Origin of the sequence: Paraburkholderia franconis (assembly GCF_009362735.1) — a bacterium.
Lineage (GTDB): Bacteria > Pseudomonadota > Gammaproteobacteria > Burkholderiales > Burkholderiaceae > Paraburkholderia > Paraburkholderia franconis.
The window spans coordinates 1-115,343 of the sequence record NZ_WHNP01000017.1 but is presented as its reverse complement, the minus strand read 5'-3'; the positions used below and the strand labels follow the sequence as shown (position 1 = coordinate 115,343).

Below are 115,343 nucleotides of genomic sequence, written 5' to 3'. Positions count from 1 at the left end.
CACCGCGCGGCGCTCGTCGACACACGCGAGCACGATGCGCAGACGCGTCGGGTCGCCCAGCAGGCGGAACAGGTCGGCGATCTGGACGACGCGGTCGTCGGCATTGAAAGACACAACGGCTGACATGATTCGGACATACATATGAACACGTGCTCATATGTTATTGAGCAACACCTGTCGCGTCAAGTCGAAGGTGCGCGCGCCGAGTGTGGGAGAATGCGCGTTTTCCCGCATCCCCCACCGCCTCCGTCATGCAACCCCTTTTCGATCGCGCGTACAGCGCGCATCGTGACGGCCGGCTCGACGACGCAGAGCGCGGCTATCGCGCGACGCTCGAACTCGATCCTGCTCACGTCGACGCGCTGCACCTGCTCGGCGTGCTGCGCCACCAGCAAGGCCAGCACGAAGAAGCGGCCGACCTCGTGCGCCGCGCCGCCGACCTGCGCCCGCAGGACGCCGCGCTGCAGCTGAACCTCGGCAATGCGCTGAAGGCGCTCGGCCAGCTCGACAAGGCAATCGAACGGTTTCGCAACGCGCTGACCCTCGCGCCCGCGTTCGCGATCGCGCACTACAACCTCGGCAATGCGTATGCGCTCGCCGGCCGCCACGAAGATGCCGTCGACGCCTTCCAGAAGTCCTTGCGGCTGCAGCCGACGGACGCGTCGTCGCACGTCAATCTCGGCAATGCGTTGCATGCGCTCGGACGGCATCGCGAAGCCGTCGACTCGTTACAGCGCGCGCTCGAACTGCGGCCGGGCCACGCGGGCGCGCACAACAACCTCGGCATGGCGCTCAATGCGCTCGGCTCGGCCGACAAGGCGATCGTGCATTTCCGCGCGGCGCTCGAAGCGGAGCCGCGCTTCGTCGCCGCGCAGTTCAATCTCGGCAATACGCTCGACGCGACGGGTCGGCATCAAGAAGCCGTCGCGGCGCTCGAAGCCGCGCTCGCGCTCCAGCCGAATCTGCCGCCCGCGCTCTTTGGGCTGGGCAACGCGCTCGCCGCGCTCGGCCGTCACGAAGAGGCGTGGCCGCGTTTCGAACGCGCGGTCGGCCTCGACCCCACATTCACGCTCGCGTGGCTGAGCCTGGGCGCCGCGCATCATGCGCTCGGCGCGCACGAGGCCGCGATTCGCGCGTTCGATCAGGCGTTGCGTCTGCGGCCCGATCTGGCCATCGCGCATATGAACCGCGGCGTGACGCTGCTCACGCTCGGCAATTTCAAGCGTGGCCTGCCCGAATACGAATGGCGTCTGGAGAATACGGCGCAGTCGCCGAACGCGACTGCGCTGCCGCGCTGGAACGGCGAGCCGATCGCCGGGCGCACGCTGTTCGTGCACGCGGAACAGGGCTTCGGCGATACGCTGCAATTCGTGCGCTTCGCCGAGCTTGCCGCGCAGCGTGCCGCGCATGTCGTGCTCGAAGTGCAGCCGCAGCTCGTCTCGCTGCTGGCGCCCACCGCGCGGCAATGGCGCATCACGTTGATCGCGCAAGGCACGAAGCGTCCGCACGCCGACTTGCAGTGTCCGTTGCTGAGCCTGCCGTTCGCGCTCGGCACCGATTTCGATGCGATTCCGGCGCGCGCGCCTTATCTGAATGCGCCCGCCGCGTCGCGCCGCGCGTGGCGCGGTTCGCTCGGCGGACACGCGAAGCGCAAGATCGGGCTCGCGTGGGCGGGACGCGCGCAGCGCCAGGAAAACCGCGCTCTGCCGCTCGAGGCGCTCGAACCGCTGTTCGCGCTCGACGGCATCGACTGGATCGTGCTGCAGCCCGCACTCAGCGACGACGAGCGCGCGACGCTCGACACGCACCCGCGCGCCAAGAACATCCATCGCTTCGATGCGCGCATCCACGACTTCGCTGACACGGCGGCGATCATCGAACGGCTCGACGGCGTCGTGTCGGTCGATACGTCGATTGCGCATCTGGCGGGCGCGCTGAACCGGCCGCTTTGGCTGATGCTGCCGTTCGCCGCCGATTGGCGCTGGTTTGTCGGCGAGCCGCGCAGCCCGTGGTATCCGTCGGCGCGTCTCGTGCGGCAGCCACGGCCGGGCGCGTGGGCGGATGTCGTCGAAGAGGTAGTGGCCGCGTTGCGGAGTTGACCGCGCGGCCTTGCGTCGCCGGCGATCCAATGAAAAACCCCCGCTAGCAAGCGGGGGTTTTGTTTTCCGGCGACGCAGCCGGATGGGCGAAAAGCGCTTACGCGGCCCGGTACTGGTTGCGCGCTTCCGGCGTGCGGTACAGCACGAGCGTCGCGATCAGGCCGCAGACGGCCGCCACGCTCATCCACAGGCCGGGTGCCGCCTTGTTGCCCGTCGTGTGGATCAGATACGTCGCAATCGCGGGCGTGAAGCCGCCGATCGTCGTCGCGAGACTGTATGCCAGCGAAAAGCCCGCCGTGCGCACGTCCGACGGCATCACTTCCGTCAGCGCAACCACCATGCCGCCGTTGTAGCAGCCATACAGGAACGACAGCCACAGTTCGACCATCAGCAGGCGCACGAACGACGGATCGGCGACGAGCCATTGCACGGCCGGATACGACGTGAGAATCGTCAGGATCGTGAACGTCAGCAGCACTGGGCGACGGCCGATGCGGTCCGAAATCGCGCCCGACACGGGCAGCCATATCAGGTTCGACACGCCGATGCAGACGGTCACGATCAGCGTATCGATCGCGGAGAGCTTCAGCACTTCCTTGCCGAAGGTCGGCGTGTAGGCAGTGATCATGTAGAACGACACCGTCGTCATGATGACCATGCCCATGCCGCCGAGCACGATGCCCCAGTTCTGAGCCATCGAACGGAAGATTTCGCCGGCCGTCGGGCGATGTTTCTTCGCGAGAAACTCTTCCGTTTCCTTCAGCGAGCGGCGGATCAGGAACAGGAACGGCACGATCAGACAGCCGATCAGGAACGGCACGCGCCAGCCCCACGCGGTCATCTGGTCGGCGGGCAGCAGGCGGTTCAGGAACACGCCGATCAGCGCGGCGAATACGACGGCCACCTGCTGGCTGCCCGACTGCCACGAACAGTAGAAGCCCTTGTTGCCCTTCGTCGCGATCTCGGACAGATACACCGACACGCCGCCCAGTTCGACGCCCGCCGAGAAGCCCTGCAACAGGCGCCCGAGCAGCACGAGCGCGGGCGCCAGCACGCCGATCGTCGCGTAGCCCGGAATCGCGGCCACCGTCAGCGTGCCGAGCGCCATCAGCGACAGCGTGAGGATCAGGCCCTTGCGCCGGCCGTGATGATCGATGTACGCACCGAGCACGATCGCGCCCAGCGGACGCATCAGGAAGCCCGCGCCGAACACCGACAGCGACAGCATCAGCGAGGCGAACTCGTTGCCGCTCGGAAAATACGTCTTCGCGATCGCGCCGGCGTAATAGCCGTAGACCATGAAGTCGTACATTTCCAGGAAGTTGCCGCTGACGACGCGGAATACGGTACGGGCCTTGGATTCGCCCGTCGATGCGTGGGCATGGGATGCTGTTGCCATGTCAATTTCGGTATCGGCCCGCAACCTGCGCAACGCAGGCGACGCGGGGCAGTGGAAACGATCCGCACGGAAACGAGTGCCTGCAGATGCACGGATCGGGCAACAGCCGAGCCAAATACAATTGGCTCGGGCACGGCGTTCACCTGGGCGCGGTATTCTGATTCTGCGAACCCCGCCGATGCATCAGGGTAAACCTGCAGTCTCGCTTACGACACGCGGTTGCCTCGATAATAACGTTTCTGAGAACGCCGCGCATTTAATACAATTTACTTACATTGACGCGCTTTCGGGAAAATTCTTCCGATGCGGTTGCCGCCGCTTCCGCGACGCCAGATGACGCCGGAACGCATGCGCCGTATCGTGAGTCCTTGGCGACTTCGTCCTGCTGATTTCGTCCAGCTTCGATCCACCCAACCTGTCTGCTTCCGTCTGTCCGGTACCGCCGCAATGCCCGATCCTGTTTCGCCACCCGCTCTTTCGAACCTCGCGCTGCGCCCTGCCACCGACGCCGACGCCGATCTCATCGCCGCCATCCATAGCGCGAGCTGGCAGGCAACGTACCGCGGGCTGCTGCCCGATGCGTTTCTCGATGGCGAAGTCGTGCAAGAGCGCGCGTCCTACTGGCGCGCGCGGCTCTCGGCGCCCGGTGCCGACCGGCGCATCGTGCTGATCGCCGAGCGCGCCGGAGAGCCGATCGGCTTCATGTGCGTCGAGCGCCAACCGGATTCGCCGTGGGGCGTGCTGCTCGACAACCTGCATGCGCTGCCCGCGCACCAGGGCATCGGCGCGGGCAAGCTGCTGATGCGCGCCGCTCAGGACTGGGCGCGCGAACACGGGGAAGCGCAGCTCTATCTCTATGTGCTCGAAGGCAATGCGCCCGCGATTGCGTTCTACGAGCGGCAGGGCTGGCAGCTTTCGGGCGCGGAGCCCGACCATATGGGAGGCGTCGATATCACCGCATTGAGATACGTGTATCGCCTGGATCGCACGTCTGGCTATCACTGATACCTGATTAGTTTTGGGAATTATCTGATCGATCGATCTGCATCCGCCTGCCACCATGCCCCGTCGAAAACCCCGACGGCCAGCGTAGGCAGGATGCCGGTTCACGCCTGATGTTGTCTGCCGCTTCGAGGCTCCAAGAATGCCAACAAAAACGAGGGAACGAGGCGAAGACCGTGTCGACACCACAATTCACTCTCATTGCCGGCGCCATGGCGATGCCGCGCCTCCGCCCTCTCGAGCTGGTCTCGCGCTCCATCGGCCGTGAATGGTCGCTGTTGCCGCCGAACATCAGCTTCCGAAAGGAACTGAAAGTCCTGTATACGGCGATGATGCGCACGTTCTGCCTGAACGCCGCCGCGATTCGCGCGATGTGCCGCTGGGACCCGCAGACCCTGCGCCGCCAACCGGCCGTCTCGAACGCGCCGGCTGTCGCGCCCAGCAGCAGCGCCATTTCGCTCGACTTGCGTCATCCGGCGCGGTCGTTCAAGCGCAAGGACCGTCAATGGAACACGATCGCTGGCGGCGCATGCGCGATCAGCGGCGCGGCCGTGATCGCGTGGCTCGTCGCGAGCCAGCAGCGGCAGCCGCTGGCGCCGACACTGGCAGCCGCGCCTGACGTGACGCTCAACGCCCGTGCAACGCATGTCGACGATGAACCCGCGACCTCGGAACATCTGCGCTCAGGAAAAGTCGCGCGAACGACTGAAGCGCCCCTCGCCTGGAATCACGCACGCGGCGATCTGAACGCACGAGCCTCGGATAAAACGGCGCCGCAGGCCGCGGACAAGCCGAGCGCACCTACCGCGAGCGCCGGGCACTTCGACCTGGGCAGCCGTGGCATGTCTGAACGCGCATTCTCGGTTGCCAGACGCACTGTCGATACGAATGCAAGTGCGTCGCCCAAGTCCGCCATCGATCGATTCACACCAACCGCGAGCCGAACGCATTCGGCGAAGCGAGAGCGCGACGCCGTCACGAGCGCAGGCACGCACCGCGCCCGGCATTCGACGATCCGTTCGCTGGATACCGAGCCGCGCTACGGCTGGCGGTCACAGCTAGACGCACGCCATCACCCGACACACGGCACGCTGCATCGCACGCGTCCACAACCGTCGATGGCGGGCGCCTACTCGCCGTTCGCGCCGTCGCCGCGAGTCAACAGCGACTATGCTTCTGTCACCATGTCGGCGGGCATGCACGGCATTGCGCCCGCAGCCATCGCGCGTGGACACGTCGATACGGACAGCACCGAGTGGATGAACCATATGTCGCAACGACGCGTCACCGAGATACCCGATCACTTCTCGAAGTAGGACCGGTCAGCAAGCGCGCCCGTCGGACAAGACAAAGCGCTCACGCAAAAAAGAACACCCCAAAAGCTGAACGCCAGCTTTTGGGGTGTTTTTTATTGCAAGGCGCGACCCGCAGCGCGGCTTCACGTTGAAGGCCGCCCGTGCAATCCCTCAGCGTCCGCCAGGCAATCCCGCCTCCGCCTGACGCTGCAATTGCAGAACCTGCTGCTGCAACTGGCGCAACTGCGACTGCGCCTTTTCCTTCTCTTCGCGCAAGGCAAGCATTTCGTCCTGCGTTTGCCGCTGGTAATCCGCGACCTTCGCTTCCTGGGCGCGCGCCACCTGGATGTCCGCCTGCAAACGCTGCGCGCGTGCCTGCGACTCGCTGATCACGCGCTCGATCGAGGCGTTCTGCGCCTGCAATTGCGTCCTGCGGATTTCGACTTCGGCGAGCTGCGCCGTCTGCCGCGCAAAGCCCGCATAGATGGCTTCGGCGCGCGTCTGATCGGATGTCCGGATGACGCGCCAGAAGCGCTTGTTCTGGAACAGCGCCACGTAGTACGTCATGTCCTGCGCGTAGAAGAACATCGATGCGCCGTAGCCGCCGTTGTACGTCGTGCGCATTTCCGTGAGCGTACCGTCGTGGATCAGTTGCATCAGATCGGCGACATCGCCCTGCATGCTGCCGCTCGCGCCTGAATTCCCGTCGGAATTCGCTTCGTTGGCCGGCTCGGCGACGGAGTCCGGATCGCTTTGCGCGCCAGACGACGCATCGGCCTGGGCGATTTTGGCACCGCTCGCGCGACCGACGTCCGGGTTCGACGCCGCCTTGCTCGCCGCCCACGCGACGCCGCCATGCACGAGTGCGAAGGTAATCGCAAGCAATCCTATGCGGCGCAGATCCAAGGGGTACTTCATACGTCGATACTCCATGCGTATCCAGAAACAGCCTCGGATTATCGCGCGGATTGTGCCCTTTCTGACGCGCTGCTACAGGACTTTAAATCGAGATAAATGGACAACTAAGCAATCCGATGCGCAAATGCAAAACATCGTAAAACACGCGCCCTATTCCTGAATCGAGCCTCGGAAACCGAGACGATCGCCGCCACCAAACGCCGACGCAAAAAAAGAAACGCGGGCGCCACATCACGTGTGCGCCCGCGTATCGACGGAAAGACGCGAAATCAGAAGCGCGTTTCGCGTGCGACTCGCAAGAACGTATCGAGCAGCGGCGTGCAATCGAGCAGTTCCGGGCCGCCCGCGCGGTGAAACTCCGGGTGCCACTGCACGCCCATCACGAACGGCGCGCGCCGGTAGCGCACGGCTTCGATGATGCCGTCCGACGCCGACACCGCTTCGATATTCAGATCGCGTCCCAACTGATTGACCGCCTGGTGGTGGATCGAGTTGACGATCGCCTCGCGCCGTCCGGGGAACATATTGACCAGCGTCGAGCCCTCGGGGAAGTGAACCGAGTGACGGTGCTGGTCGTAATGTTCGTTGACGTGGATGCCTGCCGTCGGCACGTCGCTGGCGATGTCCTGATACAGCGTGCCGCCGAACGCGACATTGATCAGCTGGCAGCCTCGGCACACGCCCAGCACCGGCTTGCCCGACTCGATGAATTCGTGCAGCAGTTCCAGTTCGTACATGTCGCGCACACGGTCGCCGGGCCATTCGGGCCGCGTCGCGGCTTCGGCATAGGTTTGCGGTGACACATCGGCGCCGCCTTGCAACAGCAGGCCGTCCAGATGCTTCGCGTAGTCGCGCAGACGGATGTTGCTCGGGTGCAGCATGCCCTGATGGCCGACCGTCGGAATCATGAATACGAGCACGTCGCGCGACATCACCCAGTGCGCAATCGATTCTTCCAGGTACTGCAGCGTCTTGCCGCGCAGCCCCTTCGCGCCAGGCTCCGGATGGAAGATGCGCGCCGACACGCCGATGCGCAGCGTGCGCTGCGTGATCCTGCGCCCCGCGCGATCGAACAGCTGGCGCGCGCGCGCCGCCATGACCCGTCCGAAGACGGACCACGCCGAATCGCTGCGCTTCAGATACGCGGGCTGTCCCGGCGGAATGGCGGTGGCAGGCGGCGGATTGGCCGCGCTGAAATCCGGTGCCGAGCCGAAACCGGGCGGCGGCGAACCACTAGGTTTCGCCGACGAGCCGAGCGTGCCGTCCGGCTCGCCACCGACGGGCGCAGCCGCAGCCGTGCCTGATGCGTCCGCCGTTCCCGCGGGGCTTCCCGCTTGCGCCGCTGCCCGCTCCGCGCTCGACACGACCGACTGCACGCGCGCCGCCGCTTCCTGCTGCGCGGTGGCCTGTGCGGCACTCGCTCGCGCGCGCTCGACCTCGCTGCGCTGCGGCGCGGGGGCGTCCTTGGGCGTCACGTTGGAGGCACTTTCGGGAGAATCGGTGGAGGCCGCTTCTTTGGCGGGAGTGGGAGTCGGAGCCGGTGCGGATTTCGGCGCGCCCGACTGGCTCGTCGAAGGAGTGGGGGTGCCGGGTGCGCCGGTGTTATCGGAATTGTTTTCGCTCATGACTGTGGTCCAAACGCGTCCTGGCGCGCGAACGAATAGACATATCTTATTATCCGCCTCGCGCCGTGCGGGGGCAAACCAGCACACATTTCGTCACATCGCGTCACAACATGCAACGTTGTGCGAACGGATACCACGTCCCCGATTGCATCCGCGCAACGCCATCATGCGCCACTTCGATGACGCTTTGCCATCAAGGGTCCGGCTGTTCGTCGAAGGTTTCGCGCAGCGCGATCTGCATCGTCGCGTGAATCCGCACGCACCAGCGCCAGAGCACCGCCAGCAGCAGCGCGGCGACCAGCAGCACGGCGACGAGCAGCCCCGTCGGCGGCAGGATCGCGCTCGATAGCGCCGAGACGAGCAGGAACACGCCCAGCATCGAAACGACGGGCACGAGATCCGAAATGGCGTAGCGGATCGCGCTCGTGAACCGCCCTGCCTTCGCCGGCTGCACGCTGATTTCGGCGAGCAGCAGCGCGAGCGACTTGGTTTTCCGGTAGACGGCGACGAGAAACGGCATCGAGACGACGAGCGCCGCGCTCCACACCACGACGCGCTGCATCGGCTCGGACGGCAGCCATCCTGTGATAAAGCGGCTTCCATAAGGCGCGCCGTACGATGCGCCCAGAAAAACGGCCGCGACGATCGCCAGATTGACCGCGATCTGCAGGATGATCCGGCGCGTGAGGCCGAACACCGTCGGCCCGCCCGAGGCCGGCCGCAGGCTGCCGAGCCACTGCCCGTACATGCCGAACACGTTGGCGACGGTGGGTGGCATCGCGTGGCCCAGGCGCCGCGTGAGGGGATCGGCGGCGCGGATCAGATAGGGCGTGAAGAGCGTCGTCAGCGCGGAAACGGCGACGGCGATCGGATAGAGAAACGCGCTCGTCACCTTCAGCGTGAGCCCGAGCGACGCGATGATGAACGAGAATTCGCCGATCTGCGACACCGTCATGCCGACGCGCATCGCCGTGCGCCCGTCCTTGCCCGCCAGAAAAGTGCCGAGGCCGCACGACACGATCTTGCCGGCGATCACCGCGATTGTGATCACCGCGATCGGCCATGCGTAGTCGACCAGCACGGCCGGATTCAGCATCAGCCCGATCGTCACGAAGAAGATTGCGGAGAATGTGTCGCGCAGCGGCGCGATCAGATGTTCGATCCGATGCAGGTGGCGCGACTCGGCCATGATCGCGCCGATCAGAAACGCGCCGAGCGCGATGCTGTAGTCCAGCTTGACGACCAGCAGGCAGAACGCGAAGCAGAAGCCCAGCACCGAGACGAGCAGCATCTCGTCGCTCTGCGATTTCGCGACGTAGTTGAGCGCGCGCGGCACGACGAGAATCCCGACCACCAGCGACACCGTCATGAACAGCAGCAGCTTGCCGAGCGTGACGAGCGCGATGCCCGCCGATAGCTCGCCCGTCTGCGCGATGCCCGACAGCAGCACGAGCATCGCGATGCCGAGAATGTCCTCGACGATCAGAATGCCGAACACCAGTTGCGCAAAACTCTCACGCTTCAGGCCGAGGTCGGCGAGCGCCTTGACGATGATCGTCGTCGATGAAATCGCGAGAATCGCGCCGAGGAACAGCGAATCCATTGGGCTCCAGCCGAACGCGCTGCCGATCTCGTAGCCGATCCACAGCATCAGCACGATTTCCGACAGCGCGGCCACGATGGCCGTCGCGCCGACCTCGACCAGCTTGCGAAGGCTAAATTCGAGCCCTAGCGAGAACATCAGGAACACGACGCCGAGCTCGCCGAGCGTCTGGATCGTCTGTTCGTCGTGGATCAGCTGGAACGGCGGCGTGTACGGCCCGATGATCACGCCCGCCGCGATATAGCCGAGCACCACCGGCTGCTTCAGGCGATGGAACAGCACGGTGACGACGCCCGCGAGCGCCATCACGACTGCCAGATCCTGAATGAAGCCGATTCCGTGGTGCATGGCGCCCTTCCTTACAAAAAGTAATGCAGAGATCGCGATGGTACCGCACGAACGGTGAAAAACAATTGTGGCGAAGCGCGATGGAATGCATCGCGCACGATTGGCGCGTGCCCCGCCCGAAGCGTCACAATACGAGTCCCAGCCATCGTCAACAGCACCTGCCGCGCTCACGCCATGACCACAGCCACGCCTACCGATTTCACGCCCTTCCCGCCGCTCGCCCAGCTTGGCGCCGATCTCGCCGCCGGCCGCACGACGAGCCGCGCGCTCGTCGAAGCCGCGCTCGAGCGCATCGCCGATCCCGCCGGTCAGGGCGCGACCGTCTTCATGCACGTCGACGCCGGCAACGCCCGCGCGACAGCCGATGCGCACGACCGCCTGCGCGCCGCCGGCACCGTGCTGTCGGCGCTGGCGGGCATTCCCGTGTCGGTGAAAGACCTGTTCGACATCGAAGGCCAGGTGACGCGCGCCGGCTCGACGGCACTGGCGGGCGCCGCACCCGCCGCGTCGGATGCGCCCGCCGTCGCGCGGCTCAAGCGCGCGGGCGCCGTCATCGTCGGCCGCACGAATATGAGCGAGTTCGCGTTCTCCGGCCTCGGGTTGAATCCGCACTACGGCAATCCGCTGTCGCCATACCGGCGCGGCGTGAAAGGCGACGAGCGGGTGTCGGGCGGATCGTCGTCGGGCGCGGCCGCATCAGTGGCGGATGGCATGGCGGCCGTCGCGCTCGGCAGCGACACAGGCGGCTCGCTGCGCATCCCCGCCGCGCTGTGCGGCCTGACGGGCTTCAAGCCGACAGCCGACCGCGTGCCGAAGCAAGGCGGCGTGCCGCTCTCGCCGACGCTCGACGCGTTTGGTCCGATCGGCGTGACGGTCGCGTGCTGCGCGCTCGTCGACCGGATTCTCGCGGGACTGGAACCCGTCGTCCCGGCCGCGCGTCCACTCGAAGGCGTGCGGCTCGGCGTGCTGAATCACTACGTGACGGACGGCATCGAGCCCGAAGTCGCGCAGGCCTACGACGCCGCGCTGAAGCACCTGGAAGCGGCGGGCGCCATCGTCAGCGACGTGCGCTTTGCGCCGCTCGACCGTCTCGCCGAGATCAACCGCTTCGGCTTTTCGCCGATCGAAGCGTATGCGTGGCACAGGCCGCTGCTCGAAGCGCATCGCGGCGACTACGATCCGCGCGTGCTCGCGCGCATCCTGAAGGGCGAGCCGGCGACGGCCGCCGACTATCTCGACCTGCTCGCCGAACGCGCCGCCGTCCTCGCCGAGGCGCGCACGATGTGGCAGCGCTTCGATGCCATCGTCGCGCCGACGGCGCCCATCGTGCCGCCGCGCGTCGCCGATCTCGTCGATGACGACGACGCCTTTTTCCGCGCCAACGGTCTGGTGCTGCGCAATCCGAGCGCGTTCAATTTCCTCGATGCGTGCGCGTTGTCGCTGCCTTGCCATCCGCGCGGCGACGCGCCCGTCGGGCTGATGCTGGCCGCCGCGCCGCACGCGGACGATGCGTTGCTGGGAATAGGACGTGCCGTCGAAGCAGTATTGAACACGATCCGCTGACGGCTGCTCATCGCGGAGTCTCCTGCCCGCCGGCAAGCGCCACGGCCTTCGGCTAGAATCGCGCGACGCCTTTTCGGAATCTCAACCGCTATAAGGATTATGGTCAACGATAACGTCATGCTGCGCCGCGAGCGCAATCTCCTCGTTCTGCTCGGGCTCGTCTGCGTCGCGCTCGTCGGCGGGGCGCTTTATCTTCAGTTCGTCGAGCATGAAGACCCTTGTCCGCTGTGCATCATCCAGCGGTATTTCTATCTGCTGATCGCCGTGTTCGCTTTTATCGGCGCGAGCATGCGCGGATGGCGCGGCGTGCGCGCGCTCGAAGTGCTGGCGCTGATCTCCGCGCTCGCCGGCGTGGCGACGGCCGTGCGGCATGTGTATGTGCAGTCGCACCCGAACTTCAGCTGCGGGTTTGATGCGCTGCAGCCGATCGTCGATGGACTGCCTCCCGCGCATTGGCTGCCGAGTTTGTTCAAGGTCGCCGGGCTGTGCGAGACGCCCTATCCGCCGATACTTGGTCTCTCGCTGCCGCAGTGGTCGCTGGTTGGATTCGTCGTCGCGTTTCTGGCTCTCGCGGCGAGCCTGTGGCGAAACCGGCAGGCACGCTGATTCTGCTGGACTGCGCCGGGATGGTCGCGTGAGGGTCTTTCCGGCGCGACGCTTCCTTTTCTGGTCCGTCGCGCCGGGCCGTTCGCGCTGCCGTTGCTTCCGGCGGCGCGACGACTCGGCCTCCCCTTCGGCGTAAACACCTGGCTAGCCGCCGCTCGCCGCGAGCGCATCGCCTGATCCGCTGTCCGCCGGGTGCTAAACGCGCAAAGCCCTGCGCCATAAGGATTCGCGCCCTTTTTCAACACGCTCGCGCCCCGCTTGCGTCCTCGCACTCGCGTCCTCATGACCGCTCCCGAATAACCCCCATTCGCGCCGGGAAATATTTTTGGGACAAAGTGGTGTTATGTTCGGTCATGGATGGCGATCTACGTGCGCGAGGCCGGCTACGGCGCGACCCCATGCGTAACGCGCGCCTGGTCCGCAATGTCTTCAGGATTCGCCGTGACAACGCAAACCATCCGTTTCTATCACCAGGGGACCGTCCACGAAGTCGCCGACGCCCCCGCTTCGCGCACCGTGCTCCAGCATCTGCGCGACGACCTGCATTGCACGGGAACCAAGGAAGGCTGCGCGGAAGGCGATTGCGGCGCGTGCACCGTCGTCGTCGGTGAAACCGATGCGAACGGCGCTCTGTCGCTCAAGGCCGTCAACGCGTGCATCCAGTTTCTTCCCACGCTCGACGGCAAGGCGCTCTTCACCGTCGAAGATCTGCGAGCCGCGAACGGCGCGCTGCATCCGGTACAACAAGCGCTGGTCGACTGCCACGGCTCGCAGTGCGGGTTCTGCACGCCCGGCTTCGTGATGTCGATGTGGGCGCTGTACGAGAACCAGCCCGTGGGTGCGGGCCTGCCCACCCGCGACGAGATCAACACCGCGCTCTCCGGCAATCTGTGCCGCTGCACCGGCTACCGGCCGATCGTCGAAGCGGCGCAGAAGATGTTCGACGAGCAGCAGTACCCGCGCGTCATGCTCGACCGCGCCGCTGTCGTCGACGCGCTTCGTTCGATCCGGCGCGAAGAGACGTTCGAATACACCGCGTCCGACGCGCGCGGCGCTTCATTCGGCTCGCCGACCTTCTACGCCCCCGTCACGCTCGACGCCTTCGCCATGCTGCGCGCGCGGCATCCGCATGCACGGCTGCTCGCGGGCAGCACCGACGTCGGCCTGTGGGTCACGAAGCAGTTCCGCGACCTGGGCGACATCCTCTACATCGGCAACGTCGCCGAACTGAAGACGATCGAGAGCGATGCACAGACGCTGACGATCGGCGCGGCCGCATCGCTCGAAGACGCCTATGCGGCGCTGACGGCCGACTACCCCGAACTCGCCGAACTGTGGACGCGCTTCGCGTCGCTGCCGATCCGCAATGCGGGCACGCTCGGCGGCAATGTCGCGAACGGTTCGCCGATCGGCGACTCGATGCCGGCGCTGATCGCGCTCAACGCGCTCGTCGTGCTGCAGCGCGAGCACAACACGCGCACGCTGCCGCTCGATGCGCTCTACGTCGGCTACCAGAAGACGGCGCTCGAACCAGGTGAATTCGTCGCCGCGATCCGCGTGCCGCGTCCCGCGTCGGATCTGCGCTTTCGGACCTACAAGGTGTCGAAGCGCTACGACCAGGACATCTCGGCCGTGTGCGCCGCGTTCGCGCTGCGCATCGTCGACGGCATCATCGCCGATGCGCGCATCGCATTCGGCGGGATGGCCGCGACGCCGAAGCGCGCGCCGCATGCCGAAGCCGCGCTCAACGGCGCGCCGTGGGACGAAGCAACGACACAACGCGCGATGGACGCGCTGGCCGCCGACTATCAGCCGCTCACCGACATGCGCGCGTCGGCCGCATACCGGCTGAAGGTCGCGCGCAATCTGCTGTGGCGCTTCCATCTGGAAACGCGCGATGCCGCCCCGCTCGCGCTCTGCGACGTCAACGCATTCGCATTCGATGCAGGCGCGGGTTACGCCGCGCCCGCGCAGGAGCCGACGTCATGAACAAGCAGACGGATGCCTTCACTCATCAGGCCGCGCCAGCCGAAGATCAGGCGGCGCAAGCCGCAATCGGCGTGCCGCTGCCGCATGAATCGGCGACGCTGCACGTGAGCGGCGAAGCGACCTACACCGACGACATCCCCGAGCTCCAGCAGACGCTGCACGCGGCGCTCGGCCTGTCGCGGCACGCGCATGCGCGCATCGTGTCGCTCGATCTCGAAGCCGTGCGCGCGGCGCCCGGCGTCGTCGCCGTGCTGACGGCCGACGACATCCCCGGCGAGAACAACTGCGGCCCCGTGCTGCACGACGATCCGATTCTCGCGGACGGCGAAGTGCTGTATCTCGGGCAGCCCGCCTTCATCGTCGTCGCGCAAAGCCATGAACTCGCGCGGCGCGCGGCGGCGCTCGCGAAGAGCGACGACGTCGTGCGCTATGAGCCGCTCGAAGCCGTGCTCACCGCGACGGAAGCGAAGGCGAAGAAGCAGTACGTGCTGCCACCGTTGCATCTGAAGCGCGGCGCGCCCGCCGACAAAATCGCCAGTGCACCGCATAGGATCGTGGGCACGTTCGAAGTCGGCGGCCAGGAGCAGTTCTATCTGGAAGGCCAGGTCGCGTATGCCGTGCCGAAGGAAATGGACGGCATGCTCGTCTATAGCTCGACGCAGCATCCGAGCGAGATGCAGCAGGTCGTCGCGCACATGCTCGGCTGGCCGACGCACAACGTCGTGTGCGAATGCCGTCGGATGGGCGGCGGCTTCGGCGGCAAGGAATCGCAGTCGGCGCTCTTTGCGTGCGCGGCATCGCTCGCCGCGCATCGGCTGCGCCGCCCGATCAAGCTGCGCGCCGATCGCGACGACGACTTCATGATCACCGGCAAGCGTCACGACGCCGTCTACGAGTATGAAGCCGGCTTCGACGACGACGGCCGCATTCTCGGCGCGCACGTCGAGATCGCGCTGCGCGCGGGCTTTTCGGCGGATCTTTCCGGTGCCGTCGCGACGCGCGCCGTCTGCCACTTCGACAACGCGTATTACCTGCCCGACGTCGAGATCGTCGCGCTGCCCTGCAAGACGAACACGCAGTCGAACACCGCGTTTCGCGGCTTCGGCGGGCCGCAGGGCGCGCTCGTGATGGAAGTGATGATGGACGGCATCGCGCGCGAACTGAAGCGCGATCCGCTGGAAGTGCGCCGTGCGAATTTCTACGGCATCGGCGAGCGCAACGTCACGCCGTATGGCCAGACCGTCGAGGACAACATCATCGCGCCGCTGACGGATGAACTCATCGAATCGAGCGATTACCACGCGAGACGCGACGCGATCGCCGCGTTCAACGCGACGAGTCCTGTTCTCAAGCGCGGCATCGCCTATACGCCCGTGAAGTTCGGCATCTCGTTCAACGTGCCGTTTCTGAATCAGGCGGGCGCGCTCGTGCATGTCTACAAGGACGGCTCGGTGCTCGTGAATCACGGCGGCACCGAAATGGGCCAGGGCCTCAACACGAAGGTCGCGCAAGTCGTCGCGAACGAATTCGGCCTGCCGATTGCGCGCGTGCGCGTGACGGCTGCCGATACGTCGAAAGTGGCGAACACGTCGGCCACCGCTGCATCGACGGGCAGCGACCTGAACGGCAAGGCCGCCGAGGCAGCCGCGCGCACGATCCGCAAAAGGCTTGCCGCGCTGGCCGCGAAAGAACTCGGCGGCAGCGCGGAAGACGCGACGTTCGCGAACGGCGCCGTGCAGGCGAACGGCGCATCGATTCCATTCGAGCAGCTGGTCGGCGCCGCGTATCTCGCGCGCGTCCAGTTGTGGTCCGACGGCTTCTATGCGACGCCCAAAGTGCATTGGGACGCGAAGACGCTGACGGGCCATCCGTTCTACTACTTCGCGTACGGCGCGGCCGTCTCCGAAGTCGTGATCGACACGCTGACGGGCGAGTGGAAGCTCGTGCGCGTCGACGCGTTGCACGACGCCGGCCAGTCGATCAACCCGGGCATCGATCTCGGCCAGGTCGAAGGCGCTTTCATTCAGGGCATGGGCTGGCTCACGACGGAAGAGCTCTGGTGGAATCGCGATGGCCGCTTGATGACGCACGCGCCGTCGACGTACAAGATTCCCGCCGTCAGCGATACGCCCGCCGCCTTCAACGTGAAGCTGTACCGCAACGTGAACGCCGAGCCGACCGTGTTCCGCTCGAAGGCCGTCGGCGAGCCGCCGCTGCTGCTGCCATTCTCGGTGTTTCTCGCGATCCGCGATGCCGTCGCCGCGACAGCGCCCGATGCCGCGCATGCGCCCGCGTTGCGCGCGCCCGCGACGCCCGAGGCGATTCTCGATGCGATCGATGCGCTGAAGCCCGCTGCAACGGTCGCCACGACGGCCAGTCCAAAGTCACCGGAGACCGCGCCCGCCGGCGCGGGCACGACGGCATAGCGAACACGCCGGAAAAAAGCGCCGCGCGGCACGACCGCGAGGCGCACGAAATCAACTGGCTGCGCGGCCATCCCGCGCGCCTTGCATGGAGAACTGCCGGATGCACGCCTGGCTCACCGATCTGCAACAACTGCTCGCGCACGGCGACGCCGTCGTGCTCGTGACGGTCGCCCGCGCCGAAGGCTCGGCGCCGCGCGACGCCGGCACGAAGATGATCGTCACGCGCGATTCGGCGCGTCACACGATCGGCGGCGGGCACCTCGAATGGAAAGCGATCGAAGGCGCGCGCCAGGTGCTGCGCGACGGCATGCGCACGCCGAACATGCGGCGGCTCGAGCGTTTCGCGCTCGGCCCGAGCCTCGGCCAGTGCTGCGGCGGCGCGGTCGTGCTCGCGTTCGAGCGGCTCGATATCGGCGACCTGGGCTGGGTCACGTCACTGGCGAAGCGCGTCGCGGCGGGCCAATCGGTGGTGCGTAGCGTATCATTCGGGCCCGCTGCCGATGCCGTGATGCTGTCCGATCCGGAACCGGGCGTCGAAAGCGCCGATTGCCTGCTGTGGGACGGCGCGGGTTTCGACGACAGCAGCGCGCTGCTCACCGAAACCATCGCGCCGCGCGATTTCCCCGTCGTGCTGTTCGGCGCGGGGCACGTGGGCGCGGCGCTCGTGCGCGTGCTCGCGACGCTACCCTGCCATGTGCGCTGGGTCGACGAGCGCGACGCGCAATTCCCGCCGCCCGAAACGCTCGGCGCACCGAACGTGGTCATCGACGCGAACGACGCGCCCGACGAAGCCGTCGACAAGGCCGCGCCCAACACGTACTTCATCGTGATGACGCACAACCATGCACGCGACCTCGATCTCGCCGAGCGCATCCTGCGGCGCGGCGACTTCGCGTTCTTCGGCATGATCGGCTCGCACACGAAGCGCAAGCAGTTCGAGCACCGGCTCGCCGCGCGCGGCTTCGATCCTGCGCTCGTCGCGCGGATGAAGTGCCCGCTCGGCGTGGACGGCATCGTCGACAAGTCGCCGGAAATCATCGCGATTTCAGCGGCGGCGCAACTGCTGCAAGCCGTCGAGGCCAATGCGGCGCGCGCGGCACAAACGACAGCCTGAATACGACGAGCGCAAGCGAGCACGGCAACGAACGCGGCAAGCATTGAAGACATTTGCGAATCGCGACGCCTCACCAGCCATCGGGCGTTGCAGCTTTTCATCGATAACTCGAATCATCGACCGACCATGACGACAACCACACTTTCTCCGCTGGCGCAAAAGACGAAGGACGCGCCGAAGGCCGAGCTGCACATTCATATCGAAGGCTCGCTCGAACCGGAGCTGATCTTCAGGCTCGCCGAACGCAACGGCGTGAAGCTCGCATACGACTCGATCGAAGCGCTGCGCGCCGCGTATGCGTTCACCGATCTGCAATCGTTCCTCGACATCTACTATGCGGGCGCCAGCGTGCTGCTGAAGGAAGAGGACTTCTACGACATGACGATGGCCTACGTCGAGCGCGCGCTCGCGGACAACGTCGTGCACACGGAAATCTTCTTCGATCCGCAGACGCACACCGAGCGCGGCGTGCCGATTGCGACCGTCGTCGCGGGCATCGAGCGCGCGCTCGCCGAAGCCGAACAGCGCGGCCTTACGAGCAAGCTGATCCTGTGCTTCCTGCGCCATCTGTCCGAGGACGATGCGCTCGCGACGTTCGACGCCGCGCTGCCCTTGTTCGATCAGTACGAGCACAGGCTGATCGGCGTCGGTCTCGATTCGTCGGAGCACGGACATCCGCCGTCGAAGTTCGAGCGCGTGTTCGCGAAGGCGCGCGCCAAAGGGCTGAAGCTCGTCGCGCACGCAGGCGAAGAAGGCCCGCCGTCGTACATCTACGAAGCGCTCGATCTGCTCAAGGTGGACCGCGTCGATCACGGCGTGCGCAGCATCGAAGACCCGGCGCTCGTCGCGCGCCTTGCCGACACGCGCGTCGCATTGACCGTATGCCCGCTGTCGAACCTGAAGCTGTGCGTGTTCGACGACCTGACCAAACACACGCTGAAGGCACTGCTCGATGAGGGCGTCGCCGTCACCGTGAATTCCGACGACCCCGCCTACTTCGGCGGCTACGTCAACGAGAACTATCTCGCGACGATCGAAGCCCTCAAGCTCGGCGACGACGAGGTGTACACGATCATCCGCAACGGCTTCGAGGCGTCGTTCGTGACGCCCGCGGAGCGCGACGCGATGATCGCCAGACTCGATGCGCACTGGCGCGCATCAGCATGATTCATACAGTTCGGAGACGGTTTCACTCATGACTCAAACGGCTTATCGCGCGCAACTGCTGACGTTCAACGGCGATCCTGCGCAATCGTCCAACGCAGCCATCTTCAACGAAGACGGGCTTCTAATCGTCGAAGACGGACATGTCGTCGCGGCGGGCGCGTATGCGTCCGTTGCGTTACAGCTTGCGTCCGGAACGCAAGTGGTCGAGATGCGCGACAAGCTGATCGTCCCCGGTTTCATCGATACGCACATCCACTTTCCGCAGACGGACATGATCGCGTCGCCGGCGCCGGGGCTGTTGCCGTGGCTCGACACGTACACGTTCCCGACCGAGCGCGGTTTCAGCGATCCCGCCGTTGCGCAGGACACGGCGCGTTTTTTCATCGACGAACTGCTCGCTTGCGGCACGACGACGGCGCTCGTCTACTGCACCGTGCACAAGCAGTCAGCCGACGCGCTCTTCACGGCAGCGCAAGCGCGCAATGTGCGGATGATCGGCGGCAAGGTGCTGATGGATCGCAACTGTCCCGAGTTTCTGCGCGACACTGCGCAATCGGGCTACGACGACAGCGCCGAACTGATCGCGCGCTGGCACAACCACGGGCGCCAGATGTATGCGCTCACGCCGCGTTTCGCGCCGACATCGACGGAAGCGCAACTCGAAGCGACGGGCGCGCTCGCGAAGCTGCATCCCGATGTGTTCATCCAGAGCCACGTCGCGGAGAACCACGACGAAGTGAAGTGGGTCGCGAGCCTCTTCCCCGGCCATCGCAGCTACCTCGATGTGTACGATCACTACGGCCTGCTGCGCCCGCGCGCCGTCTATGGACACTGCATCCATCTCGATGCCGAAGACCGCCGCCGCATGGCCGAGACGCGCACGGTCGCATCGCACTGCCCGACGTCGAACCTGTTCCTCGGCAGCGGCCTGTTCGATTTCGACAAGGCGGCCGAATCGCGGATGCCCATCGCGCTTGCGACGGACGTCGGCGGCGGCACATCGTTCTCGATGCTGCAGACGATGAACGAGGCGCACAAGGTCGCGCGCCTGGGCGGCCATCATCTGACGGCGACGCGCATGTTCTGGCTCGCGACGGCGGGCGCAGCGGAAGCGCTCGACCTCGGCGACAGGATTGGCACGCTCAGGCCGAAGTCGGAAGCGGACTTCATCGTGCTCGATCCGAAGGCAACGCCGCTTCTCGCGCGGCGCACGGCGCGCACGGAAACGCTCGAAGAACTGCTGTTCGCGTTGGCGCTGCTCGGCGATGACCGCGCCGTGTACGAGACCTATGCGGCGGGCCAGCGCGTGCATCGGCGCGACGACGCCCGCCAGCATGCAGCGGGAAACGCGCGCATTGCGGCATAACGAGTTTCAGCGAGCCGTATCGCTGAAGTGAAAACAGCGCTTCGTGATTCACGAAGCGCCGTGGAATCGCCCATACTTCGGATACTTTATTATTTGACAGAGTTTTGCAACTGCGAAACGAGGCTATGCTAGAAGCGATGTTTCATCCACATTTAGGCGATGAAACATGGCAGATATGTTTGTCAAGATTGACGGCATCAGCGGTGAATCACAGGATGCCGCGCATCGCGGCGAGATAGAGGCGTCAAGCTGGCGATGGAAGATTTCGCAGCAGTCAAGCATGATGTCCGGCTCGGGAGGCGGAGCGGGCAAAGCATCAATAGCCGATTTCGAATTTGTACATCAGATTGACCGGGCAAGTCCGAACCTGATGCGCTACCGCCTGACCGGCAGGCACATTCCCCGAGTCGTACTGTCTATGCGCAAGGCTGGCGGCGTACCTCTCGATTTTCTGAAGATAACAATGGGCGATGTGGTTATCACGTCCGTGGAACCGATCATTTTGGGTGAAAGTTTCTACGAGCATGTTGGCCTGTCCTTTTCCCGCGTCAAACAGGAATACGTTCAGCAAAGTGCCATCGGCGCAAGCGCAGGCACTGTCACCGCCACCTTTGACATCAAAGAGAACCTCGAACGGTGAAGCGTCCGAACTATTTCGCGCTTGCGATTGGCCTTTGTGCCTCCGTTGCAGCAGCGTTTTCCATTTACTCAACTATTGACTTTCGCCTGTCATCGATCGTGACAACTGGCGAGGTTATCCGCCTGAACTCCGGGGGACATCACCCGCAGATCGCCTTCGATGCGAAGGACGGGCGGCACTATGAGCGGCTAACTGGAACGATACGGTCCTTCACGGCTGGTCAATCTGTGCTGATTCGATATCGCCCGGACGATCCAGACGGTTCAGCCATGATCGATAGTGTTCTCGATCTATGGACTCCCTCAGTTTTCCTGTTGATTCTGGCAGTCGGTTTTCTCGATGCAGGGTTGAGAGGGGAGGCACTCAGAAAGGGCCTTCGATGATAGTTCTGCGAAAGAGCAAATGGCAATTTAATACTAGCGCGGGTGCCGGGATTGGCTTCGGTGCCTTTAATTCCGAAGACGGCATGTTCGCCCTCGATGCTCCATCAGGCCAAACACACCAATATCTTTACAGCGGGTTTGGAATTGGCAGGTCCGGTGGACTATCGACGCTGCTTCGCATTCCAAGGCTTGCCCTTCCGAAAGTGATCGTCAAGGGCGATGAACTGAGCGGGTCAGGCTCCACCACTGACTTTACGAGCATGGGTTGGCTGTACCTGACGGACTCGTTCAAGGGCGCCGACCTTGCGAATCCGAAAAGCCTCGAAGGTGGAACGATCTATCTGGAAGGTGCGGCAGGGTATCTGTTAGGTGGCACTGGTTCATTCATGCTTCTCGGCATAAACCGTGATCTCCTTCTCATGGGAATCGTAAAGCCGGAGATGATCGGCACCGCGATTCGCAGCGCACCGGCAGCATTGGTGATGGGAGGAGTGAACGAAGGTCTGCAAGATACACGCGGGTTTGCCTTTATGTTCGGGCAAGTTATCTACAAGAGCTTATACACTCAGGACTAGCACGCGAAATTGGCTATGACCAGGTCTTATCCTCAATCTGTGGGCGCTTCGTGATTCACGAAGCGCCCTTCGTCATTTACGGCTGCTGCCTGCACAGTTCATGCAGCGCGTTCAATCTGCGAACCGGGTCCGCGACATAAGGATTCGTTTCGTCCCATGCATAGCCTGCGAGCACCGCGCTGATCATGCGCCGGATCGAAGGCGTCTGGTCACGATAGAACATGATGTCCTGCAACTCGCCCGTGTACCAGCGCTCGACGAATGCGCGGAACGTATCGATGCCCTTTCTCAGCGGGATGTCGTACGCCTGCTGCCAGTCGACCGTCTCGCCGTTCAATTGACGCTCCAGCGTCTTCACGGCCAGATGCGCGGAACGCAGCGCGATCGTCACACCCGATGAAAAGACCGGGTCCAGGAACTCGCCCGCATTGCCGAGCAGCGCAAAGCCCGGTCCATGCAACCGCTCGACATTCGCCGAATAGCCGCCGATATGTCGCACGGGCATCAGGAACGGCGCATTGCCGATCAAGCGGTTCAACGTCGGCTCGCTCTGGATCAGCGTGCGCAGCTTCGCCTCGCGCTCCGCTTCGGGCACATCGAGAAATGCGGCCTCTGCGACGCAGCCCACCGACGATCGGCCGTTCGCCAACGGAATCATCCAGTACCACACATCGCGATGCTCGGGATGCACGGCGACCGTGATCTTGTTGCGATCGTGCGCGTTGACGGGGATGCCGTCGCGCACATGCGTGAAGATCGCGGCGCGCGTCGGCATGCGCGTCGGCGCTTCGAGATTCAACAGACGCGGCAGCACGCGCCCAAATCCGCTCGCATCGAGCACGAAGCGCGCTTGCACTTCGTAGCGGTTGCCCGCTTCGTCGGTCACGTCGAGCATGGGCGCGTCGCCCGTCTTCATCGCGAGCACCGTGTGGCCGAAACGCACGTCGGCGCCCTGCTGGGCCGCGCAGCGGATCAGCAGATCGTCGAACACGGCACGCTCGACCTGATATGTCGTGCCCCAGCCGGCCGAATGCTTGTCGCGGAAGTCGTACGCCGACATCTGTTCGCGATACACGAACTGCGCGCCGTTCTTGTACTGGAAGCCCGCTTCGACGACCGCCTGCAGCATGCCCGCTTCTTCGAGGTACGCCATGCTCTGCGGCAACAGGCTCTCGCCAATCGAGAAGCGCGGAAAGTGCTGGCGTTCGAGCACGAGCACCGAGCGGCCCGCCTTGCGCAGCAGCGCCGCGGCGACAGCGCCCGACGGCCCTGCTCCGATGATGGCCACATCCACGGCGGCGTTCAGCGACGATTCCGTCATCATTGATCTTCCTTCAAATAACCTGTCATTACGTATTGCACACGCGACATCCGCAAGACCCGCCTGCGATTACAATGTCGCGCAACCATCAAGAAATCAAACCAGGACCAACGATTCACGGGGAACAACGTGCAGTCCAACGAAACATCCAGCGTGCCCTTCGTGCCGGAGACGGCCTTCGGCGTCTGGTTCCTCCGCACCCATACCTGGGAACATCATGTGCTGCGCGTCGCGATCAACGATCTGAAGCGCCTGATCGATACGCCCCTGCCCGCTTCGCCCGTGATCGTCGATGCCGGTTGCGGCCAGGGTATTTCATTCCGGCTGCTCGCGCAAACGTTCAAGCCGGCGCGTATCGTCGGCGTGGACTTTCATCGGCCGTCGCTCGGGCTTGCCGCGCAATCCGCGCGCAACTGCGGCAATCACGCCGATACCCGTTCGACGCACATCGACCTGCTGCATGGCGACTGCGCGAATCTGCCGTTACCCGATGAAAGCGCCGATATCGTCTTCTGCCATCAGACGTTTCACCATCTCGTCGAACAGGAGCGCGCGCTCGCCGAGTTCCGCCGCGTGCTGAAGCCGGGCGGCGTGCTGCTGTTCGCCGAATCGACCGACGCGTACATCAAGTCGTGGGTGATCCGCCTGCTCTTCCGTCACCCGATGCACGTGCAAAAGAGCGCGGACGGCTATCTCGACATGATCCGTCGAGGCGGCTTCACGTTCGGCACGCGCAACGTGTCGCTGCCGTATCTGTGGTGGAGCCGCGCGAAAGATTTCGGGCTGCTCGAACGTCTGCGCATCTATACGCCGAAGCCCGGCAAGCGGCGCGAAACGCTCGTCAACGTCGCGGCCGTCAAGACGGCTTGATCATATCGAGGGGCGCCGGGCATCGGCGATGCCCGGCGGCGTCCCCGAGCATCAGCAATCGTCACGCCTGCTCCACAGGTGAACGCCGTTGCGCTTTCGCGCAGTGCGTTCAGTTCGTTTCGAGCGTCACGACATCGCCGCGCACGGCAAGCGTCGATCCATTCAGGCTCGCGCCGCAAGTAAACTCTGTCGCGGATGCCGTGATCGTGCTTTGAAAGCGCGTCTTCACGTTGATGACGGCATTCGCGTGCTGCTCGCGCGCATAGTCGCGCAGTTGTTGAAGCGCCTTCGTCAGCGCGAGATTGCAGGTCACCTCCTTGCTGCTTTCCGGCTGGCGGTTCATACGCACCGCGAACTCCTTGTTGCCGAACGTCTGCTTGACGGGCGCATGTGCCTCGTCGCCGAAATAGAGCGCGACGTCTTGCGCGTTCCGTGTCTGCAACGCGGCCGGCATCGGCAGCGATCTGATCTTCGTCGTGCAGCCCGCCTGCGTTAGCAGAACGGCCGCCACCAGCCCCAGTGTCATTTTCGTTTTCATTGTTCGGCTTCCTTTTTTTCGTTGTTTATCGCGCGTGCTACTGCACTCGTTTGCCTGTGATTCGTCCCGAGATTCGTCCCGGGCTTGATCCCGACAGGCGGCGGTCAGATCCTTGCGAACATCAGGCTCGCGCAACTGCCGCCGAAGCCGAACGACACCGACATCGCCCTGTCGATGCGCGCATCGCGCGTCGCCTGCACAAGCGGCAGCGCCTGCGCCAACGGCTCGATGTGCCCGATGCCCGGCGTGCCCGCGATGAAACCGTCGCGCATCATCAGCAGCGTGTAGATCGCTTCGTGCGCGCCGCAAGCGCCGAGCGGATGCCCCGTGAGTCCCTTCGTCGACGAAAACGGCGGCACGTCTGAGCCGAATACCGTTTGCAGCGCGCGCAGTTCTTCAAGATCGCCGAGCGGCGTCGACGGCGCGTGCGTGTTCACGTAGTCGGGGCGCGTGCCCGCTTCGTCGAGCGCGGCCTTGATCGCGCGCGCGATGCCCGGCGCGTGCGGCGTCACCATGCCCGCGCCATCCGTGCCGTGGCCGAAGCCCGTCAGCTCCGCGTAAATGCGCGCGCCGCGCGCGAGCGCATGATCGAGTGCTTCGAGCACCAGCACGCCGCCGCCCGCGGCGATCACGAAGCCGTCGCGCGCCGTGTCGTACGGCCGCGATGCGCGCGCAGGCGTGTCGTTGAAACGGCGCGACAGCGCGTGCATCGCGTCGAACATCAGCGTCATGTTGTCGTGCAGGCATTCGCTGCCGCCTGCGAGCACGATCTGCTGACGACCCGTCTGGATCAGCTGCATCGCCTGGCCGATAGCGAGCGCCGATGTCGTGCACGCCGACGACGGCGAATACGCGACGCCTTCGATGCCGAACACCTGCGCGACATTCGCCGACGCCGTGCTGCTCATCACCTGCGGCACCGTGTACGGCGGCGTTCTGTCGATACCGCGCGCATTCGCCACGGCCACCGCTTCGTCATACGCGGACATCGCGCCGACGCCCGAGCCGATCACGGCACCAACATCGGACGAGCGTAGCGCAGCGGGATCGAGACGGGCATCGTCGATCGCCTTGCGCGCCGCGTGACAGGCAAAGCGCGCGGTATCGCCCATGAAGCGTTCGAGCTTGCGGTCGAACGGCGGCTCGCCCGCCACCGACGCGACGCCCGCGACCTGCGTGCCGAAGCCGCGCGCGCGCCACGCATCGATATGCGTGACGCCGCTGCGCCCTTCGCGCAGCGCGGCGCTCACTTCATCGAGCGTATTGCCGAGACAGGACACGATGCCCATGCCCGTCACGACGACACGCTTCAAGCGTCGCTGATTGCTCATCGAACGCGCCTGAAAATCAGCGATGTATTGATGCCGCCAAACGCGAAGTTGTTGCTCATCACGTACCCGGCGTCGATGCTGCGACCCTCGCGCTCGATGTAATCGAGCGGCGCGCAGGCGGGATCGACATCGGTGAGATTCAACGTCGGCGCATACCAGTTGCGCTTCATCATCTCGATCGTCCACCACGCTTCGAGCGCGCCGCACGCGCCGAGCGTATGGCCGACGTAGCTCTTCAGCGATGAAATCGGCATGCGCTCGCCGAAGGTCTGCGCCGTCGCCTCGCTCTCCGCGATGTCGCCGCGATCCGTCGACGTGCCATGCGCGTTCACATACGCAATGGCCTGCGCGTCGAGCTTCGCGTCTTCGAGCGCGAGCTGCATCGCGCGCGCCATCGTGTTGGCCGTCGGCTGCGTCATGTGCGCGCCATCCGAATTGCAGCCGAAGCCGACGATCTCCGCGTGAATCGTCGCGCCGCGCGCCTTCGCGTGCTCGTACTCTTCGAGCACGAGTGTCGCCGCGCCCTCGCCGACCACGAGACCGTCGCGCTTCGCATCGAACGGACGCGGCGTCAGATGCGGCTCGTCATTGCGCGTGCTGGTCGCATAGAGCGTGTCGAATACGGCGACGGCGGGCCCCGACAATTCTTCCGCGCCGCCCGCGAGCATCAGCGCCTGCTTGCCCGTCGCGATCGCTTCGTACGCGTAGCCGATTGCCTGGCTGCCCGACGCGCACGCCGACGACGTCGGCACGATGCGGCCTTTCAGGTCCCAGAAGAGGCTCACGTTGACGGCCGTCGTGTGCGGCATCATTTGCACGTAGCTGTTCGACGTGACGTTGGTCATCGCGCCCGTTTCGAGCATCGCGCCGAACGCGCGTATCGGTTCGACGGAACCCGACGACGAGCCATAGGCGACGCCCATGCGGCCGTCCTTGATCGATGCATCGTCCGCGAGGCCCGCGTCGGCGAGCGCCAGTTCGCTCGCGCGCACCGCGTACATCGACACCGTGCCCATCGAGCGCGTCTTCTTGCGCGGCCATTGCGCGGGCTGCTCGAACGCAGGCAGCGGACATGCGAGACGCGTGTGCAGCGACTCGAAATAGTCCCACTCCGGCATGCGCCGCACCGCATTGCGGCCCGCCTTCAACGCCGCTTCGATCTCGTCCCAGCGGCTGCCGAGCGCCGTGACGCCGCCCATGCCCGTAACGACGACTCGCTTCATCAGATCATCCCGCCATTGACGCCGATCACCTGGCGCGTCACATACGAGGCCGCGTCCGACATCAGGAAGCTGACCACCGACGCGACTTCAGCCGGTTGACCGACACGGTTCATCGGCACGTTCTTCAACGCGTGTTCGAGCGGCACGTCGTCGAGCATGCCCGTTTCGATCAGCCCGGGCGCCACGCAGTTGACCGTGATGCCGCGCGACGCGAGTTCGACGGCGAGCGCCTTCGTCGCGCCGATCAGCCCCGCTTTCGCCGCGCTGTAGTTGACCTGTCCGCGATTGCCGATCACGCCTGACACCGACGCGATCGTCACGATGCGCCCGCCCTTTTTCGCGCGGACCATCGGCATCGTGAGCGGATGGATCACGTTGTAGAACGCGTCGAGTCCCGTTTCGATCACGATGTCCCAGTCTTCGTCGGTGAGCGCGGGAAAGGCGGCGTCGCGCGTCACGCCCGCGCTGCACACGATGCCGTAGTACGGTCCGTGCGCGGCCACATCCGCTTCAAGCACTTCACGGCACGCGGCGCGCTCGCGCACGTCGAACTGCAGCACGCGCGCCGAACCGCCTTGCGCCGCGATGCCCGCCGTGACGGCTTGCGCTTCGGTGCGGCCCGTGCGGCAATGCACGGAGACGGCGAAGCCGTCGGCGGCCAGTTGATACGCAATCGCGCGGCCGATGCCGCGGCTCGCGCCCGTTACGAGTACTCGCCGGCTCATGTACTGAGACTCCCTTCGATGAACGTCTGAAAATCGCCCGGTTGAAAGACCTTGATGACGGCCTCCGCACAACGCGCGCCGTCATGGTCGATCGTGCATCCGTACGCGCTGTGCCCCTCTTCGCTTCGCAGCACCTCATGCGCGCCGATCGTCAGTTGCGCATCGCGAGCGAACGCGCTCACGTGTGCCTTGTAGCTGCGCGTACCGAGCAGCACGCCCGGACGCGCGCGGCCGCCCGCGCGCATTGCGAGCAGCGCAACGTGCGCGGCCACCGCTTGCGCCATCAGCTCGATGCCGATCCACGCGGGCATCGCGCCGCTTTGGTCCGCGTACCATGCGTCGCCACGCACGGCCGCATGGGCCGTCAGCGCAACGTCGCTGCATGCGCTCACGCCGTCCATCAGCAGCATCGTGCCGCGATGCGGCAGGATCGTATCGATCGGCGGAAAAATTTCGTTGGTCTCGGGTGTGGCCGTCATGTCGTTATGTTTTTGCTGCGTGGCATTCGATGCGGGTCAACGCGCCAGTATCAGGCTGACGTTGCTGCCGCCGAACGCGAACGAATTGCTCATCACGTACCGCGTGCCGCCACTGCGCGAAACATGCCGCTCGTCCTGCACGAGATCGAGCACGGGCAGCGCCGGGTCCGCTTCGCCGTCCCATTGATGACGCGGCATTGCCACGCCGTCGCGCGCGAGCGTGAGCCACGCGAAGCCCAGTTCCGTCGCGCCCGCCGCGCCGAGCTGGTGCCCGGTGAACGGCTTCGTGCCGCTCGCGGGCACGCCGTTCGCGAACACGCGCGCCATCAGATGCGCTTCCATATCGTCGTTCTTGCGCGTGGCCGTTGCGTGCAGATTCACATACGCAATCGCCGACGCATCGATGCCCGCGTCCTTCAGCGCGTCGCGCAACGCGAGCTCGCCGCCGACGCCGCGCGGGTCCGGCGCTGACACATGATGCGCGTCGCTCGATTCGCCCGCGCCCGCGAGGCGCACTTCGCCTTCGTCGCGCGTCATCAGAAACACGGCCGCGCCTTCGCCGACGTTGATGCCGTTGCGATTGCGGCTCATCGGATTGGTGCGCGTGATGCTCGTCGATTCGAGTGACGCGAAGCCCTGCACCGTCAGTTCGCACAGCGTATCGACGCCGCCGACGATCATCGCGTCGCACAGGCCCAGTTGCAACAAACGGCGAGCCGACACGAACGCTTTTGCGCTCGACGTGCACGCCGTCGAAATCGTGAACGCGGGGCCCTGCACGTCGAGCGCGGCGGCCGCGAACGGCGCGGCCGTGCCGATCTCCATCTGCCGGTAGTTGAAGTTATCGGGCAGTTGGCCCGCTTGCGCCTGATGAACGAACGCGACTTCCGCTGCATCGATGCCCGATGTGCTCGTGCCGAGCACGACGCCGATGCGATGCGAGCCGTAGCGCTCTCGTGCGGCTTCGATCGACGGGCGAATCTGTGCGATCGCCGCGAGCAGCATGCGGTTGTTGCGGCAGTCGAAGCGCTTCAACGGTTCGGGCGGCGCGATGTCGAGCGGCGTCGACACGCGGCCGACGAATGCATCGCCGATCCCGGTGTGCATCAGCCCCATGCCCGGCGATTGCGCGGCCGCGAGCGCGGGCACGATCGAATCGACGTCGCCGCCGAGCGCATTGACCATGCCGAGCGCGTGCAGATAAACAGATGGCAGCGTCATGCGGCTCTCCTCGTTGCGGTTCTTTCGTGATGCGGCATCCCGATCGGCGCAAGCAGCACCGACACGAGGATGCCGAGCGCCAGCGTGGCCCCGAAACTCTTCAATGCGGGCATCTCGCTCATGCCGAGCATGCCGAACGACAGCAGCGTCGTCGCCGCCGACAGCAGCACGCCCGTCCACACGGCGCCGAGATCGGCGTCGTCGCGCAGGCAGCCTTCGCGCAGAAACACCGCATAGTTTGCGCCGACGCCGAGCACCAGCATCAGCGCGAGACAGTTGAACAGATTGAGCGGCACGCGCGCGTAGCCGAACGCGGCCAGCGTCACGCCGATCGCGAGCAACACGGGCAGCGTGGTCGCGATGCCGCCGCGCGGCGTGTAGCGCGCCATCAGCAGCACCAGCACGAGCAGCAGCGCGAGCGCGAGCCAGATGCCGCTGTCGACGCGATACGCGCCGAAGAGCTTCGACACGCTCGCGGCCTTGTCGACGAATACGACGCCTTCGACGGAATGCGCGGTGTTCGTCAACGTTCGAACGTTGTCAGGCGTCACACGCTGCGGAATCACGATGGCCGCATAGCCGCGTTGACCGCGAGCGTCCACCGCGCCCAGCCACAGATGACGATACGGTTGCGACCATTGCGCGGAGAGCCACTGTTCGACCGTCAGCGGCGCGGCGTTCGACTTCGCGTAAGAAGCGAGCCACGCGTCGGCGACTTCATCGCGAAAGCCCGCTTGCAGCAGCATCGAACGCAGCGCGGCGGGATCGGCGAACACGTGCTGCGCGAGCACGGCGCGTGCGTCGGCCTGGCGTTGCGCCGACGGCACGAACTGCGTGACCGACTGCCAGCCGTCCACCGATTGCGCGTCGCTCAATGCATCGAGCTTCGCGCCGAGCGCTTCCGCGCGCTGCAACACGGCTTCCTGCGAAGGACCACGCACGACGAAGAACTGCGCCGTGTTGTCGACGCCGATCGCATTGCGCACCTGATCTTCCTGCGCCACCAGCGACACATCGCGCTGGATCAGCAGATGGATGTCGTCGTCGCTCGTCAGTCGCAGCCAGCCTGGAATCGCGGCGAGCACGAGCACGCCCGCGACGATCCACGCGCGCCGCCCGCCGATCACCGCATGCCAGCGCGCGAGCAGCGCGGCGGCACGCACGAAGAGACGCCGTTGCGCGCGCTTCGGCCCTTTGACGAGCAGCACGGGCAGCAGCCACAGCACGGACGCGAACGCCGTGCAGATGCCGGCGATCGCGAAGCACGCAATCTGCTTGAGCGCCGGGAACGGCACCCACGCGAGGATCGCGTAGCCGAGCAGACTCGTCGCGAGCGCAACGCTCAACGCGGGCCGCACCGAACGCGCGCCTTGCCGCGCATTCCAGCCTTGCTGCGCGCCGAGATAGACGACGAAGTACTGAATCGAATAATCGACGGCCTCGCCGATCAGGCTCGCACCGAACACGAGCGTCAGCAGATGCAGCTTGCCGAACACGAGCATCGTCGCAGCGAGCGCGCACACGATGCCGAGCGCCGTCGACACGAAGCCGAGCAGCAGCAGACGCGGCGAGCGGAACACCCACAGCATCAGCAACGCAATGCCGCACGCGGACGCGACGCCGATCAGATGCACTTCGCGCTCCGACGCGCTGCGCGCCGCTTCCGCGTAGAACACCGCGCCTGTGCGCGCGACACTCGCATCGCGATAGCTCGCCTTCAACGATGCCTCGGTCCGCGCGACGGCCGACAGCACCGCTCTTTGAGTCTGCGTTTCGTATGCGGAGCCCGGCAGCGTCGTGACGACGAGCACGCTCGTCCTGTCGCCGCGATGCGCGACGAGCATGTTGTCTTCGAGATCGAGATTCGATGTCGCGAGCGGCAAGCCTGAAAGCCAGTGTTCGAGCCAGCCGAACGGATCGTCGGCGAGCTGCGTCGCGAGCGGGCCGCGCACCGGGTTGTAGATGCGCTGCATCAGCGCATCGTGCAGCGGCATCGCGTTGCTTGCGAGCGCATCACGATCGTCGCGCGTCAGCAGGCCGAAGCGATAGGGCATGTACAGCGCACCGATCTTTGACATGTCGAACGGCGGCAACTCCGCCGTCACCGAGCCGAACGCGCCGCTCTTTTGCAGCGCTGCGCCGAACTGCTTCGCGGCCGCTTTCGCGTGATCGGCGTCCTGGCTCGTGACGAGAAACACGGTGCGGTCGCCGAGCGCGTTGGCGAGCGTATCGACGGCTTTTTCGGCGACAGGGTCGGCTTCCGTTGCGGGCAGCAGCGCGAGCAGGTTCGTCTCCAGCGGCGACGGCCCCATGAAGCGATGGACACAGTAAAGCGAAGCGGCGAGCGCGAGCACGAGCCATGCGGCCCGGATGCCCCACAGTTGCGTCTTCGTCCACTGTCGCGCCAGCAGCATCATTGCGCTCCGAGCAGCGTCCGTTCGCCGGGCGCCAGTTCGCTGACGGCTTCGCTCTTCGCGAACTCGATCTGCGTGACGTCGCCGTTCGCGAGCGCGATGCGCAGCGTCTGCAGGAATTCACCACCCGTCATCTGCAAGCCCTTGATCGATTGCGCGAGCTGCGGCTGGTTCGGCTTCAGTTCGAGCTTCCATTGCGACGCCGTGCCTTGCGCATCGACGTCGAACTGCGAGTACAGCGCGGACAGATCGCCGCCGAGCATCGCGCGCATCATCTTCGACACCTGCGCGACGCCACGCACGCCTTGCGCGCTCTTCGTGTTGATGCGCTTGCCGTTCGCATCGACTTCGCTCACGCCCGCGTCGCCGATCACATAGGTCGCCTTGTACGGCGTGTCGATGCGCCAGATCACGCCGCGCTCGCGAAAGAACACGAGCGAGCCCGTACTGACGAGCGGCTGCTTCATCGCGGCGAGCGTCTGCGTCTGCGTGAACTGCGCGCGCACGCCCTTCGTTTGCGCGAGACGCGCGGCGACCTGCGAGACGAGCGCTGCGTTGGCGTTTTGCGCTTGAGGCTGCGTCTGAGCTGCAGCATGCGCGGTCGTCAGCGTGCTCAAGCTCGCGGCAAGCAATGCAGCCGTCAGCGCGGCGCGAAACGTCAACGTGCCCATGCGCGCTCCAGCTTCTCGAACACGACGGACGGCGAGACGAACTGCAATTCCTGCGTGGCGGCATCGACGGCCACCTGGATCGTGTAGCCCTTCGTCAGCCGCGCGCCCGTCGCGCAATCGACGATTTCATAGCCTATTTTCAGGCGATTTTCGAATTCGAGAAGTTCCGTACGCACGTCGAGGCGCTGGCCGTACGTCGCGGGCCGCACGTACTTCAGATGCGCCTCGACGATCGGCCACAGATAACCCGACGCCTGCATCTCGCGGTAGTCATAGTCGAACGCGCGCAACAGCGCGGCGCGGCCGATCTCGAAGTACTTCAGATAATGGCCATGCCAGCAGACGTTCATCGCATCGACATCATGAAACGGCACTTCGACGAGTGCGCTTGCAGTCAGTGTCTTGCCTTGAAGACGCTCGTTCATCACGCGCCTCCCGCGACTTCGACCAGCGCGCAATCGGCGATGCGCGCCATTAGTGCGCGCAGATCGCTTTCGAGCGCACGGTCTTCGTCGACGAACGGCGACAGCGCTGCGACCTGTGCAGCGAACGCGCGCAGCGGCGCGGGCACGGGCGTCGCGCCGTCGATGCGCATGCGCAATTCGAGTGCCTGCACCGTCGCGAGCGTGTGGGCGGCGGCGACCTGCTCCGTCAGTTCGAGCACGCGCAGGCAGTCGCGCGCGGCGATCGTGCCCATGCTGACCTTGTCCTGGTTGTGCGCTTCCGTCGAACGCGAGAACACGCTCGCGGGCATCGTGTGCTTGAGCGCTTCCGCCGTCCACGCCGACGACGAGATCTGCACCGCCTTGAAGCCGTGATTGATCGGCGCGCGCGCCGACGTGGCGCCCGACAGGTTGCGCGGCAAGCCGTTGTTGAACTTGTCGTCGACGAGCAGCGCCAGTTGCCGGTCCATCAGATCGGCGAGATTCGCGACGGCTGTTTTCAGTGCGTCCATTGCGAACGCGATATGGCCGCCGTAGAAGTTGCCGCCATGCAGCACCCGCTCGCCATCGGGATCGATCAGCGGATTGTCGTTGGCGCTATTGAGTTCGTTCTCGACGTCGCGCCGAACCCACGACAGCGCATCGACGGCGACGCCGATCACATGCGGCGCGCAGCGGATCGAATAGCGGTCCTGCAAGCGATGGCCCGGCGTATCGTCGCGGCCCGCGAGATCCGCGCGTATCCATGCGGCCGCATCGGCTTGGCCCGCGTGCGGCTTCGCTTCGAAGATCAGCGCGTCGAAGTGCGCGGCGCGGCCGTCGAGCGCGACCGTCGCGAGAGCCGTCAGGCGCGCGGCAAGACGCGCAAGATGCCCGGCGCGCGCGAATGCGAGGCACGCGAGCCCCGTCATCACGGCCGTGCCGTTCATCAGCGCGAGACCTTCTTTCGGCGCGAGCGTCAGCGGCACGTGACCGAGTTGCGCCCATATGCCCGCGGCATCGCGCAGCGTGCCGTCGAACATCACGTCGCGTTCGCCGACGAGCGCCGCCGCCACATACGAAAGCGGCGTGAGATCGCCGCTCGCGCCCACTGACCCTTCGGCCGGAATGCGCGGCAGCACGCGATGATTGATCAGATCGGCGAGCCGTTCGAGCAGCACGGGACGCACGCCGGAAAACCCATAAGCCAGCGAGTTCAGACGCGCGGCGATCACGGCGAGCGTCTGCGCGTCGTCGAGATACGCGCCCATGCCGCAACCGTGATAGCGCGTCAGTTGCAGCGGCAGCGCTTCGACGAGTTCCATCGGCACATCGACGATGCACGCATCGCCATAGCCCGTGTTCACGCCATAGACGGTCTCGCCCGCCGCGAGATGACGACGCAGAAAATCCGCGCCGCGCTCGATGCGCGAACGCCACGCGGGGTCTCCGCTCAACGCGACGCTCGCGCGCCCCTTCGCAATCGCGATGACCTCTTCGATCGACAGCCTGCGTCCGCCGATCACCACCGCGCGCGGCGTTGCTGCATGCGTGGCGTGAGCGTGTGCATCGTCGATCAGATCATGTTCTGACATTCGCGTCTCCGTGCGGGATGCCACCCGTTATCGCCTTTCGGGGACGCGCCCAGAAATCGAAGAAGTTGAACCATTGATAAGGCGCCTTGCGGCAATAGTGTTCGAGGCGCGATGCATAGCGCTGCGCCCATGCCGCGATGTGCTGTGCGCGTTCGCGGCGCGGCAGGTCGATGCGCTCGGCGAACGGCTCGAAATACATGCGATAGCGCTCGCGGTTTCGTTCATCGCGCTCTTTCAGGCAGAAGAACAGATACACCGGGCAGCCGAGCGCATGCGCGAGCACGTACGGCCCTTGCGCGAACGGCGCCGTCGCGCCGAGAAACTGCGCGTCGGTCGTGCGGCCCGATTCGCGCGCCGGCACGCGGTCGCCGACGATCACGAGCAGTTCGCCCGCATCGATGCGCTCCTGCATCATCATCGACGTCTCGGGCCCGAAGTCGCTCACCTGCACGAGACGCTTGGCGAACTCGCTGTTCGCAGTCGACAGCACGCTGTTGAAGCGCTTCGCGTGCTCGGTGTAGACGATGGCCGTGACCTTCGCATGCCCGCCGCTCGACGCGAGCGCGCGCGTCATTTCGAGGTTGCCCAGATGCGCGCCGATCACGAGCGCGCCGCGCCCGCTCGCGACGAGCGCTTCGAACGCGGACGCATCGTCGAAGATGACATCGTTCGAGCCGATGCGCCCCGACCACGCCGCGAGCTTGTCGAGTCCCGATTGCGCGAACGCGAGCATCTGCCGGTAGGCGGAACCCCAGCCGGGGCGCGGCGTGCGCTCGCCTTGCGTCGAATGGGCGAGATGCACGAAGTAGCTGCGCGATGCGTCGCGTGCGGCGCGGCCCGTCAGCAGAAAATACGCGACGATGGGATGCAGCCACAACGCGGTAAAGCGCATACCGAACAGCTTGCAGCTAAGCGCGAGCAATGTCATGCCGACGCGGCTGCCGCGTTCGGCGATGCGCCACCACTTCGCGTCGTCGCCGCTCACGACAGCGGCGGATTTGCGCGGCATGAACTTGTGCGCGAGCAACAGCGGCAAACGCAGCAGCATCCCGCACACGAGCCGCGTATGGCTCGCGCTGATGCGCACGTTGTCCCACAGCACGTCGAAATGCGAGACGCCGTCCGTCGCATACGTGACGCGGGTCGGAATCGCACGGAACGCGAGACGCCGCCAGTAGAGGCGCACGAGAATCTCGATGTCGAAGTCCATGCGCGTCGGCAGATCGACGCTGTCGATCAACGCGCACGCGGCATCGAGCGGATAGAGGCGAAAGCCGCACATGGAATCGCGGATTGCGAACGACAGCGTCTCGATCCACACCCACACGTGCGTCAGGTAGCGGCCATAGAGACGCGCCTTCGGTACGCTTTCGTCATAGACAGGGCGTCCGAGAATCACGGCACCCGGCTCGGCGCGCGCGGCAGCGATGAACAGCGGCACGTCGTTCGCGTCGTGCTGGCCGTCGGCGTCGATCTGCAATGCGTGCGTGTAGCCGGCGCGCTTCGCCGCGCGCAGTCCCGCCATGACGGCCGCGCCTTTGCCGCCGTTGACAGGCAGGCGCAGCAGCGTCATCTGATGGCGGTACTGGCACGCCAGCTTCGCGAGCACGGCTTGAGTCGCCTCGTCACTGCCATCGTCGACGACGAAAATGGGCAGGCCATGCACGATAAGACGCTCGACCGTGCCGACGATCGCATCCTTATGGTTGTAGATCGGAATGACGATGCACGCGGCGAAGACGACCTCGCTCATGCCCGCTCCCGATACACGATGACACCCGACGAGCAGTCGCGTCCGTCGAGCCGAAACGCAAACTGCACGCGCCGCCGCGCCGCATCGTGCGACAGCTTCAGATCGAGCATCGCGCCCGGCATCACGGGGGCCGTGAACTTCAGGCGATCGACGGATTCGATGTCGCGCACGCCCGTCACATGCTCGGCGGCAAGGCGGATCGCCCAGTCGAGCTGCACGACGCCGGGCAGAATCGGCAGGCCGGGAAAGTGGCCTTCGAAATGCACGAGCGTCGGCGGCACGCGCAGCGCGTAGTGCAGGTCGCCGCCGCTGCGCGCCTCCGACAATAGTTCGAAGCCTTCGGCGCGCGCGTCGAACGCGGCGGCCACAGCCGCGACGGGCAGCTTGCCGCGCGCATCGAACGGCAACGCGATGCGAAAGCGCCAGTGACGCGGCAGCACGACCACGTCGAAATACGCGGCGAGATGGCGGCGCAATGTCTTCGCGAGCGCGACGCGCCCTTCGCTGCGCAGCGCGTCGCTGCCCGAATCGCTGAGCGCGACGACGGCACCGACCCGTTCACGCGACGCGCCCGCAAGCGGCACCACGCAAGCCTGCGCGACATACGGATGCAGCGCGAGACGCGCTTCGACTTCGGGCAGCGACACGCGCTTGCCGTCGAGCTTGATCACGCGGTCGAGCCGCCCTTGCAGACGGAAGCGGCCGTCGTCGTCGAACGCGATGGCGTCGTCGGTGCGATGCCAGTCGGCGTGGCCGAGATGCGGCGAGCGCACGACGAGCGCGCCGTCTTCGCCACGCCGCACTTCGACGCCGTTGACGGGCTGCCACGCCGCCGTCTCGTTCTGCCGGCGCCACGCGATGCCGCCCGTTTCCGTGCTGCCGTAAATCTCGATCGGCGCGCTGCCGAATGCCGCTGTGTATTCGGCGGCGGCTTCAGCGGAGAGCGGCCCGCCCGACGAAAAAAATGCGCGCGGCACAGGCGTCAGCGCCGCGAAGCCCGGCAACGCGGGCCAGCGCGACAGTTGCGCCGGCGACGATACGACCACGGCCGGGCCGCATTGCTCGATGCGCGATTGCACATGCTGCGGCTCGTTACAGATCGCGCGATCGAATGCCCGCCCCGCCGCGAGCGGCCACATCACGCGAAACAGCAAACCGTAGATGTGATGATGCGGCACGCTCGCGAGCATCGTCGCATCGCCGACGAGGGCACCCCACTCGCGTTCGAGCGTGTGCACTTCGGCGTTGAATTGCGCGAGCGTCTTGTGGATCGGCTTCGGCGTGCCGCTGCTGCCCGACGTGTAAAGCGTGAGCGGCGCGTTCGGATCGATCGCCAACGATGCAACCGGCGCGGCTGCTTGCGTGTCGGCATTCGCGCGGATGTCGGCGTCCGTCAGCACGGCATCGTAGGCGTCGGCCAGATCGGCGAGATAGCCGGGCGTTGCGTTCGCGGGAATCACGGGCTCTTTGCCGCATGCGAAGAGCGCGAACAACGCGCACGCAAAGTCGAACGGATCGTCGATGCACAGCGCGTAGCGTTGCGCATGCGCTCCGCTCAATTGCGCGGCGATCGCGCCAACGCGCACGCGGAACGACGCGAAGTCGATCGTGGGGTTGGCCTCGCCGTCGCGACGCGTGTTGCGGCAGACGGGCACGCGAGCGTCGCGGCCGCACGACAGCAGATCGTGCAGCGCGATCATGCCGCCCCCGAACGCCGTGCGCGCGGCTGGATCATCAGATAGCGCCATGCGATTTCGCCCGCCAGCAGCACGCCGATCAGTCCATACGCAATCGCGCCGTTATACAGCGACCACGCTTCACGCGACCAGTACAGCGCGGTGTAGAGAGAGAACGCGCCGTTGAGCACGAAGAACACACACCAGATCTGCGTCACGCGGCGCGTGTAGCGGATCGCGGGCTCGCCGAGATCCGGCGTGCCGATGCGCGCGAATTTTTCGATCATCGTCGGGCCGCGCACGAGCGTCGCGCCGAACGCGATCAGCAGACCGAGATTCACCAGTGATGGATAGATGCGCAGCAGCAGTTCGCTGTTGGTCCACACGATGGCAGCCGATGCGATGCTCAGCATGAACGCGACGCTCCAGTCGACGCGCGTGAGCCTGCGCAGCGACGCGCCGAACGCGCCCGTGCCCGCGCAGCGCTGCAACCACAGCAGCGCGAACAGCAGACAGCCGACATAGCGCGGCGTGTCCCAGAACCACGCGCACAAAATGACGGCGGGATACGCGAGCTTCGCGACGATCGAGAGCGCGAGCCCTGCCCAGCCGCGCTGATTCACTGCGGACGCATGTGCGTCGTCATGCGGCCGTTGTGCGGAAGCTTTCATGTGCGCCTCGTCCGAAGCGTCGCACGCGTGCGAACGTTGCGCGTGCATCAGCCCTGCGCCGCGAGCAGCGACTCGACGGCGACGATCACGTCGCCGACCGTACGCACCGACTTGAACTCCTCCGGCTTGATCCGGCGGCCCGTCATCTCCTGCAACTTGATCGCGAGATCGACGGCATCGATGCTGTCCAGATCGAGCTCTTCGAACAGATGCGCGTCGGGCGTCACGCGTTCGGGCTCGATCGCAAAGTTCTCTTTGAAGATCGCGCGGATGCGCTCAAGAATCTCGGTGTCGGTCACGGTCATTCCCCTTTCTTTGTGGTTTCGCCCGACTCATGCGCCAGTTCGCGCTGGCTCGCCACCAGCGCTGCAAGCGTATTGATCGAGCGGAAGTGCTCTCGCGTGCGTTCGTCGTTCGCCGCGATCGTCAGTTGATAGTGTTTGCGCAGCACGATGCCGATCTCGAGCGCGTCGATCGAATCGAGGCCGACGCCGTCGGTATCGAAGAGCGGCGCATCGTCGTCGATGTCGGCGGGCGTCAGGTCTTCCAGATCGAGCGCTTCGATCAGAAGCTGTTTGATTTCAAGCTTTAAAGAATCCATAGTCGAACAGGTGCCGGGTGATGTGTGCTTCGATTGCGCTCGTCACCGCGCGCGCGGCGAGCGCGGGCGGTTCGTCGTGCGCCGCCAGCCCGTCCGCGCCCACGGGTTCGAGCACGTTGACGCGCATGCGGAACGCGCGCTCGGGCACGTTGTACCAGCGCATGCCCTTCGTGAATGCCGGCGGATCGCAGTCCATCAGAACGGGCAGGATCGGCGCGCCGGACTTGAGCGCCATGTGCGCGAAACCGCGCGAAAAAGCATGCATCCGGTTGCGCGCCGGGCTGCGCGTGCCTTCCGGGAAGATGATCATCGTGTAGCCGCGCGCCAGTTGACACGCGCCTGCGTCGACGAGCTCGACGGGATCGGCATTGCTCACGTACTCGGCCGCGCGCACGACGCCCCAGAAAAACGGATTGCCCCAGTGCGCGCTCTTCACGACGCAGCACGCATGCGGCGTCAGCGACAGCAGCACCATCACGTCGAGCCACGTCGGATGATTGGCGACGACGATCGCAGGCCCCTCGCCGTCGCGACGCAGCGCTTCGACGCCGTGCGCATCGAGCTCCATCACGCCCGCCCGCCGCAGCACGGCGACGAGCGCGCGGAAGAACGCATGGATGATCGCGGTGACGGCACGCTGCCTCGACGCGCGATGCGGCCACATCCACGCGACCGGAAACAGGATCAGCGAAAAGCCGAGTCCGCAGACGCCGAACGCCGTGAATGCAAGCGCCGTCGCGACGAGGCGCCAGTGATAGTCAAGCCACGCCTTCATGCCAACTCCATGCCCAGGCGGCGTGCTCGCCGCGCCACTGCGCGGCCGTGCGCGTGTCGAGGCAGTGATGCACGGCCTGGCTCTGCGTCGCAAAGACGGTGCCCGAGGCGCACGCATCGTGTGGCGTGTCCGTCGCAACGGCAGCCGTACGTGCGCAGGTCAGCCGCCCGGTTGCTGCGGAATCGTCGAGCAGGATCGCGAGCGCGCCGCCGTGCACTTCCTCTTCGATCGTGCCGTACGCGGGATCGGCGGGCTCGTCGGCGTAGACGAGCAGCACGGACGTCGACTTGTCGCTCGCGTATTGGGCATGCGCTTCGAGCAGCGCATAGCCGAGCGTCTCCGCGCCCGCGGACAGCGCGCTTGCCGCCGTGCGGTCGCCGCGCGAGATGCCGAACACGCCCGTCATCGCGTTGAGCACGGAAAGACTGAAGGAAGTTGGCGAGACGGGCTCGCCCGCGCTGATGCTGCGCAGGATATCGGTCGTGCGGCGCAGTTCGCCGTGGCGCGAGGCGAAAACGATCCGCACATTGGGGTGGTCGGCGGCGCAATCGTGCGCGACCTTCAGCGCGACCCGCGACAGCGTACTCAGACGACGCCGCACCATCGGCTCGATGAAGCCAATGTCGGGGGAGACGGCTGCGACGGCAGGCCACGAAGACCAGCGAGCAACCGGAATTGTCCAGTGCAGATCGGGCATATCGGTGTTCGCGCGTGAAGGCTGCTGGCGCCGTGGGCGCGCCTGCCGTCGACAGCACGTGAGGGGCGCGACACCGAGGCGATTCCAGAATTGTTTTAAGGAATCACCGAAATAACGGCACGCAGCGATGATTATTTAGGGCGGAATGCCAAAACCGGGCTTTCGTCTGGTCATTACCTCCGCCGCCCGAAATGATACAGAGCATTCTGGCCGAAATCAGCCAGAAAAGACGTATCCATCTGTATCCGTCTCTTGCACGCGACGAAAGCGTTTTCCTGCATTTCCTGTCAGGCAGCAGCCTGTTCCAAGGGGTTTTCGCCGCGCCCGGCCAAACGCAGGGACGGAACAGTACCACGCGTTTTGTTACTTCCCCATTCCAGTGGGGCGCATACGACGATTCCGTTAAAAATCGACATTCCCGCTCCGCGCCGCAACGACTTGCTGTAGGCGAGCGACGAGGCGCCACACGTTGCGCAAGGCACGGCTCTGCCGTATAGGCCCTCGTGCTATACTCCGTCGCTCATTGGGGAGTAGCCGCCCCGTTTCATGCCCGCGCAACGGTTCGGTCAGACCGAACAGCGAGCGCAGCGCGCATGAATCGCGGGGGCGTCTGTCAACAGACTTGGCCATATCGGCCATGGCAGACGCAGCCTCTGGCCTGGCGAGACCGATGATCCACCGCCGCCGCTCCAGGGCCCGGCGCGTTGTGGATCGTCGCTCGCACACATCTCGGCCCGGGGAATCTATCAAAACGTGGAACAAGCTTTTCTGATCTCGACCGGCGCCGTCGCGCTCGCTGAAATCGGCGACAAGACGCAACTGCTCTCGCTGGTCCTCGCCGCGCGCTATCGCAAACCGCTCCCTATCATTCTCGGCGTGCTTGCCGCGACGCTCATCAATCACGCGGGCGCCGGCGCGCTCGGCGCGTGGCTCGGCTCGCTCGTCACGCCGACCGTGATGCGCTGGGCGCTGGCCGCCTCGTTCATCGGCATGGGCCTGTGGATTCTCGTGCCCGACAAGCTGGAGGACGAGGAAGCGAACACCAGCCGCACGCACTTCGGCGTTTTCGGCGCGACCGTAGTCACATTCTTTCTCGCCGAAATGGGTGACAAGACGCAGATCGCGACCGTCGCGCTCGCGGCGCGCTTCCATGAATTCTTCGGCGTCGTCGCGGGCACGACGCTCGGCATGATGATCGCGAACGTGCCGGCGATCCTGCTCGGCGACCGCTTCGCCCACAAGCTGCCGACGAAGCTCGTGCACGGCATCGCGGCGATCATGTTCGTCGTGCTGGGCGCAATGGCGCTGATGGGTATCGGCGTTTGACGATGCGGGTCGCATTGAGTGCGCGGCGTCTGTGAACAAAAAAGCCGCATCGCTGACACGATGCGGCTTTTCTTCGCGCGCAAACGCATGACGGGCTTCGTCACCTACTCGACCGTCTTCGCGCCGGACGCCGGGACGGGCGCCGCCGCGCCGCCCGCCGCGACCTCATTCGACGCGCCGTCTTTCCCGTTCAGCGGAATCTTCACCGTCCGCACCGCGCCGTTGCTCAACGGGAAATCGGACATCGCGCTGCGCGCGAGAAAAGGCATCGCGGCGAACAATGACGACTGCTCGTCCGTGTTGCGCGCCGTCACGTTATAGACCTCCTTGCCCGACGCGCGCTCCGTGATGCGAATGCCCAGCAGGTGCGTGTATACGGGATAGCTCTGGTTCACGTACGTCGGCGGAAACGGACCCCACGGACCCCACGGATCGAACGGCCGCCCCCAGTAGTACGGCCCCGGCCACGGGTTGTAATAGTAGACGGGCTGCGCGACCGTCACGGTATCGGAGCGCATGCCCCAGGCGAGCGCCACCAGATAGCGCGCGTCGCGCGCATCGGCTTGCCGGAACGCATGCAACGCGAGTTCGTTCGCGACGACCTGTTCGTACGTGGCCTGTTCGAGATTGTTCTTCTGCTCCGGCGCGCGCGTGAATGCGTAAGTGCGCGTCGCGTCGCTGCCGTTCCAGTCGGAAAAGGCCGTCACCTGCGTCGTGACGTAGGTCGTGCAGCCCGCCAGCAGCGTAGCGAGCGCCGCCAGCACGAGTGCCGCATGGCGGGTCAATCGGTCGAGCTTCATGGTCTACCTCGTTGGTATCGTCGCCCGCGTCTGCCGCGCGAGCGGCCCGATAATACGCTGACTCATACGGCCGGTAAAAAGTTCTGTCCGCACGATCGGCCGAGGCTTTGTACAATGGTCCGACCCGCCCGGCCTGCGCACGACGCTCGCCGGCTTCGAGCTTTCTTCCGTCACGACACCATGGCCGATACCGAAACGCCTCAAGTGATCCGCCGCGCCGAATACGCGCCGCCCGCCTTTCTCATCGATACCGTTGCACTCGAATTCGATCTCGTGCCCGAACGCACCGTCGTCAGGAATACGATGCGCATCCGCCGCAATCCCGATGCCGTGCGCGCCACGCATCTCGAGCTGATCGGCGAGCAACTGGAGTTCGTCGAGGCGTTGCTCGACGGCAAGCCTTATGCAGGCGTGCATGCGCACGAACATGGCCTGACCGTCGACAACGTGCCCGATTCGTTCGAGCTGACGGTGACGGGCATCTGCAATCCCGCTGCGAACACGACGCTCTCGGGCCTCTACGTATCGAGCGGCAACTTCTTCACGCAGTGCGAAGCGGAAGGCTTCCGGCGCATCACCTGGTTCCTCGACCGCCCGGACGTGATGGCCACCTACACGGTGACGATGCGCGCCGACAAGGCCACGTACCCAGTGCTGCTGTCCAACGGCAATCTGCTCGAACAGGGCGATCTGCCAGACGGCCGCCACTTCGCGCGCTGGGAGGACCCGTTCAGGAAGCCGAGCTATCTGTTCGCGCTCGTCGCGGGCAAGCTCGTCGCGCTCGAAGAACGCGTGAAGACGAGTTCCGGCAAGGAAAAGCTGCTGCAGGTGTGGGTCGAGGCGCACGATCTCGACAAGACCCGTCACGCGATGGATTCGCTGATCCACTCGATCCGCTGGGACGAAGAGCGCTTCGGGCTCGAACTCGATCTGGACCGCTTCATGATCGTCGCCGTGAGCGACTTCAACATGGGCGCGATGGAAAACAAGGGCCTCAATATCTTCAACACGAAGTACGTGCTGGCGAATCCCGAAACCGCGACCGATACGGACTTTTCGAATATCGAAGCCGTCGTCGGTCACGAATACTTCCATAACTGGACGGGCAATCGCGTCACGTGCCGCGACTGGTTTCAGTTGAGTCTGAAAGAAGGGCTGACCGTATTCCGCGACCAGGAGTTTTCCGCGGATATGGCAAGCGGCGGCAGCTCCGGCCAGGATCAGGCAGCGCGCGCGACCAAGCGCATCGAGGACGTGCGCGTGCTGCGTCAGATGCAGTTCGCCGAAGATGCCGGCCCAATGGCTCATCCCGTCCGGCCGGAAAGCTACGTCGAGATCAACAACTTCTACACGATGACCGTCTATGAGAAAGGATCGGAAGTCGTGCGGATGTATCAGACGCTATTCGGACGCGAAGGCTTCCGGCGCGGCATGGATCTGTACTTCAAGCGCCACGATGGCCATGCGGTGACGTGCGACGACTTCCGTCACGCGATGGCCGACGCGAATGGCCGCGACCTCGCGCAGTTCGAGCGCTGGTACAGCCAGGCGGGTACGCCGCGCATCACGGTCGCAACGAACTACGACGCCGCGCAAAAGCGCTACACCGTGAAGCTCAGGCAAGGCTTCGGCGACGCGTCGCCGGCCGCGCGTGAAACGCAGAAAGGCCCGCTGCTGATTCCGTTCGCGATCGGCCTGATCGGCGCGGACGGCACGGACTTGCCGCTGCGCCTCGAAGGCGAAGCATCGGCTTCGCCGCGAACGACGCGCGTGCTCGAATTCACCGAGACCGAGCAGACCTTCACGTTCGTCGATGTCGCCGAAAAGCCGCTGCCGTCGCTGCTGCGCAATTTCTCGGCGCCCGTCGTCGTCGAATACGACTACACAGCCGATGAACTCGCGTTCCTGCTTGCGCATGACAGCGATCCGTTCAATCGCTGGGAGGCCGGCCAGCGCCTCGCGACGCGCGAGCTGCTGACGCTCGCCGAGCGCGCGGCAACGGGCAAGACACCGGAACTCGACGATACCGTCGTCGCCGCGTTCGCCCGCGTGCTGAACGACGAGACCTTGTCGCCGGCGTTCCGCGAACTCGCGCTGATGCTGCCGTCGGAGGCGTATCTCGCCGAGCAGATGGACGAGTCGAACCCGGCCGCCGTGCATAGCGCGCGGCAGTACGTGCGCAAGCGTCTCGCGTCGGCGCTCAAGGGCGACTGGCTCGCCATCTACGAACGGCATCGGACGCCGGGAGCGTATGAGCCCACGCCGAAAGCGGGCGGCCATCGCGCGCTGAAAAATCTGGCGCTCGCCTATCTCGCCGAACTCGACGATCCCGCCGATGCCGTGCGTCTCGCGAAGGCGCAGTACGACGCGGCGGACAACATGACGGATCGCGCGTCGGCGCTAGCGGCTTTGCTGACGGCCGCTGCATCGAACGGCGGCACGGCCGCCGCCGACGCACTCGACGACTTCTATCGCCGCTTCGAGAACGAGCCGCTCGTCATCGACAAATGGTTCGCGCTGCAAGCGATGCAGCGCGGCACGAAACAGCGCCCCGTGATCGACATCGTGCGCAAGCTGATGATGCACCCCGCATTCAACCTGAAGAACCCGAACCGCGCGCGCTCGCTGATCTTCAGCTTCTGCTCGGCGAACCCGGCGCAATTCCACGCGGAAGACGGCTCGGGCTACACGTTCTGGTCCGAACAGGTCATCGCGCTCGATGCGCTCAATCCGCAGGTCGCGGCCCGTCTCGCGCGTGCGCTGGAGCTGTGGCGGCGCTTCACGCCCGCGCTGCGCGAGCAGATGCGCGCGGCGCTGGAGAAGGTCGCGGCTCAGGCGAAGTCGCGCGACGTGCGCGAGATCGTCGAGAAAGCTTTGGCCTAGCTTTGGCCTGATTCTTTAGCCTGTCTTCAGGTATTCGCGGCAGTCAAAAGCCGGCACACGTGCCGGCTTTTTTTCGTCCGCTCACCTTGAATCGCCGATCTCGAACTGCATTGGCCCATTCGGCCAGGTGGTTTTGTATCCGGCACGGCGCACGCCTCGCTCAAATCGACCTTTCTTCGATTTTTCATTAACTTGCTTCAACATCAAGATGGCAATGAGCCGCCCGCGACGCGCATTCCGGCACGCCATCCTCGCGATAGCCGCGCTGTCGATCTGCCGCACATCCAACGGATCGAAAGCAGGCGGCTATGCGCCCTCAGATCCGGACAGTTCATAAAGTCACGGAACCCGCACATCGAAAGGTTAAAATCCAGGTATTCCCAAGCCTCTCCGGAGTACAGCAATGTCTTTGCAACGTCGTACCACTCTCACCAAGTATCTGATCGAGCAGCAGCGCGAAAACAACAACCTGCCCGCTGATCTGCGTCTGTTGATCGAAGTCGTCGCGCGCGCGTGCAAGGCCATCAGCTACCACGTCAGCAAGGGCGCGCTCGGCGAAGCGCTGGGCACAGCCGGCAGCGAGAACGTCCAGGGCGAAGTGCAGAAGAAGCTCGACATCCTGTCGAACGAAATCCTGCTCGACGCTAACGAATGGGGCGGCAACCTCGCCGGCATGGCGTCGGAAGAGATGGAACAGTTCTTCCCGATCCCCGCGAACTATCCGAGGGGCGAGTATCTGCTCGTGTTCGATCCGCTCGACGGCTCGTCGAACATCGACGTGAACGTGTCGATCGGCACGATCTTCTCGGTGCTGCGCTGCCCGGACAGCCAGCAGCCGACGGAGCAATCGTTCCTGCAGAAAGGCACGGAGCAGGTCGCGGCGGGTTATGCCGTGTATGGTCCGCAGAGCGTGCTCGTGCTGACGACGGGCAACGGCGTCAACTGCTTCACGCTCGATCGCGAACTGGGCTCGTGGGTGCTCACGCAAAGCGACATGCGCATCCCTGTCGAGACGCGCGAGTACGCGATCAACGCGTCGAACCAGCGCCACTGGTATGAGCCCGTCCAGCAGTACATCGGCGAATTGAACGCAGGCAAGGACGGCCCGCGCCAGGCCGACTTCAACATGCGCTGGATCGCATCGATGGTCGCCGACGTGCATCGCATCCTGAGCCGCGGCGGCATCTTCATGTATCCGGCCGACAAGCGCGATCCGTCGAAGCCCGGCAAGCTGCGCCTGATGTACGAAGCAAACCCGATGGCGTTCATCGTCGAGCAGGCGGGCGGCGCCGCGACCAATGGCGAAAAGCGCATTCTCGACATCCAGCCGAAGAGCCTCCATGAGCGCGTTGCGGTGTTCCTCGGCTCGAAGAACGAGGTGGATCGCGTGACGCGCTACCATCTGGAAAAGAAAAATTAAAGAAAGCACTTGCCAACTGGATAAACGGCACCCTATAATCTTGCTTCTTCGTTGCTGACGTCCAAAACGGAAGTAACAACGGCGCCGGAATAGCTCAGACGGTAGAGCAGCGCATTCGTAATGCGAAGGTCGGGGGTTCGATTCCTCTTTCCGGCACCAGCAGATTCAATCAAAAAGCCCAGTCCTCGCGACTGGGCTTTTTGCTTTTCTGCCGGATCGAATCAACAGCTCGAATCACCAGCTCCACCTCACGCCTACGTTCCCGCCCACGACACTCCGATGTGATCCGTTCACATTCATCGTGTACGCGACCCTCGCGAATGCGCTCGCGCGCCTGCTTGCCTTCGCAACCACGCCGATATCGAATTGCAGCGCAGTCGCCGCATCGCTGACGGAAAGCGCCGTCGGACCCAGCGTCGCGTAATCGGTGCCGCCGAAGTTGCGCCACAGGTTCACAGTCGCGAAGGGCTGGAACGCATTGCCTCCCTGCTCGACCTGTCCTTGCACGCGCGCACCGATCCGCCCGACAACGCTGTTCGCGGCATGAAACGACACACTCGATACGCCGTCGTTGAGATCGTCGATGCCAACGTGCTGCACGATCAACTGGATCTGCGGCTCGACGCTCAGGCTCGCGGTCAACGGAACCGGAAAGCCGCCTTCGATCGAAGCCCCGATTTCATAGCCGTTCGTCGATGCCGAAATGCCCTCGTTCGACGACGGCGATACCGACAATGAGCTGCCGACGATCACGGCATCCGTGTACCAGCCGCCCGGCCCGATATGCGTCCAGTACGCGCCCGCTCCCGTCGAGTTGATCGACAGATGCCCGGCCGCGAAATCGGGGAAGCCCAGCGCGAAACCATTGACGTCGCCCGTCGCGCGCACGAAAGAAAAGAACACGCCGTAGTGATTGCGATGGCCGTTGGGCGTGCCGTCCGCGTACAGGTCATGACCGGCCTGCACGCCGCCGATCGTGCCGCTGAACGCGGGCTCGACTGTGCCGCCGCTCGTCACTTCCGCATGCTCGCCCCATGCGCGCACCCACGCCGCGGACAGCCTGCCCGTCTCGTTCAACAGCATCTGCGCGCCTTGCCGTTCATGAAAAGTGCCCATCTGTTCGACGCCGAGCGCTCGCGCGACGACGGGAACGGCGGCATAGACAGGCGCTTCCATCCGATAGAGCGGAATCGGCGGCGAGCCGGGCGGCGGTGACGGCGGCAAGGGCGGCGTGCCGACGGCGGGCATTGGCGCCGGCTGCGGAGAAGGAGTCGGCGTAGGCGTAGGCGTAGGTGCTGGTGCTGATGTCGGCGCAGGCGCGGCAACACTCGACCGCAGATACCAGTTGTCCGCGGTACCCGCATCCACACCGCCCTTGAACAGATAGTAGACGTACGCGCCCGCCATCAGCGGCGACGCCAACGTGAATGCGCTTGCCGCCGTCGTTCCGCCGTTGATCGCCTGAACGAGGAGAATGCCATTCGCGTTCGTCGCGCCGCCGCCTCCGCCGACATTCGTCACGCCGATCGTCGTGCTTCCTGTCGCTGTGCCTTGGGAGATGACGAGCCTGTCTGCCGGCGAACCGTCGCTGCCTAGCAGGCTTTGCAACAGCAGCCGTCCCTTCATACCGACATAGTTACCGTTGATCACAAGCGTATCGCTTGTGCTCGATCCGCCGTTGGTCAGGTCGATCGTACCGGCATTGTTGACGGTGACGAGTTGTCCCGCTACCGCCGGAGAAATGGGCGGATCACCGAGCCCGCCAGCGAACAGCGTACTCGTCGAATCAATGTTCAGCGTGCCCGTGGCCGTGCCGCTGTCGCCGAGCGTGAGACCGCTCTTGTCGAGCGTCAGTTGACTCGCGTTCGTGAGATTCACAGTCTCCCAGTCGACGAATCTCGGCGACCCACCGAGCCGTGCGTTCGACAGCGTCAACGCGTCATTGCCCGGTCCGCCATCGAGCGAAGTGAGTGTCGCCAGGTTGCTGTCGGTGACTCCCTGCAGCGTAGCTGTATCGTTGCCCGCGCTGAGCGTCACGGCACCCGCGATCGTGCCGCCCGACCAGACGAACGTATCCGCGCCGCCGCCCGTCGTGATTCCCTGGCCGACCGCGCCACCACTGATCGTCGCGGCATTGTCGCCATCGCCGAGATCGACGGCGCCCGTCGTCGAGCCTGCCGTCATCGTGAATACGTCGTTGCCCGCATCGGTACCGACGGCCCGCAAGCCGCTGAGACTGCCGGCGTTGACGACGGTTATCGCGCCAGTGCCGTGCGACAGGATCGCGGCGCTCCCAGTGCTCGCAATGGACCCCGTGTTCGTGACAGTCGCCGCGCCGCCGAGCGTGATGCCGTCGCTTAGCGCCTCGATCGTGCCCGCGTTGATGAACGTGCCGCCGCCATTCGCGATGATGCCGTTCGCCTGTCGGCTGATCACGCTGGCGCCTGCCTCGTTGTTGAACGTCACGCTGCCGACGATGAACGCGCCGAGGCCGCCCCCGCCGCTCGCCGCGATCGAACCTCTGTTGGTGATGGCACCGGGCGCTGACTCCAGCGAAACAATACCGTGCGCGTTCTCGCCCGATACCGTGATCGTGCCGCCGTTCGTGATCGTGTTGTTGCCCGGCGAACCCACTGCGCCGCCGTTCGCGAAGATGCCGTGCGCGTTGGGGCCGCTCGTCGTGATCGCGCCGTTGTTGGTCAGCGTGTCGTCGTGCGTGAGCGCGGCCATGCCGTGCGAGCCGTCGCCTGTCGTCGATATCTGCCCGTTGTTGGTCAGCGTTCCGCCGCCCGGGCTCAGAAAGTCGTGCATGCCGACGGCGTTGTTGCCGCCCGTATGGATGACACCCGTCGTGTCGTTCAGCATCGTCACGGCGGCTGCGCTGTTGAACATGCCTTCCGATAGCGGGCTAATCGTCGAGATCATGCCGCGATTGACGAGCACGTTGCGCCCTGCACCCGCGCCTTGCGCGGAGATGCCATCGAAGTCGTTGGCCAGCACGTTCAGCGTGCCGAGATTCGTCACCGTGCTCGCGTCGCGCACGAGGACGGCATTGCCCGCGCTGACGTCGAGTTCGGCGCCAGCCTGCACGTTCACCGTTACGTTGACACTGCCGGGCAAAGTCACGACCGGCGTCGTCGAAGGGTTCGGAGACGCGGAGCTACACGTCGCGGTTTCGCCCGATGCTGGCGCCGTGTTGTCGCATGCGGCAAACGCGGCGTCATAGCGCAGCGCGCAGACGAAGCTGAGCGCTGAGGGAACCGCGCGCCACAACAGATGAAGCGGCAAACGCGTGCGGCACATGGATGATTGACGAGTTAGAAATTATCCTGCGCTCCAGCAGATGTTCAGGACAGCGCAAGGCCATCGGATCTCTGCTTCGCGGTGCGCGCATTTCAAATCAGCATAGACAATTATTCGCGCAACACAAGCCGCGTTCAGTTCTGTTGCGTCCAGGCAATAAGTAAGTGCTTCGAATCGTTCACGCCAAAACCGAACGTGCAATCACCGTTCGCTGTATCTCCGACGAACCCTCGTAGATGCGCAGAATGCGCGCATCGCGCACGAGCCGCTCCAATGGCATCTCACGTGTGAAGCCATAGCCGCCATGCAGTTGCAACGCGGCATCGGTGACGAATGCGGCCATCTCCGACGCGTAGAGCTTCGCCATCGACGCATGCTGCGTGAACGGCTCGCCGGCCATACGCTTTGCCGCCGCCTGCAACGTCAGCAGCCATGCGGCTTCGAGACGCGTCGTCATATCGGCGATCGACCATTGCAGGCCTTGCTTGTGCGACAGAGGCTCGCCGCCGACGTGCCGCGTCTTCAGCCATTCGACGGCATGCGCCAGCGCCGCCTCTGCGATGCCGATGCTCGTTGCGGCGACATCGAGCCGGCTGTTGTCGAGCACCTTCATCGCCGTGCGAAAGCCGCTGCCCTCCGCGCCCAGGCGATTCGCGGCGGGCACACGGCAATCGAGCGCCACCTCATGTGCCGGCGCGCCGCGTATGCCCATCAGTTTTTCAGCGGGCGCAACGTGGACGCCCGGCGTTTCGCGGTCGACCACGAATGCGCTGATGCCGCGCGTGCCCGCATCGGCATCCGTCTTCGCATACACGACGATAAAGCCCGCGGCGTCCGCGTTCGAGATGAAGTGCTTGACGCCCGTGATCCGATAGCCGTCGCCCTCGCGTATCGCGCGCGTGGACATGTCGGCGGGATTGGAACCGGCACGCGGCTCCGTCAACGCGAATGCGCCGAGCTTGCGGCCACAAGCCGCGTCGGGCAGATAGCGCTCGCGCACGGCATCGTCGCCGCCGATCAGGATCGAGTCCGTCGCGAGATAGTGCGCGCCGATCATCGACGACGTCGATGCGCATGCCTTCGCGATCTCCACGAGCGACAGCACGATCGCAACAGCGGACGCATCCACGCCGCCCCAACGCTCGGGCAGATTCATGCCCATGACACCGAGTTCGGCAAGTTGAGCGACATTGCGCGTGGTCGAAAGCTCATCGCGATCGACTTGCGCCGCATGCGGTGCAAGTTCGCTTTGCGCGAAACGCGAGATCGCTTCGGCGATCTCCAGATCGCTGTCCTCGATACCCAGCCGCTTATGCATGGTTACGCTCCTCGTTCTTGATATGCGCTGTCCTGGTTCGATGCACCTGCGCCAAACGCGCCGCGCTCGCGCAACGAAGCGATGTCTTCCGCGTCGTAGCCGAGTTGCTGCAACAGCGCTTCGGCATGCTCGCCAAGCGCCGGCGCAGGCGACACGCGCTTGACTTCGTACGCGGAAAACTTCACCGGCTGCGAAGGCAGGCGCGCCGTGTGTTTGCCTTCGCGCTGCACCTGCGTCAGCAGCGCGCGATGGGCCGCGTGATCGCTTTCCAACGCTTCCTGGAGATTGCGGATCGGCGCGACGGGAATGCCCGCGTCACCGAGCGTGCGATTGACCTGGTCGACAGTGCGCGACGCCGACCACGCCTCGATCGTCGCGCGCAGATCGGCTTCGTGATGGCAACGCGACGCATCGCTGGCGAAGCGCGGATCGCTCGCGAGATGCGGCGCGTCGATGGCATGCGCGAACGCGCCGAACAAGCGGTTGTTCAGCACCGCGACGACATAGAAGCCGTCCGCCGCGCGATAGACACCGAACGGCGCCGACGACGGATGACGGTTGCCGACGCGGCGCGGCGCGATTCCCGTTGCGGCATAACGCGCGACGAGGGTGACGCTCAGGCCGAGCGTCGCATCGAACATCGACACGTCGACATGCGTGCCCTTGCCGTTCCGCTCGCGCGCGAGCAGTGCCGCGAGCACGCCCCACGACGCAAAGAGACCGCTGACGACGTCCGATACCGATTCGCCGATCATCGTCGGCGGTCCATCGGGCGAGCCGGTTGCGTCCATGAGCCCGCACATCGCTTGCAGGATGATGTCGTATGCGGGGCGATGCGACTCGGGTCCCGTTTGACCGAAGCCCGACACGCTTGCATACACGAGCGACGAATTGATATCGCTCAACGCGGCATAACCGATGCCAAGCTTGTCCGCGACGCCCGGCCTGAAGTTCTCGACGACGACATCGGCGTCAGCGCACAACGCGCGCGCAAGCTCGCGCCCCGCATCGGTCTTCAGATCGAGCACGATGCTTCGCTTGTTGCGGTTCATCGCGGCGAACAGACCGCTCTCGCCGTCCTCGGTGAAGGGGCCGATTGCGCGATAGTCGTCGCCTGCGGGCGGCTCGATCTTGATCACATCGGCGCCCAGATCGCCGAGCAGCGCAGTGCAATAAGGGCCCGCGAGCACGCGCGAGAAATCGATCACGCGCAGCCCTTCGAGCGGCAGATTCGAACGGAACATCGACGGCTCCTTTCACCAGGGGTTCGATGCGCCGATTCTCGGCTCGCACAGCCTATCAAGTAAAATATCGAATTGAACTAGCACCTATAGGATTTTCCGATGCGTGTCTCGTTGCGGCTCCTGCGCTATTTCACGGCGACAGCGGAAACAGGCAGCACGACAGCCGCGGCAAAGCAGTTGAACGTATCGCAGCCATCCATTTCCGTCGCGATACGTGAACTCGAATCGCTGTTTGACGACACGCTCTTCACGCGCGAAACGGGCGCAAAGATGACGCTGACGCGCTTCGGCGTGCGCAAGCTCGCGGAAGCGCGTCAACTGCTGAACGCCGCCGCATCGTTCGAAGCCGACGACAGCGGCGACGCGGCATCGGGGGAAGTGCAGATCGGTGTCTTCAGCACGATTGCGCCCGTCTATCTACCCGCGTTGCTGCGCATTGCGCGTACGCGCTTCCCGGACCTGTCGATACGCTTCGTCGAAGGCGACCTCGTGCAGCTCGAAGAAGGATTGCGCAGCAGCCACATCGAGCTTGCGCTGATGTACGACGTCGGCCTGCCCGCCGATATCGAACGCGAGTGTCTCGCGGAACTGAAGCCCTACGCGCTCGTGCCCGCCGCATCGAAGCTCGCGAAGAAGGCGGGCAAGCTATCGCTGCACGAGCTCGCGAAAGAGCCGCTGATCCTCATCGATCTGCCGCACAGCCGCGAATTTCTGATGGCGCCGTTCTGGCAATGCGGGCTCGCGCCCGAAGTGCGCTATCGGGCGACGTCGCTCGAGCTCGTGCGCAGCATGGTCGCGCATGGCCTCGGCGTGTCGCTGCTGATCACGCAAAGCGAAATGACTTCTTCATCGACGGGCGCGATCGAGCGGCCCATTCGCGAAGAAACCATACGCCAGCCGCTCGTGATTGCGCGACCCGCGCGCGCCTCGCGCACGAATGCGTCGGAGCTCGTTGCGCAGTGCATGCGCGACGCGGTGAACGAGGCGATGTCCGCACGCGCGGGACATACGCCCCGCCGCTCGCGCGCGTGAAGCACGCAGCGCGAAAAAATGGCCCGCTGCGCGCTACCGATGCCAGGCGTCGAGCACGGCAGGCTGCAACAATCCGCTCGTCGCCTGCCGTGTTCCGTGCGCGTCGATCAGCAGCGTGCGCGGCATCTCGCCGTGCCAGTCGGGATCGAGCGCGCGGCGCAGCTTGTCGGGGGTCGCCTCGGCGTTCGCATAGAGCGCGGTGTGCGGCGGCAACGGCAGCGACGCAAGCACTTGCGATAACGCAGCGGCGTTGTCGTCGATGGGGTCCATCGCGATCATCGTCAGGCGCACATTGCGATGCTGCTTCTGCCATTCGACGATCCGCGCGGCGTTCTCGCGGCAGTAGCTGCAATCGAGCGACCAGATCTCGACGATTTGCGGCTTGCCTTGCGATGCGGCGAAGAGCGCATTCAGTTCCGCTGCCCGCAGCGGCTCGAGACCGGCGGCGTGCGCGCCGACAGCGATCAAGGCACTGGCGAGCGCCATCCACATTCGTTTCATTGATTGCCCTCCCCGGCCGGCACGAGCATGTAGCCGTCGTTCTGCGTGCGCCACGACAGATAGACGCGCCCTGCGTCTTCCAGCAGCTGCGGATTGTCGCTGCCGCCCGCCGTCTTCGCGAGCATGCGCGGCGCGTTCCAGTGCGCGCCTTCATCGTCGGAACGGCGCAGCATCAGACGCATCGTGTCGCCGTCGAAGTCTTTCCAGGCGAGCCACAGCGTCTTGCCTTGCGAAATCAGCGCCGCGTGTGACGCCTGCTCGTCGGGCTTGCCTGTGTCGCCGAACGCCCACGGCTCGCCGATCGGCTTGCCGCGCGCGTCGAGGCGCGAGTAGTAGACATCCGCGCGTCCGTTGACGACGCTGAACCACGCCATGTGACGAACGCCGTCTGGCGTGATCGCGAGCGCCGGGCCGTGCTCGGGGCACGCTTCCATATGCCAGCCGGAGAACGTCGCGCGAACCGGCACGACGGCTTCGCGCGAATCGGCGGGCAGCACGGCGAGCGCGTGATCGCGGATCTGGCCGTCGAACACGTTGCGCCACATCGCCTGCACGCGGCCTTCGTTGTCGAGCGCCAGCGCGATCCGGCAGCACTCGCACGTGTGATCGGCGACCTTGCGCTCGGTCTGGAAAGACTGCCCACCGTCCGTCGATACCGCGTAGTAGACGGCCGCGCCGTCATACGTCTTGCCCGCTTTCTTCGCCGCCGTCAGATCGCGCTTGTCGATCCACGCAACGTAGATGCGCCCCTGTCCGTCGACGATCATCGAATCGAAGCGATGCGTGATCGGCTGTCGGTCGCCGTGGACGGTGACGGGCACGCTCCACGTCGCGCCGCCGTCCGTCGAGCGCGAGAAGCGCACCATGCCGGTGTACGGCGCGTCGAGCGGCATCGACCACGTGACGTAAATCGTCTTCGCGTCCGGGCTCGCGGCGATCTTCGGACGGTTCTCGGCGCTCGTGTAGATCGGCTCGGGCGTCGCGTTCACCGCGACGGACGGCGACAGCGCGGGACCCGCTTTGTCGACGTGGCTCGAATGCGCGACGACGACATGCTGCCCTTCGACCCACGCCACCCACAGTCGATGCTGCGCATCGAACGCCGCGCCCGTCGCGAGCGGCGCTTTGGCTGCGTTCGCGGCTTTCGCGCCGGCGCCCGATCCCATGCCGCTCATGCCGCTCATGCCGCCCATGTCCGCCATGTCCGCCATGCCCGCGATGTCCATCGGCATCGCATGCCCCGCGTGCATATCGTTCGAAGCGTCATGCGCCATCGACGGCTGCATCGTCAGCATCAGCGAGAAGCCGGCGGCCAGCGCCGACGCCCATTTTCTTAAAGCGACCATTTGAGTTCTCCATAGAACGTGCGGCCCGGATACGGGTGAAAGACGTAATAGCGGCGGTCCGTCAGGTTGTCGATGCCGACCGACGCGAGCCAATGCTTGCCCATCTGGTAACGCGCCTTCAGATCGACGACCAGAAACGAGCTGGTGCCGCCGTAGACATCGGGATTGATGTCGCTGTTATCGAGCGTGTTGTACTGGCGGCCGGAATAACGTATTCCGACGCTGCCCTGCCATTGCGGGTTGAAGTGGTAGTTGGCGAGCAGATTCGCGCGCATCACCGGAATGCGCGGGAAGCGCTTGCCGACATACGACGGATTCGCCGAGTCGGACAGAATGCGCGCGTTGGTCGCCGAAACGTTCGCATCGAGATCGAGCCCGTGCAGCAGCACGTTCTGCCCCGAGAACGCCAGTTCGACGCCGCGCGCGCGCACGCGATCGACGTTCGAGATGTTCGTGACCGTCGATGCGCCGTTGACAGTCGTCTGGCTGTAGATCGAGTCGCGCAGGTCGCTCTGGAACACGCTCGCCCGCACGACACCCACGCCGACGTCGCGTTCCGCCGTGAAGTCCCAGTCGATCGCCTTCTCAGGGCGCAGGCCCGGATTGTTGTTGACGATCGCGTTGTTCGAAATCGTCCCCTGGAACAGCTCGCCGACGGTCGGAAAGCGCGTGCCCGTCGCGAATGACAGGCGGAACAGCCAGTCTTGCGTGGCCTGCCATTGCACTGACGCTTTCGGCGACAGCGCGTTCGCGCTGCGGTCCGCATAGCCGAACGTCGACGTGCCGTTGCCGAGCGTGCCGTCGTATGCGTCCCAGCGCTCGTAGCGCAGGCCGAGCGTCGCGAGCCAGCCCGGCGCGAAACGCCATGCGTCCTGTCCATAGAGTGCCTGGGTGCGCGTGTCGCCGCGATACGTGCTGGCGAGCGTCGACGCAGAACCGTTCAGCCAGTCGGATGTGTTGTAAGTCTTGTTGCGCAGGAAGTAGTTGTCGAAGTGATAGCCGACGGTCAGCGCGTGGCCCGCGTACGACGGCGATTCCGCTTTCAGATCGAGCGTGCGCCAGCCCGTGCCGTCGCCGAAGAAGATCGTGCCGGGGCCGCCGCCATAGGCAGTGGGCGGCGCTGGCGTCGACGAGCGCAGCACATCGCGCGACACGTCGTACGCCGATACGATGCCCGACAGCTTCCAGCCCGAATCGAGCCGCGCGTTCAGGCCGAACGCGTAGAGCCAGTTCTCCTGATCGCCGTTGACAGGCGAAAACGCCGTCGGCGCGATCGTGTAGTTCTTCCCGCCGATCGTCACATTGCCCGCATAGACGGGATTGCCGGCGGCATCCGTCAGGAAGGTCTGCGCGCGGTCCTTGTAGTGGTTCTCCCAGTGGCCGAGCGTGAGCGTCGCGTCGACGTGGTCGGTCAGCGCGTAGCCCATGCGTACGGATTCGCCGATCTGCTCGGTGCGCTCCATCATCTGCGGCCCGACGATCACGCGGGGCTGGCCGTTCGGGCCGATATCCGTCGCCGCGCCCGTCACCGTGACGGGCGCACCGAGCTTCGCGTTGTACGCGCTGCCCGGGCTCGCGTACTGGAGCGGCTGGCTGTTGTTCTCGAGACGGTCGAGCGTCAGCGAATACCAGAAGCGGCCGATGCGATCAGCGATATGCGCCGACTCGTGATTGCCGCCAAAGCTTTTCGTGAAGCCATACGGGTCGTCGTAACGCTGCGTGAAAAGCTGCGTGTCCAACGACGCTTCGAGCTTCTCGGGCTTGAGCGTCGTGATCTGCACCGTCGAGCCGATCGAGTTGCCCGGATAGAGCGCCGAGAACGGCCCATATAGCACCTCAACCTGGGCGATGTCGTCGGGCGCGATCAGCGACCAGCGCGGCGGGTAGGCATAGCTCGAACCGAGCAGGTTCGACAGCAGCAGCCCGTCGGCATAGACGAGGCCGCGCGCGCTCTGCAACTCGTTGAAGTCGCGGCCCGCGAACACCGAGTTGCGGTCGCCCGTGAAGCGCTTGCGCACCATCAGGTTCGGCGCGTACTTGAGCGCGTCTTCCGTATTGACGATGTTGCGCGCGTCGATCTGCTCGCGCGTGACGCTTTCGACGACGCCAGGCGTATCCGGCGCGAACGCAGGCACGGCTCGCGCGGCCGTGACCCTGACGGCTTGCAGCGTGTCGGCGGGTTCCGTCAACGAATCCGCGGAATCGCTCGTTACAGAAGAATGGGAGACCGAAGTATCCGCGGTGGCACGATCGGTCGTACTTTGATCGGCCCATGCAGGTTGAATGGCGAGCACTGCCGCGCACGCCACCGAAAGCGGAGTGCGTGCGGACAGCGCAGCGTAAGCGATGCGCATGAAGAGTCCTGAAAACGTGATCGAAGACGCCCTGCCGATGCGCATGCCCAAGCCGCTCGCCGCATCGCTGAAGCGGCAAGCGAGAAACCTGGAGCAAAAGGCACGCACGGCGGCTCGCCGCCTGCTACGTCGTGGTGACGTCAGACGCAGGCGAACGAACGGGCTAAAAGGGCTTCAGATCGACGTGACGGGAGGGGCGCGGGGCTGCGCGACGCGTACGCTGCGGCGCACAAAAACAACTTCGGGCTCGACTGCACGCGCGTAAGCAAACGCACGGACGGGAGGCGGAACGAACGGGACACTGGCGCCGAGTGCGAAGTTCGCAGCGAAGCCCGGACAGTAGACACAGTGCGGAACGGCGAGGTGCGACTTCGGCGTGCTGTCGTGCGAATCGCCGAGGTCGATGACGACGTTCTTCGCGCCGGCCGCATGACAGAGTTCGAGAGAGAGCGGGCCTTGCGAGCCGGGAGCACGCGCATAGCCGATGACGGGCGACAGTACGTTGAGTACCAGCGCCAGCCATACGAGACTGATCCAGCGTGTCGCGCGTGCCATCGCTACCTGAAAAAGTGAGCGCGCAGTATAGCAGCGGCCGCGAGACAGTGTTTAGACGTACTGCAAGAAGTCAATCGTTAAATTCTAAACAAGGCGCTTCAATGCCTGGGACGCTGTGCCGTTAAAGCAACAGGGGGTGCGCCAAAACGTCGGCTGTGTGCGGCAGCGCTGGTCCGACGTACATGCCAGGGAAGATAATGATTTCGTAAAGGAGAGAACATCATGGACACCAAACCGCCGAAGATTCCGACCCCCGACAAGGTCTCGAGCCCGGATCCGGAACCGGCAGGCGTCGAATTTCTGAGCGCGGAACTGCCCGAGCATGTTCGCGCGTTCTTCGACGAACAACGCAAGTCGTGCGACCCGAAGTAACGGTTGACGTGTGCATTGCAGCATCGGGGCTCGCGCATCGGATGGATGCGCGCAATGTCGATGCACGTCCGTGCGCTTCGCATATCGAGGCGCGGAATCTGTGCGCGCCTGTGCTTATGCCTGCGTTCGTACCTCACTCGCCGCTGGTTTCGTTCTCCATCTGAGCGACGGCTAATCGCGCGTCAACGTGACGCAAGCGCGCTCGTCCGTATTCGCTGACTTGTCCCCGCGTTTTTCCCGGCTACGGCGCGGCCGTCGATGCACATGCGGGACGCGTGCCGCGCGCTTCGTCTATTCTTCTGTGTTTTCCTTCGTGCGCAGCTTCGGGCTGTCTCAAGCTCAATGATCCGTTCGCTTCACCTGGGCGCGCTTGGCGCGATCATCCTTTCTTTCGCCCTGATCTTCGCGCCGCCCCCCGCGCGCGCCGATGGCGACGACACCGCGCTCACCAATCTGATCGCGCTCGTCTCGCAGCGTCTGTCGCTGGCCGAGCCTGTCGCGCGCTACAAGTGGGCCCATCATCAGCCGATCACCGATACGCCGCGCGAGCGGGCGCTGCTCGCCGACGTCGAGAAGCGCGCGACGAAGGCGGGCGTCGATCCCGCGTTCGCGCGCGCGTTCTTCCAGGATCAGATCGACGCGAGCAAGGACGTACAGAACGCGCTGTTCGATTCGTGGCGCGCCACCCGGCCGCCCGAAGGCGCAGCGCCCGATCTCGCAACCAGCCTGAGGCCGCAACTGGACAAGCTGACGCAATCTCTGATCGCTGCGCTCGCGCGCGCGCAGACGCTACGCGCGCAGGACGATTGCCCGACACGCGTCGCACGCGGCATCGACAACTGGAAATCGCTCACCCGCTACGACAACACGCGCAATGCCGCGCTCACGCGAGCGCTCGGGCATGTGTGCGAAGCGGGGGGCGTCGGGGCGACGGGCTAGGCCGCGTCGATGGCTGCAGTCGCTGGCGCGGCCACAGCGGCTTTGTTTGCCTCGCCGGGCGCGCGGGACAGCGCCAGCACGCGCAATCCGCGCGCGAGGTGCGTCTGGAGGATGCGCCATGTCGACAGCTCGAACGCGCCGCGCGTGTCGGCAGCAAGCAGCGCCGAGGCTTCGGCCAACGACGGAGCGTGTCCGAGATAGCGCCACCCGTCGACGACATGAAAGACGCGCGCGCCTTCCGACGCATCGCGCTCCTCGAACGCAATCGCACCTTCGTAAGGCCAGGGCGCATCGATGGGATCGGCGCGGCTCACGCGCGGCAAACGATTGAGCGGCGGGCGCAGCGTCGCGATCCACTGCGCTTCCGCGAGCAGCGCGCCGATCTCGCCGCCCGTCGCGCGCCACTCGACGCGCCGCACCTGCTGCGCAAGCCTGATCTCTTTCGACGAACGTCGCTCGCCCGTCAGATGCGAGCGCAGGCGCTGCCGCACGCGCACGCTTCGACCGACGTACAGCGGCGCGTCGTTCTCGCCATAAAACGCGTACACGCCGCAGCCGGGTGGCGCGGTATCGAGCAGATCCTCTGTGATATCGCCCGCCAGCTGGTAACGACGCATCGTCTTGTCGATCTGCGCGCGCAGCACGTCGACGGGGACCAGGCCGTGCAGACGCTGCCAGAACTGCCAGAGCAGATCGGCGTCGGCAAGCGCGCGGTGTCGGTCCGACGGCACGAGCGCATGCCGCTCGACAAGCGCATCGAGTCCGTGGCGCTTTTCCGCCGGGAACAGCGCGCGCGACAGGCGCACGGTGCACAGCACGTCCGGATTGAATGCGTAGCCCGCGCGCTGGAACTCATTGCGCAGGAATCCGCGATCGAAACTGGCGTTGTGCGCGATGAAAAGCTTGCCTTCGAGCCGCGCGAACAGATCGGCAGCAATCGATTCGAACGTGGGCGCGCCGCGCACCATGTCGTCGGTGATGCCCGTCAACTGCTGGATGAAGGGGGGAATCGGCTGGCCGGGATCGACGAGGGTGGTCCAGCTGGACGCACCGTGCGGCTCCAATTCGACGATGCCGATTTCCGTGATCCGGTGAGTGCCTACGGAGCCGCCCGTAGTTTCGAGGTCGACAAAGGCGATCGGCAGATCGAGGGCCGGATCAGGCAGAAACGGTACGGACATGAGAAAAACTTGTGCAATGCGGGACTTGGTACAAGTATGCCCTATCGACGGCATTGCTTGCGCGCGCGATTTTCACGTCATGGGAATTTGCGCTCGACCCTTTTACCGCTCGTCGGATTATGTTTATTTCGACTTGCCTGTCATAAATAAATCATCAATCAGGGATTACGCCTAGTTTGTGGCATTAATCCGGATCATCCGCGCGCAGTAGAAAACGTTTTCGAACCCTGTCGGCCAAAGCGGAATGGATTCTGTGGCGCCGCATTAAGTTCATCACGCGACAAATGAAAAACCCTCGAAAAGCGAGGGTGTTTATCCGGGAGCGAACGTTCGATGAAGATCAGAGTGGCTGGATGTTGGCAGCCTGCTTGCCCTTCGGGCCGGTCTTGATGTCGAACGACACGCGCTGGTTCTCCTTCAGCGACTTGAAGCCTTCCGCACGGATCTCCGAGAAGTGCGCGAAGAGATCCTCGCCGCCCGTGTCGGACGTGATAAAGCCATAGCCTTTAGCATCGTTAAACCATTTGACGATACCGGTTTCCATATTCCACTTTCCTCGATATTTGACTAAACAGGCAATTCCATTTAATGCCGATTACGATTCACGAATTTCAAAAAACGGAAATATATGCGTAAGCACAGATTAACGTCCCGCTATCGAAAATCCGGCATGGCATTTATACGGGGAACCGGCTGGAGGCGTCAAGCGGTTTCAAATCGGCGTTTGGATGTACGTCAAAGCGGCCATAAAGGCGCGCGTACGCACGAAATTTCTTAAAGTATGCGGAATAAAATCGGTCTGTATTGCCGGTTCCCATCTGCTATAACAATGACAGGCGGGCAAGTTTTTCCGCTATGTAACAAATCGTGTCTTTCGTAAGTGTTTCCACGGGTTGTTAAGGTAACACCTGAATCGCAAGATTCTAGCCAGCAGTTCGCAATTGGAGAAATGCCATGTTGTTCGATACCCTCCTCCGCATCGCCACCCAACTGTTCCGCTCCCCGAAAGACGCGCCGCGCGCTGATGCGTCGGCGCAGCGCACGTCGGCGCTGGAGTTCGATCCGATGTGGCACGGCGATCACTGGCAGAACCTGCTGTCATCCCCAATGGACGCACGTCACTATGTGATCGAAGATTGGAGCCTGACGCCGGGACTTGAATTTGCTCCCGTCGTTCCGGATGGAAAGCATCAATAAATCGATGCGGTAAGCGCAGGTAAAAAAAGCGCGACTTGGAGAAAGTCGCGCCGACAAAGGTTTGGAGATCTTTTTCGTCAACGAAAAAGTCTGCTTCGAAAAGCAGAACTTTCAGTATAGCGTTGGATACGAATTTGAATAGATGCGCATCGCGCAAACTACTATTTCAACGTTGACAACAATCTGAATTGCGCCATTTTCGCGTTGTTTTCGCACATCATTTCGTGTCGCAATTGAACAACGCGTAAAGGTTGACACCCTCTCCTGGCACGACTCAATCAGCCGGAAAGCCTTTCTGAATAAGGCTTTCACGCTTTCGCTCGATAATTTCCTATCCCGTAATACTTTATTGCGAAATTCGGAACGGCCATCTGGCGAGCCACCTCTCTACACTTTGCCTACCCGGAAACGAACGCACGTCGGTCACCGTGCGTTGTTCACGCGATTTGCCTCTCGCAGCGCTCGCGTGAAGTTTCCTTCAAGCCTGGGTACTAAAACCCATCCTGTTCTCGGAGTTACAAAGATGAAAAAGACTCTCATGGTCGCTGCCCTGACGGGCGTATTTGCAACGGCTGCGCATGCGCAAAGCAGCGTCACGCTGTACGGCTTGATCGACGCCGGCATCACATATACGAACAACCAGGCAACGGGCCCGAACCAGGGTCACAGCAACGTCCAGATGACGAGCGGCTCGGTGAACGGCAGCCGTTTCGGCCTGCGCGGCGCTGAGGACCTCGGCGGCGGCCTGAAGGCAATCTTCACGTTGGAAAACGGCTTTGGCATCAATGACGGCACGATGAAGCAAAGCAGCCGTCTATTCGGCCGCCAGGCGTTCGTCGGTCTCGCAAGCGATCAGTTCGGCGCTGTGACCCTCGGCCGTCAATACGACAGCATGGTCGACTACGTCGGTCCGCTGTCGCTGACGGGCACGCAATACGGCGGCACGCAGTTCGCCCACCCGTTCGACAACGACAACCTGAACAACTCGTTCCGCGTCAACAACTCGGTCAAGTACCAGAGCGCGAACTACGCGGGCTTCAAGTTTGGCGCGTTGTACGGCTTCTCGAACCAGGCTGACGGCTTCGCGAACAACCGCGTGTACAGCGCTGGCGCGTCGTACAGCTTCGCAGGCTTCAACCTCGCTGCTGCTTACCTGCAACTGAACAGCAACGGCGCAACGGGCGCGGCTGCTGCGTTCAACGGCAGCGGCGCAGTCACGGGCGACAACACGTTCTTCGCTGGCCGCCAGCAGACGTGGGGCGCAGGCGCGAACTACACGTTCGGCCCGGCAACCGTCGGCCTCGTGTACTCGCAGACGAACCTGTCGCAGTGGGCAGGCATCGGCCAGGGCGCGTCGGGCAATCAGGGTCTGCAGAACCGCTTCGGCGGCAACAGCGGTCACTTCCAGAACTTCGAAGCGAACGCACGCTACGCTCTGACGCCGGCTATCAGCATCGCCGGTTCGTACACGTACACCCGCTCGAGCATCGCTGGCGAGCGCCCGCACTGGAACCAGTTCAACCTGCAAACGGCCTACGCGCTGTCGAAGCGTACCGACGTCTACCTGCAGGGCGAATACCAGCAAGTCAGCGAAAACTCGCTCGTCAACGCGAACATCAACGGTCTGAACGCGTCGGGCAACGAGAAGCAAGTCGCTGTGACGGCTGGCCTGCGTCACCGCTTCTAAGCATCAGCAGTACTCGCAGCATGAAAAAGGCGCCGCTTGCGGCGCCTTTTTTTCGTCCTCGTTTCTCGCGCGGGTCCTCGTTTTCCGGTCCTCGCTGCTCTTCATCGGCGACGTTACAGCCCTCACGCGCCTCTCAAGCCGCCTACGCGTCCCCCTCTTCCTCGCGGGTCGGATAGATCACGTCCAGCACGTCGATCGTCTGCGGTCCTGCCGGTGTATGCAACGTCACCTGATCGCCGATCTTCGCCTTCAGCAACGCGCGCGCGATCGGCGAGATCCAGCTGACATGCCCCTCGTCCAGATTCACCTCGTCGATGCCGACGATCTTCACCGTGTGCGTCTCGCCGTCCTCCGTCGCATATTCGACGGTCGCGCCGAAAAACACCTGATCGGTGTTTTCCTGCCGGCTGCTTTGCACGACCTCGGCCAGATCGATGCGCTTGGTCAGAAAGCGGATACGACGGTCGATTTCGCGCAGCCGCCGCTTACCGTAGATATAGTCGCCATTCTCGGAGCGGTCGCCATTCGATGCCGCCCACGACACCAGCTTGACCACCTCCGGCCGCTCGTCGTCGATCAGATGCAGCAGTTCATCGCGCAAGCGCCTGTAGCCGGCCGGCGTGATGTAGTTCTTCGCGCCCGCGGGCACGTCGGGTTGAGAGGTTTCGAGGTCGTCGTCGTTCTCGTCAGTCGATTCTTTAACAAAGGCTTTGTTCATGATGATTCAGCGTTCAAACGGACATCCCTATACCAAGCGTACATGATACGGCTGCCGTCACAAATTTCAGGGTTAGCCCTTCCCTTTTTCCGAGACATTGCTATAATCTCATCTCTGCGTGCGGCTGTAGCTCAGTTGGATAGAGTACTTGGCTACGAACCAAGGGGTCGTGGGTTCGAATCCTGCCAGCCGCGCCACCTCTTTCGAGGGCCTTCCTCCAGGAAGGCCCTTTCGTTTCAACGGGTTGTACGCGATGCAGTACGCGCCACCCAGCAGTTCAAGTTTAGCGTGCGGCTGTAGCTCAGTTGGATAGAGTACTTGGCTACGAACCAAGGGGTCGTGGGTTCGAATCCTGCCAGCCGCGCCACCCATGAAGGGCCTTCCATCCGGAAGGCCCTTTGTCTTTCTGCGGCCGTTTTTGCCTTCTGCTATCTCCGGTCTTCCGATCGTGCTGCGCCTGATGACTCGCGTCAACGCGGCGTCGACTTGATATCGCCGATTTCGCCATCCGGCTTCAGTAGTTCGTTCTCGATGCCCAACGGCGAAGCCTGCTCGCCGATCGGCGTCGCGCGCATCCCAAAGAGCGCCTGAGGCTGGCGCAGCACGTCATCGACGGTATCGCCGAAGCGGCTGATCACGAAGGCCCTCAGCAGCGCATTACGCAGCGATTCGCCATGCGCCGACACCGCCCCGTGCCCGCCCTCGAAGTCGGCGACGCAGTGCGCCGCGCCCTCGCGCGTGCGTTCGCGCACTTCGAGCCGCTGCGCGCGTTCGAGCACGACGGCCGCCGCTTCCCATGACGTCGACGGCGTGAAGCGCCCATCCCACGGACGGCCACGGTCGTTGCCGCGTATCGAGACGACGCGGCCGCTATCGGTGAAGTGGATTTCGCGCACGAAGTCGTGCAGGCTGCGCGCGACCCAGTAGTCGAGCGCGAGGCCGGAGAGATCAGCTACGTTCATCGCGTTGTTCCCGTGAAAACAGGCAAAGGCTTGCGCGCAGTGGTGCAAACGGCGCGCCCGCCGCTCAACTTCGATTTCAGTAATCGGCGCGCTCGCGTTCGATCCGCATGCCGCCGTCGTGATGACGATGTCCTTCCTCGCTCGGACGCTCGCGCGCAATGCGCATCACGTCGGGATTGGTCCGCACGCGGCGCATCACGTTCGCGAGATGCACGCGGTCGCTGACCTGAATGACGAAGCGCAGCACCGTCGATTCTTGCGACTGGTCTTCGTCCATCGCAATGTGGACGATATTTGCGTCGGCGGACGTGATATCCGCGGCGACGCGCGCGAACACACCCTTGGTGTTCTTGACCAGCACCTTGACGGCGACGTCGAACAGACGCCCCGGCTGCGGCGCCCACGCGACGTCGATCCAGCGGCCCGGGTCGCGCCTGTGGATGCGTTGCGCGACGCGGCAATCCGTCGTGTGAATCGCCATGCCGAGGCCGATGCCGATATAGCCCATGATGTCGTCGCCGGGAATCGGCCGGCAGCATGCGGAGAGTTGCACCGACATTCCTTCCGTGCCCGTAATAACGACGGGCGGGGCACTCGGCGTCGCGCCCTGCTCGGCACGCGCGTTCTCGTCGTCGGCTTCGTGGCCTTCGCGGCCGCTCATCAGCACTTCGATGCGCTTGGCCATCACTGCCGCGACACGCCGGCCGAGGCCGATATCCGCGAAAATTTCCTGACGGTTCTTGTTGCCCGTCCACAGCACGAGCTTGTCCCACACTTCCGGCGTGACATCGGTGAGCGACAGCCCGTAGCCCTTGAGCGACTGATCGACGAGGCGCTCGCCCAGCTGCACCGACTCGTTCAGGCGCATCGTCTTCAGATAGTGGCGGATCGCGGTACGCGCCTTGCCCGTGCGCACGAAGCCCAGCCACGCTGGATTCGGCTTCGAATACGGCGCGGTGATCACTTCGACGATATCGCCGCTCTTTAGCTCGGTGCGCAGCGGCAGCAATTCGTTGTTGATCTTCACCGCGACGCACTGGTTGCCCAGATCGCTGTGGATCGAATACGCGAAGTCGAGCGCCGTCGCGCCGCGCGGCAGCGCCATGATCTTCGACTTCGGCGTGAACACGTAGACAGCATCCGGGAACAGATCGATCTTCACGTGTTCGAGGAATTCACTCGAATCGCCGACTTCGCTCTGAATGTCGAGCAGCGACTTGAGCCACTGATGCGCGCGCTTCTGCACGTCGTTCAGATCCGCGCCGCCGTTCTTGTACAGCCAGTGCGCGGCGACGCCCGCCTCCGCGATCTCGTGCATCTTGCGCGTGCGCACCTGGAACTCGATGGGCGCGCCGAACGGCCCCACCAGTGTCGTATGCAGCGACTGATAGCCGTTGACCTTCGGAATCGCGATGTAGTCCTTGAACTTGCCCGGCACCGGCTTGTAGAGCGCGTGCAACGCACCGAGGCATGTATAGCATTCGAGCGCGTTCTCGACGACCACACGGAAGCCGTACACATCGAGCACCTGCGAGAACGACAGCTGCTTGTCGCGCATCTTCTTGTAGATGCTGAAAATGGTTTTCTCGCGGCCCGTCACTTCGGCGTCGAGCTTCGCATCCGAAATTGCCCGCTGCACGGATTCGAGAATCTTGCCGACCACTTCCCGGCGATTGCCACGCGCGGCCTTCACGGCCTTTTCGAGCGTCGCGTAACGATGCGGATTGAAGTTCGCGAAGCTCAGGTCCTGCAGCTCGCGATACGTGTTGTTGAGGCCGAGCCGGTGCGCGATCGGCGCGTAGATGTCGAGCGTTTCGCGTGCGACGCGGCGGCGCTTTTCCGGCGGCACGGCGCCAAGCGTGCGCATGTTGTGAAGCCGGTCCGCGAGCTTCACGAGAATCACGCGCACGTCGCGCGCCATCGCGAGCAGCATCTTGCGGAAGTTCTCCGCCTGCGCTTCCTCGCGATTGCGGAACTCCATCTTGTCCAGCTTCGACAACCCGTCGACCAGTTCCGCGACCTTCGCGCCGAAGCGCTCCGCGAGTTCGGTCTTGGTCACGCCCTGGTCTTCCATCACGTCGTGCAGGAGCGCGGCCATGATCGACTGCGCGTCGAGCTTCCAGGCCGCGCAGATCTCCGCGACAGCCACCGGATGCGTGATGTAGGGTTCGCCGCTTTGACGGTATTGCCCGAGGTGGGCTTCGTCGCTGAAGTGGAAAGCCGCTTTGACTTCCTTGATCTCTTCCGGGCTCAGATAGCCGGAAAGCGCGGACGTCAGCTTGGCGATCGAGACGACGTCATGCCGGCGCGGCTGCTCCGGCGTAGCGGTCGGTCCGAACAGATGGCGAAACGATTGTTCGAGGACCGCGTCGATGTACTTGCGTGCAGACGATGGCGATTCGCTATCGTGTTCGTGGGCAGCGTGTTCCACTTCCGTTGCGGATGGCGAGGGGTTAGTGCTCATGGTCGCCTCCGTTTCGCGATTGTGCCCGTCTGCACGCGTTGGGTTGAGTTACATGACGATCGAAACTTGAAGCGCGCCTTAGACCGGCACCTTCTTCAGCATTTCGACGCCAACCTGGCCAGCCGCAATCTCACGCAGCGCGAGGACTGTGGGCTTGTCGCGGCTTTCGATTTTCGGCGTGTGGCCTTGAGCGAGCTGACGTGCGCGATAGGTCGCGGCAAGCGCCAGTTCAAAACGATTCGGGATCTGTTTCAGACAGTCTTCGACGGTAATGCGGGCCATGTTGAAAATTCCTTCTCTGTATGTCGGTTATTCTACCTTATGTCCTCGACAGCTCGCCCGTATCAGGCGTGCGGCAAGTGAATGCCGAGCTGCATGAAGAGCTCCGTGTGGCGCGCGTATTGCGATGTGAAGCGCGAACGTGTCGCCGAGACGAGGCACTGCAGTTCGGCGAGCGCGTGATCGAACTTTTCGTTGATCACGACGTACTCCGCTTCCGCTGCATGCGCCATCTCGCTGCCCGCTGCGAGAAGGCGCCGCGTGATCACGTTCGGCTCGTCCTGGCCACGCTTCTTCAGGCGCTCTTCGAGCGCTTCGAGCGATGGCGGCAGGATGAAAATCTCGACGGCATTGCGGAACTGTTTCTTCACCTGCTGCGCGCCCTGCCAGTCGATTTCGAGCAGCACGTCATGGCCGCTCTTCATCTGCTCTTCGATCCACACGCGAGAAGTCGCGTAGTAGTTGCCGTGCACTTCCGCGCTTTCGAGAAACTCGCCCGCGTCGTGACGCGCGAGGAAATCTTCGACAGTCGTGAAGTGATAGTGCTCGCCGTCCTGCTCCTTCGGACGAGGCGGACGCGTCGTGTATGAAATCGACAGGCGGATCGCCGCGTCGCGCGCGAGCAGCGCGTTGACGAGCGTCGACTTGCCGGCGCCCGACGGCGCGACGACCATGAACAGGTTGCCGGGATAAACGCCTGCGTACGGATTGCGTTTGGTATCGGTCATGCTGGTGAGACTCCCGTATTACTCCAGGTTTTGTACTTGTTCGCGCATCTGCTCGATGAGCAGCTTGAGCGTCATCGACGAATCGGCGAGTTCCTTCGCGGCCGCCTTCGAGCCGAGCGTGTTTGCTTCGCGGTTCAGCTCCTGCATCATGAAGTCGAGACGCTTGCCGACCTTGCCGCCCTTCTGGATGACGTGGCGCGTTTCGTTCAGATGCGCGGTGAGGCGCGACAGCTCTTCCGCGATGTCGATGCGAATGCCGTACATCGTCACCTCCTGACGGATGCGCTCCGCGATCTCTTCGCGCGACACGATCGTTGCCGCCGTATCCGGCGCGGCGATGCCGAGCGCTTCCTGCAGACGCTCGACGATCTTCTGCTGATGCTTCGCGATCAGATCCGGCACGAGCGGCGTGATCTTCGTGACGATGGCTTCCATCTCGCTGACGTTGTTGAGCAGCATCGTCGCGAGCTGCGCGCCTTCGCGGCCGCGCACGTCGATCAGATCGCCGATCGCCTGCTTGCCGCATTCGAGCACGGCATCGCGCAGCACTTCCGGCGACACGCCGCTTTCGGCGAGCACGCCAGGCCAGCGCAGGATTTCGCCCGTGCGCAGACGTCCCGCATCAGGAAACGCATCGAGCACGGCGCGTTCCAGCATCGCGAGCTGAGTGAGCGCATCGCGGTTGAGCGCGCCCGCGTTCGCCGCCTGCTCGCTGCGCTGCAGGTTGATGCGGATGTCGACCTTGCCGCGCGAGAGCTTGTTCATCAGCATTTCGCGCAGCGTCGGCTCGCAGACGCGCACGTCTTCCGGCATCCGGAAGTTGAGGTCCAGGAAGCGCGAGTTCACCGTGCGCAACTCCACGGACACGCTGACGCCGCCGTTGCCCGATGCCGCTGCGAGTTCGCGCGTGGCGCTCGCATAGCCAGTCATACTGTAGATCATGATAGGTCTCGCGATTGCGGTCGCGCGAATGTGCGATCACATCGCACGACCAGGGATTCGAGTCGCCCGGCGTGTACGAGACGCGAGGCGGGGAACGCGCATTATCCCATTTTTGCCGGGCCGGCCGGGCGCGGGGACGCGCCGGACGGCGGCTGCGGATGAAGCCGGCCATGACGCCTCTTGCATGCGCTGCGACGCGAGCCGAAATTGCGCAGCGCGACGACGCACGCATCGACATCGTCCGGCGCTCGTGCTCGCCGTGCATGCGCCGATGCATCGCGCAGCGCGGCTACTAGCAAGGCAGCCGGGAAACAGTTGCGCACGGGCGTCGCCGGACCGATCGGCGGTAAAATTGCAGTTTCCTTCCGCCCTTTCTCCCCTTTGATTCCGACGATGAACGACATCACGAAACGTCCCAGCGGCCGCGCCGCCGATCAGCTGCGCGACGTGCGCATCACGCGCCACTATACGAAGCACGCGGAAGGCTCCGTGCTCGTCGAGTTCGGCGACACCAAGGTGATCTGCACGGCGAGCATCGCCGAGACCGTCCCCGCGTTCCTGCGCGACCGCGGCCAAGGATGGCTCACGGCCGAGTACGGCATGCTGCCGCGCGCGACGCACACGCGCAGCGACCGCGAAGCCGCGCGCGGCAAGCAGACGGGACGCACGCAGGAAATCCAGCGTCTGATCGGCCGCGCGCTGCGCTCCGTGTTCGATCTCGAACGGCTGGGCACGCGCACGCTGAACATCGATTGCGATGTGATCCAGGCCGACGGCGGCACGCGCACGGCGAGCATCACGGGCGCCTTCGTCGCCGCGCACGATGCCGTCGCGAAGCTGCTCGCGACGGGCCGCATCGAAACGTCGCCGATCACCGACTATGTCGCTGCCGTGTCCGTCGGTGTGTTCGACGGCACGCCCGTGCTCGATCTCGACTACGACGAGGACTCGCAGTGCGACACCGACATGAACGTCGTGATGACGGGCGACGGCGGCTTCGTCGAGATTCAGGGCACCGCGGAAGGCGTGCCGTTCTCGCGCGGCGAAATGAATGCGCTGCTCGATCTCGCGCAAAACGGCATCACGGCGCTGATCGCGAAACAGAAGGCGGCTCTGGGGATAAAGGATGAATGACCGTCGCGAAAGCGCGGCGCTTTCGATGCAGCCGGCGCTGCGCAAGATCGTCCTTGCGTCGAACAACGCAGGCAAGCTGCGCGAGTTCGCGGCGCTCTTCGGCAAGGCGGGAATCGAGCTGATTCCGCAAGGTGCGCTGAACGTACCCGAGGCCGAAGAGCCGCATCCGACCTTCGTCGAAAACGCGCTTGCGAAGGCGCGCCATGCGTCGAAGCTGACGGGCCTGCCCGCGATCGCCGACGACTCGGGCTTGTGCGTACGCGCGCTGCGCGGCGCGCCGGGCGTATATTCGGCGCGTTACGCGCAGCTCGCGGGCGGGGAGAAGAGCGACGCGGCCAACAACACACGCCTCGTCGAGCAGCTGAAGAGTGTGGACGACCGTCGCGCGTACTACTTCTGCGTGCTCGCGCTCGTGCGCCACGCGGACGACCCCGAGCCGCTGATCGCCGAAGGCCGCTGGCACGGTGAGATTCTCGACGCGCCGCGCGGCGCGAACGGCTTCGGCTACGACCCGTACTTCTACCTGCCTGCGCTGAACGCGACGGCAGCCGAACTCGACCCTGCCGTGAAGAACGCGAGCAGCCATCGCGCGATCGCGTTGCAGCAACTGTTCGCGCGGTTGAAGGAGGAAGCGTGAGCCAAGCATCGACGACGGGAGCCGGCGTGATCAAGGCGTTCACGTCGCCCGGCAGCATCCGTCTGACGTCGCTGCCGCCGCTCGCGCTCTACGTGCATTTCCCGTGGTGCGTGCGCAAGTGCCCGTACTGCGATTTCAACTCGCACGAGTCGAAGGGCGGCGCGTTCCCCGAGGACGATTACCTCGACGCGCTGCGCAGCGATCTCGAACAGGCGCTGCCGCTCGTGTGGGGCCGGCAGGTGCATACGGTATTCATCGGCGGAGGGACGCCGAGTCTCATGTCGGCGAAGGGACTCGATCGGCTGCTGTCGGATGCGCGCGCACTGCTGCCGCTCGATGCAGACGCCGAGATCACGCTCGAAGCGAACCCCGGCACGTTCGAAGCCGACAAGTTCGCGCAGTTTCGCGCGAGCGGCGTGAACCGGCTGTCGGTCGGCATACAGAGCTTCAACGAAACGCATCTGAAGGCGCTCGGCCGCATTCACGATGCCGCGCAGGCGCGCCACGCCGTCGAGGTCGCGGCGAAGACGTTCGACAATTTCAATCTCGATCTGATGTTCGCGTTGCCGAAGCAGACGCTGGCCGAATGCCAGGCGGACATCGAGACGGCGCTGTCGTTCGCGCCGCCGCATCTGTCACTGTATCACCTGACGCTCGAGCCGAACACGCTGTTCGCGAAGTTCCCGCCGCCGCTCCCCGACGACGACGCGTCCGCCGACATGCAGGACTGGATTCACGAGCGCACGCGCGAAGCGGGCTATGAGCGCTACGAAGTGTCGGCGTATGCGAAGCCGCATCGGCAGAGCAGGCACAACCTGAACTACTGGCGCTTCGGCGACTATCTCGGCATCGGCGCTGGCGCGCATACGAAGCTGTCGTTTCCGAACCGTATCCTGCGGCAGATGCGCTTCAAGCATCCCACGACGTTCATCGAAGAAGCGCGTTCGGGCAACGCCGTGCAGGAAGAGCATGAAGTCGGCGCGCGTGATCTGCCATTCGAATTCATGTTGAACGCGCTGCGGCTGGTGGAGGGCTTTCCCGTGCATCGGTTCATCGAGCGCACGGGTCTGCCGATGACGTCGATCGAGCCGGCGTTGCAGGAAGCAGAGCGTCGCGGCCTGATCGCGCGCGACCATGAGAAGATCGCGCCGACACCGCTCGGACAAGCGTTCCTCAACGATCTACAGGCGCTGTTTCTGAAAGAGCCTTGATCGGCTACATCGTTTGTTGCCCGTGAGCGAAGCGTTTCAGGTTACAATTTCGGGCTCGGAGGGTTGGCAGAGCGGTTGAATGCACCGGTCTTGAAAACCGGCAAGGCTTTACGGCCTTCGTGGGTTCGAATCCCACACCCTCCGCCACCTCGCCCCAAGCAACGCTTCCAGCACACCCCGCCTCCTCACCTCCCTTCCTGGTTGTTGCGACCTTTGCTGCGGACACGCGAACCCTCCCCGTCCAAAGCCAAGTCCTACGCGCCTCACACGATCACACAACGCACGTCGCTCAGTCAGCGAATGACGACAGGCACCGCGATCCACACCCACCGACGCCCCATTGCGCGCCACCACTCACATCGGTAGCAACGCTCATTGAATCGCAATATGCATCGCCTACGATGAAGAGACATCTCGCGTGCGAGTTATTGCGATGCCCACCCTCTCGCTTCACAGCCGCATCCATCCAGCAATTAGGCGAGCGGCGGCACTCGCTTTTGCGCTGTTCGGTACAGCAGCGTGCAACTTCACGATCACTCCGCCTCAGCGACCGGCGGCCGTCGTGCCGCCCGCCGCGATCAACAGCGCAACGCTCGATCAGTACCGCTCGGCCGTCGCGCAACGCATCGTCGAGCGCAACCCGTCGTATGTGCTGCGAGGCAATCCGCAGGCGATGCTGCGCTCGCTCGTCGTCGTGTCGTTCGTCGTCGATAGCAATGGACAGATCGTGGCATCGTCGGTGTATCGCACGAACGGCGACGATGAAGCGGAGGGCACCGCGCTCGCCACGTTGCGACGCTCGGCGCCGTTGCCGCTGCCGCCCGCGAAACTGCTGAATGCGAAAGGTCAGGTCGAGCTGTTCGAAGACTGGCTCTTCAACGACAACGGCAAATTCCAGTTGCGCACGTTCGCATCGCCGCAGGCGCAGACCATCGACTAACAGAAAGGCGCGCCGCAGCCGAACGCGCTCCGGACGCGCGCCTTGCTGCGCGCCGCCCGCCGTCGCTATAATTTTTTAAACGCCCGCCGGATTCGCCGGCGATCGCTGCGTGCCACGAGCCCATCCGCTCGACGCGCGCAGCCCGACCGTCACGTTGCCGCGCCACCCGCGCGCGCGTGCGTCCCGTTTGCATCGCGCATCGCTTCGTCGCCACGTGTTCTTCGCGACGCTCGAAGCCGTCTGCATGATGCGAGCTGCCGTATCGTTGCAGTTGCAACGTCTCGCGTCGCGAGTCAGCCGCCTGAATCGAGCTTGCATCGCGCTTGCACCGTCTGCATCGCCGTTTGAGCCACGCTTTGCATCGCGGTCAGTGCCGCTCTTGCATCGCTGTTTGCACCGATGTTTGCACCGCTGTTGGCACGATTACGCGCGCACCCGCTACGCTCAAACCAGACACACAAAGACGCACCGCCCGCCCCTCGCGGCAGCGTCACGACATTTGGAGACCCTGCATGTCCACCTCGCCCCTCTCCCGCGCGCAGTCCGGCGCGGGCCGCCAGAACAGCGCTTCGCGCGTGATCTTCGCGAGCTTCATCGGCACCGCGATCGAGTTCTACGACTTCTATGTGTACGCGACGGCCGCAGCGCTCGTCATCGGCCCCGTGTTCTTCCCGCACGGCTCGGCGACGGCTCAGGCGCTGTCGGCGTTCGTCACGTTCGGCATCGCGTTCATCGCGCGGCCGATCGGCTCGTTTCTGTTCGGGCACTTCGGAGATCGCATCGGCCGCAAATCGACGCTCGTCGCCTCGCTGCTCGTGATGGGCCTGTCGACGACGCTGATCGGCTTCGTGCCCGGCTACGATTCGATCGGCAGCCTCGCGCCCGTCCTGCTGTGCGTCCTGCGCTTCGGCCAGGGTATCGGCCTCGGCGGCGAATGGGGCGGCGCGGCGCTGCTCGCCACCGAGAACGCGCCCGCGGGCAAGCGTGGCTGGTTCGGCATGTTCCCGCAGCTCGGGCCGTCGATCGGTTTTCTCGCGTCGAACGGCCTGTTCTTCGGTCTTGCGCTGTCGCTGTCGGACGAGCAGTTTCGCAGCTGGGGCTGGCGCGTACCGTTCATCGTCAGCGCGGTGCTGGTCGCGCTCGGCCTGTACGTGCGCCTGAAGATCGCCGAAACGCCCGCATTCCAGGCCGCGATCGAACGTCACGAACGCGTGCGCGTCCCGGTCGCGACGCTGCTCGGCCGTCATCTTGGGCCGGTGCTGCTCGGCGCGTTCGCGATGATCGTCTGCTACACGCTGTTCTATATCTCGACGGTGTTCTCGCTGTCGTACGGCGTGTCGGCGCTGCACATCTCGCGTCAGAGCTTCCTCGGCATGCTGTGCGTCGCCGTCGTGTTCATGGCGCTCGCGACGCCGCTCTCCGCATGGGCAAGCGACCGCTTCGGCCGCAAGCCGGTGCTGATCGTCGGCTGCATCGCCGCGATCCTGTCGGGCTTCGCGATGGCGCCATTGCTCGGCAGCGGCTCGATGCCGCTCGTGCAGCTGTTCCTCGTCATCGAGCTGTTCCTGATGGGCGTAACGTTCGCGCCGATGGGCGCGCTGCTGCCTGAACTGTTCCCCACCAACGTCCGTTATACGGGCGCAGGCGTCGCCTACAACCTCGGCGGGATTCTGGGCGCGTCGGTTGCGCCGTACATCGCGCAGATGCTCGCCGCGAAGGGCGGCCTGTCGTGGGTCGGCCTGTATGTGTCGGCTGCCGCCGTGCTGAGTCTGCTCGGCGTGCTGTGCATGCGCGAGACGCGCGATGCAAGGTTGATGTAACCCTTCGCGCCGCCGTCTATTCCGACGACGCAAATGGCCCCGGCGCAAGCGACTTGCGCCGGGGCCGTTCTGTTTGAAGCTTCAAACGATCTCGAAGGCGAAAGCCGCCGCTCGATACGGAAACCCCGCGCGGAAAACCCGACTCCGGGCCAATGCGGACGGGGAAACCCCCGTTCTCGCCGACCTTTTTGGCATGCCTATACTCGAATCGACAACAAGGCGGTTTGAGAGGGCATCGATGGACTTACATCTTCACAACGCGGACGTCGTCGTGATCATCGCACTGGCGCTGCTGGGCTCGCTGCTGCTCGCGTTGCGCTTCAAGCCGGCGACGTGGAAAGGCATTGTCGTCGAAGCGGTTGCGGCGAACGCGGCGGCCATCGCCGCCGTCATCGCCTTCGAAATGCTGATGGCCTGAGCGGCAGCCATCAGCGTCCGTTACCCGATCAACGGTAGTAATAGTCGTGATGATGGTGATAGCCGCCGCCCTCCGGCACCACGATACAGCCACTAAGCGATGCAGCCAGCAGCGCGCCCGTCACCAGAGCCAACATCAAGCGTTTCACGTTTTTCTCCCTTTGAGTCAATGTCGTTATTCGAGCAAACCCCGAATGACCTCGATTGAACACGAACCCGTCAGCGACGAGCGTTGCAATTTGTAAGCGTCCACTGGGGTTGTGTTACACGGGAGAAAGCGCTTCTCGACGCGCCGTGCCGTCGTCCGGCCGGCAATCCGTGCGTCGCGACCTGACCCAATCTGCATGAAGACCGCCCGGAAAGGCTCGGCAGGCACGCCAACGCGCAATCGATGCGGCGGCCGCGCCACTGGCCCAGGCGAATTGTTCCGAAGGCGGCGCAGACACCGAATCAAAAGCGACAGTTTTAACAGCCGTGTAATGAGGGAAAACGGTGGCGAGCGCGATGAACGCGAAATAAGCGGACGGCGGCAGCAGACGAACGGCCGCGAAACCGGCATAAAACCGGCCCCTAAGGCCGCCGGAAAAATCACTAAAACGGTTGAACTTGTCCGTACCCGCGTTGTCTTTACGGATGTTGTACCGGTTTGTTCTGCAGGTTTCCTCTCGGTCCGCGCTTCCGGCGCGGGCTTTTCAGAGGCGTTTCGCGACGGCGTCCGAAATTGGGCGAACTGCGCGTGCGCCTCTTTTCTTTTTTGGCGGACCAGCCTGATCGATGCGAACAGGCCTCAGGCCGCAGCTACCGACTTTCCGTGTCCATCCAACGCCAGCGGGTCCGTGTGCACGTGATCGATGGCTGCAAGCGCCTCGGCGATGGGCGGCACCGAGTTGCCATCCCCTATCGATACCGACTGGAACGGCACGTTGTTGCCGAAGATTTCGCGCGATGTCGCGATGAAGATCATCACGGTGCGCTTCTGGAGCGCGTGCGCGAGATGGACGAAGCCGGTGTCGACACCGATCACGAACTCCGACGCCGCGATCACCTGCGCGATTTCGGTGACGCTCAACCGCGGCAGCAGTTCCGCGCCTTCCACCTGATTGACGATGGCGAGGCCTTCATCCCGCTCGGCAGTCGATCCCCACGGCACGGCGACGTAATAGCCGCGCCGCACGAGATCGCGCGCGATCGCGATCCAGTGGTCGGCCGGCCACTTCTTGTCGTCCTTCGATGCAGCGTGGAACAGCATCGCGAGCGGCCGGCCGCCCGTGTCGACGAGCGGCTTTGCGGGCACGGGAATATGCAAGTTGTGGTCGGCGGGGCCTTCGAGCGGGTAGCCGAGCGCCGTGCTCACCGTCTCGCGCATGGCGTTCCAGGCGTTCCTGTCCCGCGGCGGCGCGAAGCGGCCGGTGTAGGCGAACGCGGCGCCGCGCTCGCCCAGGTCTTTCGACCGGTAGCCGAGCCGCCGCCGCGAACGCGACAGGAACGAGATGATCGCGCTCTTGTAGACGCCGTGGATATCGAGGGCGAAGTCGTAGCGGTACGCGCGCAATTCGCTGATGGACTGCGCGATGGCCTTGAAGTCTCCCCAGCGGCGCGCCTTCTTGAAACGGCGCAGCGGTGCGCAGAGGACGCGGTCGATGCCGGGGTTCCAGCGGGCGATTTCCGCAAAGGACTCGTCGACGGCCCAGTCCACCTCGACGCCCGGAAACGCGCGCTTGAGGTCCGATACGATGGGTTGCGCCTGTATCACGTCGCCCATGGAGGTGACTTTGACGATGAGAATTCGCTTCATTGATTGCCCATTGAGCCTGCGCGGTCGCAATCGACAATTTTAGCCCAGATCAAAAGATTTGCCGGAAAAGTGCGCAGAGGGAAATATTGCTAGAGCCGCTCTGCCGTTACCCGGAGTTACGGGCCTTGACAGACGACAGGCGTTCGCCGCCCGGCATCCGCGACGCATCGTGCCAGCTCGCCGCCATCGCGGTCTTTTTGCATCCGTATCGAGCCCCCTCTCGCTTCCATATCGCGCCCTTTCGCGGCGCCGGCGCTACTCGCGCCGTTATAATCTGCGCTTTGCCCTTCGCCCGACTCCCATGTCACGGACACCCATGCTGTCCTCGAGCATCGGCCGGCGCGTACGGCGTCTCTGGCGCCAGTACGGCATCTTCTGGCTGGGCGCGATCGCCGTCGGCCTGACGGCCGTCTTTTATGCGCGGCTGATCGATCTGGGCTACAACGCTTTTCTCGGTTTGCAGAAGCAGCATTGGTGGCTGCCGCTGGCGTTGACGCCCGCGCTCGGGGCCGCGTCCGTGTGGCTCACGCGACGCTTCTTTCGTGGCGCGGAAGGCAGCGGCATCCCGCAGGTCATCGCGACGCTGCACACGAACCCGGGCACATCCGGCGCGCGGCTGCTGACGTTCCCCATTCTGCTCGGCAAGATCGCTGTTTCGTTTCTGGCGATTCTCGGCGGCTTCACGATCGGACGCGAAGGGCCGACCGTGCAGGTCGGCGCGGCGCTGATGTTCAACCTGCGCCGGCTGTACCCGCGCTCGAACGCGCAGATCGAACGGCAACTCGTGCTGGCGGGCGCGGCGGCGGGTCTGTCGGCGGCGTTCAACACGCCGCTCGCCGGAATCGTCTTCGCCATCGAGGAGCTCACGCGCAGCTTCGAGGCGCGCGCGAGCGGCGTGCTGATCACGGCGATCATCATCGCGGGTATCGTCGCGCTCGGCCTGAACGGCAACTACACGTACTTCGGCACGATCGATATCGGCGCGCACTTCCCCGATCTGTTCGCGGTGGCCGTCGTCATCACGGGCATCGTCACGGGCATTGCAGGCGGCGTGTTCGGCTGGCTGCTGCTCAACACCGCGCGCTGGATTCCCGCACCGCTGCGGCACTTGCACGCCGAGCGGCCGGTCGCGTTCGCCGCGCTGTGCGGCGTCGTGATTGCGCTGGTCGGGCTGATCTCGGGCGGCACGACGTTCGGCAGCGGCTATGCGGAAGCACGCGGGCTGCTATACGGCAGCGAGCATCTGTCGGTGTTCTATCCGCTGCTGAAGCTGGTGTCGGTGGTCGGCTCGTATCTGCCGGGCATTCCGGGCGGCATCTTTGCGCCGTCGCTGTCGATCGGCGCGGGCTTCGGCAACGTGCTGCACATGCTGTTCAGCGACATGCAGTTGCCGATGCTGATTGCGCTTGCAATGGTCGGCTATCTCGCGGCTGTGACGCAGTCGCCGATCACGTCGTTCGTGATCGTGATGGAGATGATCAATGGGCATGCACTCGTGATTTCGCTGATGGCGACTGCGCTGATTTCGAGCCGCGTCGCGAGGCTGTTTGCACCGCCTTTGTACGAAGCGCTTTCGCTGCGCTATATGGCGCCGCTGCCGGCGCCCACCGCTTCGCCTGAACTGCCCGAGGAGCGTTCCGAATCCGAAGCGCGCGGTGAGCGCGATAGTTAGCAACCGACAGCAACCGCGCGCAACGGCAACAGGCTAGCGAAAAAATCGGGCGCGGTCCCACGCGGGACACGCGCCCGACCTCCCACAACGTCAATACACGACGACGCCCACCGGGTGATAGTAGACAGGACGTGCCGGTACGACGACGCAACCGGCCAACGTGACCGCCAGCACGGCGATCGCGAGCAAGGTCCTTTTTCTCATGTGATGACTCCCTTGATGGTTGCGTAAGCGCGCTCTCGGGCGCGTTCAGGCAACGGACATCGACGTACCGCACGCGATGAAATCAACGTGCGGCATCGGCATCCGCTGGACGTTCGTTTAGCCGTTCAGGCCCAATGGCCTTCGACCCAGCGCCAGTTCGGACCATGTGCGACCCAGTGGCCAGGCATCCAGTGATACCCGACACGCTGGACCTGCCAGCGACCCGGCACCCACGCGTAACGGCCGTGCTCCCAACGCCAGTGACCCTTGTCCCATGCGTAGCCCGCGCGCGGTGCGGGCACGGCTTCGAAGCGCTCGACGGGCGGCGCGCCCGGCGCAACGACAACCACTTCGGCAGTCGATGCGGACGCGACGGCGGACAAGCCGGACATCACGAGCACAGCGGATGCGGCAAGCAGACGAATCGATCGGTTCATGTTTTCACCTCATGTGTCAGCGCCGGATGATGGCGTTGTCCGTTCAATGCGCGAGGTGACGAAGGGGCTGACAGAAGCCGTGTTACGGCATGCCCTCAAGTGCAACGGTTTATTTCCGGGAAGCCCGGGAAGACACGCAGAAAGAAGCGCAGAAGAAAGCGCGCGATGAAAATGCCTGATGGAAATGCACGACTACGACGCACGCCGGCGACGCACGACGACGGCACGAAACGCAAACACGAAAATGCGCGCCACCGTACGACGATGGCGCGCATCACGCGATAGACGAAGCTGAAGCGACAGTCCGATCAGGCCTGCGGAATCTCGATCTTGACCTCGAGCACTTCGAGATCGTCGTGGCGTTCGAGATTGACGCGGATATCGTCGTCCGAGATCTTCACGTACTTCGAAATCACGGCGACGAGTTCACGTTGCAACGCGGGCAGATAATCGGCGGGCGCACGGCCACCGACGCGCTCATGCGCGATGATCAGCTGCAGGCGTTCCTTCGCTACCGACGCGGATTTCTTCTTCTCGCCCAGCAAAAACGAAAGAATCGACATCAGGTGCGCCCCCCTTTACTTGGTGCCGAAGAGGCGCTGCAGCAGGCCCGGCTTCTGGTAATCGACAAAGCGAAGCGACTTCTGCTCGCCGAGGAAACGCGACACGATGTCCTTATAGGCTTCCGCGACATCCGTGCCATCCATGTGCACGGCAGGCAGGCCCTGGTTCGACGCGTGCAACACGGCTTCCGATTCCGGAATCACGCCGATCAATTCGATGCGCAGGATTTCCTGAATGTCGCTGAGCGACAGCATCTCGCCTTCGCTGACGCGCTTCGGGTTGTAGCGCGTGATCAGCAGATGCTCCTTGATCGGCTCCTTGCCGTCGATCGCGCGCTTCGTCTTCGACGACAGGATGCCAAGGATACGGTCCGAGTCGCGCACCGACGACACTTCCGGGTTCGTCACGATCAGCGCTTCGTCGGCGAAGTGCATCGCGAGCAGCGCGCCCGATTCGATACCCGCCGGCGAATCGCAGACGATATATTCGAAGTCCATCTTGATCAGGTCGTTGATGACCTTCTCGACGCCTTCCATCGTCAGCGCATCCTTATCGCGCGTCTGCGACGCGGGCAGGATGTACAGGTTCTCGCACTTCTTGTCCTTGATCAGCGCCTGGTTCAGATTCGCTTCGCCCTGGATCACGTTGATCAGGTCGTACACCACTCGACGCTCGCAGCCCATGATGAGATCGAGATTGCGCAGGCCGACGTCGAAATCGATCACCGCCGTTTTCGAGCCGCGCAGTGCGAGACCCGAGGCGAAACTCGCGCTGGTCGTCGTCTTGCCTACGCCACCCTTGCCCGAAGTCACCACAATGATTTTTGCCATTACCCTTTACCTTGTGTTCGTCAATTCGTCTATTGAGTCCGGCGGTAGTTCCATCGCGCGACACACGCACCGCATGCGCGGCCCACGCATCAGGTGAGCCGCAGCGGTTCGATCATCAGTTTTTCGTCTTCGAGCCAGATCTGCACCGGCTTGCCGTACACGTCGGCGGGCAGCGGGGTTTCGGTCGTCCGGTAAATGCCCGCGATCGAGATCAGTTCCGGTTCGAGACACGTGCAGAAAATGCGTGCGTCGTGATTGCCGTGCACGCCCGCGAGCGCGCGGCCGCGCAACGGCGCATAAATATGGATATTGCCTTCCGCGATCACTTCGGCGCCATTGCTCACCATGCCGAGCACGACGAGATCGCCCTTCGCGTAGATGCGCTGGCCCGAGCGCAGCGGCTTGTCGACCACCATCGTCTGCGACGAGATACGCACGGGTTCGGCAGCGGCTGACGGCGCCTGCTCCGGCTCGCGCGGCGGGCCTTCGGCCACGGGCGCCGCGCTTTTTTCCGCCGCGCTCTTTTCCGCCACGCTCTTGCCCGCTTCATTGCCTGCTTCGTCGCCGATGCCTTTGCTCGCGCGCGGATCGCGCGCGTCGAGTAGCGGCAGCCCCGCTTCGTTCGCCCACGCCTGCCGCGCGCTGTCGGCGACGACACCGATCGGCCGCATGCGCACGCTGTCGAGCAGCTTCGCGATGTCGGCGAGCGGCACGCGTTCATTCTCGGCGAGACGGCGCACGTCGATCGCAACGGTATCGTTGGCGAAGAATTCGGGCGTCGCCTCGAAGCGCCGGGTCAGTTCGGCACGCATCTCATCGAGTTTGGTCGTCTTGACGACAAACAGCAGCGTGTCGACCGCGCCACTGCGCAGTTCAAAAAATGGCGATTTCCTGGGCGACATAGCGTTCGGCAAAAAATTTTGCGTATTTTACAGGCGTCCAGGCGACCGGTGAGCTTTTTTGCCAATAAGTCTTCACGCGACAGCCAAATGCCGCGTGCGCGCCAGATCGGCGCGGGACAGATCGGCAAAAAGCGTGAAGAACGAGCGGCGAAGATGGGTGATGAAGCCGGCCGGAGCGCGCTGGACAGGCGCCCGCGAAGCCGTCGTGCACGAAGCGGCTAGCCTGGCGCGTCGATATCGCCGGCCGATGTCGTGTGTTGCGGCACATGCCGCACGAGCAATGTCTGAAACTGGTCCGGCGCGCGCGGAATGCGTTCGCGCTCGCCCGTCGGGCCGAAGCCGAGCCGCTCGTAGAAGCGCATCGCGTTGCGGTTCTCGTCGGCGATCCACGCGTAGATCTCCGTCGCGCCGCCTGCCGCGAGCCAGTCGCTCGCCGTGTTGACGAGCAGCTCGCCACCGCGCAGATGCCGCACGGCGGGCGCCACCCAAAGCTCGCTCACGAACGCGCGGTGCGGCGCAGCGCCTTCGAAGCAGGCACCGATCAGGCCGGCGGGATGGCCTTCCGTGTAGAGGATGAACGACGTCGACGTAGTGGAAGCAGCATGCCGCGCGGCCGTCTGTTCGAACGTGGACGCATCGGCCAACATCGCTTCTTCCAGTGTCTCGTCGAATGCGTAAGGCGCTTCGCGCAGCGATGCGGTACGAAGCTCTCGGAAGACAGCACCCTGATCGGCTGCGATGCGGCGAACGGTCAGTGAAGGACTCATGCGGTCGAAATCCCTTGAAATCCCTTATGTCATCCGGGTGAAACTAGGGCGTAGCTTCAACCGAACGGGCGCGCGAGTCAAATCTTTAATTCGGCGCAGTGCGGGCGGGCGCGCATGGGTTGACATGCCGACAACAAAGCCGGCGTGCCGGTGCGCCCGTTTTTGTGCATCGCGTCGAGCGCGATGCACGCCGGCCGTCCGCTCAGGGCTTTCCTCGCGCAACGACGCAAAATGCGGGACGCGAACCACGAGATGCGAGCCGGGCGGCACAGCGCCATGCGCGTCAGGGCGTCTCGTAGCGCCCCGTGCCGTCGGGCCACGGCGTGAGCAGTTCGTAGCCGTCGTCGGTGACGGCGACCATATGCTCCCATTGCGCGGACAGCGAGCGGTCTTTGGTGACGACTGTCCAGCCGTCGCGCATCACCGTCGTGCCGGCGCGGCCCGCGTTCACCATCGGCTCGATCGTGAACACCATGCCCGGCTTCAGGCGCACGCCCTGCCCCGGCTGGCCGTAGTGCAGCACCTGCGGGTCCTCGTGATACACCTTGCCGATGCCGTGTCCGCAGTAGTCGCGCACGATCGAGAAGCCCTCGCGCTGCGCGACCTTCTGGATCGCATGGCCGACGTCGCCGAGCGTCGCGCCCGGCTTCACCTGGCGGATGCCCGCGAGCATCGCTTCATAAGTCGTGTCGATTAGCTGCTTCGCGACCGCGCTCGGCTCGCCGACCGTGTACATGCGGCTCGTGTCGCCGAAGTAGCCGTCCTTGATGACGGCCACGTCGATGTTGATGATGTCGCCGTCCTTGAGAAGCTCGCTGCGATCGGGAATGCCGTGGCACACGACGGAGTTGACCGACGTGCAGACCGTCTTCGGAAAGCCCATATAGCCGACGTTCGCGGCAATCGCCTTCTGCGTGTTGACGATGTAGTCGTGGCAGATGGCGTCGAGTTCACCCGTCGAGATGCCGGGTTTCACGTGTTCGCCGATCATCGCGAGCACGTCGGCGGCGAGCCGCCCGGAAATGCGCAAACGCGCGAGGTCTTCGGAAGTCTTGTAGGTGATGGCCATGTCGGAAAAACGTTGGCGGCACGCAGCGCGCGGCGCGCGCAGGCTGTGCGATCAGGCGATCGTGCTGGCGCGCCGTCTTGCGTTGCCGGCGCTGGACGCGGCCCGCATTGCGGCCCTGCGTCCGGTTGTCGATCAGTCCATTGTACAGAGTCTGCCCGCGAGGCCGGCCCGCACTATGCGCCAGGCCATACGCCAAACCACGCGCCAAACCATACGCCAGGCCATGCACCAGGCCATGCACCGGTCACGCGAACGCTCACCCCGGCGGCGAACGCCGGATCGCCTCCGCGATATCGCGGCTCACCGACGCGAGCGCCCGGCTGTGCGCCGCCACGAGCGCCGCCTCGTCCGTGCCCTGCACCTGCTCGTGTACCGTAGAGCGGCCCGTCAGCAGCGCCGTGTGGCCGGCCAGGCGCACGGTCCACAGCGCATCGATCGCGACGGCCTCGCCCGGCATCGAATCGAACTGCACGATATCGACGCGCACGCGGCACGCCTCCGTGCCCGCCACCGTCTGCGACGACACCGACACACGCTGTGAGCCGAGCAGCCGCGACAGATCGGCGGCGATCACATCGGCGACGCCGCTTTTGAGCGGCTCGCCCCAGCGCGCGAATTCGTTGAGCTTCACCTCGTTGCCCGACACGCGCGTCACGAGCTGCGGCCGGTCGACGAGTTCCGGCACTGTCACGGGACCGACCACCACCGACATGGACAGCGGCGCGCCCGTGCTTTCGAGCGTCGCGTCGGAGCTCAACGTATAGAAGTTCGAACGCGGCGAACCGCACGCGCCCAGCACCGCCGCTGCCGCGACGCAGAGGCACGCGCCGCGCGAGAGCATCGATCGCTTCACTTTGCGTCCCCCGGTTTGCCGCGCAGCAGCGCTTCGGGATGCTGCTGCAGATAATCGGACAGCGCGCGGAACGATGCCGCCGTGCGCGCGAGCTCGCGGATCGCATCGCTCGTGTCCTGCTGCAGCGCCGAGTCGGGCTGGAGCGCGCTGTTCGCCGTATTGAGCGTGGTCTGCGCGGCCGACAGCGCGCTCTTCGCCTGCGGCACGACCTGCGTGTTGAGGCTTTGCAGCAGCGCGCTGGCATTGGCGAACGTCTGCTGCGTGTTCTTGCCGATCTGCTCGAGCGGCAGCTTGTCGATGCGCGCGACGATCCGGTTGACCGAGTCCTGCAGCGATTGCAGGCCGCTCGGCTCGGTCGGCAGTTCGGGCGGCGTGCGGCTCCAGTCGATCTTTGCCTGCGACGCGTGCTGGAAGAAATCGAACGAGATGTACAGCTGGCCCGTCAGCAGGCTTCCCGTCCTGAGTTGTGCGCGGAAGCCCCGCGACACGAGGAAGTCCGCCACGGCCTTCGGATCTTTCATGACGCGTCCCTCGGACGGCTCCGGGTAACGCGACGTGAAACGCTCCGGATAGAACTTGATCTCGACAGGAATGCTGATCTCCTTCGTCACGGGGTCGAAGCGCGTGTAGATGGCCGATACTTCGCCGATCACGATGCCCCTGAAGTCGACGGGCGCGCCCACCGTCAGGCCGCGCACCGACTGCTTGAAGTTGAGCACGTACGTATCGACGATGCGGTCCTGCACCTTCAATGCTTCCGTGCGCGTCGGGAACAGCGTGAACGACGTGCGCACCTGCGCTTCGGGCTCCGTGAGCGACGACGAAGGCGTTTCGAATGCGAGCCCGCCGATCAGGATCGACACCAGCGATTGCGTGTTGATCTTCACGCCTTCCGTGCCCAGCGCGACGTCGATGCCGCCCGCCTCCCAGAAGCGCGAATCGCTCTTCACGTAGCGGTCGTAGGGCGCGTTGACGAAGATATGCAACGTCACGCCGCCGCCGTTCTTGTCGAGTTCGAACGACGTGACCTGGCCGACGCGCAGGCGCCGGAAATAGACGGGCGAACCGACGTCGAGCGAAGCAAGATTCTCCGCGTGCAACACGAACTCGCGGCCCGGCACGTCGCTCGCGAACACGGGTGGCGTTTCGAGCCCGACGTAGTCGCGCCGCTCCTGCTTCGCATGGCCGATGTCCATGCCGATGAACGCCCCCGACAGCAGCGTGCTGATGCCCGACACGTTGCCGCCCGCGATGCGCGGGCGCTCGACCCAGAAGCGCGTATCGTCGACCAGCATGTCGGTTGCGTCGCGCGTCAGTTCGGCCGTGGCGATCACGTTCTTGTAGTCCCGCGAAAGCGCGACCTTCTTCACGACGCCGATATCGACGTCCTTGAACTTGATCTTCGTCTTGCCCGCTTCGAGCCCTTCACCCGTCTTGAACTGGATCGTGATGGTCGGACCTTGCGACAGCACGGCCTGCACGGCAAGCCAGATGCCGATCAGCACCGCGACGACGGGCACGAGCCAGATCCACTGGATGCGCCATCGCTTGCGCGGCACCGCGACAGCGTCGGGCAGATCGGGCGGCCTGCTCATTGTGTTTCCCTCGTATCCCAGATGAGCCGCGGATCGAACGACATCGCGGCGAACATGGTCAGCACCACGACTGCGCCGAACGCGATCGCAGCGGGACCGGCTCGCACCGTGGCGAGCGCGTCGAATTGCACGAGCGCCGTGAGCACGGCGATCACGTAGATGTCGAGCATCGACCAGCGCCCGACCAGCTCGACGATGCGATAGATGCGCGCGCGCTGATCGGGCTGCCACGTCGAGCGGAAGTTGGCCAACAGGGCAAGAAAGCTGATCGCGAGAATCTTCAGCATCGGCACGGCGATGCTCGCTATGAAAACCAGCACGGCAAGCGGCCACGAACCCGACGTCCACAGATAGACGACGCCGCTCATGATCGTGTCCTTCTGCGCGCCGAACAGCGAGCTCGTATCCATCACGGGCAGCACGTTCGCGGGGATGTACAGGATCACCGCCGCGATCAGATACGCCCACGTTCGCGCGAGACTATCGGGCTTGCGCAAATGCAGACGCGCGCCGCAGCGCGGGCAATGCCCCGGATGCGCGTGCAGACGCACGGGCGCATGCACGTTCGCGTAGTCGCGCGCGTCGCGGGCTTCCGTGGGCGCGGCGCGCGTGAGCAGGCCGCAGTCGTGGCATACGCACAGGCCGCAGGCCGCTGCCGTCGCGGCGGGAAACGGCGTGTCGCTGTCGAACGCGGGACCGGCGTCCGGCATCCCTTCGAGACGCGTCCACAGATCGCGCGCGTCGAACGCGGACGCTGCGGCCGCGAGCATCAGCATCAGCGCGCCGAACGACCACAACGCCGGGCCCGTCACCACCGACGCGATATGCGCGAGCTTCACGAGCGCGACGAGCAGGCCGAGGATCAGCACCTCCGTCATGCCCCACTCCTGCGCGATGCGCAGCGTGCGAAACACGGCGTCCGCGCGATACGGCGTGCGACCGAACCGCAGCGGCAACATGAGCCACACGAGACCCAGCGCCTGGCAGGCGGGCATCAGGATCGTCGTGATGAAGATCAGCGCCGACAGCGGCCACATGCCGTCCTGGTACAGAACGCGTACGGCGCCGAACATCGTCGTTTCGACGAGATCGCCGTTCACCGCAAGCCCGACGATCGGGAAGGAGTTCGAGATGATCCATAACACGCAAGCCGCGAGCGCATACGCGAGCGTGCGATCGAGACTGTTCGCATGACGCCGATAGAGCGTCGCGTGGCATCGGCAGCAACGCATCACGCCTTCGGGCGGCACGTCGCTTTCGCGCTGGAGCAGATCGCATTCGTGGCACGCGATCACGGGCATCGTCCGCGCCGCATGCCCGAGATAGCCGGAAGACATTGCGTCGCTCATTTGACGTCCTGCGGCGATGCATCGGCGGAACGGGCGGCGTCGCTCGCATGCGCCGGCTGTGCCGCCGCCGCTTGTGTCGCTTGTGTCACTTGTGTCGCTTGTATCGCTTGTATCACTTGTGTCACTTGCCCCGCTTGTGCCGCTTGTGCCGCCTGCTTCGTGAGCCCTTCCGCATCGACGACCCAGCCGCCGCCCATCGCCTTGTACAGATTCACATACGACACCAGCACGCCCGCCTGCGTCTGCGTCTGGCTCAGCTGCGCATTGAAGAGACTGCGCTCGGCATCGAGCACTTCGATATAGCTCGTATAGCCGCCCTCGTAGCGCAGCCGCGCAAGGTGCGCGTAACTGGCGAGCGCATCGACCTGACGCCCCTGCACGTCGAACTGCTCGCGCAGCTTCTGCGACGAGATCAGCGCGTCGTCGACTTCCTGGAACGCGACCTGGATCGCCTTGCGGTACGAATACAGCGCCTGCTGCTGCACCGCTTCGGCCTGCTTCACCTGGCCCGTGATCGCGCCGCCCGTGAAGATCGGCTGCGTGACGGAGCCTGCGAACGACCACACGCGCGTCGGCCCCGTAAAGAGCTTCGAGAACTGGCCGCTTTGCGTGCCGAACAGGCCCGTCAGCGAAATCTGCGGGAAGTACAGCGCCTTGGCCGCGCCGATCTGCGCGTTCGCCGCGATCAGGTCCTGCTCGGCCTGGCGCAGATCGGGCCGCCGTTCGAGCAGATCCGACGGCAGCCCCGCGGGCACTGCGGGCGCCACGAGTTCGGCGAGCATGCGCCCGCGCAGGATGTCGCCCGGATTGCGCCCGAGCAGCACCGACAGCGCGTCTTCCTGCTGCGCGATCTGCGCCTCGATCTGCGGAATTCGCGAGCGCGAGTCTTCGTATTCGGACTGGCTCTGCGCGAGTTCCATCTGCGAAACCTCGCCGCCCTTGAAGCGCAACTCGAACACGTGCACGGAATCGGCGCGGCTTTCGGTGGTCGCCTTCGCGATCTCCAGCTGCCGGTCGAGGCTGCGCAGGTTGATATACGACGACGCCACCGATGACACCAGCGTCAGGATCGTGCCGCGTTTCGCTTCCTCGCTCGAAAGCAGGCTCGCGCGCGCGGACTCCGTGAGGCGCCGGTTATGGCCGAACAGATCGATCTCCCACGACGCCGACAGCGCCGCCGTGTACGTGTTGAACACCGGGTTGTTCACGTTCGCGAGCAGCGGCGAGCCCGTCGGCAGACGCTGGCGCTCGGCGTCGAAGCTCGCGCCGATCTGCGGCAGCAGCGCCGCGCGCGTCGTGACGAACTGGCCGAGGAACTGGTCGACGCGCGCGGCGGCGACCTTCACGTCGTTGTTGTTCGCGAGCGCCGCCGTGATCAGGTCGTTCAGCACGGGATCGTCGAACTGCTTCCACCATTCGGTGTTCGCCACATCCGACGCGTAGTTGTCGGGGAAGCGATACGTCGCGGGCACGTCGAGTTGCGGACGCGAGTAGTTCGGTCCGAGCAGGCAGCCGCTCAGCGCGAAGGTGCACACCACGCACGCGAGCGCGCTGGCGACGGGCACAGGCGAAGCGCGGCGCAAGCGGCGCACGCGGAGCACAGGCAGAGGAACGCGGCGCATGTCAGTCGCCCTCGCGTGGAGCGGACGGCGTGATCGTCGGTCCGCCCGTGCCCGCCGGTCCCGGCACCGAAGGCGGTACCGTCTTCGAAGAAGTCGCTGCTTCAGGCGAAGCAGGCGGCGTCTGCCCCTTCTTCTTGCCGCTCTTCTCCGACATCGATTCGAGCGCCCAGAAGAACATCGGGATGAAGAACACGGCAATCGCCGTCGCGCCCAGCATCCCGCCGATTACGCCCGTACCGATCGAGTGGCGGCTGTTGGCCGAAGCGCCCGTCGCGATCGCGAGCGGCACGCAGCCGAGGATGAACGCGAGCGACGTCATCACGATCGGGCGCAGCCGCTCCTCGGCTGCCGTCATCGTCGCGTCGAACACGGACTTGCCCGCCTCGCGGTTGATCACCGCGAACTCGAAGATCAGGATCGCGTTCTTCGCCGCGAGCGCCACCAGCATCGTGAGGCCGATCTGGAAGTACACGTCGTTGTTGAGCCCGCGCAGCATGATCGCGAGCAGCGCGCCGAAGAGCGCGAACGGCACCGCCATCAACACGCCGAACGGCAGGCTCCACTTCTCGTACTGCGCCGCGAGGATCAGGAACACCATGATCAGCCCGAACACGAACACGAGCCCCGACGTGCCGCCCGACTGCTTCGCTTCGAACGCCTCGCCGCTCCACGCGATGCCGTAGTCCGACGGCATCGACGCAGCGAGTTCTTCGAGCGCGCTGATCACCTGGCCCGATGCATAGCCGGGCGCCGCGTTCGCGGTGATCTTCACGGCCGGGAAGTTGTTGAAGCGCGTGATGAGGTCCGGGCCCGTCACGTAGTGCGAAGTCACCACCGACTTGAGCGGCACCATGCTCCCCGTCTTGCTGCGCACGAAAATCTGCGTGAGGTCTTCGGGCTTCAGCCGGTACGACGGCTCGGCCTGCAGGATCACCTGCCACAGGCGGCTCGAACGGTTGAACTGCGACACGTACAGCGAGCCGAACATCGTCTGCATCGCGCTGTAGACGTCCTCGACGGGCACGCCCAGTGTTTCGGCCTTGTCGCGGTCGACGTCCACGAGCAGTTGCTGCGAGTCCGCGTTGAAGGTCGACGTGACGCCCGTCAGCTCGGGGCGCTGCTTGGCCCTCGCGACGAAATCGTTGACGACGGCGGCGAACTGCGCGATGGTCGCGTCGCCCTTGCTCTGGATCCACATCTCCGTGCCGCCCGTGGTGCCCAGACCGGGAATCGACGGCGGATTCAGAGGCACGACGATGCCCTCGCGGACCTGCGACAGTGCCTTGTACGCGTCGACGAGCACGGCGCGCGCATTCTGCGTGCGGATGTTGTCCGACTTGTAGCGCTCGTCGAAACTCTTGAAGCCCACGAAGAAGGTCGACGAGTTGTTCTTGTTCTGGCTGTCGAGAATGCTGAAGCCGTCGACGGTCGTGATGCTGCCGACGGCCGGCTGCTTCATGAAATACTCGGACACGCGGTCCGACACCTGCCCCGTGCGGTCCAGCGACGCCGCATCGGGCATGATCACGGCGCCCAGCAGATAGCCCTGATCCTCGGGCGGCAGGAACGCGGTCGGGATCGAGCGCATCATCATGACGGATAGCACGATCATGCCGGCAAAGATCAGCAGCGCGATCACGAAGCGCTTGATGATGACGCGCACCGCACGCGTGTAGCCCGCCGTCATCCGCGCGAACTGGTTGTCGAACCAGCGGAAAAAGCCCTTCTTCTCGTGATGTCCGGGCTTGAGCAGCAGCGATGCGAGCGCGGGCGACAGCGTGAGCGCGACGACGCCCGAGATCACCACCGAGATCGCGATCGTGATCGCGAACTGCTTGTACATCTGCCCGGTGATGCCGCCGAGAAACGCCACGGGCACGAACACCGCGCACAGCACGAGCACGATCGCGATCACGGGGCCCGCCACTTCGTCCATCGCCTGCTTCGAAGCCGTCTTCGGATCGAGCTTGTGCACCGTCATGTTGCGCTCGACGTTCTCGATCACGACGATCGCATCGTCCACCACGATACCGATTGCGAGCACCATGCCGAACAGCGTGAGCATGTTGATCGAGAAGCCGAGCGCCTCCATCCCCATGAACGTGCCGACGATCGACACGGGCACGGCGAGCACCGGAATCAGCGTCGCGCGCAGGCTCTGCAGGAACACGAACACGACGATCACCACCAGCACGACGGCCTCGAAGAACGTGTGCACCACGTCGGTGATCGACGCCCGCGTGAACTCGGTGGTGTCCATCGCGATCTCGTAGTCGATGCCCTCGGGGAACGACTTCTTCATCTCGGCGAGCGTCGCGCGCACCTGCTTCGAGACGTCCAGCGCGTTGGCGCCCGGCTGCTGGTAGACGGCGAGCACGGTGGCGGGCTTGCCCTGGAAGCGGCTGCGGATCGAGTAGTCCTTCTGGCCGAGCTCGGCGCGCCCGATGTCCTTCAGGCGCACGATCGCCGCGCCCCCGCTCTGCGCGCGAATGATGATGTTCTCGAACTCGGACGGCTCCGTGAGCCGCCCCGATGTGGTGACGGCGAACGATTGCTCGACGGCGGCACCCGTCGGCGACTGGCCGAGGCGCCCGACTGCGAACTGCTGGTTCTGGTTGGCGACGGCGCGCTGCACGTCGGCGGCCGTGATGCCTAGCTGCGCCATGCGGTCGGGGCGCAGCCAGATGCGCATCGCGTAGTCGGGCGTGCCGAAGATGCTCGACTGGTTCGCGCCGGGTATGCGCTTGAGCGCATCGAGCACGTAGACGTTCGCGTAGTTCGCGATGTACGTCGCGTCGTAGCGCTCGGTGGGCGAGTAGATCGCGATCACCATCATGAACGCCTGCGACTTCTTCTGCACCTGCACGCCCTGCGCCGTCACCGACTGCGGCAGTTGCGGCAGCGCGAGGTTCACGCGGTTCTGCACGTCGACTTGCGCGAGCTCGGGGTTCGTGCCGATCTGGAAGTACGCGTTGATCGTCAGGTTGCCCGTCGACGAGCTCGACGAGCTCATGTAGATCATGTTGTCCGCGCCGTTGACCTGCTGCTCGATCGGCGCGGCGACGTTGTTGGCGACCACGTCGGCGCTCGCGCCCGGATAGGTCGCGGAGATCGTGATCTGCGGCGGGGTGATGTCCGGATACTGCGCGGTCGGCAGCGCGAGCATCGTCAGCGCGCCGCCCAGCGTGATGACGATCGAGATGACCGAGGCGAAGATCGGACGGTCGATGCAGAAGTGAGAGATGTTCATCGGATCGGTTGCGCCGGACGGCGTCGGGTCGTCATCGGATCAGGGACTTGTACTGGTGCTCGTTCCGCTGCTGCCGGGATGCGCCTGCGTTTGTCGTCGTGTTTGTGCTTGCGCCAGCGTCGATGCCGGCGCCGACGCCGCGGCAGCAGGCGCGGATGCGGGCGCTGGAGCGCCAGGCGCAGTGGGCGCGCTCACCACCTTGATCGTCGAATCCGACGACACACGGATCGCGCCGTCGACCACCACGCGCTCGCCCGCCTTCAGCCCTTCATTGACGAACCAGTCGTCGCCGTGCCAGTCGCCTACGTCGATCACGCGCTGATGCGGCTTCCCGTTCTGGTCGAGCACCCACACGAAGTGGCTCTTCGCGCCCTGCAGCACCGCGCGCTGCGGCACCAGAATCGCGTTGGGCCGCACGGCGCCCGACACCTTCGCGCGCACGAACTGGCCGGGCTTGAGCGTGCCGTCGGGATTTCCGAACACGGCGCGCACGAGGAAGGTGCCCGTCTCCTGGCTGAACGCGGGGTTCGTGAAGTCGATGCGCCCCTGCTGCGGATAGATCGAGCCGTCGGCGAGTATCACCGTCACGTCGAACTGGTTGCCGGGCGGAAAGCGCAGCAGGCCTTTCGTGACCTGCTCGCGATAGCGCAACAACTCGTTCTCCGAGATGCTGAAGTTCACCCACATCGGATCGAGCTGATAGACGTAGGTGAGCAGCCCCGACTGCGTCGGCGTCACATAGCTGCCGTCCTGCACGCGCGCGAAGCTCGAGAGGCCCTTGAGCGGCGAACGGATCGTCGTGTAGCTCAGGTTCAGCTCGGCCGTCTGCACTTCGCCCTGCGCGGCGATGACAGCGGCTTCGGCCTGCTTCTCGTTGCCCGTCGCATCGTCGAGATCCTTCTTGCTCAACGCGTTCTGCGCGGCAAGCGGGACCACGCGCGCGAGGTTCTGCTTGGTCACGAGCAGGCGCGCCTGCTGCTGCGCGAGCGCGCCCTTGGCCGTTTGCAGCGCGGCCTCGAACGGCTTGCGGTCCATCACGAACAGCACCTGGCCGGGCTGCACGAGCGCGCCTTCCGTGTACATGCGCTTCTCGAGAAAGCCCTCGACGCGCGCGCGGATCTCGACCTCGCGCGAGCTTTGCGTCTGCGCGGTGAATTCGAATGCGACGGGGGTTTCCTTTTGCGCGACCGTGACCACCGTCACCTCGACGGGCGGCCGGGCTGCCTCCGCGGGGGCCTTTTTGCATGCGTTCAGAGAAAGGACGCACACGAGCGCCGACGCCAGCGCGACACGCGGCATCAGGCGGCCCGCGCGCCGCACGGCGGCAGAATCCGCCCGGAACAACGCAATTTGCGATCGACAGTTCATCGTGGCCCCCTTCGATCGCCGCGTCATTGCACCGTATATCCGCGTCCGTTCATGCATGCTGCAAGCGCGCGGTTCCATGTGGCCATCTGCTGCGATGTCTGCTGTTGAGCTGCCTGCTGCTGCTCCTGCGCGGCGGCCGCCTGACGGCGCTGCCGCGAGCCGCCCACCACCGTGCCCGCGATGGCGCCCGCTGCCGCGCCCTTGCCGGCGTCGCCCGCGATCGCGCCGATCGCCGCGCCTGTCGCCGCGCCGCCTGCCGCGCCGCGCAAGCGCTGTCCCGACTGCTGGGGCGGCGGCGGTTGATTCGCCGAGTTCTGCGCGAGCACGGCGGGATTGACGCCCGTGTTCTGCGTCGCCCAGCTCTCGCATTGCGACATGTCGTTAGCCTGCTTCTGCTGGCTCTGGCCCTTGGCCGGATAGAAGATCGGCTGCTGCGCCGATGCAACGTCTGCCAGCAGCAACGCGGCAAGCATCCAGGTGACAGGAAGCGCCTGTTTCATGATCAATCTCCCCATGTCGATACGATTGGGCCCGTCGCACGCGTTGCGCGCGCATCGCGCGGCGGACGAATCCAGATGCGCCAGTCGGCCTGGCGACTCCAATGCAATGAAGTGTGGAATCCGGCCATGGCAAAGACAATTGGACCTTGGTCCAATACCCTTTTTTGGCCGCGCGGCACTCGCACGCAAGCGCCTGCACGCAGGCGTTCGACGCCGTTTATTCGCGCGAGAAGAAGTGTCATAGCGGCGCAGCGATGCCGAGCACGGCACACACTGTCCTGATGAAAAGCACGTCGTTGAATGGCTTGCGCAGATAGGCCTTCGCACCCGCCGCGAGCGCGGCTTCGCGCACGCCCGCGTCGTCGTGGGCCGTGATGAAAATGACGGGCACGGTGCTGCCCGCCAGCCGACCCTGGACCTCGATCCCGTTGGAGCCGGGCATTTGCACATCGAGTATCACGCAGTCGGGGCGATACGCGGGCGTGGCCGACAGCACGTCGAGAAACGCATCGCCACTCGCGTACGTGTCGGCCGCAATCCCGACGGAGCGCAACAGACGCTTGATCGCCCTGCCCACCGACGCATCGTCGTCGACGACGACGACGAAGGGTTTGTCTGTGCCCATTCTGAATAGTCCATTGACCGGCCACGCGCACGCAGCGATGCGTGAAGGCTTCAGCAATAGACTATGAGACTGAGGGCGCCTGCGGTATTGGACCTTGGTCCCGTATCCGCTCGCGGGTTGCCTCGCGCGCAACGTGAGGTGCGCCCGTATGCGGTGCCTGCGAACTGAAGGGATTGCGTGCGACAGTCGCGACGGCAATCTTGTCGGCGATGCGCACGAGCTCGGCGAGCGAATTGACTTCCATCTTCTGCATCACGCGCGCGCGATGCGCCTTGACGGTTTTCTCGACGGTACCGAGTTCGCAGGCGACCTGCTTGTTCAGACGGCCGAGCACGATGAGATTCATCACTTCGCGCTCGCGCACCGTCAGACGCCCGACGCGGCTGCGCAGCACTTCGAGCTCGTGCATCGCGTTCGACACTTGCACGGAATGCGCGAGCGCCTGTTCGATCGCGCGCAACAGGTCGTCGTCGTGCACGGGCTTGGTGAGGAAATCGGTCGCGCCCGCCTTGATTGCGCCGACCGTCATCGCGATGTCGCCGTGTCCCGTCAGAAAGATGATGGGCAAACGCTCGTCGAGTTCGCGCTGCAATTCGAGCCCGCTCAGATCGGGCAACTGCACGTCGAGCACCACGCAGGCGGGCGCATGCGCGGCGCACGCGTGGTCGAGAAACTCGCGTGCCGAACCATATGCCTCGACGCCGTAGCCGGCGGATTTGACGAGACGCGTCAGCGCGCGGCACACCGACGGGTCGTCGTCGACGACATAGACGAGCGCGGGTGCTTCCGTCGCGACTTCGCTCGTCGTGCCGTTCATGCAGTTTATTTCGCTCATGACGCCCCCTGCGCAGCGCCCGCGTTGCATGCGTCTCGCGATGCAGGCAACGCGATATAGAACGTCATGCCCTGATCCGGATTGGTCTCGGCCCACAAGCGGCCGCCGTGCATCTGCACGATCGAGCGGCTGATCGACAGACCGAGCCCCAGACCCTGCGGCTTCGACGTGACGAACGGCTTGAAGATGCATTCGAGCTTGTCGGGCGTCAGTCCATGTCCACGGTCACGCACGGCAATGCGCACCATGCCTTCGCGATCGAGTTGCGCAAAGAGTGCAACTACGCGGCTGGGCGCGTCGCACTCGCTGACGGCATCGAACGCGTTGAGCAGCAGATTGAGCAGCACCTGCTGGAGTTGCACCTTGTCGCCGCGCACGGGCGGCAGTCCGTCGTCGATCACATGCGATACATGGATGCCGCGCGCGACGGCATCGCTATGCACGAGCAACGCCACGTCGCGCAGCAATCCGCCCGCATCGAGACTCGCGAGTTGCTGCTGCTCTTCCTTCTTCACGAATGCGCGCATCCGGCGTATCACTTCGCTCGCGCGGCCACTGTCGTCGACGATGTCCTTCAGGATGTCGCGCACTTCAGCGAGGTCGATCGGCACCTTGTCCATGAAACGCTGCGCGGCCTGGCCGTTGCTGAGGATGGCTGTCAGCGGCTGGTTCAGTTCGTGCGCGAGCGACGCGGCAAGCTCGCCCATCATCGATACGCGCGTCAGATGCGCAAGCTCCCGGCGATTGCGTTCGAGCTCGAAGCGCTCGGTCATGTCGGTGATGAACGCGACGGTCGCGACGCGTCCTTCGTAGCGGATCGTGCTCGTCGCAATCTCGACGGGAAACTCGCTGCCGTCGCGGCGACGCGCGCGCAGATTGCGCGTGCCAGTCACGGCCAGCCGGCTCACGTTCGGCGACGCGCCCGTGGCGGCGCAGCTCTCCTGCGACAGCGCCGGCGCGACGAGGCCGACACACGCGCCGCTCAGCACGCCGCGCCGATAATCGAAAAGCCGCTCGGCCTGCGCGTTGGCAAGCACGATCACGCCATGCTCGTCGAAGACGACGGACGCGACGGGCAAACATTCGAACACGTCGGCAAGCTCGGTCATGGTGCCGGGCTGCCGACGCGCGACGGCAAAGAGACCGGCCGCGCCGCGCGTCGTCCGCAAATGCGCAACAGCGTCCGTCACGCGATGAAGCATCGGCACGAGAGACGGCCCATTGCGCGTATACGCGAACGTCCGCTCGCGAGCGGAAGCGACGCGGCGCGGATGAAGCGACCACCAGATGACGATTGCAGCCACCGCGACCGTGACAGCAGAAATGGCGATGTGCATGGCTTACCGTTCCTCAAGACGTTTGCACCTGAAAAGCCGCGGCAAGTGCGGACGTCTTCGTTGTTGTGCGCAATGCAACGGGTGCGACGGCGCGGGAATCGGGCGCGCAAAGGCTCACCTTCACGAATAGAGCGACTATGTATTACTAATGCATTCCCTCGTTCAATGAATGCAATGACATGAAGCAAAAAAGAATCGGACTACAGCGATCGCTTCATACGAATCTTCATATGGACTGTAAATATCCAGCGGAGCTATCTCGTCGGAAATTGCAAATTTAAATTTTTACTCGTTCGCTTGGCCCTGCGCGGAAAAAAGTGCAACTTCATCGTATGCACAAAGAGCACCTTAGTAAAGCGCAGATCAGCGAATCAACGAGAAAATAGGCCTTGCTTTATTTGCCGCCCGACGAAGCCATTTATCGAAGCGCTGAATCCGGATATTCCAGAAACGGAAACGATTTAAATCGGCGTATGATGCGCGGCCCGAAACGATTAATCGTTTTATTTCGTATTCCGGACCGCTGGGCGGATAGAGGATAGTTAATGCAGTCGTTCGACGTTATGCGAAATCGAACAACTCGGCGGAGGCACGCCTCAGGCGGGTTTTCATCGCCCAGGTGCTCGTCTGCTGACTCGTCGTCTGGCTTTAGCTTCTCCGGCAACGGCTGATTCAGGCCGGGCTCGACAGGCGTCGGCAGCGCATCGCCCACTGGCTTGTTGAGTTCGTTCGGCGGTGTTTCGGCCGGGTCTTTCGGTGGTGTGCTTTCCGCGTCATTGGGGTTGGTCATCGTGGACTCCAATTGTGGTTCGCAGACGCTTTCAACGATGCAATGACCATACCCATTTTTTGTGCGGATGCAGCGGCGTATCGCATGGACCATCCGGCGTTAGCAGGCCTCGCGATGTGCGGACGAACATATGTCGGAACCGCTTCATCGAAACGATGAAAAGGAAAGCATAACGACGGGCCAGTTGCGCGCCTGTATTTGTAGTTGTGAAGCCCGATAGCGCTCTGATGATTGCATCACACCGCATATACGCAGATCGATGCAAAATCGGCGCACAAACGAAAACAGGCCCCGAAGGGCCTGTATCGCTTTGCGTCCTGGCGGAAAGGGTGGGATTCGAACCCACGATACGGTATAACCGTATACCGGATTTCGAGTCCGGCGCATTCGACCTCTCTGCCACCTTTCCTGATTCTTTGACTTCCCACCAAGGTGGTCTTGTCTGCTTTACACCAACTTCACACTAAGCGGGTCGCTGCTTGCGTGAGACGAAGATTATAGAACACCTGTTTTCGAATTCCAAGCCCTTTTTCGCAGAAAGTTGAAAAGGACTTCGCGGACCGAGCGCGCCCAGGTCGCTCAGCGCGCCGCCGTTACTTCCAGACGCTCAATGCCGCCCAAATACGGACGCAGCGCCGCTGGCACAGTCACCGAGCCATCGGCGTTCTGGAAGTTCTCCAGCACGGCGACGAGCGTGCGGCCCACCGCCAGCCCCGAGCCGTTGAGCGTATGCACGAGTTCAGGCTTGCCCTGCGGGTTGCGATAGCGCGCCTGCATCCGTCGCGCCTGGAACGACTCGGTATTCGAGCAGCTCGAAATTTCACGATACGTGTTCTGCGCAGGCAGCCACACTTCGAGGTCGTACGTCTTCGAAGCCGAGAAGCCCATGTCGCCCGTGCACAACGTGATCACGCGATACGGCAGTTCGAGCTTCTGCAGAATCGTCTCCGCGTGCGTGACCATCTGCTCGAGCGCGTCATACGACGTTTCCGGCGCGACGATCTGCACCATCTCGACCTTGTCGAACTGATGCTGGCGGATCATGCCGCGCGTGTCGCGGCCATACGAGCCCGCTTCCGAGCGGAAGCACGGCGAATGCGCCGTCAGCTTGATGGGCAACTCGCTCGCATCGACGATGCTCTCGCGCACCGTATTCGTCAGCGAGATCTCGGACGTCGAAATCAGATACTGCGTAACCGTGTTTTCGCCGCCGCCCTTCTCGACGCGGAACATGTCGTCGGCGAATTTCGGCAGTTGGCCCGTGCCGAGCAGGATTTCGGGATTGACGATGTACGGCGTATAGATTTCCGTGTAGCCGTGCTGCTGCGTATGTGTGTCGATCATGAACTGCGCGAGCGCGCGATGCAGGCGCGCAATCTGTCCGCGCAGCATCGTGAAACGCGCGCCGGAGAGCTTCGCGCCCATCTCGAAGTCCAGACCGAGCGGCGTGCCGACGTCGACATGATCCTTCACCTCGAAGTCGAACTGGCGCGGCGCGCCCCAGCGGCGCACTTCGACATTTTGCGTTTCGTCGTTGCCGACGGGAACGCTCTCGTGCGGCAGATTCGGCACGCCGAGCAGCAGATCGGACAAACGCTTCTGGATCACTTCCAGCTGGACCGCCGACGCCTTCATCTCGTCGCCGATACCGCCCACTTCGGCCATCACCGCCGACGTGTCTTCGCCGCGCCCTTTCATCGCGCCGATCTGCTTCGACAGAGTGTTGCGCTTCGCCTGGAGTTCTTCGGTACGGGTCTGGATCGCGCGGCGTTCGGCTTCGAGCGCGGAGAAAGCCGCGACGTCGAGGTTAAAGCCGCGATCGGCGAGGCGTTTCGCGACGCCGTCGATATCTTTGCGCAGCAGCTGGATGTCAAGCATGGGATGGGGCAACAGTTCGTTGTGTGAATGGGCGATTTTAGCGCACCGGCGTGGGTCGCCGGCGGCATTGTCGGCTCTGGCGCAAAGCGCGCTTGATCAACTCTTCTTCCTGTTCTCGCTGCGCCATTGCGCATCGAGTTCGGCAAGGCGCGCGAGCTTCTCGCCGATCTTGCCTTCGAGACCGCGCGGCGTCGGCTGATACCAGTGCGGCTCGCGCATGCCGTCGGGCAGATAGGTCTCGCCTGCCGCGTACGCGTCCGGTTCGTCGTGCGCGTAGCGGTACTCGTGGCCGTAGCCGAGTTCCTTCATCAGCTTCGTCGGCGCGTTGCGCAAGTGGATCGGCACCGCGCGCGACTGGTCCTTGCCGACGAAACTACGCGCCGCGTTGTACGCGTTGTAGCCCGCATTCGACTTCGGCGCGACAGCCAGATAGATCACGGCCTGCGCAAGCGCGAGTTCGCCTTCGGGCGTGCCGAGGCGCTCGTAGGTCTCAGCGGCGTCGAGCGCGATACGCGCGGCGCGCGGATCGGCGAGACCGATGTCCTCCCACGCCATGCGCACGATGCGCCGCGACAGATAGCGTGGGTCCGCGCCGCCGTCGAGCATGCGGCAGAACCAGTACAGCGCGCCGTCGGGATTGCTGCCGCGCACCGACTTGTGAAGCGCGCTGATCTGGTCGTAGAACGCGTCGCCGCCCTTGTCGAAGCGGCGCAGGTTTTCGGAAAGCGCGCTCGCGAGCAGTTCGCCGTCGATCTCCGTCTTGTTCTGCCGCGACGCCGCGCGCGCGACGATTTCCATGTTGTTCAGCAGCTTGCGGCCGTCGCCGTCGGCGGAACCGATCAGCGCGTCGCGCGCCTCGTCGGTGAACGTGAAGCCGCCCAGTTCCTTTTGCGCGCGGTCCAGCAGTTCGCGCTGCTCGTCGGTATCGAGGCTCTTGAGCACGTAGACGGCCGCCCGCGACAGCAACGCGCTGTTCACCTCGAACGACGGGTTCTCCGTCGTCGCGCCGACGAACACGAACAGCCCCGACTCTACATGCGGCAAGAACGCGTCTTGCTGGCTCTTGTTGAAGCGATGTACTTCGTCGACGAACACGAGCGTCTGGTGGCCGTTCGCGCGATGAATCTGCGCGGTCTCGACGGCTTCGCGGATGTCTTTCACGCCCGAGAGCACCGCCGACAGCGCGATGAACTCGGCGTCGAACGCGTCGGCCATCAGGCGCGCGAGCGTCGTCTTGCCGACGCCCGGCGGGCCCCAGAGGATCATCGAGTGCGCTTCGCCAGACTCGAACGCGACGCGCAGCGGCTTGTTCGGGCCAAGCAGATGCTTTTGTCCGATGACTTCGTCGATGCTGCGCGGCCGCAGGCGCTCGGCGAGGGGAACGTTGGCGCGGGTTTCTTCAAACATGGCGTTTTGGGGATAATCTCGGCTTTTCGGGTGTAAACCGTCACGATGCACCACATGCATTCGATGGGACACGCGACGATCTGCCCCTGAAGGCATGCAACGGCGTCAAACCGTCAGCGGGCGAACGGCGTCGCATGCAGAGTTGTGCATTATGACAGCCGCGGCGCGGCAAAGCCGGCGGCAAACGTCATAGGCGCTTTCTGAGAGGCAGGCCGCAATGCGCGTACCGGGACGGAACACGGCCGCAACGACGGCCGACATGACAACGACAGACAGGAAAGAGATTCGATGGCTCAAGATTCCATGACCGGCGAAGCCGGTTCGACTTACGCGCCGCTCAAGCCGGTGCCGGATTCGCGCCGCGCATTCAGGACGGGCGACGCATTCGCGCTGTGGTTTTCACTCGGCATCGGCTTGCTGGTCGCGCAGGCCGGCGCGCTGCTCGTGCCGGGCCTGTCGCTGCCGCACGCGCTGCTGGCCATCGCGATCGGCAGCGTGATCGGCGTCGTGCTGCTCGCGCTCGCGGGCGTCATCGGCACGGACACGGGGCTCGCGGCGATGTCGTCGCTGCGTCCGACGCTCGGCGTGCGCGGCGCGTCGATTCCCGCCGTGCTGAACATGATCCAGCTGGTCGGCTGGGGCGCGTTCGAAGTGATCGTGATGCGCGATTCCGCCGATGCCCTCTCGAAGCAGGCCTTCGGCTTTTCCGCGCCGCTCGTCTGGACGCTGATCTTCGGCGTGCTCGCGACGTTGCTCGCGATCTCCGGCCCGCTGTCTTTCGTGCGGCGCTTTCTGCGCACGTGGGGCATCTGGCTGCTGCTCGCGGGCGCCGCGTGGCTGACCTACGCCGTGCTGGCGCAGCACGATCTGGGTGCGCTGATGCATCGTCCGGGCAATGGCGAAATGTCGTTTGGCGGCGCCGTCGATCTGGTCGTCGCGATGCCGCTGTCGTGGCTGCCGCTGATCGCCGACTACACGCGCTTCGGCCGGAAGGCGGGCGAGACCTTCCGCGGCACGCTCTTCGGCTATGGCATTGCGAATATCTGGTTCTACGCGCTCGGCGCGGTGTACGGGCTCACCGCGGGCGGCGGCGACGCGCTTCTGACGACGGCGCTCGCGCAAGCAGGCGGCGGCCTCGCGCTGCTGCTGGTGCTGATCGACGAAATCGACAACGCGTTTGCCGATGTCCACTCGGCGGCCGTGTCGACAGGCACTTTCTGGACGCGCGCGAGCGTTCCGCTGTTGTCCGCCGCGTTCGGCGCGCTGTGCACGCTGATCGCGCTGCTCGTGCCAATGGCGAAGTATCAGAACTTCCTGCTGCTGATCGGCTCGGTGTTCGCGCCGCTGTTCGGCGTGGTGCTGGCCGATCACTTCATCGTGCGCCGGCGCCGCATCGACGCAGGCTCGCTCGCCGATACGCAAGGCCGCTATGGCTTCTCGGGCGGCTGGCACGTGAGCGCGTTCGTCGCGTGGGCGATCGGCATTGCCGCGTATCAGGCGATCAATCAGTGGCTGCCGAATCTCGGCGCGACGCTGCCCGCGCTGGCAATCGGCGGGCTGTGCTATCTGGCGTTCGTGTCGGCGCGCAAGCAGGCTTACGCGTAGGCCATATCCATCCGATCAAGCCGGCGCGCGTTGGCGCACCGTCCACGCTTCGAGCGCGAGCTTCACGCGCTCGATCACCTCGCCCCACTCGCCGGGCTGCCGCTGATGAAAGAGACGCGTGCGCGGATACCACGGCGTGTCGTCGCGATCATGCAGCCATCGCCAGCAGCCGTCGTAGCGCGACAGAATCCACACGGGCCTGTTCAACGCGCCCGCGAGATGCGCGATCGATGTATCGACGGTAATCACCAGATCGAGTTGCTCGATGATCGCGGCCGTGTCGGCGAAATCGTGCACGTCAAGCATCGGATCGAACGGACGCAGCTCCACTGGCAACGTATCGATTTGCGGCTGCGTCGACGCGCCCTTTTGCAGGCTGACGAACGTGATGCCGGGCACGCACAGCAATGGCAGATAGGCGCGCGCGTCGAGCGAGCGCAGGCGGTCGACCGCGCTATTCGCGGGTTGATCCGGGCGCGGATCGCCAGCCCAGACAAGCCCCACCTTGAAGTTGCCAGCGGGCAGCCTGCCTTTCCATCTGGCCGCGCGCGACGGCGGCACCCGCAGATAAGGCGTCGCGCCCGGAATCGAAGCGAGCGTCGTGCCCAGACGATACGGCAGGCTCATCGTCAGGCACACATAGTCGTGCTTCGGAATGCCGTGGTCGCCGTCGAGCGGAATGCATTCGTCCACGCCATCGATGGTTTCGAACAGACTCTGCAACACGGGCGAACACGCGATGCTCAGCTTCGCGAGACCTTGCGCCTTGAGCATCGGCAAATAGCGGCAGAACTGGAGGCTGTCGCCGTGCCCCTGCTCGGGCCACACGAGCAGCGACCTGCCCGCGAGCGGCTCGCCGCGCCACATCGGAAAATCGACAGGCGGCGGTGCGATCTTGCGCTGCGGCCACGCGGGATCGTAGCGCGCTTCGAACAGCGCCCATCCTTCTTCCAGACGTCCAACGGTGAGCAGCAGATGCGCGAGGTTGATTGCCACCTCGAAATAGTCCGGACGCAGTGCGAGCGCCTGCCGGTACGAGGCTTCCGCTTCGGCGAAACGCCGTTGCATCTTGAGCACCACGCCCAGATTGAAATGCGCCTTGACCTCGTGCGGATCGGCGGCAAGTGCGTTCCTGTACGCCGCCTCGGCTTCGGGCAAGCGCATCTGGTCCTGATACAGCACGCCTAGGTTGACGTAAGTATCGCCGTCGCGAGGCTGAAGCTCGAGGGCGCGCAGATAGGAAGATTCCGCTTCGCCCGGACGTCCGAGTTGCGCGAAGAGCCGCCCGAGATTCACGTGCGCGCCCGCATGGCCCGGCGTGATCGACAGTGCCTGCCGATAGCACGCCTCGGCTTGCGCCAGGCAGCCCCGCTCCTTGAGCACGACGCCGAGGTTGTTGTACGCGTCGCAGTAATCGGGCCTCGTGTCGATCGCGCGCCGCCAGTACGTCCCCGCATCATGCAGATGTCCGATCGACAGATGGCACGCGGCGGCCAGATTGAAGACCTGCGCATCGACCGACTGTGCATGCAGCAGCGGCTCGATCAGCGCCAACGCTTCGTCGAAGCGGTCTTTGCCATACAAAAACACGGCGGCTGAATAACGATCGATGGCGGGGTCGAGATTCTGCAAATCGCCATACATGGCTTGATCCTGGGGAGATGGTTTCGGAAGGAGTGCGAGAGCATTCGAAGCGGGTCGACGCGCTTTACGATTTATCCAAAAATTGCAGGCGGATACGCGCCAAACCCGGTGTAGCGTAGCGACGCGGAGGATGCGTCTCTAGCTCACTATTCTGAAAATGCTGTCGCATTGCCCTGCGATGGCAACAGAAACGACAACGCCCATAACGGACGTCATGGGCGTTGTATCGACGATCTTCGAAATCGTCCCGTTGACGACGACGCGTTTCAGCCGCCGCTGTCCTGTACTACGGCTTATCGCGTCGCCGGCCGATACTCGACACCCGGCAGCACACACAGCATTTCGAACGCGAGATTGGCGCCGAGCAGGGCCGTCGTGCCGAACGGATCGTATGGCGGCGCGACTTCCACCAGATCGCAGCCGACGATATTCAACCCGTGCGCGCCGCGAATAATCTCGAGCGCTTGCGGCACAGTCAGCCCGGCGATTTCGGGCGTGCCCGTGCCCGGCGCGAAAGCGGGATCGATGCCATCGATATCGAACGTGATGTACACCGGGCCGTCGCCCATCTTCTCGCGCACGCGCGACATCAGCGGCGTCAGCGACTGGTTCCAGCACGCTTCCGCCTGCACGACCTCAAAGCCCTGATCGCGGCACCAGTCGAAGTCTTCGGCTGCGTAGCCCGTGCCGCGCAGACCGATCTGCACGACGCGCTCGCAATCCAGCAAGCCCTCTTCGACCGCGCGGCGAAACGGTGTGCCGTGCGCGATCTTTTCGCCCATCATCGTGTCATTGACGTCCGCGTGTGCATCGACGTGAATCAGACCGACCTTGCCGTAGTTGCGATGAACCGAGCGCAGGATCGGCAGCGCGATCGTGTGATCGCCGCCCAGCGTGATCGGCTTCGTCCCGTGTTGCAGGATTTCGTCGTAAGCGCGCTCAATGCGGTCGATCGAATCCAGGAGGTTATACGGATTGATCGCAACGTCACCGATGTCCGCGACGCGCAGCGAGTCGAACGGCGCGGCGCGCGTCGCCATGTTGTACGGGCGCAGCAGCACCGACTCGGCACGGATCTGGCGAGGGCCGAAGCGCGCGCCCGTGCGGTTCGACGTGCCCAGATCGAACGGCACGCCGACGAAACAGGCATCGAGCCCTTGCGGCGACCCGACGTTCGGCAGCCGCATCATCGTGGCGATGCCGCCCGCGCGCGGCATCGCGTTGCCCGACAACGGCTGCGGCCGCTCGGTAAGGTCCGGGGAAACGAAATTCGAGGAAGTATTCATCGTAGTTCGCCAATGGCAAGCACAGGTCTCAATAAAGCGAGAAATCCAGAGACAGCGCAAAGCGCGCGACGCTGGGGCATTTCTCATTTTTGTGCGGTTCCGGCGAACATAAAATGCCGACGTAATAAACTTCACATCGATTCGCATCGATGTATGCTGCCGCATGTTCTCTCAACTGACCGATCTCGACTTGCGTCTGACCCGCGTGTTCCTCGCCATCGTGGACGCGGGCGGCGTTTCGCCTGCTCAGGCTACATTGAACGTAGGCCAGTCGACCATCAGCACCCAGTTGTCGACACTGGAAACGCGGCTCGGCTACCGGCTGTGCGAACGCGGCCGCAGCGGTTTTAGCCTGACCGCGCGAGGCGAGCAGTTCGTCGACGCGGCGCGCACACTGCTTTCCGCCGTCGATGCGTTCGGCGTGCAAGCGCGCAACGTTGGCCGGAAGCTGGTCGGCACGCTCGGAATCGGAATGATCGGTCATACGCCTGTGTCGGAAAGCGCCAGGATCAGCGATGCGATTGCGCGTTTCCGCGCGCGCGACGAATCCGTGCGATTTTCGATTCTCGTGCGCTCGCCCGGCGAACTCGAAGAACTGCTGTTGAGCGGACGGATTCAAATCGGCATCGGATATTTCTGGCATCGCGTGCCCTCGCTTGAGTACACGGAGATCTTTTCCGAGGAACAGCTCGCGTATTGCGCGAAGGGGCATCCGCTGTTCGCTCAAGCGGGCAACGCGACGCCGGCGCAAGCCGCGCGGCACGAATGGGCGTGGCGCAGCTATCCGCTGCCCGAAGCCGAAGCATCGACGACGCCGCGCAACGTCACCGCCGTCGCCGACAACATGGAAGCCGTCGCGATGCTCGTGCTGTCCGGCCATCACCTCGGCTATCTGCCGGGGCATTTCGCCGCGCCGTATGTGAAGGAGGGTTTGCTCGCCGCGCTGAATCCGCAGCAGATGCGCTACCGCGTCGCGTTTCACATGGTCACGCGCGCGCGGCAGCATCGGACGGACATCGTCGACGCGTTTATCGACGATATGAAGGCCGCGCATCCGGCGCCCGGCCTTCAAGAGTGAACGCAGCGTTTAGCCGTTGATCACGTCGGCGCCCTTCGGCACCGTGAACTTGAACGCGTCTGCGGGGAGCGACGGGTTCTTCTGGATGTTCGAAAATTTCAGCAGCGTCACGTTGCCGAAGACGTCGTGCAGTTCCATCGCTTCGAGATTACCGTCACGAAAGCCGATGCCGACGCGCTGAAACTGCGTGTCCTTCGACTTCGGAATCAGTTCGAGCCAGTCGATCCCCGCCTTCACGCCCGCGTCCTTCAGCGTGAAGTTCTTCTCGAGATCGTTGCTGCCGAACAGGATCGCCGCCGGGCTCGCGCCGAGCGCGCCGCCGAGCTTGCGCACCGTCACCTGGTTCAGATCCTTGTCGTAGACGTAGAGCTTGTCGCCGTCGGCTTGCAGCAGTTGCGCGTATGGTTTTTCATACGCCCAGATGAACTTGCCCGGCCGCGCGAACGTGAACGTGCCGCTCGACACCTTGTTCTGTGTCGTGCCCTGCGTCGACAAGACGCCGCTCGCCTGTTGCTGCGCGTTGCTGGGTGCGCGCACTTCGGTTTGCACGAATTCGCCACGGGCCGAGCGCACTTGCGACACGAACTGCTTCAATTGTTCAGTGCCGCTTGCGAATGCATGCGAAGCGACTAGCATCGATGCGCCGAAAGCCAGCGTGCGCATCACACTGCCAAGGCGGGTCTTAGACCCAACGATTTGCAGCATGTTGTTTTCTCCCTTGTATCCCTTGCATCCCTTGTATCGTGCAAGCTGGTCGCTTGTACCGGAACCGGTGCGCACGGAATGTGAAACCAAAACAGCGGCCACGCTTCAACGCGTGCCGCTATCCGTCATCAGTCGCATGAAAATGAAGCGCCGAGTGTCAATCCGTCTCGCGCGCGGGCACCAGAATTTCGCGGTTGCCGTTCGACGACATCGCCGACACCAGCCCCGACTGCTCCATCTGTTCGAGCAGACGCGCGGCGCGGTTGTACCCGATGCGCAGATGCCGCTGCACGAGCGAAATCGACGCGCGGCGGTTCTTGATGACGATTTCGACCGCCTGATCGTACAGAGGGTCGGACTCGCCGCCGCCCGCTCCGGTTCCCGCGGCATCCGCGGAACCCTCGTCGCCTTCGCCCGACACGCCGCCTTCCAGCAGCCCCTCGATGTAGTTCGGCTCGCCCTGCTCCTTGAGCTTATCGACGACGCGATGCACTTCATCGTCGGACACGAACGCGCCGTGCACGCGAACCGGCAGACCCGTGCCCGGCGGCAGATACAGCATGTCGCCCATGCCGAGCAGCGATTCCGCGCCCTGCTGGTCGAGAATCGTACGTGAGTCGATCTTCGACGACACCTGGAACGCCATCCGTGTCGGCACGTTGGCCTTGATGAGGCCGGTGATCACGTCGACGGACGGACGCTGTGTCGCGAGAATCAGATGGATACCTGCCGCGCGCGCCTTCTGTGCGATACGCGCGATCAGTTCTTCAACCTTCTTGCCGACCACCATCATCAGGTCAGCCAGTTCGTCGATCACGACGACGATATTCGGCAGACGCGACAGCGGTTCAGGATCGTCGGGTGTCAGGCTGAACGGATTCGGAATCTTCTCTTCGCGTTTCGCCGCTTCGTCGATCTTGTTGTTGAAGCCCGCGAGATTGCGCACGCCGAGCTTGCTCATCAGCTTGTAGCGGCGCTCCATTTCGGCGACGGTCCAGTTCAGCGCGTTGCCGGCCTGGCGCATGTCAGTGACGACGGGACACAGCAGATGCGGAATGCCTTCGTAGACACTCATTTCGAGCATCTTCGGATCGATCAGGATCATTCGCACCTGCTCCGCGCTTGCCTTGTAGAGCAGCGAGAGAATCATCGCGTTGATGCCGACCGACTTGCCCGAACCCGTCGTACCGGCGACCAGCAGGTGCGGCATCTTCGCGAGATCCGCACAGACCGGCTTGCCGCCGATATCCTTGCCGAGGCCCATCGTCAGCGGCGAGCCGGCGTCGGCATAGACGGTCGAGCCGAGAATCTCCGACAGCCGCACCGTCTGACGACGCTGGTTCGGCAGTTCGAGCGCCATGTAGTTTTTGCCAGGAATCGTCTCGACCACGCGGATCGACGTGAGCGACAGCGAGCGCGCCAGGTCCTTCGCGAGATTCACGATCTGGCTGCCCTTCACACCGACAGCCGGTTCGATTTCGTACCGCGTGACAACCGGACCAGGATAAGCCGCAACCACGCTCACATCGACGCCGAAGTCTTTCAGCTTCTTCTCGATGAGGCGCGAGGTGAATTCGAGCGTATCAGCGGAAATGGTTTCGTGCGTCGCGGGCGCGGGATCGAGCAGCGAGATGGCGGGCAACGTCGAATCGCCAGGCAGGCTCTCGAAGAGCGGCACCTGACGTTCCCTCTCGACGCGCTCCGACTTCTCCGGCTTCGTCACGGGCGGCACGATCACGACGGGCTCATGCTCGTCGATCTTCACGCGGCTCTGCTCGACCTTGCCTTCGCGCTTCACGGCGGCCGCCTCGCCGAGCTTGCGATCGCGGCCCGCTTCGCGGCGCAGCTTCGCGAGCGTCACGCCGGAGATGATCGAATCGCCGACCTTTTCGCACACCGACAGCCACGAAAAACGGAAGTACAGCGACAAACCGATGGCGAGCGCGATCAAAAGCGCCAAAGTGCCGCCCGTGAAACCGAGCGCATGCGACACGCCCTTCGCGACCGCCTCGCCGATCACGCCGCCCGGCGCGCGTGGCAACTGCAATTTCAGCGACCACATGCGCAGCGCCTCGATGCCATCGCACGCGAGCAGCACGAGCGCGAACGCGAACACATCCGCGAGCCAGCTGTTGTCGCGCGGCGCGTCTTCGTCCGGTTCCTCGTGACGCGTGATGCGCTTGTAGTTCGCCGAGATGCGGCGCGCGAGCAGCACGATCCACCACCAGGCGGAGAGGCCGAAGAGCAGAAGGAGGATGTCGGAGGTCCAGGCGCCGACGCGGCCAGCCCAGTTCGAGATGTGATCGACCTGCGCCGCGTGTGTCCAGCTCGGATCACGGCGGCTGTAACTGATCAGCGCCATCACGAGGAAAACGCCGAGCGCCAGCTGGAGAATCCAGCGGATTTCGGTGAAAAGGCGCGACATGCGGTGAGGCAATGCCTGCGCGTTCGCGGAATAGGGAGCTTTTGCCATTGAGCCTGTTGCGTGTGCGGCCTGCAGCGGTTTCAGGTGCCGGTTCAGTTGCCCTTCGATTCACCGTCGGGGCCGATCCAGGTGCCGACGGAGTCACTCACATCCTGCCGGCAAGCCGCCTGTCGTTCATCGGCGACTATTGTAAACGCACTGTTGCGCGCAAGGCTGTAAATGACGGTAACGTCGGCCGAACGGCCAGGAATGTCGTAATTCCCATACGCTTTCCGGCGAAATCGACGTGTTTTCGGCCGACTTTCGCGCCGATGCCGTTGGCATCGGCTATCGCCTTGATCGCAAAGCTTCATGAAGCAGCCGGTTGGCCTGCCCTTTATAATACGGGGCTGATACCCATCTAACGTGTCAAGCAAGTTTCCCGGCTCGACGCCAGTACCGCCGGTCATTGCAGCCGATGTTCCGCCGCTGACCGACGCTTTTAACGGATTTCGATCATGCCAGCTTCCCCGACCAAACACGCGAAGGTTCTGATTCTCGGTTCCGGCCCTGCCGGTTACACGGCGGCCGTCTATGCGGCGCGCGCCAATCTGTCGCCGGTGCTCGTCACGGGCCTCGCGCAAGGTGGCCAGCTGATGACCACGACGGACGTCGAAAACTGGCCCGCCGACGCCAAGGGCGTGCAAGGTCCGGAGCTGATGACGCGCTTTCTCGAGCACGCCGAGCGCTTCAACACCGAAATCGTGTTCGACCACATCCACACGGCCAAGCTGGACGAGAAGCCGATTCGCCTGGTCGGCGATTCGGGCGAGTACACGTGTGATTCGCTGATCATCGCGACGGGCGCGTCGGCGCAATATCTCGGCCTGCCGTCGGAAGAGCTGTATATGGGCCGAGGCGTGTCGGCGTGCGCGACCTGCGACGGCTTCTTCTACAAGAACCAGCACGTCGCCGTGGTCGGCGGCGGCAATACGGCCGTCGAAGAAGCGCTGTATCTCGCGGGCATCGCGAAGAAGGTGACGGTGATCCACCGCCGCGACAAGTTCCGCGCCGAGCCGATCCTGATCGACCGTCTGCTGGAGAAAGAAAAGGAAGGCGTCGTCGAGATCAAGTGGGAGCACGTGCTCGACGAAGTGAAGGGCGATGATGGCGGCGTCAACGGCCTGCGCGTCAAGAACGTGAAGACGGGCGCGACCACCGATATCGAGCTGCAGGGCCTTTTCGTCGCGATTGGCCACAAGCCGAACACGGATATCTTCGAAGGCCAGCTGGAGATGAAGAACGGCTACATCATCACGAACGGCGGCCTGAGCGGCAACGCGACGGGCACGAGCGTACCGGGTGTGTTCGCGGCCGGCGATGTGCAAGATCACGTGTACCGCCAGGCGATCACGAGCGCGGGCACGGGCTGTATGGCTGCTCTGGATGCGCAGCGTTATCTGGAAAGCATCCACGAGTCGATCGGCGAGCGCGCGATGAGCGCCGAGGCTGAGCGTTCGATTTGATGCTTTTTTTCGTGGTCTCGTTCGGTAAGTGGTTTGTGTAGAACGGGGAACGGGGAACGCGGAACGCGGATCGGTAGAATAGTGGCATGCAGCAAGCTTGCCGCGCTTGTTGAGATTTATTCGATGTTGTAAGGGCCGCGGCGTGATGCCGGCGGCCCTTTTTGTTTTTCTGCTTCGATCGCCATGCCTAAGAATCTGCCCCACCCGAGCGAACCGAAACGGCCGCGTACTGCGGCTTCCAATCCTGCCAATGCTTCGGCGTCTTCTGACGCTAGCGCTGCGGCATCTTCATCTTCGTCGAAGAAGCCGTTGGTCGAAGCCGGTGCTGGCTTGGCCGGGTTGGGTGGTTTGCGCGATGCGTTGAAGGGTGCCGCTCAACGCGCTCAGCGTGAGAAGGCTGCGGCGGCGCAAGCGTCGCGTGAGGCGGCCGCGGATGCCGACCTGTTTCGGCGTGAGATCGGCGAAGTCGCGCCGCTCAGCGCAAAACCTCGCGCGTCGGTGACGCGCACGCCGCCCGCTCCCGTTCCGATGCAGACGAAACTCGACGAAGAAGCCGTGCTGCACGAAGCAATCTCCGATGAGTTCGATCCCGAAGTGCTGCTCGATACCGACGAGTCGCTTTCCTACTGTCGGCCGGGTGTGAGCCAGGAAATCGTTAAGAAGCTCCGACGCGGTGCCTGGATCGTGCAGGCACAGCTTGATCTGCATGGGATGCGTCGTGAAGAAGCGCGTGAGGCTTTGTCTGAGTTCATCCGTGAGGCGAGTAAAAAAGGCTTACGGTGTCTGCGTGTGATTCATGGGAAAGGGCTGGGGTCGGTTGGGAAAGAACCTGTGCTCAAAGGCAAGGTTCGCGCTTGGCTCGTGCAGAAGGCAGAAGTGATCGCGTTTTCGCAGGCTCGTCCGCATGACGGTGGTGCGGGTGCAGTGCTTGTGCTGTTGCAGCCTGGGTCGGTGGGATCTGGTGCCGGCTCCGGCTCGGGGGTCTCTTCGCCGTCATCGTCCGGTAAAGTCTGAGAAGGCTTTTCAACGATGCATCCTCGACTCACTCTCGCGCTTGCCATCATGGAAGCGCTCGCTATTCTCGCCTACGCAATCTCGGGGTTTATCGAAGCTCGTACGAAACGGCTCGATGCTGTTGGGACTTTTCTTGTGGCGATGGCTACGGCGTTTGGTGGTGGGACGGTTAGGGACGTGTTGCTCGATCGGAGGCCGTTCTATTGGGTCGAGCATCAGTGGTATGCGATTCTGATTTTCGTTTTGAGCTTCTTCGCGCCGTTTGTGCTTAAGGCTTATACGCGAGTTTTTAATGAGCGCGTGTTGCTGGTGGCTGATGCGGTTGGGCTTGGGCTGTTTAGCATCTCGGGGACTTCGCTCGCGCTCGATGCTCAGATGCCCTGGTTCGTGGCTTCGATGATGGGTGTTGCTACGGGCGTGTTCGGCGGAATCATCCGGGATGTGATTTGCAATGAGGTTCCGCTGATTCTGCGGGATTCAAGGCCTTATGCGACTTGTGCGCTTGCTGGATGTTGGGTTTATCTGCTGCTGGATTACATCAACTTTGATACGGTCTATAGCGTGTTGATTGCTACGGGGTTTATTCTTGTGGCGCGGTTGGTTACGTTTAAGTTGGATGTCAGACTACCGCATTGAACACAGAAACTGTCGACGTTAAGCACTCGGCAAGTGACGCTCCGGACTGCTCCACTTGAACGATTGCAAGACTCCTTCAAAGATACCCCTGAGAGTCAACATGGACTCCGGCGCCACATCTACCTCTCCGTAGTGGCCGTCGGCCATCGTCGCCCCGTACTTTGATCCGTTTAACGCACTCAAGATCAGAGCGCCGCCGTTCGGCGCATGGATCATGTTGTTCGTGATCGGCTTATAAGATTCAATTTCTGCGGATTGCGCCTCGCACCTACTCCCTTGCCCGATCTTCTAAATGTTGCGCGGTATTACGAACACCCCTCAAATGCGGGAACTCAGCCGCCATCTTTACGTGGAGACTTGCAACTTGCTCCGGAACGTTGTCCTCTTTCGCCAAAACACCCAAGATTTTGTCAAATGCGTCGAGAGCGTAAAGGAAAGCGCGCGCATAAATAAACGGCAGTCCATGTTCGAATTCTCTCGGGACAGCTCCATTTGACCATTTCTCGCGTTTGAAGCGCACCTCAGACTCAAACGCGATTTCGTCCCAACGCTGATGTATCGACGCCCCATCAAACTCGTTTTCAACTGTGCAATGAATTTCCGACCGCCGCTTAGCATCCTGTTTTCCAATTTTCAAAGTGTGCATAGACAGGAGGCCTTGCAGTCGCAGCAGCGAAAAGATTCAAATGACCTTGCCCCTGTTTCACGAATCCCATAGCCGAGGGATTTATGCGGCCGCACCTTGCTGAGCGGCGAACCAGTTCTTCTCGAACGTCATGGGGCTGACGTAATTGAGCGTCGAGTGTAGCCGATGCGCGTTATAAAAGTTGAGCCAATCAACCACTTCGTCCATTGCCGCACGTTTGGTCGAGAAGTGTCGACCGTGCAGGCGTGCAACTTTCAGCGAACCCCACAGACTTTCGGTCGGCGCGTTATCCCAGCAATCACCACGTCGACTCATGGATGAGCGCATGCCGTATGCTTT

At 64.2% G+C, this 115,343-nt stretch carries 100 protein-coding genes, 5 tRNA genes and 1 riboswitch (1 of these 106 running past the window's edge); of the genes, 38 read left to right on the top strand and 67 right to left on the bottom strand.

The genetic code is table 11. The features are described from left to right. Positions 1-126 carry the 5' portion of an ArsR/SmtB family transcription factor gene (locus tag GCT13_RS19825; RefSeq protein WP_152760774.1) on the bottom strand. Its footprint begins 231 nt before the window's first position, so 126 of the gene's 357 nt are visible here — the first part of the coding sequence; it begins with the start codon at positions 124-126; its stop codon lies beyond the left edge, outside the window. A gap of 125 nt (positions 127-251) precedes the next feature. On the opposite strand from GCT13_RS19825, the gene GCT13_RS19820 reads away from it, so the two are divergent. Then, a complete protein-coding gene (locus GCT13_RS19820) occupies positions 252-2,099 on the top strand; it encodes a tetratricopeptide repeat protein (RefSeq protein WP_152760773.1) in 1,848 nt (615 codons plus the stop codon). Between the two features lie 97 nt (positions 2,100-2,196). Here GCT13_RS19820 and tcuC read toward each other — a convergent pair whose 3' ends face one another. Continuing rightward, a complete protein-coding gene (gene tcuC / locus GCT13_RS19815) occupies positions 2,197-3,498 on the bottom strand; it encodes an MFS transporter (RefSeq protein WP_152760770.1) in 1,302 nt (433 codons plus the stop codon). 447 nt (positions 3,499-3,945) lie between these two features. Between tcuC and GCT13_RS19810 the strand changes: the two genes are divergently transcribed. Both GCT13_RS19810 and GCT13_RS19805 read left to right on the top strand, forming a co-directional pair. Further along, positions 3,946-4,503: a GNAT family N-acetyltransferase gene (locus GCT13_RS19810; protein ID WP_152760768.1), complete on the top strand. Its 558-nt coding sequence runs from the start codon at positions 3,946-3,948 to the stop codon at positions 4,501-4,503. A 173-nt stretch (positions 4,504-4,676) separates the two neighbouring features. Beyond that, positions 4,677-5,816, top strand: a complete 1,140-nt coding sequence (locus GCT13_RS19805; RefSeq protein ID WP_321574483.1) for a hypothetical protein — start codon at positions 4,677-4,679, stop codon at positions 5,814-5,816. Between the two features lie 150 nt (positions 5,817-5,966). Here the strand turns inward: GCT13_RS19805 and GCT13_RS19800 are convergent, their stop codons facing one another. From GCT13_RS19800 to GCT13_RS19790, 3 genes are all read right to left on the bottom strand, one after another. Continuing rightward, on the bottom strand, positions 5,967-6,713 hold the full coding sequence (locus tag GCT13_RS19800; protein ID WP_152760766.1) for a DUF2968 domain-containing protein: 747 nt from the start codon (positions 6,711-6,713) through the stop codon (positions 5,967-5,969). Positions 6,714-6,982: 269 nt separating this feature from the next. Further along, entirely contained in the window at positions 6,983-8,338 is a 1,356-nt protein-coding gene (locus tag GCT13_RS19795; RefSeq protein ID WP_152760764.1) for a gamma-glutamyl-gamma-aminobutyrate hydrolase family protein, read from the bottom strand. Between the two features lie 193 nt (positions 8,339-8,531). Further along, positions 8,532-10,289 (bottom strand): cation:proton antiporter, encoded by a 1,758-nt coding sequence (locus GCT13_RS19790; protein WP_152760760.1) that lies wholly within the window; start codon positions 10,287-10,289, stop codon positions 8,532-8,534. Between the two features lie 174 nt (positions 10,290-10,463). Here GCT13_RS19790 and GCT13_RS19785 point away from each other — a divergent pair, with 174 nt between their 5' ends. From GCT13_RS19785 to GCT13_RS19740, 10 genes are all read left to right on the top strand, one after another. Next, on the top strand, positions 10,464-11,852 hold the full coding sequence (locus tag GCT13_RS19785; RefSeq protein WP_152760759.1) for an amidase: 1,389 nt from the start codon (positions 10,464-10,466) through the stop codon (positions 11,850-11,852). A gap of 99 nt (positions 11,853-11,951) precedes the next feature. After that, the gene (locus tag GCT13_RS19780) at positions 11,952-12,458 is read left to right on the top strand and encodes a disulfide bond formation protein B (RefSeq protein ID WP_152760757.1); all 507 of its coding nucleotides are present in this window, start codon (positions 11,952-11,954) and stop codon (positions 12,456-12,458) included. Between the two features lie 441 nt (positions 12,459-12,899). Next, complete coding sequence (gene xdhA / locus GCT13_RS19775) at positions 12,900-14,447, top strand: xanthine dehydrogenase small subunit (protein WP_321574482.1); 1,548 nt, start codon at positions 12,900-12,902, stop codon at positions 14,445-14,447. Further along, positions 14,444-16,873, top strand: coding sequence for a xanthine dehydrogenase molybdopterin binding subunit (gene xdhB / locus GCT13_RS19770; RefSeq protein WP_152760753.1), 2,430 nt, complete (start codon positions 14,444-14,446; stop codon positions 16,871-16,873). Before xdhA ends, xdhB begins: the two co-directional genes overlap by 4 nt. A 100-nt stretch (positions 16,874-16,973) precedes the next feature. Further along, complete coding sequence (gene xdhC, locus GCT13_RS19765) at positions 16,974-17,987, top strand: xanthine dehydrogenase accessory protein XdhC (RefSeq protein WP_152760751.1); 1,014 nt, start codon at positions 16,974-16,976, stop codon at positions 17,985-17,987. 126 nt (positions 17,988-18,113) lie between these two features. Beyond that, positions 18,114-19,154 carry an adenosine deaminase gene (locus tag GCT13_RS19760; protein WP_152760749.1) on the top strand — a complete coding sequence of 347 codons (1,041 nt, stop codon included), beginning with the start codon at positions 18,114-18,116 and terminating at the stop codon, positions 19,152-19,154. Positions 19,155-19,182: 28 nt separating this feature from the next. Beyond that, the gene (gene guaD / locus GCT13_RS19755; protein ID WP_152760747.1) at positions 19,183-20,520 is read left to right on the top strand and encodes a guanine deaminase; all 1,338 of its coding nucleotides are present in this window, start codon (positions 19,183-19,185) and stop codon (positions 20,518-20,520) included. 166 nt (positions 20,521-20,686) lie between these two features. Further along, complete coding sequence (locus tag GCT13_RS19750) at positions 20,687-21,160, top strand: Hcp family type VI secretion system effector (RefSeq protein ID WP_152760745.1); 474 nt, start codon at positions 20,687-20,689, stop codon at positions 21,158-21,160. Further along, on the top strand, positions 21,157-21,543 hold the full coding sequence (locus tag GCT13_RS19745; protein ID WP_152760743.1) for a DUF3592 domain-containing protein: 387 nt from the start codon (positions 21,157-21,159) through the stop codon (positions 21,541-21,543). The genes GCT13_RS19750 and GCT13_RS19745 overlap by 4 nt, the downstream gene beginning before the upstream one ends. Positions 21,544-21,626: 83 nt before the next feature. Then, entirely contained in the window at positions 21,627-22,118 is a 492-nt protein-coding gene (locus GCT13_RS19740; protein ID WP_152760741.1) for a hypothetical protein, read from the top strand. Between the two features lie 76 nt (positions 22,119-22,194). On the opposite strand, the gene GCT13_RS19735 is transcribed toward GCT13_RS19740, so the two are convergent. Continuing rightward, positions 22,195-23,442 carry an NAD(P)/FAD-dependent oxidoreductase gene (locus tag GCT13_RS19735; protein ID WP_152760739.1) on the bottom strand — a complete coding sequence of 416 codons (1,248 nt, stop codon included), beginning with the start codon at positions 23,440-23,442 and terminating at the stop codon, positions 22,195-22,197. A 126-nt stretch (positions 23,443-23,568) separates the two neighbouring features. Here GCT13_RS19735 and GCT13_RS19730 point away from each other — a divergent pair, with 126 nt between their 5' ends. Next, positions 23,569-24,309, top strand: coding sequence for a class I SAM-dependent methyltransferase (locus GCT13_RS19730; protein WP_321574480.1), 741 nt, complete (start codon positions 23,569-23,571; stop codon positions 24,307-24,309). Positions 24,310-24,418: 109 nt separating this feature from the next. Here the strand turns inward: GCT13_RS19730 and GCT13_RS19725 are convergent, their stop codons facing one another. The 17 genes from GCT13_RS19725 to GCT13_RS19645 all read right to left on the bottom strand — a co-directional run bounded on the left by GCT13_RS19725 (position 24,419) and on the right by GCT13_RS19645 (position 41,101). Then, positions 24,419-24,847: a hypothetical protein gene (locus GCT13_RS19725; RefSeq protein WP_152760735.1), complete on the bottom strand. Its 429-nt coding sequence runs from the start codon at positions 24,845-24,847 to the stop codon at positions 24,419-24,421. A 104-nt stretch (positions 24,848-24,951) separates the two neighbouring features. Beyond that, complete coding sequence (locus tag GCT13_RS19720) at positions 24,952-26,178, bottom strand: beta-ketoacyl-[acyl-carrier-protein] synthase family protein (RefSeq protein WP_152760733.1); 1,227 nt, start codon at positions 26,176-26,178, stop codon at positions 24,952-24,954. Next, the gene (locus tag GCT13_RS19715; RefSeq protein WP_152760730.1) at positions 26,175-27,401 is read right to left on the bottom strand and encodes a beta-ketoacyl-ACP synthase; all 1,227 of its coding nucleotides are present in this window, start codon (positions 27,399-27,401) and stop codon (positions 26,175-26,177) included. Before GCT13_RS19715 ends, GCT13_RS19720 begins: the two co-directional genes overlap by 4 nt. Then, complete coding sequence (locus GCT13_RS19710) at positions 27,401-28,126, bottom strand: 3-ketoacyl-ACP reductase FabG2 (protein WP_152760729.1); 726 nt, start codon at positions 28,124-28,126, stop codon at positions 27,401-27,403. The genes GCT13_RS19715 and GCT13_RS19710 overlap by 1 nt, the downstream gene beginning before the upstream one ends. Next, entirely contained in the window at positions 28,123-28,605 is a 483-nt protein-coding gene (locus GCT13_RS19705) for an ApeP family dehydratase (RefSeq protein ID WP_152760727.1), read from the bottom strand. Before GCT13_RS19705 ends, GCT13_RS19710 begins: the two co-directional genes overlap by 4 nt. A 36-nt stretch (positions 28,606-28,641) precedes the next feature. Then, positions 28,642-29,826, bottom strand: a complete 1,185-nt coding sequence (locus tag GCT13_RS19700) for a beta-ketoacyl-[acyl-carrier-protein] synthase family protein (RefSeq protein WP_152760725.1) — start codon at positions 29,824-29,826, stop codon at positions 28,642-28,644. Next, the gene (locus GCT13_RS19695; RefSeq protein WP_152760844.1) at positions 29,823-32,240 is read right to left on the bottom strand and encodes an MMPL family transporter; all 2,418 of its coding nucleotides are present in this window, start codon (positions 32,238-32,240) and stop codon (positions 29,823-29,825) included. Before GCT13_RS19695 ends, GCT13_RS19700 begins: the two co-directional genes overlap by 4 nt. Continuing rightward, positions 32,240-32,911, bottom strand: coding sequence for an outer membrane lipoprotein carrier protein LolA (locus tag GCT13_RS19690; RefSeq protein WP_152760723.1), 672 nt, complete (start codon positions 32,909-32,911; stop codon positions 32,240-32,242). Before GCT13_RS19690 ends, GCT13_RS19695 begins: the two co-directional genes overlap by 1 nt. Continuing rightward, a complete protein-coding gene (locus tag GCT13_RS19685) occupies positions 32,899-33,336 on the bottom strand; it encodes an acyl-CoA thioesterase (protein WP_152760721.1) in 438 nt (145 codons plus the stop codon). Before GCT13_RS19685 ends, GCT13_RS19690 begins: the two co-directional genes overlap by 13 nt. Further along, positions 33,336-34,928, bottom strand: a complete 1,593-nt coding sequence (locus GCT13_RS19680; RefSeq protein WP_152760719.1) for an HAL/PAL/TAL family ammonia-lyase — start codon at positions 34,926-34,928, stop codon at positions 33,336-33,338. The genes GCT13_RS19685 and GCT13_RS19680 overlap by 1 nt, the downstream gene beginning before the upstream one ends. Next, entirely contained in the window at positions 34,915-36,681 is a 1,767-nt protein-coding gene (locus GCT13_RS19675) for a glycosyltransferase family 2 protein (RefSeq protein ID WP_152760717.1), read from the bottom strand. The genes GCT13_RS19680 and GCT13_RS19675 overlap by 14 nt, the downstream gene beginning before the upstream one ends. Then, complete coding sequence (locus GCT13_RS19670) at positions 36,678-38,381, bottom strand: AMP-binding protein (protein WP_152760842.1); 1,704 nt, start codon at positions 38,379-38,381, stop codon at positions 36,678-36,680. The genes GCT13_RS19675 and GCT13_RS19670 overlap by 4 nt, the downstream gene beginning before the upstream one ends. Next, the gene (locus GCT13_RS19665; RefSeq protein ID WP_407670821.1) at positions 38,378-39,028 is read right to left on the bottom strand and encodes a COG4648 family protein; all 651 of its coding nucleotides are present in this window, start codon (positions 39,026-39,028) and stop codon (positions 38,378-38,380) included. The genes GCT13_RS19670 and GCT13_RS19665 overlap by 4 nt, the downstream gene beginning before the upstream one ends. Positions 39,029-39,075: 47 nt before the next feature. After that, positions 39,076-39,333 (bottom strand): acyl carrier protein, encoded by a 258-nt coding sequence (locus GCT13_RS19660; RefSeq protein WP_087738017.1) that lies wholly within the window; start codon positions 39,331-39,333, stop codon positions 39,076-39,078. Next, positions 39,330-39,629: a phosphopantetheine-binding protein gene (locus GCT13_RS19655; RefSeq protein ID WP_090868006.1), complete on the bottom strand. Its 300-nt coding sequence runs from the start codon at positions 39,627-39,629 to the stop codon at positions 39,330-39,332. Before GCT13_RS19655 ends, GCT13_RS19660 begins: the two co-directional genes overlap by 4 nt. Next, positions 39,610-40,404 (bottom strand): lysophospholipid acyltransferase family protein, encoded by a 795-nt coding sequence (locus GCT13_RS19650; RefSeq protein WP_152760713.1) that lies wholly within the window; start codon positions 40,402-40,404, stop codon positions 39,610-39,612. The genes GCT13_RS19655 and GCT13_RS19650 overlap by 20 nt, the downstream gene beginning before the upstream one ends. Continuing rightward, positions 40,388-41,101 carry a beta-ketoacyl synthase chain length factor gene (locus tag GCT13_RS19645; RefSeq protein WP_152760711.1) on the bottom strand — a complete coding sequence of 238 codons (714 nt, stop codon included), beginning with the start codon at positions 41,099-41,101 and terminating at the stop codon, positions 40,388-40,390. Before GCT13_RS19645 ends, GCT13_RS19650 begins: the two co-directional genes overlap by 17 nt. Positions 41,102-41,614: 513 nt before the next feature. After that, positions 41,615-41,813, top strand: a riboswitch (yybP-ykoY riboswitch). A gap of 41 nt (positions 41,814-41,854) precedes the next feature. On the opposite strand from GCT13_RS19645, the gene GCT13_RS19640 reads away from it, so the two are divergent. Next, positions 41,855-42,427 (top strand): TMEM165/GDT1 family protein, encoded by a 573-nt coding sequence (locus GCT13_RS19640; RefSeq protein ID WP_090867853.1) that lies wholly within the window; start codon positions 41,855-41,857, stop codon positions 42,425-42,427. Between the two features lie 104 nt (positions 42,428-42,531). Here the strand turns inward: GCT13_RS19640 and GCT13_RS19635 are convergent, their stop codons facing one another. Beyond that, positions 42,532-43,227 carry a DUF4136 domain-containing protein gene (locus tag GCT13_RS19635; RefSeq protein WP_152760709.1) on the bottom strand — a complete coding sequence of 232 codons (696 nt, stop codon included), beginning with the start codon at positions 43,225-43,227 and terminating at the stop codon, positions 42,532-42,534. Positions 43,228-43,407: 180 nt separating this feature from the next. Between GCT13_RS19635 and pepN the strand changes: the two genes are divergently transcribed. The 3 genes from pepN (at position 43,408) to GCT13_RS19620 (ending at position 47,689) form a co-directional block, all read left to right on the top strand. Beyond that, the gene (gene pepN, locus GCT13_RS19630; protein WP_152760707.1) at positions 43,408-46,110 is read left to right on the top strand and encodes an aminopeptidase N; all 2,703 of its coding nucleotides are present in this window, start codon (positions 43,408-43,410) and stop codon (positions 46,108-46,110) included. Positions 46,111-46,513: 403 nt separating this feature from the next. Continuing rightward, complete coding sequence (locus tag GCT13_RS19625; RefSeq protein ID WP_152760705.1) at positions 46,514-47,530, top strand: class 1 fructose-bisphosphatase; 1,017 nt, start codon at positions 46,514-46,516, stop codon at positions 47,528-47,530. Between the two features lie 83 nt (positions 47,531-47,613). Next, positions 47,614-47,689: transfer RNA gene (locus tag GCT13_RS19620), tRNA-Thr, on the top strand. Positions 47,690-47,764: 75 nt separating this feature from the next. Here GCT13_RS19620 and GCT13_RS19615 read toward each other — a convergent pair. From GCT13_RS19615 to GCT13_RS19605, 3 genes are all read right to left on the bottom strand, one after another. After that, a complete protein-coding gene (locus GCT13_RS19615) occupies positions 47,765-50,656 on the bottom strand; it encodes an autotransporter family protein (protein WP_152760703.1) in 2,892 nt (963 codons plus the stop codon). Between the two features lie 355 nt (positions 50,657-51,011). Further along, positions 51,012-52,151: an acyl-CoA dehydrogenase family protein gene (locus tag GCT13_RS19610; protein ID WP_152760701.1), complete on the bottom strand. Its 1,140-nt coding sequence runs from the start codon at positions 52,149-52,151 to the stop codon at positions 51,012-51,014. 2 nt (positions 52,152-52,153) lie between these two features. Continuing rightward, on the bottom strand, positions 52,154-53,395 hold the full coding sequence (locus tag GCT13_RS19605; RefSeq protein WP_152760699.1) for a CaiB/BaiF CoA transferase family protein: 1,242 nt from the start codon (positions 53,393-53,395) through the stop codon (positions 52,154-52,156). A 99-nt stretch (positions 53,396-53,494) separates the two neighbouring features. Here GCT13_RS19605 and GCT13_RS19600 point away from each other — a divergent pair, with 99 nt between their 5' ends. After that, positions 53,495-54,427 carry a LysR family transcriptional regulator gene (locus GCT13_RS19600; protein WP_152760697.1) on the top strand — a complete coding sequence of 311 codons (933 nt, stop codon included), beginning with the start codon at positions 53,495-53,497 and terminating at the stop codon, positions 54,425-54,427. Positions 54,428-54,460: 33 nt separating this feature from the next. Here GCT13_RS19600 and GCT13_RS19595 read toward each other — a convergent pair whose 3' ends face one another. The 4 genes from GCT13_RS19595 to GCT13_RS19580 form a co-directional block, all read right to left on the bottom strand. Continuing rightward, positions 54,461-54,928: a thioredoxin domain-containing protein gene (locus GCT13_RS19595; protein WP_152760695.1), complete on the bottom strand. Its 468-nt coding sequence runs from the start codon at positions 54,926-54,928 to the stop codon at positions 54,461-54,463. Further along, positions 54,925-56,274, bottom strand: a complete 1,350-nt coding sequence (locus tag GCT13_RS19590; protein WP_152760693.1) for a sialidase family protein — start codon at positions 56,272-56,274, stop codon at positions 54,925-54,927. Before GCT13_RS19590 ends, GCT13_RS19595 begins: the two co-directional genes overlap by 4 nt. Next, the gene (locus tag GCT13_RS19585) at positions 56,262-58,628 is read right to left on the bottom strand and encodes a TonB-dependent receptor (RefSeq protein WP_152760691.1); all 2,367 of its coding nucleotides are present in this window, start codon (positions 58,626-58,628) and stop codon (positions 56,262-56,264) included. The genes GCT13_RS19590 and GCT13_RS19585 overlap by 13 nt, the downstream gene beginning before the upstream one ends. 174 nt (positions 58,629-58,802) lie before the next feature. Next, the gene (locus GCT13_RS19580; RefSeq protein WP_152760689.1) at positions 58,803-59,183 is read right to left on the bottom strand and encodes a DUF2946 domain-containing protein; all 381 of its coding nucleotides are present in this window, start codon (positions 59,181-59,183) and stop codon (positions 58,803-58,805) included. A gap of 222 nt (positions 59,184-59,405) precedes the next feature. On the opposite strand from GCT13_RS19580, the gene GCT13_RS48440 reads away from it, so the two are divergent. Next, a complete protein-coding gene (locus GCT13_RS48440) occupies positions 59,406-59,555 on the top strand; it encodes a hypothetical protein (protein WP_177200428.1) in 150 nt (49 codons plus the stop codon). Positions 59,556-59,897: 342 nt separating this feature from the next. Continuing rightward, entirely contained in the window at positions 59,898-60,494 is a 597-nt protein-coding gene (locus tag GCT13_RS19575) for a chorismate mutase (protein WP_152760687.1), read from the top strand. Here the strand turns inward: GCT13_RS19575 and GCT13_RS19570 are convergent. Next, positions 60,491-61,675, bottom strand: coding sequence for an exonuclease domain-containing protein (locus GCT13_RS19570; protein ID WP_152760685.1), 1,185 nt, complete (start codon positions 61,673-61,675; stop codon positions 60,491-60,493). The two genes, GCT13_RS19575 and GCT13_RS19570, sit on opposite strands and share 4 nt — an antisense overlap. Before the next feature lie 340 nt (positions 61,676-62,015). Continuing rightward, on the bottom strand, positions 62,016-62,219 hold the full coding sequence (locus GCT13_RS19565; RefSeq protein ID WP_152760683.1) for a cold-shock protein: 204 nt from the start codon (positions 62,217-62,219) through the stop codon (positions 62,016-62,018). Between the two features lie 410 nt (positions 62,220-62,629). Between GCT13_RS19565 and GCT13_RS19560 the strand changes: the two genes are divergently transcribed. Together GCT13_RS19560 and GCT13_RS19555 are read left to right on the top strand one after the other, a co-directional pair. Continuing rightward, positions 62,630-62,872 carry a hypothetical protein gene (locus GCT13_RS19560; RefSeq protein WP_152760681.1) on the top strand — a complete coding sequence of 81 codons (243 nt, stop codon included), beginning with the start codon at positions 62,630-62,632 and terminating at the stop codon, positions 62,870-62,872. Positions 62,873-63,395: 523 nt separating this feature from the next. Next, complete coding sequence (locus tag GCT13_RS19555) at positions 63,396-64,559, top strand: porin (RefSeq protein WP_152760679.1); 1,164 nt, start codon at positions 63,396-63,398, stop codon at positions 64,557-64,559. 142 nt (positions 64,560-64,701) lie between these two features. Here GCT13_RS19555 and greB read toward each other — a convergent pair whose 3' ends face one another. Continuing rightward, positions 64,702-65,277, bottom strand: coding sequence for a transcription elongation factor GreB (greB, locus tag GCT13_RS19550; RefSeq protein WP_152760677.1), 576 nt, complete (start codon positions 65,275-65,277; stop codon positions 64,702-64,704). 120 nt (positions 65,278-65,397) lie between these two features. On the opposite strand from greB, the gene GCT13_RS19545 reads away from it, so the two are divergent. After that, positions 65,398-65,474, top strand: a tRNA-Arg gene (locus GCT13_RS19545). Positions 65,475-65,567: 93 nt separating this feature from the next. Then, a tRNA-Arg gene (locus GCT13_RS19540) sits at positions 65,568-65,644 on the top strand. Positions 65,645-65,747: 103 nt separating this feature from the next. Here the strand turns inward: GCT13_RS19540 and GCT13_RS19535 are convergent. The 6 genes from GCT13_RS19535 to GCT13_RS19510 form a co-directional block, all read right to left on the bottom strand. Next, positions 65,748-66,239, bottom strand: coding sequence for a phage protein NinX family protein (locus GCT13_RS19535; RefSeq protein WP_152760675.1), 492 nt, complete (start codon positions 66,237-66,239; stop codon positions 65,748-65,750). 76 nt (positions 66,240-66,315) lie between these two features. Further along, complete coding sequence (locus GCT13_RS19530) at positions 66,316-68,703, bottom strand: RelA/SpoT family protein (protein WP_152760673.1); 2,388 nt, start codon at positions 68,701-68,703, stop codon at positions 66,316-66,318. Between the two features lie 78 nt (positions 68,704-68,781). Next, entirely contained in the window at positions 68,782-68,985 is a 204-nt protein-coding gene (gene rpoZ / locus GCT13_RS19525) for a DNA-directed RNA polymerase subunit omega (protein ID WP_087737994.1), read from the bottom strand. A gap of 62 nt (positions 68,986-69,047) precedes the next feature. Continuing rightward, a complete protein-coding gene (gmk, locus tag GCT13_RS19520) occupies positions 69,048-69,710 on the bottom strand; it encodes a guanylate kinase (RefSeq protein WP_152760671.1) in 663 nt (220 codons plus the stop codon). 18 nt (positions 69,711-69,728) lie between these two features. Continuing rightward, positions 69,729-70,652, bottom strand: a complete 924-nt coding sequence (locus tag GCT13_RS19515) for a YicC/YloC family endoribonuclease (protein ID WP_152760669.1) — start codon at positions 70,650-70,652, stop codon at positions 69,729-69,731. Positions 70,653-70,753: 101 nt separating this feature from the next. After that, positions 70,754-71,056, bottom strand: coding sequence for a hypothetical protein (locus GCT13_RS19510; RefSeq protein ID WP_152760667.1), 303 nt, complete (start codon positions 71,054-71,056; stop codon positions 70,754-70,756). Between GCT13_RS19510 and rph the strand changes: the two genes are divergently transcribed. From rph to GCT13_RS19475, 7 genes are all read left to right on the top strand, one after another. Continuing rightward, positions 71,046-71,786 (top strand): ribonuclease PH, encoded by a 741-nt coding sequence (rph, locus tag GCT13_RS19505; RefSeq protein ID WP_152760665.1) that lies wholly within the window; start codon positions 71,046-71,048, stop codon positions 71,784-71,786. The two genes, GCT13_RS19510 and rph, sit on opposite strands and share 11 nt — an antisense overlap. After that, positions 71,779-72,423, top strand: a complete 645-nt coding sequence (rdgB, locus tag GCT13_RS19500) for an RdgB/HAM1 family non-canonical purine NTP pyrophosphatase (protein ID WP_152760663.1) — start codon at positions 71,779-71,781, stop codon at positions 72,421-72,423. Before rph ends, rdgB begins: the two co-directional genes overlap by 8 nt. Beyond that, entirely contained in the window at positions 72,420-73,634 is a 1,215-nt protein-coding gene (gene hemW, locus GCT13_RS19495) for a radical SAM family heme chaperone HemW (protein WP_321574476.1), read from the top strand. Before rdgB ends, hemW begins: the two co-directional genes overlap by 4 nt. Positions 73,635-73,691: 57 nt before the next feature. Further along, positions 73,692-73,781, top strand: a tRNA-Ser gene (locus tag GCT13_RS19490). Between the two features lie 286 nt (positions 73,782-74,067). Then, complete coding sequence (locus GCT13_RS19485; RefSeq protein WP_152760661.1) at positions 74,068-74,574, top strand: TonB family protein; 507 nt, start codon at positions 74,068-74,070, stop codon at positions 74,572-74,574. 512 nt (positions 74,575-75,086) lie between these two features. Then, the gene (locus GCT13_RS19480) at positions 75,087-76,394 is read left to right on the top strand and encodes an MFS transporter (protein WP_152760659.1); all 1,308 of its coding nucleotides are present in this window, start codon (positions 75,087-75,089) and stop codon (positions 76,392-76,394) included. A 238-nt stretch (positions 76,395-76,632) separates the two neighbouring features. Further along, the gene (locus GCT13_RS19475; RefSeq protein ID WP_152760657.1) at positions 76,633-76,812 is read left to right on the top strand and encodes a hypothetical protein; all 180 of its coding nucleotides are present in this window, start codon (positions 76,633-76,635) and stop codon (positions 76,810-76,812) included. 786 nt (positions 76,813-77,598) lie between these two features. Here the strand turns inward: GCT13_RS19475 and waaC are convergent. Next, positions 77,599-78,606, bottom strand: a complete 1,008-nt coding sequence (waaC, locus tag GCT13_RS19470) for a lipopolysaccharide heptosyltransferase I (RefSeq protein ID WP_152760655.1) — start codon at positions 78,604-78,606, stop codon at positions 77,599-77,601. Positions 78,607-78,907: 301 nt separating this feature from the next. Between waaC and GCT13_RS19465 the strand changes: the two genes are divergently transcribed. Continuing rightward, positions 78,908-80,278, top strand: coding sequence for a chloride channel protein (locus GCT13_RS19465; protein WP_152760653.1), 1,371 nt, complete (start codon positions 78,908-78,910; stop codon positions 80,276-80,278). A gap of 329 nt (positions 80,279-80,607) precedes the next feature. Here GCT13_RS19465 and GCT13_RS19460 read toward each other — a convergent pair whose 3' ends face one another. The 20 genes from GCT13_RS19460 to GCT13_RS19365 all read right to left on the bottom strand — a co-directional run bounded on the left by GCT13_RS19460 (position 80,608) and on the right by GCT13_RS19365 (position 102,460). After that, a complete protein-coding gene (locus GCT13_RS19460) occupies positions 80,608-80,919 on the bottom strand; it encodes a YXWGXW repeat-containing protein (RefSeq protein WP_152760651.1) in 312 nt (103 codons plus the stop codon). 308 nt (positions 80,920-81,227) lie between these two features. Continuing rightward, positions 81,228-81,482 (bottom strand): cell division topological specificity factor MinE, encoded by a 255-nt coding sequence (gene minE / locus GCT13_RS19455; protein WP_090867786.1) that lies wholly within the window; start codon positions 81,480-81,482, stop codon positions 81,228-81,230. A 15-nt stretch (positions 81,483-81,497) separates the two neighbouring features. After that, complete coding sequence (gene minD, locus GCT13_RS19450) at positions 81,498-82,313, bottom strand: septum site-determining protein MinD (protein ID WP_152760649.1); 816 nt, start codon at positions 82,311-82,313, stop codon at positions 81,498-81,500. Positions 82,314-82,402: 89 nt separating this feature from the next. Further along, entirely contained in the window at positions 82,403-83,215 is an 813-nt protein-coding gene (gene minC, locus GCT13_RS19445) for a septum site-determining protein MinC (protein WP_152760647.1), read from the bottom strand. A gap of 218 nt (positions 83,216-83,433) precedes the next feature. Beyond that, positions 83,434-83,982 (bottom strand): GNAT family N-acetyltransferase, encoded by a 549-nt coding sequence (locus GCT13_RS19440; RefSeq protein WP_152760645.1) that lies wholly within the window; start codon positions 83,980-83,982, stop codon positions 83,434-83,436. 283 nt (positions 83,983-84,265) lie between these two features. Then, positions 84,266-85,051, bottom strand: a complete 786-nt coding sequence (gene map / locus GCT13_RS19435) for a type I methionyl aminopeptidase (RefSeq protein WP_152760643.1) — start codon at positions 85,049-85,051, stop codon at positions 84,266-84,268. 256 nt (positions 85,052-85,307) lie between these two features. Further along, positions 85,308-85,904, bottom strand: a complete 597-nt coding sequence (locus tag GCT13_RS19430; RefSeq protein ID WP_321574474.1) for a PqiC family protein — start codon at positions 85,902-85,904, stop codon at positions 85,308-85,310. After that, positions 85,901-87,499 (bottom strand): PqiB family protein, encoded by a 1,599-nt coding sequence (locus GCT13_RS19425; RefSeq protein ID WP_152760641.1) that lies wholly within the window; start codon positions 87,497-87,499, stop codon positions 85,901-85,903. The genes GCT13_RS19430 and GCT13_RS19425 overlap by 4 nt, the downstream gene beginning before the upstream one ends. Next, entirely contained in the window at positions 87,496-88,848 is a 1,353-nt protein-coding gene (locus tag GCT13_RS19420) for a paraquat-inducible protein A (protein ID WP_152760639.1), read from the bottom strand. Before GCT13_RS19420 ends, GCT13_RS19425 begins: the two co-directional genes overlap by 4 nt. Further along, positions 88,845-90,470, bottom strand: coding sequence for an efflux transporter outer membrane subunit (locus GCT13_RS19415; protein ID WP_152760637.1), 1,626 nt, complete (start codon positions 90,468-90,470; stop codon positions 88,845-88,847). The genes GCT13_RS19420 and GCT13_RS19415 overlap by 4 nt, the downstream gene beginning before the upstream one ends. 1 nt (position 90,471) lies before the next feature. After that, positions 90,472-93,720, bottom strand: coding sequence for an efflux RND transporter permease subunit (locus GCT13_RS19410; RefSeq protein WP_152760636.1), 3,249 nt, complete (start codon positions 93,718-93,720; stop codon positions 90,472-90,474). 39 nt (positions 93,721-93,759) lie between these two features. Beyond that, positions 93,760-95,019, bottom strand: coding sequence for an efflux RND transporter periplasmic adaptor subunit (locus GCT13_RS19405; RefSeq protein WP_227746920.1), 1,260 nt, complete (start codon positions 95,017-95,019; stop codon positions 93,760-93,762). 92 nt (positions 95,020-95,111) lie between these two features. Further along, the gene (locus tag GCT13_RS51625; RefSeq protein ID WP_152760632.1) at positions 95,112-95,588 is read right to left on the bottom strand and encodes a YMGG-like glycine zipper-containing protein; all 477 of its coding nucleotides are present in this window, start codon (positions 95,586-95,588) and stop codon (positions 95,112-95,114) included. A gap of 238 nt (positions 95,589-95,826) precedes the next feature. After that, the gene (locus GCT13_RS19395) at positions 95,827-96,213 is read right to left on the bottom strand and encodes a response regulator transcription factor (protein WP_152760630.1); all 387 of its coding nucleotides are present in this window, start codon (positions 96,211-96,213) and stop codon (positions 95,827-95,829) included. A gap of 61 nt (positions 96,214-96,274) precedes the next feature. After that, the gene (locus GCT13_RS19390; protein ID WP_407670820.1) at positions 96,275-97,048 is read right to left on the bottom strand and encodes a response regulator transcription factor; all 774 of its coding nucleotides are present in this window, start codon (positions 97,046-97,048) and stop codon (positions 96,275-96,277) included. Then, positions 97,045-98,385 (bottom strand): two-component system sensor histidine kinase NtrB, encoded by a 1,341-nt coding sequence (locus GCT13_RS19385; RefSeq protein ID WP_152760628.1) that lies wholly within the window; start codon positions 98,383-98,385, stop codon positions 97,045-97,047. The genes GCT13_RS19390 and GCT13_RS19385 overlap by 4 nt, the downstream gene beginning before the upstream one ends. Positions 98,386-98,803: 418 nt before the next feature. Further along, the gene (locus GCT13_RS19380; protein WP_407670819.1) at positions 98,804-99,175 is read right to left on the bottom strand and encodes a hypothetical protein; all 372 of its coding nucleotides are present in this window, start codon (positions 99,173-99,175) and stop codon (positions 98,804-98,806) included. Between the two features lie 318 nt (positions 99,176-99,493). After that, positions 99,494-99,584: transfer RNA gene (locus tag GCT13_RS19375), tRNA-Ser, on the bottom strand. Between the two features lie 170 nt (positions 99,585-99,754). Next, positions 99,755-101,053, bottom strand: coding sequence for a serine--tRNA ligase (gene serS / locus GCT13_RS19370; protein WP_152760626.1), 1,299 nt, complete (start codon positions 101,051-101,053; stop codon positions 99,755-99,757). A gap of 96 nt (positions 101,054-101,149) precedes the next feature. After that, complete coding sequence (locus tag GCT13_RS19365; protein WP_152760624.1) at positions 101,150-102,460, bottom strand: replication-associated recombination protein A; 1,311 nt, start codon at positions 102,458-102,460, stop codon at positions 101,150-101,152. A gap of 288 nt (positions 102,461-102,748) precedes the next feature. Between GCT13_RS19365 and cytX the strand changes: the two genes are divergently transcribed. After that, positions 102,749-104,065: a putative hydroxymethylpyrimidine transporter CytX gene (gene cytX, locus GCT13_RS19360; RefSeq protein WP_152760622.1), complete on the top strand. Its 1,317-nt coding sequence runs from the start codon at positions 102,749-102,751 to the stop codon at positions 104,063-104,065. A 15-nt stretch (positions 104,066-104,080) separates the two neighbouring features. Here cytX and GCT13_RS19355 read toward each other — a convergent pair whose 3' ends face one another. Continuing rightward, the gene (locus GCT13_RS19355; RefSeq protein ID WP_152760620.1) at positions 104,081-105,709 is read right to left on the bottom strand and encodes a tetratricopeptide repeat protein; all 1,629 of its coding nucleotides are present in this window, start codon (positions 105,707-105,709) and stop codon (positions 104,081-104,083) included. A 293-nt stretch (positions 105,710-106,002) separates the two neighbouring features. After that, positions 106,003-106,995, bottom strand: coding sequence for an agmatinase (speB, locus tag GCT13_RS19350; protein WP_152760618.1), 993 nt, complete (start codon positions 106,993-106,995; stop codon positions 106,003-106,005). A 163-nt stretch (positions 106,996-107,158) separates the two neighbouring features. Between speB and GCT13_RS19345 the strand changes: the two genes are divergently transcribed. After that, positions 107,159-108,073 carry a LysR family transcriptional regulator gene (locus tag GCT13_RS19345; protein WP_152760617.1) on the top strand — a complete coding sequence of 305 codons (915 nt, stop codon included), beginning with the start codon at positions 107,159-107,161 and terminating at the stop codon, positions 108,071-108,073. 9 nt (positions 108,074-108,082) lie between these two features. Here GCT13_RS19345 and lolA read toward each other — a convergent pair whose 3' ends face one another. Beyond that, positions 108,083-108,778 (bottom strand): outer membrane lipoprotein chaperone LolA, encoded by a 696-nt coding sequence (lolA, locus tag GCT13_RS19340; RefSeq protein WP_152760615.1) that lies wholly within the window; start codon positions 108,776-108,778, stop codon positions 108,083-108,085. Between the two features lie 157 nt (positions 108,779-108,935). Then, positions 108,936-111,251, bottom strand: a complete 2,316-nt coding sequence (locus GCT13_RS19335) for a DNA translocase FtsK (protein WP_152760613.1) — start codon at positions 111,249-111,251, stop codon at positions 108,936-108,938. A gap of 449 nt (positions 111,252-111,700) precedes the next feature. Between GCT13_RS19335 and trxB the strand changes: the two genes are divergently transcribed. The 3 genes from trxB (at position 111,701) to GCT13_RS19320 (ending at position 114,358) form a co-directional block, all read left to right on the top strand. Then, positions 111,701-112,708 (top strand): thioredoxin-disulfide reductase, encoded by a 1,008-nt coding sequence (trxB, locus tag GCT13_RS19330; RefSeq protein ID WP_152760611.1) that lies wholly within the window; start codon positions 111,701-111,703, stop codon positions 112,706-112,708. Between the two features lie 183 nt (positions 112,709-112,891). Further along, the gene (locus tag GCT13_RS19325; RefSeq protein ID WP_152760609.1) at positions 112,892-113,722 is read left to right on the top strand and encodes a Smr/MutS family protein; all 831 of its coding nucleotides are present in this window, start codon (positions 112,892-112,894) and stop codon (positions 113,720-113,722) included. 15 nt (positions 113,723-113,737) lie between these two features. Then, positions 113,738-114,358 (top strand): trimeric intracellular cation channel family protein, encoded by a 621-nt coding sequence (locus GCT13_RS19320; RefSeq protein WP_152760607.1) that lies wholly within the window; start codon positions 113,738-113,740, stop codon positions 114,356-114,358. Between the two features lie 268 nt (positions 114,359-114,626). Here GCT13_RS19320 and GCT13_RS19315 read toward each other — a convergent pair whose 3' ends face one another. Then, on the bottom strand, positions 114,627-115,004 hold the full coding sequence (locus tag GCT13_RS19315) for a hypothetical protein (RefSeq protein ID WP_152760605.1): 378 nt from the start codon (positions 115,002-115,004) through the stop codon (positions 114,627-114,629). A gap of 81 nt (positions 115,005-115,085) precedes the next feature. Next, the coding region (locus GCT13_RS19310; protein WP_152760603.1) for an integrase core domain-containing protein at positions 115,086-115,343 on the bottom strand (258 nt) is incomplete at its 5' end.

What these genes read in the sequence shown, in the direction of transcription:
- GCT13_RS19320 (WP_152760607.1), top strand. Translation starts at nt 113,738, where the DNA reads ATGCATCCTCGACTCACTCTCGCGCTTGCCATCATGGAAGCGCTCGCT.
- GCT13_RS19800 (WP_152760766.1), bottom strand. Translation starts at nt 6,713, where the DNA reads ATGAAGTACCCCTTGGATCTGCGCCGCATAGGATTGCTTGCGATTACC.
- GCT13_RS19750 (WP_152760745.1), top strand. Translation starts at nt 20,687, where the DNA reads ATGGCAGATATGTTTGTCAAGATTGACGGCATCAGCGGTGAATCACAG.
- GCT13_RS51625 (WP_152760632.1), bottom strand. Translation starts at nt 95,588, where the DNA reads ATGAAACAGGCGCTTCCTGTCACCTGGATGCTTGCCGCGTTGCTGCTG.
- gmk (WP_152760671.1), bottom strand. Translation starts at nt 69,710, where the DNA reads ATGACCGATACCAAACGCAATCCGTACGCAGGCGTTTATCCCGGCAAC.
- GCT13_RS19530 (WP_152760673.1), bottom strand. Translation starts at nt 68,703, where the DNA reads ATGAGCACTAACCCCTCGCCATCCGCAACGGAAGTGGAACACGCTGCC.
- GCT13_RS19635 (WP_152760709.1), bottom strand. Translation starts at nt 43,227, where the DNA reads ATGAAGCTCGACCGATTGACCCGCCATGCGGCACTCGTGCTGGCGGCG.
- minC (WP_152760647.1), bottom strand. Translation starts at nt 83,215, where the DNA reads ATGTCGCCCAGGAAATCGCCATTTTTTGAACTGCGCAGTGGCGCGGTC.
- GCT13_RS19465 (WP_152760653.1), top strand. Translation starts at nt 78,908, where the DNA reads ATGTCACGGACACCCATGCTGTCCTCGAGCATCGGCCGGCGCGTACGG.
- GCT13_RS19650 (WP_152760713.1), bottom strand. Translation starts at nt 40,404, where the DNA reads ATGAAGGCGTGGCTTGACTATCACTGGCGCCTCGTCGCGACGGCGCTT.
- GCT13_RS19605 (WP_152760699.1), bottom strand. Translation starts at nt 53,395, where the DNA reads ATGTTCCGTTCGAATCTGCCGCTCGAAGGGCTGCGCGTGATCGATTTC.
- waaC (WP_152760655.1), bottom strand. Translation starts at nt 78,606, where the DNA reads ATGAAGCGAATTCTCATCGTCAAAGTCACCTCCATGGGCGACGTGATA.
- guaD (WP_152760747.1), top strand. Translation starts at nt 19,183, where the DNA reads ATGACTCAAACGGCTTATCGCGCGCAACTGCTGACGTTCAACGGCGAT.
- rpoZ (WP_087737994.1), bottom strand. Translation starts at nt 68,985, where the DNA reads ATGGCCCGCATTACCGTCGAAGACTGTCTGAAACAGATCCCGAATCGT.
- GCT13_RS19595 (WP_152760695.1), bottom strand. Translation starts at nt 54,928, where the DNA reads ATGAAACGAATGTGGATGGCGCTCGCCAGTGCCTTGATCGCTGTCGGC.
- GCT13_RS19735 (WP_152760739.1), bottom strand. Translation starts at nt 23,442, where the DNA reads ATGATGACGGAATCGTCGCTGAACGCCGCCGTGGATGTGGCCATCATC.
- GCT13_RS19335 (WP_152760613.1), bottom strand. Translation starts at nt 111,251, where the DNA reads ATGGCAAAAGCTCCCTATTCCGCGAACGCGCAGGCATTGCCTCACCGC.
- rph (WP_152760665.1), top strand. Translation starts at nt 71,046, where the DNA reads ATGAACGACATCACGAAACGTCCCAGCGGCCGCGCCGCCGATCAGCTG.
- minE (WP_090867786.1), bottom strand. Translation starts at nt 81,482, where the DNA reads ATGTCGATTCTTTCGTTTTTGCTGGGCGAGAAGAAGAAATCCGCGTCG.
- GCT13_RS19725 (WP_152760735.1), bottom strand. Translation starts at nt 24,847, where the DNA reads ATGAAAACGAAAATGACACTGGGGCTGGTGGCGGCCGTTCTGCTAACG.
- GCT13_RS19610 (WP_152760701.1), bottom strand. Translation starts at nt 52,151, where the DNA reads ATGCATAAGCGGCTGGGTATCGAGGACAGCGATCTGGAGATCGCCGAA.
- GCT13_RS19410 (WP_152760636.1), bottom strand. Translation starts at nt 93,720, where the DNA reads ATGAACATCTCTCACTTCTGCATCGACCGTCCGATCTTCGCCTCGGTC.
- GCT13_RS19390 (WP_407670820.1), bottom strand. Translation starts at nt 97,048, where the DNA reads ATGAGCGAAATAAACTGCATGAACGGCACGACGAGCGAAGTCGCGACG.
- GCT13_RS19580 (WP_152760689.1), bottom strand. Translation starts at nt 59,183, where the DNA reads ATGGCACGCGCGACACGCTGGATCAGTCTCGTATGGCTGGCGCTGGTA.
- xdhB (WP_152760753.1), top strand. Translation starts at nt 14,444, where the DNA reads ATGAACAAGCAGACGGATGCCTTCACTCATCAGGCCGCGCCAGCCGAA.
- GCT13_RS19485 (WP_152760661.1), top strand. Translation starts at nt 74,068, where the DNA reads ATGCCCACCCTCTCGCTTCACAGCCGCATCCATCCAGCAATTAGGCGA.
- map (WP_152760643.1), bottom strand. Translation starts at nt 85,051, where the DNA reads ATGGCCATCACCTACAAGACTTCCGAAGACCTCGCGCGTTTGCGCATT.
- GCT13_RS19405 (WP_227746920.1), bottom strand. Translation starts at nt 95,019, where the DNA reads ATGCCGCGTGTCGCGCTGGCGTCGGCGCTCGTGTGCGTCCTTTCTCTG.
- minD (WP_152760649.1), bottom strand. Translation starts at nt 82,313, where the DNA reads ATGGCAAAAATCATTGTGGTGACTTCGGGCAAGGGTGGCGTAGGCAAG.
- GCT13_RS19760 (WP_152760749.1), top strand. Translation starts at nt 18,114, where the DNA reads ATGACGACAACCACACTTTCTCCGCTGGCGCAAAAGACGAAGGACGCG.
- GCT13_RS19535 (WP_152760675.1), bottom strand. Translation starts at nt 66,239, where the DNA reads ATGAACGTAGCTGATCTCTCCGGCCTCGCGCTCGACTACTGGGTCGCG.
- GCT13_RS19785 (WP_152760759.1), top strand. Translation starts at nt 10,464, where the DNA reads ATGACCACAGCCACGCCTACCGATTTCACGCCCTTCCCGCCGCTCGCC.
- rdgB (WP_152760663.1), top strand. Translation starts at nt 71,779, where the DNA reads ATGAATGACCGTCGCGAAAGCGCGGCGCTTTCGATGCAGCCGGCGCTG.
- GCT13_RS19555 (WP_152760679.1), top strand. Translation starts at nt 63,396, where the DNA reads ATGAAAAAGACTCTCATGGTCGCTGCCCTGACGGGCGTATTTGCAACG.
- GCT13_RS19560 (WP_152760681.1), top strand. Translation starts at nt 62,630, where the DNA reads ATGTTGTTCGATACCCTCCTCCGCATCGCCACCCAACTGTTCCGCTCC.
- GCT13_RS19415 (WP_152760637.1), bottom strand. Translation starts at nt 90,470, where the DNA reads ATGCGCCGCGTTCCTCTGCCTGTGCTCCGCGTGCGCCGCTTGCGCCGC.
- GCT13_RS19600 (WP_152760697.1), top strand. Translation starts at nt 53,495, where the DNA reads ATGCGTGTCTCGTTGCGGCTCCTGCGCTATTTCACGGCGACAGCGGAA.
- GCT13_RS19395 (WP_152760630.1), bottom strand. Translation starts at nt 96,213, where the DNA reads ATGGGCACAGACAAACCCTTCGTCGTCGTCGTCGACGACGATGCGTCG.
- GCT13_RS19780 (WP_152760757.1), top strand. Translation starts at nt 11,952, where the DNA reads ATGGTCAACGATAACGTCATGCTGCGCCGCGAGCGCAATCTCCTCGTT.
- GCT13_RS19795 (WP_152760764.1), bottom strand. Translation starts at nt 8,338, where the DNA reads ATGAGCGAAAACAATTCCGATAACACCGGCGCACCCGGCACCCCCACT.
- GCT13_RS19590 (WP_152760693.1), bottom strand. Translation starts at nt 56,274, where the DNA reads ATGGTCGCTTTAAGAAAATGGGCGTCGGCGCTGGCCGCCGGCTTCTCG.
- GCT13_RS19570 (WP_152760685.1), bottom strand. Translation starts at nt 61,675, where the DNA reads ATGTCCGTACCGTTTCTGCCTGATCCGGCCCTCGATCTGCCGATCGCC.
- GCT13_RS19680 (WP_152760719.1), bottom strand. Translation starts at nt 34,928, where the DNA reads ATGTCAGAACATGATCTGATCGACGATGCACACGCTCACGCCACGCAT.
- GCT13_RS19710 (WP_152760729.1), bottom strand. Translation starts at nt 28,126, where the DNA reads ATGAGCCGGCGAGTACTCGTAACGGGCGCGAGCCGCGGCATCGGCCGC.
- GCT13_RS19345 (WP_152760617.1), top strand. Translation starts at nt 107,159, where the DNA reads ATGTTCTCTCAACTGACCGATCTCGACTTGCGTCTGACCCGCGTGTTC.
- GCT13_RS19645 (WP_152760711.1), bottom strand. Translation starts at nt 41,101, where the DNA reads ATGCCCGATCTGCACTGGACAATTCCGGTTGCTCGCTGGTCTTCGTGG.
- GCT13_RS19700 (WP_152760725.1), bottom strand. Translation starts at nt 29,826, where the DNA reads ATGACGCTGCCATCTGTTTATCTGCACGCGCTCGGCATGGTCAATGCG.
- GCT13_RS19440 (WP_152760645.1), bottom strand. Translation starts at nt 83,982, where the DNA reads ATGAGTCCTTCACTGACCGTTCGCCGCATCGCAGCCGATCAGGGTGCT.
- GCT13_RS19655 (WP_090868006.1), bottom strand. Translation starts at nt 39,629, where the DNA reads ATGGATTCTTTAAAGCTTGAAATCAAACAGCTTCTGATCGAAGCGCTC.
- GCT13_RS19660 (WP_087738017.1), bottom strand. Translation starts at nt 39,333, where the DNA reads ATGACCGTGACCGACACCGAGATTCTTGAGCGCATCCGCGCGATCTTC.
- trxB (WP_152760611.1), top strand. Translation starts at nt 111,701, where the DNA reads ATGCCAGCTTCCCCGACCAAACACGCGAAGGTTCTGATTCTCGGTTCC.
- GCT13_RS19380 (WP_407670819.1), bottom strand. Translation starts at nt 99,175, where the DNA reads ATGACCAACCCCAATGACGCGGAAAGCACACCACCGAAAGACCCGGCC.
- GCT13_RS19565 (WP_152760683.1), bottom strand. Translation starts at nt 62,219, where the DNA reads ATGGAAACCGGTATCGTCAAATGGTTTAACGATGCTAAAGGCTATGGC.
- GCT13_RS19575 (WP_152760687.1), top strand. Translation starts at nt 59,898, where the DNA reads ATGATCCGTTCGCTTCACCTGGGCGCGCTTGGCGCGATCATCCTTTCT.
- GCT13_RS19385 (WP_152760628.1), bottom strand. Translation starts at nt 98,385, where the DNA reads ATGCACATCGCCATTTCTGCTGTCACGGTCGCGGTGGCTGCAATCGTC.
- GCT13_RS19365 (WP_152760624.1), bottom strand. Translation starts at nt 102,460, where the DNA reads ATGTTTGAAGAAACCCGCGCCAACGTTCCCCTCGCCGAGCGCCTGCGG.
- GCT13_RS19315 (WP_152760605.1), bottom strand. Translation starts at nt 115,004, where the DNA reads ATGCACACTTTGAAAATTGGAAAACAGGATGCTAAGCGGCGGTCGGAA.
- GCT13_RS19625 (WP_152760705.1), top strand. Translation starts at nt 46,514, where the DNA reads ATGTCTTTGCAACGTCGTACCACTCTCACCAAGTATCTGATCGAGCAG.
- GCT13_RS19685 (WP_152760721.1), bottom strand. Translation starts at nt 33,336, where the DNA reads ATGAACGAGCGTCTTCAAGGCAAGACACTGACTGCAAGCGCACTCGTC.
- GCT13_RS19515 (WP_152760669.1), bottom strand. Translation starts at nt 70,652, where the DNA reads ATGATCTACAGTATGACTGGCTATGCGAGCGCCACGCGCGAACTCGCA.
- GCT13_RS19325 (WP_152760609.1), top strand. Translation starts at nt 112,892, where the DNA reads ATGCCTAAGAATCTGCCCCACCCGAGCGAACCGAAACGGCCGCGTACT.
- GCT13_RS19720 (WP_152760733.1), bottom strand. Translation starts at nt 26,178, where the DNA reads ATGAGCAATCAGCGACGCTTGAAGCGTGTCGTCGTGACGGGCATGGGC.
- GCT13_RS48440 (WP_177200428.1), top strand. Translation starts at nt 59,406, where the DNA reads ATGGACACCAAACCGCCGAAGATTCCGACCCCCGACAAGGTCTCGAGC.
- GCT13_RS19425 (WP_152760641.1), bottom strand. Translation starts at nt 87,499, where the DNA reads ATGAGCAGGCCGCCCGATCTGCCCGACGCTGTCGCGGTGCCGCGCAAG.
- serS (WP_152760626.1), bottom strand. Translation starts at nt 101,053, where the DNA reads ATGCTTGACATCCAGCTGCTGCGCAAAGATATCGACGGCGTCGCGAAA.
- GCT13_RS19420 (WP_152760639.1), bottom strand. Translation starts at nt 88,848, where the DNA reads ATGAGCGACGCAATGTCTTCCGGCTATCTCGGGCATGCGGCGCGGACG.
- GCT13_RS19820 (WP_152760773.1), top strand. Translation starts at nt 252, where the DNA reads ATGCAACCCCTTTTCGATCGCGCGTACAGCGCGCATCGTGACGGCCGG.
- GCT13_RS19670 (WP_152760842.1), bottom strand. Translation starts at nt 38,381, where the DNA reads ATGATCGCGCTGCACGATCTGCTGTCGTGCGGCCGCGACGCTCGCGTG.
- GCT13_RS19480 (WP_152760659.1), top strand. Translation starts at nt 75,087, where the DNA reads ATGTCCACCTCGCCCCTCTCCCGCGCGCAGTCCGGCGCGGGCCGCCAG.
- GCT13_RS19715 (WP_152760730.1), bottom strand. Translation starts at nt 27,401, where the DNA reads ATGAAGCGAGTCGTCGTTACGGGCATGGGCGGCGTCACGGCGCTCGGC.
- lolA (WP_152760615.1), bottom strand. Translation starts at nt 108,778, where the DNA reads ATGCTGCAAATCGTTGGGTCTAAGACCCGCCTTGGCAGTGTGATGCGC.
- GCT13_RS19665 (WP_407670821.1), bottom strand. Translation starts at nt 39,028, where the DNA reads ATGAAAGCTTCCGCACAACGGCCGCATGACGACGCACATGCGTCCGCA.
- GCT13_RS19810 (WP_152760768.1), top strand. Translation starts at nt 3,946, where the DNA reads ATGCCCGATCCTGTTTCGCCACCCGCTCTTTCGAACCTCGCGCTGCGC.
- xdhC (WP_152760751.1), top strand. Translation starts at nt 16,974, where the DNA reads ATGCACGCCTGGCTCACCGATCTGCAACAACTGCTCGCGCACGGCGAC.
- GCT13_RS19355 (WP_152760620.1), bottom strand. Translation starts at nt 105,709, where the DNA reads ATGTATGGCGATTTGCAGAATCTCGACCCCGCCATCGATCGTTATTCA.
- pepN (WP_152760707.1), top strand. Translation starts at nt 43,408, where the DNA reads ATGGCCGATACCGAAACGCCTCAAGTGATCCGCCGCGCCGAATACGCG.
- GCT13_RS19695 (WP_152760844.1), bottom strand. Translation starts at nt 32,240, where the DNA reads ATGCTGCTGGCGCGACAGTGGACGAAGACGCAACTGTGGGGCATCCGG.
- GCT13_RS19705 (WP_152760727.1), bottom strand. Translation starts at nt 28,605, where the DNA reads ATGACGGCCACACCCGAGACCAACGAAATTTTTCCGCCGATCGATACG.
- GCT13_RS19790 (WP_152760760.1), bottom strand. Translation starts at nt 10,289, where the DNA reads ATGCACCACGGAATCGGCTTCATTCAGGATCTGGCAGTCGTGATGGCG.
- GCT13_RS19585 (WP_152760691.1), bottom strand. Translation starts at nt 58,628, where the DNA reads ATGCGCATCGCTTACGCTGCGCTGTCCGCACGCACTCCGCTTTCGGTG.
- GCT13_RS19675 (WP_152760717.1), bottom strand. Translation starts at nt 36,681, where the DNA reads ATGAGCGAGGTCGTCTTCGCCGCGTGCATCGTCATTCCGATCTACAAC.
- tcuC (WP_152760770.1), bottom strand. Translation starts at nt 3,498, where the DNA reads ATGGCAACAGCATCCCATGCCCACGCATCGACGGGCGAATCCAAGGCC.
- GCT13_RS19460 (WP_152760651.1), bottom strand. Translation starts at nt 80,919, where the DNA reads ATGAACCGATCGATTCGTCTGCTTGCCGCATCCGCTGTGCTCGTGATG.
- greB (WP_152760677.1), bottom strand. Translation starts at nt 65,277, where the DNA reads ATGAACAAAGCCTTTGTTAAAGAATCGACTGACGAGAACGACGACGAC.
- GCT13_RS19475 (WP_152760657.1), top strand. Translation starts at nt 76,633, where the DNA reads ATGGACTTACATCTTCACAACGCGGACGTCGTCGTGATCATCGCACTG.
- GCT13_RS19690 (WP_152760723.1), bottom strand. Translation starts at nt 32,911, where the DNA reads ATGGGCACGTTGACGTTTCGCGCCGCGCTGACGGCTGCATTGCTTGCC.
- GCT13_RS19510 (WP_152760667.1), bottom strand. Translation starts at nt 71,056, where the DNA reads ATGTCGTTCATCGTCGGAATCAAAGGGGAGAAAGGGCGGAAGGAAACT.
- cytX (WP_152760622.1), top strand. Translation starts at nt 102,749, where the DNA reads ATGGCTCAAGATTCCATGACCGGCGAAGCCGGTTCGACTTACGCGCCG.
- GCT13_RS19740 (WP_152760741.1), top strand. Translation starts at nt 21,627, where the DNA reads ATGTTCGCCCTCGATGCTCCATCAGGCCAAACACACCAATATCTTTAC.
- speB (WP_152760618.1), bottom strand. Translation starts at nt 106,995, where the DNA reads ATGAATACTTCCTCGAATTTCGTTTCCCCGGACCTTACCGAGCGGCCG.